Source organism: Microbacterium sp. CIAB417 (genome assembly GCF_022788845.1).
Genome location: NZ_JAHZUT010000002.1, coordinates 111,782 through 223,054, shown reverse-complemented (window position 1 = coordinate 223,054; position 111,273 = coordinate 111,782). Strand labels below are relative to the sequence as shown.

The 111,273-nt window shown below is 69.6% G+C and carries 113 protein-coding genes, 1 tRNA gene and 1 pseudogene (2 of these 115 only partly in view); 31 read left to right on the top strand and 84 right to left on the bottom strand.

What is annotated here, in order from left to right; translation table 11 throughout:
• The 14 genes from KYX17_RS31735 to dnaK form a co-directional block, all read right to left on the bottom strand.
• Positions 1–117 carry the beginning of a potassium channel family protein gene (locus KYX17_RS31735; RefSeq protein ID WP_243226405.1) on the bottom strand. 657 nt of this gene lie to the left of the window's left edge, so the window shows 117 of its 774 coding nt (coding positions 1–117); it begins with the start codon at positions 115–117; its stop codon lies off the left edge, out of view.
• A gap of 28 nt (positions 118–145) precedes the next feature.
• Entirely contained in the window at positions 146–1,777 is a 1,632-nt protein-coding gene (locus KYX17_RS07765) for a fucose isomerase (RefSeq protein WP_243226404.1), read from the bottom strand.
• Positions 1,774–2,679, bottom strand: coding sequence for a ribokinase (locus KYX17_RS07760; protein WP_243226403.1), 906 nt, complete (start codon positions 2,677–2,679; stop codon positions 1,774–1,776). Before KYX17_RS07760 ends, KYX17_RS07765 begins: the two co-directional genes overlap by 4 nt.
• Before the next feature lie 7 nt (positions 2,680–2,686).
• On the bottom strand, positions 2,687–3,556 hold the full coding sequence (locus KYX17_RS07755; protein ID WP_243226402.1) for a dihydrodipicolinate synthase family protein: 870 nt from the start codon (positions 3,554–3,556) through the stop codon (positions 2,687–2,689).
• Between the two features lie 35 nt (positions 3,557–3,591).
• Entirely contained in the window at positions 3,592–4,329 is a 738-nt protein-coding gene (locus KYX17_RS07750) for an SDR family oxidoreductase (protein WP_243226401.1), read from the bottom strand.
• 1 nt (position 4,330) lies between these two features.
• Positions 4,331–5,224, bottom strand: coding sequence for a carbohydrate ABC transporter permease (locus KYX17_RS07745; RefSeq protein ID WP_243226400.1), 894 nt, complete (start codon positions 5,222–5,224; stop codon positions 4,331–4,333).
• A complete protein-coding gene (locus KYX17_RS07740) occupies positions 5,221–6,147 on the bottom strand; it encodes a carbohydrate ABC transporter permease (RefSeq protein WP_243226399.1) in 927 nt (308 codons plus the stop codon). The genes KYX17_RS07745 and KYX17_RS07740 overlap by 4 nt, the downstream gene beginning before the upstream one ends.
• A gap of 56 nt (positions 6,148–6,203) precedes the next feature.
• Positions 6,204–7,511 carry a sugar ABC transporter substrate-binding protein gene (locus tag KYX17_RS07735; protein ID WP_243226397.1) on the bottom strand — a complete coding sequence of 436 codons (1,308 nt, stop codon included), beginning with the start codon at positions 7,509–7,511 and terminating at the stop codon, positions 6,204–6,206.
• A gap of 41 nt (positions 7,512–7,552) precedes the next feature.
• A complete protein-coding gene (locus tag KYX17_RS07730; RefSeq protein WP_243226396.1) occupies positions 7,553–8,545 on the bottom strand; it encodes a phosphoglycerate dehydrogenase in 993 nt (330 codons plus the stop codon).
• Positions 8,546–8,692: 147 nt separating this feature from the next.
• On the bottom strand, positions 8,693–9,352 hold the full coding sequence (locus KYX17_RS07725) for a GntR family transcriptional regulator (protein WP_137418626.1): 660 nt from the start codon (positions 9,350–9,352) through the stop codon (positions 8,693–8,695).
• A gap of 76 nt (positions 9,353–9,428) precedes the next feature.
• On the bottom strand, positions 9,429–9,872 hold the full coding sequence (locus tag KYX17_RS07720) for a heat shock protein transcriptional repressor HspR (RefSeq protein WP_243226395.1): 444 nt from the start codon (positions 9,870–9,872) through the stop codon (positions 9,429–9,431).
• A 79-nt stretch (positions 9,873–9,951) separates the two neighbouring features.
• Entirely contained in the window at positions 9,952–10,944 is a 993-nt protein-coding gene (locus KYX17_RS07715; protein WP_137418620.1) for a DnaJ C-terminal domain-containing protein, read from the bottom strand.
• Positions 10,945–10,953: 9 nt separating this feature from the next.
• Positions 10,954–11,526 carry a nucleotide exchange factor GrpE gene (locus KYX17_RS07710; protein WP_243226394.1) on the bottom strand — a complete coding sequence of 191 codons (573 nt, stop codon included), beginning with the start codon at positions 11,524–11,526 and terminating at the stop codon, positions 10,954–10,956.
• Between the two features lie 11 nt (positions 11,527–11,537).
• Complete coding sequence (dnaK, locus tag KYX17_RS07705) at positions 11,538–13,409, bottom strand: molecular chaperone DnaK (protein WP_243226393.1); 1,872 nt, start codon at positions 13,407–13,409, stop codon at positions 11,538–11,540.
• Positions 13,410–13,670: 261 nt separating this feature from the next.
• Here dnaK and KYX17_RS07700 point away from each other — a divergent pair, with 261 nt between their 5' ends.
• On the top strand, positions 13,671–15,032 hold the full coding sequence (locus KYX17_RS07700; protein ID WP_243226392.1) for an MFS transporter: 1,362 nt from the start codon (positions 13,671–13,673) through the stop codon (positions 15,030–15,032).
• A 208-nt stretch (positions 15,033–15,240) separates the two neighbouring features.
• On the opposite strand, the gene KYX17_RS07695 is transcribed toward KYX17_RS07700, so the two are convergent.
• The 5 genes from KYX17_RS07695 to dcd form a co-directional block, all read right to left on the bottom strand.
• Positions 15,241–15,876, bottom strand: coding sequence for an NADPH-dependent F420 reductase (locus KYX17_RS07695; protein ID WP_243226391.1), 636 nt, complete (start codon positions 15,874–15,876; stop codon positions 15,241–15,243).
• A 38-nt stretch (positions 15,877–15,914) separates the two neighbouring features.
• On the bottom strand, positions 15,915–16,373 hold the full coding sequence (locus KYX17_RS07690; protein ID WP_243226390.1) for a GNAT family N-acetyltransferase: 459 nt from the start codon (positions 16,371–16,373) through the stop codon (positions 15,915–15,917).
• Complete coding sequence (locus tag KYX17_RS07685; protein WP_243226389.1) at positions 16,370–18,043, bottom strand: BCCT family transporter; 1,674 nt, start codon at positions 18,041–18,043, stop codon at positions 16,370–16,372. The genes KYX17_RS07690 and KYX17_RS07685 overlap by 4 nt, the downstream gene beginning before the upstream one ends.
• Before the next feature lie 73 nt (positions 18,044–18,116).
• Positions 18,117–19,298: an ATP-binding protein gene (locus KYX17_RS07680; RefSeq protein ID WP_243226388.1), complete on the bottom strand. Its 1,182-nt coding sequence runs from the start codon at positions 19,296–19,298 to the stop codon at positions 18,117–18,119.
• Positions 19,299–19,658: 360 nt separating this feature from the next.
• On the bottom strand, positions 19,659–20,264 hold the full coding sequence (dcd, locus tag KYX17_RS07675) for a dCTP deaminase (protein ID WP_137418612.1): 606 nt from the start codon (positions 20,262–20,264) through the stop codon (positions 19,659–19,661).
• Between the two features lie 50 nt (positions 20,265–20,314).
• On the opposite strand from dcd, the gene KYX17_RS07670 reads away from it, so the two are divergent.
• A tRNA-Gly gene (locus tag KYX17_RS07670) sits at positions 20,315–20,388 on the top strand.
• Positions 20,389–20,673: 285 nt separating this feature from the next.
• On the opposite strand, the gene KYX17_RS07665 is transcribed toward KYX17_RS07670, so the two are convergent.
• Positions 20,674–21,030 (bottom strand): hypothetical protein, encoded by a 357-nt coding sequence (locus KYX17_RS07665; RefSeq protein WP_243226387.1) that lies wholly within the window; start codon positions 21,028–21,030, stop codon positions 20,674–20,676.
• A gap of 85 nt (positions 21,031–21,115) precedes the next feature.
• Here KYX17_RS07665 and KYX17_RS07660 point away from each other — a divergent pair, with 85 nt between their 5' ends.
• Positions 21,116–22,042 carry a DUF368 domain-containing protein gene (locus KYX17_RS07660; protein WP_243226386.1) on the top strand — a complete coding sequence of 309 codons (927 nt, stop codon included), beginning with the start codon at positions 21,116–21,118 and terminating at the stop codon, positions 22,040–22,042.
• Between the two features lie 19 nt (positions 22,043–22,061).
• Here KYX17_RS07660 and KYX17_RS07655 read toward each other — a convergent pair whose 3' ends face one another.
• The 5 genes from KYX17_RS07655 to KYX17_RS07635 all read right to left on the bottom strand — a co-directional run bounded on the left by KYX17_RS07655 (position 22,062) and on the right by KYX17_RS07635 (position 26,290).
• Positions 22,062–22,955, bottom strand: coding sequence for an ROK family protein (locus KYX17_RS07655; RefSeq protein ID WP_243226385.1), 894 nt, complete (start codon positions 22,953–22,955; stop codon positions 22,062–22,064).
• A complete protein-coding gene (locus KYX17_RS07650) occupies positions 22,952–23,239 on the bottom strand; it encodes a hypothetical protein (RefSeq protein ID WP_243226383.1) in 288 nt (95 codons plus the stop codon). Before KYX17_RS07650 ends, KYX17_RS07655 begins: the two co-directional genes overlap by 4 nt.
• Positions 23,240–23,310: 71 nt before the next feature.
• The gene (locus KYX17_RS07645; protein ID WP_243226382.1) at positions 23,311–24,351 is read right to left on the bottom strand and encodes an aldo/keto reductase; all 1,041 of its coding nucleotides are present in this window, start codon (positions 24,349–24,351) and stop codon (positions 23,311–23,313) included.
• Positions 24,352–24,459: 108 nt separating this feature from the next.
• Entirely contained in the window at positions 24,460–25,296 is an 837-nt protein-coding gene (locus tag KYX17_RS07640; protein WP_234074004.1) for an alpha/beta fold hydrolase, read from the bottom strand.
• Between the two features lie 169 nt (positions 25,297–25,465).
• Positions 25,466–26,290: a ribokinase gene (locus KYX17_RS07635; protein WP_243226380.1), complete on the bottom strand. Its 825-nt coding sequence runs from the start codon at positions 26,288–26,290 to the stop codon at positions 25,466–25,468.
• Between the two features lie 110 nt (positions 26,291–26,400).
• Here KYX17_RS07635 and KYX17_RS07630 point away from each other — a divergent pair, with 110 nt between their 5' ends.
• Positions 26,401–27,354, top strand: a complete 954-nt coding sequence (locus tag KYX17_RS07630; protein ID WP_243226379.1) for a nucleoside hydrolase — start codon at positions 26,401–26,403, stop codon at positions 27,352–27,354.
• Between the two features lie 4 nt (positions 27,355–27,358).
• Here KYX17_RS07630 and KYX17_RS07625 read toward each other — a convergent pair whose 3' ends face one another.
• Together KYX17_RS07625 and KYX17_RS07620 are read right to left on the bottom strand one after the other, a co-directional pair.
• Entirely contained in the window at positions 27,359–28,231 is an 873-nt protein-coding gene (locus KYX17_RS07625) for a DMT family transporter (protein ID WP_243226377.1), read from the bottom strand.
• A complete protein-coding gene (locus KYX17_RS07620) occupies positions 28,228–29,478 on the bottom strand; it encodes a serine hydrolase (protein ID WP_243226376.1) in 1,251 nt (416 codons plus the stop codon). The genes KYX17_RS07625 and KYX17_RS07620 overlap by 4 nt, the downstream gene beginning before the upstream one ends.
• A gap of 76 nt (positions 29,479–29,554) precedes the next feature.
• Here KYX17_RS07620 and KYX17_RS07615 point away from each other — a divergent pair, with 76 nt between their 5' ends.
• The gene (locus KYX17_RS07615) at positions 29,555–29,863 is read left to right on the top strand and encodes a DUF2470 domain-containing protein (protein WP_243226375.1); all 309 of its coding nucleotides are present in this window, start codon (positions 29,555–29,557) and stop codon (positions 29,861–29,863) included.
• A 64-nt stretch (positions 29,864–29,927) separates the two neighbouring features.
• Positions 29,928–30,581 carry a heme oxygenase (biliverdin-producing) gene (locus KYX17_RS07610; RefSeq protein ID WP_243226374.1) on the top strand — a complete coding sequence of 218 codons (654 nt, stop codon included), beginning with the start codon at positions 29,928–29,930 and terminating at the stop codon, positions 30,579–30,581.
• Between the two features lie 470 nt (positions 30,582–31,051).
• Here KYX17_RS07610 and KYX17_RS07605 read toward each other — a convergent pair whose 3' ends face one another.
• Entirely contained in the window at positions 31,052–32,398 is a 1,347-nt protein-coding gene (locus tag KYX17_RS07605; RefSeq protein ID WP_243226373.1) for an ATP-dependent RecD-like DNA helicase, read from the bottom strand.
• Positions 32,399–32,484: 86 nt separating this feature from the next.
• Here KYX17_RS07605 and KYX17_RS07600 point away from each other — a divergent pair, with 86 nt between their 5' ends.
• A complete protein-coding gene (locus KYX17_RS07600) occupies positions 32,485–33,549 on the top strand; it encodes a hypothetical protein (protein WP_243226372.1) in 1,065 nt (354 codons plus the stop codon).
• 1 nt (position 33,550) lies between these two features.
• Here KYX17_RS07600 and KYX17_RS07595 read toward each other — a convergent pair whose 3' ends face one another.
• From KYX17_RS07595 to rpmB, 5 genes are all read right to left on the bottom strand, one after another.
• A complete protein-coding gene (locus KYX17_RS07595) occupies positions 33,551–35,584 on the bottom strand; it encodes a cytochrome c oxidase assembly protein (RefSeq protein ID WP_243226371.1) in 2,034 nt (677 codons plus the stop codon).
• A 92-nt stretch (positions 35,585–35,676) separates the two neighbouring features.
• Positions 35,677–35,964: an HU family DNA-binding protein gene (locus KYX17_RS07590; protein WP_137418589.1), complete on the bottom strand. Its 288-nt coding sequence runs from the start codon at positions 35,962–35,964 to the stop codon at positions 35,677–35,679.
• Between the two features lie 258 nt (positions 35,965–36,222).
• The gene (rpsN, locus tag KYX17_RS07585) at positions 36,223–36,528 is read right to left on the bottom strand and encodes a 30S ribosomal protein S14 (protein ID WP_137418588.1); all 306 of its coding nucleotides are present in this window, start codon (positions 36,526–36,528) and stop codon (positions 36,223–36,225) included.
• Between the two features lie 3 nt (positions 36,529–36,531).
• Positions 36,532–36,702 (bottom strand): 50S ribosomal protein L33, encoded by a 171-nt coding sequence (rpmG, locus tag KYX17_RS07580; protein ID WP_005051772.1) that lies wholly within the window; start codon positions 36,700–36,702, stop codon positions 36,532–36,534.
• The gene (gene rpmB / locus KYX17_RS07575; RefSeq protein ID WP_137418587.1) at positions 36,702–36,938 is read right to left on the bottom strand and encodes a 50S ribosomal protein L28; all 237 of its coding nucleotides are present in this window, start codon (positions 36,936–36,938) and stop codon (positions 36,702–36,704) included. Before rpmB ends, rpmG begins: the two co-directional genes overlap by 1 nt.
• Positions 36,939–37,237: 299 nt before the next feature.
• On the opposite strand from rpmB, the gene KYX17_RS31985 reads away from it, so the two are divergent.
• The gene (locus tag KYX17_RS31985) at positions 37,238–42,010 is read left to right on the top strand and encodes an SCO7613 C-terminal domain-containing membrane protein (protein WP_283818106.1); all 4,773 of its coding nucleotides are present in this window, start codon (positions 37,238–37,240) and stop codon (positions 42,008–42,010) included.
• On the opposite strand, the gene KYX17_RS07565 is transcribed toward KYX17_RS31985, so the two are convergent.
• The 8 genes from KYX17_RS07565 to KYX17_RS07530 are packed head-to-tail and all read right to left on the bottom strand — an operon-like array spanning position 41,994 to position 48,990.
• The gene (locus KYX17_RS07565) at positions 41,994–42,677 is read right to left on the bottom strand and encodes a DNA-3-methyladenine glycosylase (protein ID WP_243226370.1); all 684 of its coding nucleotides are present in this window, start codon (positions 42,675–42,677) and stop codon (positions 41,994–41,996) included. The genes KYX17_RS31985 and KYX17_RS07565 overlap by 17 nt on opposite strands.
• Positions 42,674–44,092, bottom strand: coding sequence for a hypothetical protein (locus KYX17_RS07560; RefSeq protein WP_243226369.1), 1,419 nt, complete (start codon positions 44,090–44,092; stop codon positions 42,674–42,676). Before KYX17_RS07560 ends, KYX17_RS07565 begins: the two co-directional genes overlap by 4 nt.
• Complete coding sequence (locus tag KYX17_RS07555) at positions 44,082–44,846, bottom strand: TIGR03943 family protein (RefSeq protein WP_243226368.1); 765 nt, start codon at positions 44,844–44,846, stop codon at positions 44,082–44,084. The genes KYX17_RS07560 and KYX17_RS07555 overlap by 11 nt, the downstream gene beginning before the upstream one ends.
• Entirely contained in the window at positions 44,839–45,879 is a 1,041-nt protein-coding gene (locus KYX17_RS07550; RefSeq protein WP_374208931.1) for a permease, read from the bottom strand. Before KYX17_RS07550 ends, KYX17_RS07555 begins: the two co-directional genes overlap by 8 nt.
• Positions 45,863–46,273, bottom strand: coding sequence for a Fur family transcriptional regulator (locus tag KYX17_RS07545; protein ID WP_243226367.1), 411 nt, complete (start codon positions 46,271–46,273; stop codon positions 45,863–45,865). The genes KYX17_RS07550 and KYX17_RS07545 overlap by 17 nt, the downstream gene beginning before the upstream one ends.
• A gap of 46 nt (positions 46,274–46,319) precedes the next feature.
• A complete protein-coding gene (locus KYX17_RS07540; RefSeq protein ID WP_243226365.1) occupies positions 46,320–47,180 on the bottom strand; it encodes a metal ABC transporter permease in 861 nt (286 codons plus the stop codon).
• Complete coding sequence (locus tag KYX17_RS07535) at positions 47,177–47,998, bottom strand: metal ABC transporter ATP-binding protein (RefSeq protein ID WP_243226364.1); 822 nt, start codon at positions 47,996–47,998, stop codon at positions 47,177–47,179. Before KYX17_RS07535 ends, KYX17_RS07540 begins: the two co-directional genes overlap by 4 nt.
• Complete coding sequence (locus KYX17_RS07530; RefSeq protein WP_243226363.1) at positions 47,995–48,990, bottom strand: metal ABC transporter solute-binding protein, Zn/Mn family; 996 nt, start codon at positions 48,988–48,990, stop codon at positions 47,995–47,997. The genes KYX17_RS07535 and KYX17_RS07530 overlap by 4 nt, the downstream gene beginning before the upstream one ends.
• A 145-nt stretch (positions 48,991–49,135) precedes the next feature.
• Here KYX17_RS07530 and KYX17_RS07525 point away from each other — a divergent pair, with 145 nt between their 5' ends.
• Positions 49,136–49,519, top strand: a complete 384-nt coding sequence (locus tag KYX17_RS07525) for a hypothetical protein (protein ID WP_243226362.1) — start codon at positions 49,136–49,138, stop codon at positions 49,517–49,519.
• 265 nt (positions 49,520–49,784) lie between these two features.
• Here KYX17_RS07525 and KYX17_RS07520 read toward each other — a convergent pair whose 3' ends face one another.
• From KYX17_RS07520 to KYX17_RS07505, 4 genes are all read right to left on the bottom strand, one after another.
• Entirely contained in the window at positions 49,785–51,095 is a 1,311-nt protein-coding gene (locus KYX17_RS07520) for a dihydrolipoamide acetyltransferase family protein (protein WP_243226361.1), read from the bottom strand.
• A gap of 183 nt (positions 51,096–51,278) precedes the next feature.
• Positions 51,279–52,262 carry an alpha-ketoacid dehydrogenase subunit beta gene (locus tag KYX17_RS07515; RefSeq protein WP_243226360.1) on the bottom strand — a complete coding sequence of 328 codons (984 nt, stop codon included), beginning with the start codon at positions 52,260–52,262 and terminating at the stop codon, positions 51,279–51,281.
• Positions 52,259–53,365, bottom strand: a complete 1,107-nt coding sequence (locus tag KYX17_RS07510) for a thiamine pyrophosphate-dependent enzyme (RefSeq protein WP_243227272.1) — start codon at positions 53,363–53,365, stop codon at positions 52,259–52,261. The genes KYX17_RS07515 and KYX17_RS07510 overlap by 4 nt, the downstream gene beginning before the upstream one ends.
• A 55-nt stretch (positions 53,366–53,420) precedes the next feature.
• The gene (locus tag KYX17_RS07505; RefSeq protein ID WP_243226359.1) at positions 53,421–54,518 is read right to left on the bottom strand and encodes a histidinol-phosphate transaminase; all 1,098 of its coding nucleotides are present in this window, start codon (positions 54,516–54,518) and stop codon (positions 53,421–53,423) included.
• A gap of 48 nt (positions 54,519–54,566) precedes the next feature.
• Between KYX17_RS07505 and KYX17_RS07500 the strand changes: the two genes are divergently transcribed.
• Positions 54,567–54,959, top strand: a complete 393-nt coding sequence (locus KYX17_RS07500) for a phage holin family protein (protein ID WP_243226358.1) — start codon at positions 54,567–54,569, stop codon at positions 54,957–54,959.
• On the opposite strand, the gene KYX17_RS07495 is transcribed toward KYX17_RS07500, so the two are convergent.
• Together KYX17_RS07495 and KYX17_RS07490 are read right to left on the bottom strand one after the other, a co-directional pair.
• Positions 54,931–56,259, bottom strand: a complete 1,329-nt coding sequence (locus KYX17_RS07495) for a hypothetical protein (protein WP_243226357.1) — start codon at positions 56,257–56,259, stop codon at positions 54,931–54,933. The two genes, KYX17_RS07500 and KYX17_RS07495, sit on opposite strands and share 29 nt — an antisense overlap.
• Positions 56,244–56,534 (bottom strand): hypothetical protein, encoded by a 291-nt coding sequence (locus tag KYX17_RS07490; protein WP_243226356.1) that lies wholly within the window; start codon positions 56,532–56,534, stop codon positions 56,244–56,246. Before KYX17_RS07490 ends, KYX17_RS07495 begins: the two co-directional genes overlap by 16 nt.
• Positions 56,535–56,649: 115 nt before the next feature.
• On the opposite strand from KYX17_RS07490, the gene KYX17_RS07485 reads away from it, so the two are divergent.
• Together KYX17_RS07485 and purB are read left to right on the top strand one after the other, a co-directional pair.
• Positions 56,650–57,153 (top strand): low molecular weight protein-tyrosine-phosphatase, encoded by a 504-nt coding sequence (locus tag KYX17_RS07485; RefSeq protein WP_243226355.1) that lies wholly within the window; start codon positions 56,650–56,652, stop codon positions 57,151–57,153.
• Positions 57,150–58,565, top strand: a complete 1,416-nt coding sequence (gene purB / locus KYX17_RS07480; protein WP_374208930.1) for an adenylosuccinate lyase — start codon at positions 57,150–57,152, stop codon at positions 58,563–58,565. Before KYX17_RS07485 ends, purB begins: the two co-directional genes overlap by 4 nt.
• Before the next feature lie 244 nt (positions 58,566–58,809).
• Here purB and KYX17_RS07475 read toward each other — a convergent pair whose 3' ends face one another.
• Positions 58,810–59,160, bottom strand: coding sequence for an amino acid transporter (locus KYX17_RS07475; RefSeq protein WP_243226352.1), 351 nt, complete (start codon positions 59,158–59,160; stop codon positions 58,810–58,812).
• The gene (locus KYX17_RS07470; RefSeq protein ID WP_243226351.1) at positions 59,157–59,792 is read right to left on the bottom strand and encodes an acyl-CoA synthetase; all 636 of its coding nucleotides are present in this window, start codon (positions 59,790–59,792) and stop codon (positions 59,157–59,159) included. Before KYX17_RS07470 ends, KYX17_RS07475 begins: the two co-directional genes overlap by 4 nt.
• 115 nt (positions 59,793–59,907) lie before the next feature.
• Between KYX17_RS07470 and KYX17_RS07465 the strand changes: the two genes are divergently transcribed.
• A complete protein-coding gene (locus KYX17_RS07465) occupies positions 59,908–60,720 on the top strand; it encodes a shikimate 5-dehydrogenase (protein ID WP_243226350.1) in 813 nt (270 codons plus the stop codon).
• 4 nt (positions 60,721–60,724) lie between these two features.
• Here KYX17_RS07465 and KYX17_RS07460 read toward each other — a convergent pair whose 3' ends face one another.
• On the bottom strand, positions 60,725–61,084 hold the full coding sequence (locus tag KYX17_RS07460) for an iron chaperone (protein ID WP_243226349.1): 360 nt from the start codon (positions 61,082–61,084) through the stop codon (positions 60,725–60,727).
• A gap of 100 nt (positions 61,085–61,184) precedes the next feature.
• Here KYX17_RS07460 and KYX17_RS07455 point away from each other — a divergent pair, with 100 nt between their 5' ends.
• From KYX17_RS07455 to KYX17_RS07435, 5 genes are all read left to right on the top strand, one after another.
• Positions 61,185–62,057, top strand: a complete 873-nt coding sequence (locus KYX17_RS07455) for a DMT family transporter (RefSeq protein WP_243226348.1) — start codon at positions 61,185–61,187, stop codon at positions 62,055–62,057.
• Between the two features lie 20 nt (positions 62,058–62,077).
• Complete coding sequence (locus tag KYX17_RS07450; protein WP_243226347.1) at positions 62,078–62,395, top strand: glyoxalase/bleomycin resistance/extradiol dioxygenase family protein; 318 nt, start codon at positions 62,078–62,080, stop codon at positions 62,393–62,395.
• Between the two features lie 5 nt (positions 62,396–62,400).
• Positions 62,401–62,829 (top strand): hypothetical protein, encoded by a 429-nt coding sequence (locus KYX17_RS07445; RefSeq protein ID WP_243226346.1) that lies wholly within the window; start codon positions 62,401–62,403, stop codon positions 62,827–62,829.
• Between the two features lie 59 nt (positions 62,830–62,888).
• Positions 62,889–63,614 (top strand): VIT family protein, encoded by a 726-nt coding sequence (locus KYX17_RS07440; RefSeq protein WP_243226345.1) that lies wholly within the window; start codon positions 62,889–62,891, stop codon positions 63,612–63,614.
• Between the two features lie 134 nt (positions 63,615–63,748).
• Positions 63,749–64,078 carry a hypothetical protein gene (locus KYX17_RS07435; RefSeq protein ID WP_243226344.1) on the top strand — a complete coding sequence of 110 codons (330 nt, stop codon included), beginning with the start codon at positions 63,749–63,751 and terminating at the stop codon, positions 64,076–64,078.
• Between the two features lie 107 nt (positions 64,079–64,185).
• Here KYX17_RS07435 and KYX17_RS32230 read toward each other — a convergent pair whose 3' ends face one another.
• Positions 64,186–65,244 carry a hypothetical protein gene (locus KYX17_RS32230; protein WP_243226342.1) on the bottom strand — a complete coding sequence of 353 codons (1,059 nt, stop codon included), beginning with the start codon at positions 65,242–65,244 and terminating at the stop codon, positions 64,186–64,188.
• Between the two features lie 117 nt (positions 65,245–65,361).
• On the opposite strand from KYX17_RS32230, the gene KYX17_RS07425 reads away from it, so the two are divergent.
• Positions 65,362–65,574 (top strand): hypothetical protein, encoded by a 213-nt coding sequence (locus KYX17_RS07425; protein WP_243226341.1) that lies wholly within the window; start codon positions 65,362–65,364, stop codon positions 65,572–65,574.
• 7 nt (positions 65,575–65,581) lie between these two features.
• Here the strand turns inward: KYX17_RS07425 and KYX17_RS07420 are convergent, their stop codons facing one another.
• From KYX17_RS07420 to KYX17_RS07410, 3 genes are all read right to left on the bottom strand, one after another.
• Positions 65,582–65,944: a DUF4440 domain-containing protein gene (locus tag KYX17_RS07420; RefSeq protein WP_243226340.1), complete on the bottom strand. Its 363-nt coding sequence runs from the start codon at positions 65,942–65,944 to the stop codon at positions 65,582–65,584.
• A gap of 9 nt (positions 65,945–65,953) precedes the next feature.
• Positions 65,954–66,865 carry an alpha/beta hydrolase gene (locus tag KYX17_RS07415; protein WP_243226339.1) on the bottom strand — a complete coding sequence of 304 codons (912 nt, stop codon included), beginning with the start codon at positions 66,863–66,865 and terminating at the stop codon, positions 65,954–65,956.
• A 191-nt stretch (positions 66,866–67,056) separates the two neighbouring features.
• Positions 67,057–67,518: a VOC family protein gene (locus KYX17_RS07410; protein WP_243226338.1), complete on the bottom strand. Its 462-nt coding sequence runs from the start codon at positions 67,516–67,518 to the stop codon at positions 67,057–67,059.
• A gap of 99 nt (positions 67,519–67,617) precedes the next feature.
• On the opposite strand from KYX17_RS07410, the gene KYX17_RS07405 reads away from it, so the two are divergent.
• Positions 67,618–68,562, top strand: a complete 945-nt coding sequence (locus tag KYX17_RS07405; protein WP_243226337.1) for a YafY family protein — start codon at positions 67,618–67,620, stop codon at positions 68,560–68,562.
• A 30-nt stretch (positions 68,563–68,592) separates the two neighbouring features.
• Here KYX17_RS07405 and KYX17_RS07400 read toward each other — a convergent pair whose 3' ends face one another.
• Together KYX17_RS07400 and KYX17_RS07395 are read right to left on the bottom strand one after the other, a co-directional pair.
• Entirely contained in the window at positions 68,593–69,201 is a 609-nt protein-coding gene (locus KYX17_RS07400) for a GyrI-like domain-containing protein (RefSeq protein ID WP_243226336.1), read from the bottom strand.
• A gap of 29 nt (positions 69,202–69,230) precedes the next feature.
• Positions 69,231–69,515, bottom strand: a complete 285-nt coding sequence (locus KYX17_RS07395; protein ID WP_243226335.1) for a putative quinol monooxygenase — start codon at positions 69,513–69,515, stop codon at positions 69,231–69,233.
• An 86-nt stretch (positions 69,516–69,601) separates the two neighbouring features.
• On the opposite strand from KYX17_RS07395, the gene KYX17_RS07390 reads away from it, so the two are divergent.
• From KYX17_RS07390 to KYX17_RS07380, 3 genes are all read left to right on the top strand, one after another.
• Positions 69,602–70,003, top strand: coding sequence for a DoxX family protein (locus KYX17_RS07390; protein ID WP_243226334.1), 402 nt, complete (start codon positions 69,602–69,604; stop codon positions 70,001–70,003).
• 82 nt (positions 70,004–70,085) lie between these two features.
• Entirely contained in the window at positions 70,086–70,649 is a 564-nt protein-coding gene (locus tag KYX17_RS07385) for a TetR/AcrR family transcriptional regulator (RefSeq protein ID WP_243226333.1), read from the top strand.
• Between the two features lie 84 nt (positions 70,650–70,733).
• Positions 70,734–72,140, top strand: a complete 1,407-nt coding sequence (locus KYX17_RS07380) for an MFS transporter (RefSeq protein WP_243226331.1) — start codon at positions 70,734–70,736, stop codon at positions 72,138–72,140.
• A gap of 114 nt (positions 72,141–72,254) precedes the next feature.
• Here KYX17_RS07380 and helR read toward each other — a convergent pair whose 3' ends face one another.
• From helR to KYX17_RS07315, 13 genes are all read right to left on the bottom strand, one after another.
• On the bottom strand, positions 72,255–74,477 hold the full coding sequence (gene helR / locus KYX17_RS07375; protein ID WP_243226330.1) for an RNA polymerase recycling motor ATPase HelR: 2,223 nt from the start codon (positions 74,475–74,477) through the stop codon (positions 72,255–72,257).
• A gap of 179 nt (positions 74,478–74,656) precedes the next feature.
• Complete coding sequence (locus KYX17_RS07370; protein WP_243226329.1) at positions 74,657–74,830, bottom strand: TetR family transcriptional regulator C-terminal domain-containing protein; 174 nt, start codon at positions 74,828–74,830, stop codon at positions 74,657–74,659.
• A gap of 183 nt (positions 74,831–75,013) precedes the next feature.
• The gene (locus KYX17_RS07365; RefSeq protein ID WP_308220871.1) at positions 75,014–75,616 is read right to left on the bottom strand and encodes an SUMF1/EgtB/PvdO family nonheme iron enzyme; all 603 of its coding nucleotides are present in this window, start codon (positions 75,614–75,616) and stop codon (positions 75,014–75,016) included.
• Positions 75,617–76,386: 770 nt separating this feature from the next.
• Entirely contained in the window at positions 76,387–77,664 is a 1,278-nt protein-coding gene (locus tag KYX17_RS07360) for a cellulase family glycosylhydrolase (RefSeq protein ID WP_243226328.1), read from the bottom strand.
• Positions 77,665–77,890: 226 nt separating this feature from the next.
• Positions 77,891–78,898, bottom strand: coding sequence for a LacI family DNA-binding transcriptional regulator (locus KYX17_RS07355; protein WP_243226327.1), 1,008 nt, complete (start codon positions 78,896–78,898; stop codon positions 77,891–77,893).
• A 79-nt stretch (positions 78,899–78,977) separates the two neighbouring features.
• A complete protein-coding gene (manA, locus tag KYX17_RS07350; RefSeq protein WP_243226326.1) occupies positions 78,978–80,141 on the bottom strand; it encodes a mannose-6-phosphate isomerase, class I in 1,164 nt (387 codons plus the stop codon).
• A gap of 83 nt (positions 80,142–80,224) precedes the next feature.
• Entirely contained in the window at positions 80,225–82,264 is a 2,040-nt protein-coding gene (locus tag KYX17_RS07345; protein WP_243226325.1) for a cellulase family glycosylhydrolase, read from the bottom strand.
• A gap of 26 nt (positions 82,265–82,290) precedes the next feature.
• Complete coding sequence (locus KYX17_RS07340) at positions 82,291–83,220, bottom strand: BadF/BadG/BcrA/BcrD ATPase family protein (protein WP_243226324.1); 930 nt, start codon at positions 83,218–83,220, stop codon at positions 82,291–82,293.
• Positions 83,217–84,140, bottom strand: coding sequence for a 1,4-beta-xylanase (locus KYX17_RS07335; RefSeq protein WP_243227270.1), 924 nt, complete (start codon positions 84,138–84,140; stop codon positions 83,217–83,219). Before KYX17_RS07335 ends, KYX17_RS07340 begins: the two co-directional genes overlap by 4 nt.
• Before the next feature lie 35 nt (positions 84,141–84,175).
• Positions 84,176–86,638: a glycoside hydrolase family 2 protein gene (locus tag KYX17_RS07330; protein WP_243226323.1), complete on the bottom strand. Its 2,463-nt coding sequence runs from the start codon at positions 86,636–86,638 to the stop codon at positions 84,176–84,178.
• On the bottom strand, positions 86,635–87,453 hold the full coding sequence (locus KYX17_RS07325) for a carbohydrate ABC transporter permease (RefSeq protein ID WP_243226321.1): 819 nt from the start codon (positions 87,451–87,453) through the stop codon (positions 86,635–86,637). Before KYX17_RS07325 ends, KYX17_RS07330 begins: the two co-directional genes overlap by 4 nt.
• Positions 87,450–88,427, bottom strand: coding sequence for a carbohydrate ABC transporter permease (locus KYX17_RS07320; RefSeq protein WP_243226319.1), 978 nt, complete (start codon positions 88,425–88,427; stop codon positions 87,450–87,452). The genes KYX17_RS07325 and KYX17_RS07320 overlap by 4 nt, the downstream gene beginning before the upstream one ends.
• 76 nt (positions 88,428–88,503) lie before the next feature.
• A complete protein-coding gene (locus tag KYX17_RS07315; RefSeq protein WP_243226318.1) occupies positions 88,504–89,823 on the bottom strand; it encodes an ABC transporter substrate-binding protein in 1,320 nt (439 codons plus the stop codon).
• 279 nt (positions 89,824–90,102) lie between these two features.
• Here KYX17_RS07315 and KYX17_RS07310 point away from each other — a divergent pair, with 279 nt between their 5' ends.
• On the top strand, positions 90,103–91,119 hold the full coding sequence (locus tag KYX17_RS07310; protein ID WP_243226317.1) for a LacI family DNA-binding transcriptional regulator: 1,017 nt from the start codon (positions 90,103–90,105) through the stop codon (positions 91,117–91,119).
• Positions 91,116–93,257: an alpha-galactosidase gene (locus tag KYX17_RS07305; protein WP_243226316.1), complete on the top strand. Its 2,142-nt coding sequence runs from the start codon at positions 91,116–91,118 to the stop codon at positions 93,255–93,257. The genes KYX17_RS07310 and KYX17_RS07305 overlap by 4 nt, the downstream gene beginning before the upstream one ends.
• Positions 93,258–93,358: 101 nt before the next feature.
• Here the strand turns inward: KYX17_RS07305 and KYX17_RS07300 are convergent, their stop codons facing one another.
• The gene (locus KYX17_RS07300; protein WP_243226315.1) at positions 93,359–93,901 is read right to left on the bottom strand and encodes a hypothetical protein; all 543 of its coding nucleotides are present in this window, start codon (positions 93,899–93,901) and stop codon (positions 93,359–93,361) included.
• 377 nt (positions 93,902–94,278) lie between these two features.
• Positions 94,279–94,467 (bottom strand): annotated as a pseudogene (locus KYX17_RS07295) (cupin domain-containing protein); the annotation flags it as partial.
• A 19-nt stretch (positions 94,468–94,486) separates the two neighbouring features.
• Between KYX17_RS07295 and KYX17_RS07290 the strand changes: the two are divergent.
• Complete coding sequence (locus KYX17_RS07290; RefSeq protein WP_243226314.1) at positions 94,487–94,807, top strand: hypothetical protein; 321 nt, start codon at positions 94,487–94,489, stop codon at positions 94,805–94,807.
• 139 nt (positions 94,808–94,946) lie between these two features.
• Here the strand turns inward: KYX17_RS07290 and dnaB are convergent, their stop codons facing one another.
• On the bottom strand, positions 94,947–96,311 hold the full coding sequence (gene dnaB, locus KYX17_RS07285) for a replicative DNA helicase (RefSeq protein WP_137418539.1): 1,365 nt from the start codon (positions 96,309–96,311) through the stop codon (positions 94,947–94,949).
• A 553-nt stretch (positions 96,312–96,864) separates the two neighbouring features.
• Here dnaB and KYX17_RS07280 point away from each other — a divergent pair.
• Positions 96,865–97,836 (top strand): hypothetical protein, encoded by a 972-nt coding sequence (locus tag KYX17_RS07280; RefSeq protein WP_243226313.1) that lies wholly within the window; start codon positions 96,865–96,867, stop codon positions 97,834–97,836.
• A 97-nt stretch (positions 97,837–97,933) separates the two neighbouring features.
• Positions 97,934–99,589 (top strand): collagen-like protein, encoded by a 1,656-nt coding sequence (locus KYX17_RS07275; RefSeq protein WP_243226312.1) that lies wholly within the window; start codon positions 97,934–97,936, stop codon positions 99,587–99,589.
• A gap of 65 nt (positions 99,590–99,654) precedes the next feature.
• Here KYX17_RS07275 and rplI read toward each other — a convergent pair whose 3' ends face one another.
• From rplI to rpsF, 4 genes are read right to left on the bottom strand one after another with little or no spacing between them, the layout of a single operon-like run.
• Positions 99,655–100,107 carry a 50S ribosomal protein L9 gene (gene rplI, locus KYX17_RS07270; protein ID WP_137418537.1) on the bottom strand — a complete coding sequence of 151 codons (453 nt, stop codon included), beginning with the start codon at positions 100,105–100,107 and terminating at the stop codon, positions 99,655–99,657.
• Positions 100,108–100,118: 11 nt separating this feature from the next.
• Positions 100,119–100,373, bottom strand: coding sequence for a 30S ribosomal protein S18 (gene rpsR / locus KYX17_RS07265; RefSeq protein ID WP_137418536.1), 255 nt, complete (start codon positions 100,371–100,373; stop codon positions 100,119–100,121).
• Positions 100,374–100,399: 26 nt separating this feature from the next.
• Positions 100,400–100,918 (bottom strand): single-stranded DNA-binding protein, encoded by a 519-nt coding sequence (locus tag KYX17_RS07260; RefSeq protein WP_234074055.1) that lies wholly within the window; start codon positions 100,916–100,918, stop codon positions 100,400–100,402.
• A 5-nt stretch (positions 100,919–100,923) separates the two neighbouring features.
• Positions 100,924–101,280, bottom strand: a complete 357-nt coding sequence (gene rpsF / locus KYX17_RS07255; RefSeq protein WP_137419238.1) for a 30S ribosomal protein S6 — start codon at positions 101,278–101,280, stop codon at positions 100,924–100,926.
• A 189-nt stretch (positions 101,281–101,469) separates the two neighbouring features.
• Here rpsF and KYX17_RS07250 point away from each other — a divergent pair, with 189 nt between their 5' ends.
• On the top strand, positions 101,470–102,459 hold the full coding sequence (locus KYX17_RS07250; RefSeq protein ID WP_243226311.1) for a hypothetical protein: 990 nt from the start codon (positions 101,470–101,472) through the stop codon (positions 102,457–102,459).
• A gap of 289 nt (positions 102,460–102,748) precedes the next feature.
• On the opposite strand, the gene KYX17_RS07245 is transcribed toward KYX17_RS07250, so the two are convergent.
• From KYX17_RS07245 to KYX17_RS07220, 6 genes are all read right to left on the bottom strand, one after another.
• On the bottom strand, positions 102,749–103,495 hold the full coding sequence (locus KYX17_RS07245; RefSeq protein WP_234074058.1) for an amino acid ABC transporter ATP-binding protein: 747 nt from the start codon (positions 103,493–103,495) through the stop codon (positions 102,749–102,751).
• Positions 103,492–104,352, bottom strand: a complete 861-nt coding sequence (locus KYX17_RS07240) for an amino acid ABC transporter permease (protein WP_243226310.1) — start codon at positions 104,350–104,352, stop codon at positions 103,492–103,494. Before KYX17_RS07240 ends, KYX17_RS07245 begins: the two co-directional genes overlap by 4 nt.
• Before the next feature lie 2 nt (positions 104,353–104,354).
• Positions 104,355–105,203 carry an ABC transporter substrate-binding protein gene (locus tag KYX17_RS07235; RefSeq protein WP_243226309.1) on the bottom strand — a complete coding sequence of 283 codons (849 nt, stop codon included), beginning with the start codon at positions 105,201–105,203 and terminating at the stop codon, positions 104,355–104,357.
• Positions 105,204–105,277: 74 nt separating this feature from the next.
• Positions 105,278–105,715 carry a cupin domain-containing protein gene (locus KYX17_RS07230; RefSeq protein WP_243226308.1) on the bottom strand — a complete coding sequence of 146 codons (438 nt, stop codon included), beginning with the start codon at positions 105,713–105,715 and terminating at the stop codon, positions 105,278–105,280.
• Positions 105,712–107,013 carry an amidohydrolase family protein gene (locus tag KYX17_RS07225; RefSeq protein ID WP_243226307.1) on the bottom strand — a complete coding sequence of 434 codons (1,302 nt, stop codon included), beginning with the start codon at positions 107,011–107,013 and terminating at the stop codon, positions 105,712–105,714. Before KYX17_RS07225 ends, KYX17_RS07230 begins: the two co-directional genes overlap by 4 nt.
• Positions 107,010–108,434: an adenosylhomocysteinase gene (locus tag KYX17_RS07220; RefSeq protein WP_243226306.1), complete on the bottom strand. Its 1,425-nt coding sequence runs from the start codon at positions 108,432–108,434 to the stop codon at positions 107,010–107,012. The genes KYX17_RS07225 and KYX17_RS07220 overlap by 4 nt, the downstream gene beginning before the upstream one ends.
• Before the next feature lie 150 nt (positions 108,435–108,584).
• On the opposite strand from KYX17_RS07220, the gene KYX17_RS07215 reads away from it, so the two are divergent.
• Complete coding sequence (locus KYX17_RS07215; RefSeq protein ID WP_243226305.1) at positions 108,585–109,049, top strand: hypothetical protein; 465 nt, start codon at positions 108,585–108,587, stop codon at positions 109,047–109,049.
• 205 nt (positions 109,050–109,254) lie between these two features.
• Positions 109,255–109,878 carry a hypothetical protein gene (locus tag KYX17_RS07210; RefSeq protein WP_243226304.1) on the top strand — a complete coding sequence of 208 codons (624 nt, stop codon included), beginning with the start codon at positions 109,255–109,257 and terminating at the stop codon, positions 109,876–109,878.
• On the opposite strand, the gene KYX17_RS07205 is transcribed toward KYX17_RS07210, so the two are convergent.
• Together KYX17_RS07205 and KYX17_RS07200 are read right to left on the bottom strand one after the other, a co-directional pair.
• Positions 109,879–110,283 (bottom strand): DUF779 domain-containing protein, encoded by a 405-nt coding sequence (locus tag KYX17_RS07205; RefSeq protein WP_243226302.1) that lies wholly within the window; start codon positions 110,281–110,283, stop codon positions 109,879–109,881.
• A gap of 145 nt (positions 110,284–110,428) precedes the next feature.
• Positions 110,429–111,273, bottom strand: partial view of an aldehyde dehydrogenase family protein gene (locus KYX17_RS07200; protein ID WP_243226301.1) — the 3' portion only. The gene runs 703 nt beyond the window's last position; only the last 845 of its 1,548 coding nucleotides appear in the window; the start codon falls outside the window, past its right edge; the stop codon is at positions 110,429–110,431.

The window sequence follows — 111,273 nt, the reverse complement described above, 5'->3', positions numbered from 1 at the left end:
GAGCACGAGGGCCGCGATCGTCAGGGGCCAGTAGGTGAGGCGATCCCACCTGGCGGTGGCCGCGGTCTCACCGCGCGGGTTCACCCCCGCGCGCTGCCGCCGCCCATCCCCGTGCACACCTGCACTCTAGAGCGCACGCGTCCCCTCACACCGCGACGTCGCCGACCAGGTTGACCCGGATGCCCATGGCGTCGAAGGCCGCGGCCTTCGCGATGAGTGCACGGTCGGCCGTCTCGGCATCCGGCGCGTAGACGACCTGCGCGTGGTTCGCCTTGTGTCGGGCCATGAACTGATCGCGGCCGATACCGTGCAGCACGACGTGGGCGATGGGCCACTCCGGGTTCGTCGCCTCCTTGCGTCGTCGGGTCTCCTCCTCGGGCAGCTGGACCGCGCTCGCCCGGAAGATGTCGGCTTGCAGCACGCCCTCGGCGATGAACACGCGCGAGACGACGAGCTCGCCCGGCTTGCTCACGCCGTTGATCGTCGCACCGCCCGCGGGGAAGAAGACGTGTCCCTGACGCCAGCCCTCGGCCTTGTCCCAGCCGCCGAGATGGGATGCGGGCACGGAGCCCGAGATCTCGTAGACCCACACGAACTCGCCGTCGAACTCCTCGCCCCATCGCACGTCGTGCAGCGTGTTGTCGGGCACGAGCCCCATCGCGCGCCACACGCGGTCGGTCACGAGCGCGTCGACCGCGACCCCTTCGTCGGCCTCGTTGAAGTGCGGCAGCGCCCGGCCCGCGTGCAGCTCGCGGCGGCCGTCGCGCGAGAAGACAGGCGGCCGCTCGGTCGTGTTCAGGATGCCCTCGGCGAGATCGGATGCGGGCACGAGGTCCTTGAGGCCCTGCTGGTACTGGATGCCGACCGCATCCAGACCGAAGTCGTCCGCGATGCGCACGGCGGCGATGTACATCTTCAGCTGCCACTGCACCTGCTCGCGGGTGAGCTCGGTCGCGGGGTCCTCGCCGAAGCGGAACGTCATCCCCCGCTCGATCAGCCAGTCGAACGCTGCGTCGGCGTCCGCGTCCGTGACCGCGAGCATCTCGGCGTAAAGCGCGGACTGCGAGAGGCGTTCCTTATAGATGCCGGTCGGGTTCAGCAGCTCGTCGTCGAAGATCGCGTTGTACATGCCCATGCACCCCTCGTCGAAGACGCCGATGATGGCCTTCTGCTCGCGCAGCTGCCGGCCGATCGCCTCGCCGAGCTCTCGCTCCGGGCTCTCCGGCAGCGCGGGCAGCGGCCGCACGTGGGAGGTGTCGTGTGTGATGCGGCCGGTGCGCGTCCACTCGAGAAGCCCCTCGCGGAACCAGTCGTCTGCGAAGTCGACCGACCAGATCGTGGCGTAGGGCGTGCCCATCTTCGTGAGGCCCGCGTTCAGCCCCAGCAGACCCACGAGGCCCGGCCACTCGCCGGCGAAGTTCGCGACCGTGAGGATCGGGCCGCGGTGGGTGCGCAGCCCCGCGAGCACGTGGTGGGAGTACTGCCACACCGCCTCGGCGACGATGAGCGGCGCCTCGGCCGGGATGTTCTTGAACACCTCCATGCCCATGCGCTGGCTCGAAATGAAGCCGTGACCGGTCGCGGGGTCGACGTCGTTGGCCCTGATCACGCTCCAGCCGAGCTCGCCGAGCACGCGCGTCACGGCCGCCTCGAGCTCGACCTGCGCGGGCCAGCCGGCGGTGTTCGCCGACTCGCGCAGGTCGCCCGATGCGATCAGGTACGCGGTGTGCGGCGGCGCCACGAGAGCGGCCGGCGCGGTGGGAAGTGTGTAGGTCATGATCGTTCTCCTTGCAGAGCGGTGAGGATGTCGGCGCGCCGCGGCATCGACGCCGCCGCCCCCGGACGGGTGACGGTGAGAGCGGCCGCAGCGGATGCGGCCTCGAGCGAGGAGTGGAACGTGGCGCCGGCCGCCAGCCAGGCGATCAGGACGCCGGCGAAGGTGTCGCCCGCCCCGGTGGTGTCGACCGCGGCGACCAGGCGGGCGGCGACGGTGGCCGCGACCTCGCCGTCGCGTGCGACGAGCGCGCCCGCGGCACCGAGAGTGACGACGACCGTGCCGGCGGCACGGCTGAGCACGCGGGCCGCGCCCGCCGCATCCGCGTCGCCGCTCAGCGCGGCGGCCTCGTGCTCGTTGACCAGAAGGATGTCGCTCAGCGAGACCAGCTCGTCGATGTGCGACTCGGGCACGGGCGCCGGTGTCAGCACCGTCGTCACGCCGTGTCCGCGAGCCCACCGCATGGCCTCCAGCACCAGCGCGACCGGCCGCTCCAGTTGGACGACGAGGTAGCCGGCACCGGCGATCGCGGCCCGGTCCGAGTCGGACAGCCGGTCGCCCCCGTTCGCCCCCGCGACGACGACAATCGCGTTCTCGCCGTCGTCGGTGACCGTAATGGCGGCGATCCCGGTGGGCTCCGCGCTCGGCACGAGTCCGGATGCGTCGATCCCCTCGGCGAAGAGGAAGCCGCGCAGGCGCCCCCCGAACTCATCCGTGCCGACCGCGCCGAGGAAGCGGACGTTGGCCCCGGCACGCGCGGCGGCGACGGCCTGGTTCAGCCCCTTGCCGCCCGGTCCCGTCGCGAACGACGACCCGCTGACGGTCTCCCCCGGGCGCACCGCGGAGGCGACGCGGACGACGAGGTCCATGTTGGCGCTGCCGAGCACGGCGACCGACGATGCCACGGCAGACTCAGCGGTACGTCGCGATGACGCGCTCGATCTCGGCGAGCGCCGCCTCGTCGGGCTGCACGAGAGCCATGCGGCAGGTACCGTCGGCGATGCCCATGGCCCGGTACGCAGCCTTCATCCGAGCCATGTCCCCGCCGATGACCGACACGATGTCGTCGACCGCCGTCTGGGCGTCGGCGATCGTCTGGGCGTCGCCGGTGTCCGCCGCGGCGGCGAGCGCACGGAACGGCTTGGGCAGCACCGAGGAGACGCCGGAGACGACGCCCTGCGCGCCGACCTCGCCGGCCGCGACGAGATCCTTGTCGGCACCGGTGTAGAGGATGAAGTCATCCGGGACGACCGCGCGGTAGGCGGCGAGCTCGTCGAGACTGAGCTCGCTGACCTTGGCCCCCACCACCGGGCCGAGCTGAGCGAGCCGCGCCAGCAGCTCGGGGCTCACGGTGATGCCGCTGCGTCGCGGGTAGATGTACACGTAGAGGGCGCCGTCGCCGACCGCCTCTGCGACCTGCGCGAAGTAGTCGTACACGGCCGACTCGGCGGCGGGCAGGTAGTAGGGCGTGAGGGCCGCGAACTCGGTGACGCCCGCATCCTTCGCGATCTTCACACGGCGCACGGCCTCGTAGGCGCTCGGCTGGCCGACGTGGGCGATGACGCGCATGCGACCCGCGAGCTCTTCGACCGCGGTGCGGATGAGCTGGGCGAACTCGTCGTCGTCGACCGCGGGGAACTCGCCCGTGGTGCCCAGCACGAAAGCGCCCTCGTTGCCGGACTCGCCGACGTACCGGAAGATCGAGCGGCTGCCGTCGAGATCCAGCGAGCCGTCGGCGCGGAAGCTGGTGGGGATGGCGGTCACGATGTCGCGACGGGTCATGTCGATGCCTTTCGAGAGGATACGGAGCGGGCCGCTCACGCGTAGGAGTTGTTGGCGGTGGGGGTCAGGACCAGCTCGTTGACGCAGACGCGCGCGGGCTGACGGGCGATCCAGGCGACGGCCTCGCCCACGTCGTCGGGCGCGAGCATGAGCGCCCGTGCCTCGGCGGAGGGCGGATTCGGCCGGGTGTCGAGGATGTCGGTGGCCACCTCGCCGGGACACAGGTGCGTGGCGCGGATGCCGTGCAGCCTCTCCTGGGCGTTGAGCGTCTCGGCCATCACCCCGAGCGATGTCTTGCTCATGGCGTAGGCGGCGCCCGCGCCCGGCGAGTGGCGCCAGGCGGCCCACGAGGAGACCAGCACGACGAGTCCCGCACCGGCCGCGCGCATCCCGGGCAGCACCGCGTGGACCGTGCGCACCGCCCCCTGGAGGTTTACGTCCATGACGTGCGCGATGTCGGTCGCCGAGACCTGGTCCCAGAACCGGCGGGCGACGTTCGTGCCCGCGCAGTAGACCAGGGTGTCGATATGGCCGTGGGTCTGGGTGAGACGTTCGGCCGCATCCTGGACCGCGGCGTCGTCGGTGACGTCGAGCACGAGGGCGGATGCGGCGCCGCCGCTCTGGTGGACCCCGTCGAGGGTCGCGTCCAGCTCCGCCGCTCGGCGGCCCGACACGACGACGTGGAAGCCGTCGCCGGCGAGCGCCTGCGCCGCGGCACGGCCGATGCCGGTTCCGCCGCCGACGACCCAGGCGGTGCGTGTTGCCTCGCCCATGTCAGCCCTTGGTCGCGCCGGCGGTCAGGCCGCTGACGACGTAGCGCTGCGCGAACAGAGCCACGATCATGACGGGCACCGTGATGACCACCGCGGCGGCCATGAGCCCGCCCCAGTCCACGGACGCGTAGCTCGTGAAGTTCACGATCGCGACCGGCAGCGTGCGCGTGGACTGGCTGGACAGCACGAGAGCGAACAGGAAGTTGTTCCAACTGAAGATGAACGACAGGATCGACGCGGTCGCGATGCCGGGCAGCGACAGGGGGAGCACGACGCGCACGAAGGCGCCGATCTTGCTCGAGCCGTCGATCTGCGCCGCTTCCTCGAGCTCCGTCGGGATGCCGTCGAAGAAACTCGACATGATCGCCACCACGAGCGGCATCGTCACGAACAGGTGCGTGAGGATCAGCACCGTGTAGCTGCCGACGAGCTGCACCTGCGAGAAGAGGAAGTACCAGGGGATCAGCAGGCTGACACCGGGGATCACGCGCGCCATCAGCAGGAAGCCGGTCGTGCTGCGCACCTTGTACCGGGCGATGCCGTAGGCCGCAGGCACGCCAATCACGAGCGCGAGCAGGGTTGCTCCGACACCGACGAGCAGGCTGTTGCCGATCACCGGCAGGAAGTTCTGCACCGTGAAGACGGTCTCGTAGTTCTTGAGCGTCGGCTCGAACGCGAACATCTTGTCCGGGTTGACGACGTCGAGGTTGCGCTTGAAGCTCGCGAGCAGCATCCACACGAGCGGCACGAGGAAGGCGAGCACGACGAGGACGATTCCGACGACGCGCGCGGTCTGGCCGGCGATGTCGATCGGGCGGAGGGGGCGACGCTTCGGGGCGGCAGCGCGACGGCCGCGACGGCCGACAGGCTGGACGAGGGCGCGGGTCTCACTCATACCCGGGTTCCTTTCTTGCGAAGGATCGCGAGGGCCAGCAGCACCACGACGATCAGCAGGAAGAAGAGGATCAGCAGCGCCGACGCCTTGCCGTACTGCGAGAACTGGAACGCCTGGCCGTAGGCGAGGATGTTGAGCGTCTCGGCCTCGTGGCTCGAACCGCCTCCGATGCCCTTGGTGGCGTAGATGATGTCGAAGGTCTTCATCGCATCGATGGAGCGGAGGATGGCGGCCGCACCGATCACCGGGGCGAGCAGCGGCAGCGTGATGTGGCGGAACCGCTGCCAGGCATTGGCGCCGTCCACGCGTGCCGCTTCGTCGGGCTCTTCCGGCAGGGTCGACAGACCGGCCAGGAGGATGAGGATGACCATCGGCGTCCACTGCCAGACGTCGATGAACACGAGGGTGTTCAACGCGGTCGAGGGGTCGCTCAGCCAGCCTTGACGCGGAAGACCGAGGAACTGCATGACGCTGTTGGCGAAGCCGATGGACGGCTCGAAGATCAGCAGCCACATCATGCCGACGGCGACGGGTGTGGCAACCAGCGGCAGCAGGATGAACACACGCACCAGGCCCTGACCGCGGAAGGTCTTGCGCAGCAGGAGCGCGATCGCCAGGCCCAGGATGAGCTCGATGCCCAGCGCCAGGATCGTGAAGTAGGCGGTGCGGCCGACCGCCGGCCAGAACCGGTCGGTGTCGCCGAGCCAGGTGACGTAGTTGTCGAGGCCGACGAACGAGAAGGGCCGGGTGACGGCGCCCGCCGAGTCGGTGAGGGAGAGAAAGACCGTGTAACCGATCGGGAAGGCGATCAGCAGCGCGATGAACAGCACCGACGGGACGATCAGGATCCACTTCAGACGAGCGTCGATCCAGTTGAGAGCGCGGTTGCCGAACGTCGACCTGCGCGCGGTGAGCGAGGACACGGAGCCTCCTTGGTCCGGGTGGTCCCGGGCGGCGAGCGCCGCCCGGGACCGTGAGATCACTTCTCGGAGTCGAGCAGTTCCTGGAACTGCGTGTTCGCGGTCTTGGCGGCCTCTGCGACGTCGCCTCCCTCGATCGCGGTGATGGCGGGACCGCCGACGATCTCTCGGGCCGCGGCGACCTGCTCGAGCTGGGGCCGGTCGTGTCCGACGCCGTGGTCGCCCACGTTCTGGATGATCTCGACGAGACCCGCGGGGAAGGATGCGGTGGCCTCGGCATCGTTCCAGGCCGACTCACGCGCGCCGGGAACCGTCTCGTTCGCCAGCAGCCACTTGGTGTTCTCCTCGTTGGTCACCCACTTGATGAACTCCCACGCGGCTTCCTTCTTCTTGGAGAAGGCGTTGATGCCGACGGTCTGCGGGACGATGTTGTAGAACTTCGAGCCGGCCGGCCCCTCGGGGAACTGCGCGAAGCCGACCGTGTCGACGACGGCGCTGTTGTCCGCATCCAGGAAGGTGTACGCCTGGCTGTCGGCGTCGATGTAGAACGCCGCCTTGCCCTGCGCGAACAGCGCGGACGCTTCGACCCAGCCCATGTTGGTGGCTCCGGGAGGGCCCGACTCGCGCAGCAGGTCGCCGTAGAACTCGTAGGCCTTCTTCGCCTCCGGGGTGTCGACGCTGGCGTTGCCGTCCTCGTCCTGGAAGTCGCCGCCGAAGCTGTAGAGGAACGACGACAGCTGCGTGACCAGGGGCACGCGGGAGCCGCGCATGGCGATCCCGTACATCCCGTTGTCCGGGTCGTTGAGGGCCGCGGCCGCCGACTTCAGCTCGTCGAGGGTCTTGGGCACGGGGATACCGGCGGCCTCGAGCAGGTCGGTGCGGTAGTACACGATCTGACGCTCGGTCATGACGGGGACGCCGTAGACGACACCGTCGAGCTCCACCGCGTCGCGGGCGGCGGACTGGAAGTCCTCCCAGTTCCAGTCGGCGTCGCTTTCGACCTGCTCGGTCATGTCGGTGAGCCAGCCGTTGCGCGAGAACTCGCGCATGACGTCCTGCACCTGGAAGGCCATGACGTCGAAGTCGGCGGACTGGGCGTTGAGCTTGACCTTGTAGTTGTCGTTGAGCTGCTCGTTGCCGTACGCCTCGATGTTGACCTTGACGCCGGTTTCCTGCTCGTACTGGGTGCCGAGGGTCTTCAGACCTTCGACCCAGGGGCTGTTGGCGGCGACGACGGTGATCTCGGAGACGTCGGCGGAATCGCCCGCGTCGCCTGTGCCGCTGGCGCAGGCGGTGAGGCCGAGGGCTGCGACGGCCCCGGCGGCGATACCGATGACCAGCCGACGGGGTCTGCGTGTCGTGAACATCGTTGTTCCTTTCAGGAGGTGGGTGGTGCGTGGGGTTCGGGTCAGAAGGCGAGGGCGGCGGGCACACGGCCCGCGAAGACGTCGACGATGGCCTGCGCGGTGGCGAGACCGATGCGCTCGTATGCCTCCGCACTGTCGGCGGCGGCGTGGGGAGCGACGACGACGTTGGGGAAGGAGAAGAGCGGGTTGTCGGCGGCGACGGGCTCCACCTCGAACACGTCCAGTCCTACCCCGCCGATGTGGCCGGAGGCGAGTCCGCGCACGAGCGCGGCCTCGTCGACCAGGCCGCCGCGACTCGTGTTGATCAGCAGGGTGCCGGGACGCATCGCGGCGATCAGCTCGTCATCGACGGTGTGGTGCGTTTCGGGGGTGTGCGGCGCGTGCACCGAGACGATGTCGACGTCGCGCACGACATCTGCGACGCGGTCGACGAGACGCACGCCGAGACGCTCGGCCGCCTGTCGGTCGGCGAACGGGTCGAACGCCACGATGTCGACGTCGAAGCCGGCGAGGCGGCGTGCGACGGTCTGCGCGATGGCGCCGAAGCCGATGAGACCGATGCTCTTGCCTGCGAGCTCGCGGCCGACGTAGCGATCCCATCGACCGTTCTTCGTCGCCGCATCCAGCTCGGGGATGCGGCGCAGCAGGGCGAGCATGAAGCCGATCGCCAGTTCGGCGACCGCTGCGGCGTTGCCGCCGGGCACGTTCACGACGCGGATGTCACGGGCGCGGGCGGCCTCGAGGTCGATGTTGTCGAGGCCCACACCGAGGCGGGAGATGATCTGCAGCCGGTCGGCGCGATCGAGTGCCGCGGCGTCGTAGACCTCGACGCCCGCGACCGCCGCATCCGCATCCGCAATGCGTGCGTGGAGCTCCTCGGCCGTCCACGGCACGGTGGACTCGTTCTCGACGAGCGTGAAGCCGTGCTCGAGCAGCAGCGCGCGGCCGGAGGCGCACAGGGCCGGGTAACGGACCGGTCCGACGATGACGGTGCGACCTGCACCCACCGGTGCGATCGAATCGTGTCCTGCCATCTGGGAGCCCCTCCTCGAAACGGGTCAGGGCTGCTCCAGGCGGAGCGACCGGTCACCGTTGAACGATCTGTTTTCTGTTAACAGTCAACATAGGACAGCGAGTGGGCCGTGTCAAATACCCGCGGCGCGGTATCGACGACGTAGCCGTCAGTGCGCGGCGTCGGGAAGGCTGCGCAGGGCGTCGCGCACGTGGCCCTTGGCCAGCGTCAGATGCAGGTGCAGGCGCTTCACGGCGGCGTCGGCATCTCCGGTGCGGATGACATCGAGAAAGCCCTGATGATCGGCGGTTGCCGAGGCGATGTCGCTCGTGTCGCTCAGCTCGAAGAGGATGGCGAAGATGCGCTGATACGGACGCCACGCCTCCATGAGCCGACGGTTGCGCGCGTTGACGTAGAAGCTCGTGTGGAACTGCATGTCCGCATCCGCGAAACGCTCGCCGTCATTGCTCTCGGCGGCGGCGGCCATGTCGTCGACGATCGCCTGGACCCGGTCCCAGTCCTTCGAACTGGCATTGGCGATGGCGAGGCGGATGGCGAGGGACTCGAGCACCTCGCGCAGCATGTACAGCTCTTCGATGTCGGTCATGCCGACCGCGCGCGTGTAGATGCGCTTACGGCGGTCCTCGACCAGGCCCTCCGCCTCCAGGTGTCGCAAGGCGTCTCGCACGGGGCCGCGGCTGACGTCGAACCGCGTCGCCAGCGCGTCCTCGGCGAGGTGCGTGTCGGCGGGGATGATCCCCTTGATGATCTCGACGCGAAGACGATGGGCTATCTGGTCACCCATCGCAAGGGGGCGGAGATCGGACACGAGCACCTCACTGTCGTCGGTTAACAGTCAGCGTTGCACCGCGCTTGTGCGCGGGTCAAATCGCCGCGCGGACCAATCAGTCCGCGGGCGGCAGCTCGCGCCGGGGTCTCCAGACCACGATCTCGGTTGCGCGACGCACGCGTGTGCCCGAGCGCAGCGGGACGACGGAACCCGAAGGGCCGGCAGCGAACACGCGCGCTCCAGGCCGGCGATCGAGCTCGGCGCGCATGGCGTTCTCGAGGTCGCGCACACGGCCGTGAAGCTCACGCACGCGGTTCTCGAGCTCGATGATGCGGGCGATGGCGGGAAGGCTCATGCCGTCCGCCGACAGCCGCGACACTTCGCGCAGCTGTTCGATGTGACGCACCGAGTATCGGCGCGAGCCGCCCTTGGTGCGTCCCGGTACGACCAGGCCCAATCGGTCGTACTGACGCAGTGTCTGCGGGTGCATGCCGGCGAGTTCCGCGGCCGTCGCGATCGCGAACACCGGCGCCTCATCGTCGATCTCGTTCTCGTCCATCCCGCTCACCTCCTTGCCCCGATCATCTCGTCACCGCGGGTGCGCATCCGCGTTCGGATGCGCACCCGCGGGTCATTCGTCAGTTGCGCGCCTTGGCCATCAGCTCGGCGCGCGGGTTCTCCTTGGGTTCGAGCTCCTGGAAGCGCTCGAGCGCCTCCTTGGCTGCGTCGTCGAGATGGGCGGGAACCGCCACCTGCACCTCGGCGAGCAGATCGCCCGTGCCCTTCTGGGTGTGGACGCCGCGCCCCTTGACCCTCAGGACACGGCCGGACGGCGTGCCCGGAGCGACCCGCAGGCGCACCGGGTCGCCACCCAGGGTGGGGACCTCGATCGTCGCGCCGAGCACGGCCTCGGTGAAGGTGATCGGCACCGTCAGGCGCAGGTTGAGTCCGTCGCGCGTGAAGACGGGATGCGGCCGCACCGAGACCTGCACGACGATGTCGCCGGCCTCGCCGCCGTCGGGCGAGGGACGCCCGCGACCGCGCAGTCGGATCTTCTGCCCGTCGGCGACACCGGCGGGGATCTTCACCTTGAACGGCTTGCCGTCCTCGCCCTGGAGCGTGATCGTCTCGCCGCCCACGGCCGTCGCGAAGTCGAGCGTCGTCCGCGCGGTGACGTCGGCACCCTTGGTGGGTCCGCCGAAGCCTCGATAGCCGCCCGAGGTCTGACCGAAGCGGCCCGACCCGAACGAGCTCGAGCCGCCGCGGTCGAACATCGTGAAGAAGTCCTCGAAGCCGCCCGCGTCGAACTGGCTACCGCCGCGACCCTGGCCGAATCGCGAGAACACGTCCTCGAAGCCGCCGGCACCCGCGCCGCCCGCCGTGAAGCGAGCGCCCGAGCCCATGGCGCGCATCTGGTCGTACTCCTCGCGCTGCTCCTTGTCGCTGAGCACCGAGTACGCCTCGCTGATCTCCTTGAAGCGCGCCTCGGCCGCCGCATCCCCGGGGTTCGAATCCGGGTGGTATTGGCGGGCGAGCTTGCGGTACGTCTTCTTCAGGTCGGCGTCGGAGACGTCCTTCGCGACGCCCAGCACCGCGTAGAAGTCCTTGTCGAACCAGTCTTGACTGGCCACGTTCTCCTCCTAGTCCGCCGGCACGGCGACCACGACCTTCGCGGGGCGCAGCTCGACGGAGCCGAGTCGGTAACCGACCTCGACCACCTCGAGGATCGTCGCCTCGGTCTGACCGGGTGTCGGCTGCTGGAAGATCGCCTCGTGCTGCTGCGGGTCGAACGCCTCGCCCGCTGCACCGTAGGTGACCAGGCCCATGCGCTCGGCCACGCCGCGCAGCTTCTCGGCGATCGCCGCGAACGGGGTGCCTTCGGCGAGGTCGCCGTGCTTGGCAGCACGGTCGAGGTCGTCGAGCACGGGCAGCAGGTTCTTGGCGACCGAGCCCTTCGCGCGCTCGATCTCCACCTCCCGCTGCTCCTCGGTGCGGCGCCGGTAGTTGGCGTACTCCGCCTGCAGGCGCTTGAGGTCTCCCAGCAGGTCGGGGTCCTCCGCAGCCGCATCCGCGTTCTGCTCGGCACCCAGGATGTCGTCGACCGTCAGTTCTGGCTCCTGCGAAGCGGGGTCGGAGGCGTGCGCCTCCGACCCCTCCTCGCCGGGCCGAACCTCGTCGCCGTCGCCCGGCTGTTCGAAGTTCTTGTCCGTCATGGTTGTGTCTCTTACTTCTTCTCGTCCTCGTCGTCGACGACCTCGGCGTCGATGACGTCCTCCTCGGGGTTCGGCGTGGTGCCGCTGCCCGGGTCGGTGGCGGACGGGTCGGCGGGCTGACCCTCGGCCTGTGCGGCCTGGTACAGGGCCTCGCCCAGCTGGCTCTGGCTCTGGTTGAGCTTCTCGAACGCGGTCTTCACCGCGTCGTCGTCCTCACCGGCGAGCGCTGCCTTCAGCGCGTCGACGTCGGCCTGCACGGAGTCCTTGACCTCGGCGGGCAGCTTGTCGGCGTTCTCGGAGATCAGCTTGTCGACGGAGTACGAGAGGGTCTCGGCCTGGTTACGGGTCTCAGCCGACTCGCGCCGTTTCTTGTCCTCGGCGGCGTGCTCCTCGGCCTCGCGCACCATGCGCTCGATGTCCTCCTTGGGCAGCGACGAGCCGCCCGTGATGGTCATCGACTGCTCCTTGCCGGTGCCCTTGTCCTTCGCCGAGACGTGGACGATACCGTTCGCGTCGATGTCGAAGGTGACCTCAACCTGCGGGATGCCGCGGGGGGCCGGGGCGATTCCGGTCAGCTCGAACGTGCCGAGCGGCTTGTTGTCGCGGGTGAACTCGCGCTCGCCCTGGAAGACCTGGATGGCGACCGACGGCTGGTTGTCGTCGGCGGTCGTGAAGGTCTCGCTGCGCTTGGTCGGGATGGCCGTGTTGCGCTCGATGAGCTTGGTCATGATGCCACCCTTGGTCTCGATACCGAGGCTCAGGGGGGTGACGTCGATGAGCAGCACGTCCTTGCGCTCACCCTTCAGCACACCGGCCTGCAGGGCGGCGCCGACGGCGACGACCTCGTCCGGGTTGACACCCTTGTTGGGCTCCTTGCCGCCGGTGAGCTTCTTGACGAGCTCGGTCACCTGCGGCATGCGGGTCGAACCGCCGACCAGCACGACGTGGTCGATGTCGTCGACCTTGATGCCGGCCTCACGGATGACGTCGTCGAAGGGCTTCTTCGTGCGGTCGAGGAGGTCCTTGGTGAGGTCCTCGAACTTGGCGCGCGTGAGCGTCTCGCTCAGCGAGACGGGGCCCGAGTCGGTCAGCGACAGGTAGGGGAGGTTGATCGAGGTCGAGGTCGAGCTCGACAGCTCCTTCTTCGCCTGCTCCGCGGCCTCCTTGAGGCGCTGCAGCGCGATCTTGTCGCCGGAGACGTCGACACCGGTGGTGTCCTTGAACTGCTTGATCAGGTAGTCGACGACGCGCTGGTCCCAGTCGTCACCACCGAGGCGGTTGTCACCGGCGGTGGCGCGCACCTGGATGGTGGAGAAGTCGTCGTCCTTGCCCACCTCGAGCAGAGAGACGTCGAAGGTTCCGCCACCGAGGTCGAAGACGAGGATGAGCTCGTCCTCCTTGCCGCGGTCGAGGCCGTAGGCCAGCGCCGCAGCGGTGGGCTCGTTGATGATGCGCAGGACGTTCAGGCCCGCGATCTCGCCGGCCTCCTTGGTGGCCTGACGCTCGGCGTCGTTGAAGTACGCCGGGACGGTGATGACCGCATCCGTGACGCTGTCACCGAGGTACTGCTCGGCATCGCGCTTGAGCTTCTGGAGGATGCGGGCCGAGATCTCCTGCGGCGTGTACTGCTTGCCGTCGATCGGCTGGGTCTTCCAGTCGGTGCCCATGTGGCGCTTGACCGAGGTGAGCGTACGGTCGACGTTGGTGACGGCCTGACGCTTGGCGGTCTCACCCACGAGGACCTCGCCGTCCTTGGTGAAGGCGACGACGGACGGTGTGGTGCGGAAGCCTTCGGCGTTCGTGATGACCTTCGGCTCGCCGCCCTCGAGGACGCTGACGACGGAGTTCGTCGTACCGAGGTCGATACCTACTGCACGGGGCATGTGTTTCCCTCTCCCTTTGCAAGGGCCTTCGCGGATGCGACGGCCCGATGTGTGTGAAATCTGCTCGCCGACTCAGGTTGAGCCGCGATGACTCAAGGATAGACACATCGATCCTGAGCGTCAAGTGAACTTGATATGAATGCGCTCAACTTTGTTCCTCGGGGATGCGGGCGCCAGCGGTTACGCTGAGCGCACCGCGACGACGCGGGCCGGCGCATCCGCGGCACCGGCTGTTCACCGAGAGGTCGTACCGTGCCCGATATGTCCGACAAACCTGCGCCGGCCGCCGCGGAAGCTCAGGCGGCCTTCGCCGCCGGTACCCCCACCCCCGCACGCGCCCGCCGCGGGCCCGTGATCGCCTGGGGACTGTGGGACTGGGGATCCGCGGCCTTCAACGCTGTGGCGACCACCTTCGTGTTCACGGTGTACCTGACCAGCAGCTCGTTCGGGAGCACGGCCGAGACATCGGCGGCCATGTCGTTCGCCCTCGCCGCGGCCGGCATCATCGTGCTGCTCACGGCCCCGGTCACCGGGCAGCGCTCGGATGTGTCGGCGCACCGCAAGCGCTGGCTCGCCATCAACACGGCCGTGGTCGTGCTGATGCTCGCCCTCATGTCGCTGGTGGCGCCCGACCCGGCGTATCTGTGGCTGGGCCTGGTGCTGCTCGCGGTCGGCACGGTGTTCTTCGAGCTCGCATCCGTCAACTACAACGCGATGCTCGCCCAGGTCTCGACGCCGAAGACCGTCGGCAAGGTGTCCGGGTTCGGCTGGGGCATGGGCTACCTGGGTGGCATCGTGCTGCTGCTCATCGTCTACTTCGGCTTCATCAACCCTGAGGTCGGGCTGTTCGGCGTGACGAGTGAGAACGGCTGGGCCGTGCGCGTGTCGATGATCGTCGCGGCGCTCTGGTTCGGTCTGTCCGCGATCCCCGTGCTGATCGCCGTACCCGAGAACACGCTCCTGCGCCCGATCGAGGCCGAGCGGGTGGGCTTCTTCGCGTCGTACGCGCTGCTGTTCCGCAACATCGCGAAGCTGTGGCGCGAGAGCCGCCACACGGTCTACTTCCTGTTCTCCAGCGCCGTGTTCCGCGACGGCCTCACGGGCGTGTTCACCTACGGCGGCGTGCTGGCAGCGGGCACCTTCGGCTTCAGCCCGGGCGAGGTCATCATCTTCGCCATCGCGGCGAACGTGGTCGCCGGGCTCGCGACCATCGTCTCGGGCCCTCTCGACGACCGCTTCGGCCCGAAGCCGCTGATCCTCGTGGCGCTGATCGGACTCATCCTCAGCGGCTCGTGCATCTTCATCTTCCACGCGGGCGGCGCGAGCATGTTCTGGGTATTCGGTCTGATCCTGTGCCTGTTCGTCGGGCCGGCGCAGTCCGCATCCCGCACGTTCCTTGCCCGACTCATCCCGCCCGGTCGCGAGGGCGAGGTCTTCGGCCTCTACGCCACCACCGGCCGCGCCGCGGTGTTCCTGGCGCCCAGCGCGTTCGGGCTGTTCGTGGTCATCGGCGGGGAGCAGTACTGGGGCATCCTCGGGATCGTGCTGGTGCTGGCCATCGGCCTCGCGATGCTCATCCCGGTGCGCGCCGCATCCCGCCGCGCCTCGTCCTCGTCCTCGTAACCCCCTACCTAGACCGCGAGACTGCATCTTTCGCACGAGATCACGGGTAAATCCAGTGATCTCGTGCTGGGCCCACGCGCCCAGAGGCTCCGCGTCCGCGTAGCGGGCGTGGAGAGGGCGTGGGGACAGTCTCGCGGGTGTGGGTCGCGGAGGGTGCGGTGCGTAGCGGATGCGGCGCAGCGCGGCGCGGCCCGATGCGGGATGCGGGTCAGCGCGTGGCGCGGGCCAGGTTGGCGCGCAGCTCGTCGGCGTTCTGGCGGACGACGTAGGCGGGCTGGTCGCGCTCGACGCGCCAGCTCTCGGCCAGCGGGCCGGTCGAGACCGTGTCGTAGCCGAACTCGTCGTAGAGGGCCGTGATGAAGGCGAGGCCCTCGTCGGTGTCGGCCGCCGCCGCCAGCGCTCGGCGATTCTCGGTTCCGGCGGGGGTGCCGTCGGTGTTGATCTGGGCGGCCATGATGTGGTTGAAGCCCTTGACCACGGTGGATTCGGGCAGACGCTCCTGCAGCATCTCGCTGGTCGTGGTCTGCTTGTCCTCGAGCACCTGGATGCGGCCGTCCCGCTCCCAGTAGTAGTTGTTCGTGTCGACGACGATCTTGCCCGCGAGCTCCGCCACCGGCAGGTGGTCGATGGCCTTCAGCGGGACGGTGACAACGGCCCACTCGCCGAAGGCGGCCGCATCCGCTGCCGTCGCGGCATGCGCGTTCGGGCCGAGCTCGGCGACGAGGTCTGCCAGCGTCTCCGGACCGCGCGAGTTGGCGATCGCCACTTCGTATCCCCGGTCGACGAGGCCCTTCGCGAGGGCCGATCCGATGTGTCCTGCTCCGATGATTCCGACGCGTGTCATGGTGAAGGAGAACGCGGACGGATGCGGCGCATTCCCGCTCAGTCGGCGACTCGCCGCATCGGCACGTGGGGGATGCCGTCCTCGTGGAAGCGCTCGCCGTCGACGACGAAACCGAAGCGCGCGTACCAGGGCGCGAGGTGCTCCTGCGCGTCGAGCACGATCGCCGCGCCGGGCCAGCGCTCCCCCGCCCGCAGAACGGCGCGGGTCATGAGCTCGGCGGCGACGCCCCGACCCCGGGCGGCTTGGGCCGTCGCCACGCGACCGATTCGCGCATGCCCCGTCCCGGCATCGTGCAACAGGCGCAGGGTCGCGACGACCTCGCCCTCATCCTCGGCCCAGAACAGCTCCGCATCCGGCTCGAGGTCTCGCCCGTCGAGCTCCGGGTACGCGGCGGCCTGCTCGACCACGAAGACCGTGACCCGCAGCCACATCATCCGGTACAGCGTTTCGGCGGGGACGTCCGCGAGACGGGCGAAGCGGTACGAGAGCTCTGTCACTCCTTTACGTTAGTGCGGGCTCGCCGCATCCACGCGGGCATGCGCAGCCCGCCCTCGTTCTCCTGCTCGACCTCGAGGCCGTAGTGGTCGCCGATCTGCTCGAGCAGCTGCGCGCGCTGAACGCGGTCGTACACGCGTCTCTCGCGCTGGAAGGCGACGATCGTGGCCCAGCACATGAGCAGCATCACGACGCTGAACGGAAGCGCGATGAGGATGGCGGCGGATTGGAGAGCCGTCAGGCCGCCGGCGATCAGCAGCGCGATGGCGAGAACGGCGGTGGCGAGGGTGAAGAACACGCGAACCCACCGCTTGGGCTCCGGGTTGCCACCCGTCGCGAGGATCGACATGACGAGGGCCCCGGAGTCGGCGGAGGTGACGAAGAAGATCGTGATCAGCACGATCGCGCCGATCGTCAACACGGGCGTTCCGGGAAGGAACTCGAACAGGCGGAACAGGGCGCCCTGCAGGTCGACCTCGCCGTCGGTGAGCATCGAACCCGGGTTGTGCAGCTCCTGGTACAGCCCCGAACCGCCGAGCACGGCGAACCACAGGATGCCGACGAGGGTGGGCACCAGCAGCACGCCCATGACGAACTGGCGCACCGTGCGGCCGCGGCTGACACGCGCGATGAAGACGCCCACGAACGGCGCCCAGGCGATCCACCACCCCCAGTAGAACGAGGTCCAGGATGCCTGCCACGCCTCGCCTGCCGACCCCTGGAACGCACTGACGGTGAAGCTGAGTCCCACGTAGTTCTGCAGGTAGGCGCCGATCGACTGCACCCACTCCCGCAGAAGATACTCGGTCTGCCCGACGACGAGGATGAAGACGAGCAGCACCGCGGCGAGGATGAGGTTGGCGCTCGAGAGCCACTTCATGCCCTTGGTCACGCCCGAGAGCACCGAGAAAAGCACGAACACGGTGATGACGGCGATGATCAACACGTTCATGAGGGTGTCGGGTTCGGGCAGGCCGGTCGCCTGCAGCCCAGAGCCGATCTGCAGCACGCCGAGTCCGAGCGAGGTCGCGACGCCGAAGATCGTGCCGCACAGCGCGATCGCGTCGATGGCGTTGCCCCACCCGCCGCGCACGCGGCGCCCGAGCAGGGGCTCGAGCGCCCAGCGGATCGAGATGGGCCGCCCGCGCCGGTGGATCGCGTAGGCGAGGGCGAGTCCGACGACGACGTAGATCGCCCAGGCCTGCACGCCCCAGTGCAGGTAGGTCTGGGTGAGCGCGCTCTGCGCGAGCTGCTCCGGCGTCCCTGTGACACCGGGACGGGGATCGACGTAGTGGCTGAGCGGCTCGCTGACCCCGTAGAACACCAGACCGATGCCCATCCCCGCCGCGAACAGCAGCGAGAACCACGCGCCGAGCGAGAACTCGGGCTCGTCGGTGTCCTTGCCGAGCTTGATGTCGCCGAAACGGCTGAAGCCCATGAACAGCGCGAACGCCACGAAGAACGCTGCGATCAGCACGTAGTACCAGTTGAAGGTGTTCACGATGCCGGTCTGAATGGTGCCGAAGAACACCTCCGCTGCATCCGGGAAGATGATCGCGAAGGCCGCGGCGACCAGGACGACCGATGCGGCGGGCCAGAAGACCCATCGCGCGATCCCCCTCGTGGGCGCGGATGCGGGCGGAGTGGCCGATTCGGGTGCGGTGCTCACCACCTCACAGTAGACAACGGGCGCGAAAGACCCCCTCGCCTCTTGTGCCGGGTGGCACCGCGGGGTAAAGGCCGCGTCAGTCGCGGGATGCGGGCAGCTCGAACCACGCGGTCGTGCCGCCGCCTTCGCGCGGCTGGATGCCGATCGAGCCCCCGTGAGCCTGCACGATGCGACGGCAGGTGGAGAGGCCGATTCCGGTGCCCTCGACCTCGGTGTTCGCGCGGACGAGGGGGTCGAAGACGCGATCGACGTCGGCGGGGTCGATGCCGGGGCCGCGATCGCCCACCTCGATGCGCCATCCCTCCGGCGTGGGCTGCGAGCGCAGCTCGACCCGAGGATCGGGGCCGCCGAACTTCAGGGCGTTGGAGACGAGGTTCTGCAGCACCGCACGCAACTGGGTGGCATCGCCGGACACCACGGGCAGCTCGCCGATCGTGATTCGGGGGTCGTCGTCGGCGACGCCGAGGTCGGCACGCACCTCTTGTGCCAGCGCGCCGAGGTCGGTCGGAGCGAGGTTCAGCACGCCGCCGAGACGCGCGAAGGCGAGGATGTCACGGATCATCTCCTGCATCCGGGACGTGCCGCGGATACCGGTCTCGACCCAGTTCTCGACGGACGGCGGCACCTTCAGTTGCTCCTCGAACTGCTCCTGCAGCAGGTGCAGCGACATCGTGACCGAGGTGAGGGGGCCGGCGAGGTCGTGACTGATCTGTCCGGCGAAGGCGGAGAGGTGATCGTTCGACCGGCGCAGCTCGTCGCGAAGCTCCTCCGCGCGCTGCAGCACCGTGTGGAGGTAGCGGGTGCGGCGCTCGAGCTCGAGGATGTCGACGATCCGCGCGGCGAGCACGGCCAGCAGTGCGGTGCGGTGCTCGTTGATCTCGCGCGGCACGGTGTCGAACACGCACAGCGTGCCGATGGTCTCGCCCGCGAGCACGAGCGGGTGGTTGGCGTAGAAGCGGACGTCGCCGAGGTCGCCCGTGACGAACGGGTTCGAACGGTACCGCGGGTCTTTGCTCGCGTCCTCGACGGCGATGGGCAGTCCGAGGTGCAGGTTCAGGGCGCACATCGAGTCCTCGCGACGGCAGATGGCCGCGTCGAACCCGACCGCGGCGAGCTGATGTTGCGCGTCGTCGGTGATGATGTTGATCGTCGCCATCGGGACCTCGGTGACGAAGGCGGCGAGTTCCACGACCGAGCGCAGCGCGTCGGGAGGGCTTCCCAGCACGTCGTACTCCGAGATCACTTCCTGCACCGTCATCGTGTCGCCTCCCGGCCCCCGTGGTCGCGTTCTCGCTCCAGGTTAGGGCTCCGACCCGCGCCGTGGCGCGAAGTTGGTGACGAGCGTCGCGCAGATCGTGATCACCTCGGCCCCGGACGCCGACACCGGGCTGCTCCCCCCGTGGAACGATTCGTTCGACGATTTCCGCTGGGGGTCTGCGATCACCCCGATGTTCGTCACGGGATCCCTCCCCGAGCTGCTGACGACGCTGGTGCTCGCGGCTGTCGTGGTGGGCCAGGCCGAGCGCTCGTGCGGTGCTACCTGCCTCAGCTCACGCTGCGGCAGGCCGCGCGGATGGCGGCGACGCTCGGCCGCGACCGCGCGCGAGGCTGAGCCGGGTCAGCTGCCGGCGGCTCCCGCATCCGTGATGCCCACGTCGGTGACGTGGAAGTTGCGCGAGGAGCGGGATGCGGTGGGCCCGCGCTGGCCCTGGTAGCGGTTGCCGTAGGGGCCGGAGCCGTAGGCGTTCTCGGCGGGCGAGCTGAGGCGGAAGAAGCAGAGCTGGCCGATCTTCATGCCGGGCCAGAGCTTGATCGGCAGGGTCGCGACGTTGGAGAGCTCGAGGGTCACGTGTCCCGTGAAGCCGGGGTCGATGAATCCGGCCGTGGAGTGGGTCAGCAGGCCGAGGCGGCCGAGCGACGACTTGCCCTCGAGGCGGGCGGCGACGTCGTCGGGCAGCGTGACGCGCTCGAAGGTGGCGCCGAGCGCGAACTCGCCCGGATGCAGGATGAAGGGCTCGTCGGGGCGCACTTCGATCAGCCGGGTGAGCTCGGGCTGATCCTCCGCCGGGTCGATGAAGGGGTACTTGTGGTTGTCGAACAGGCGGAAGTACCTGTCGAGGCGCACGTCCACGCTGGAGGGCTGCACCATCTGGGGATCGGAGGGCTCCAGCCCGATGCGTCCGTCGGCGAGTTCCTGCTTGATGTCGCGATCCGAGAGCAGCACGGGCCCAGCCTAGCGAGCAATGCCCTTTGCTATGCTGGCCGCGTACCCCCGGGGCTGTAGTTCAATGGCAGAACTTCTGCTTCCCAAGCAGACAGCGCGGGTTCGATTCCCGTCAGCCCCTCCAAATGACTGAAGGCCCGGCTCGTCCGGGCCGCTATTTCCATGTAACGGCAGAGTGAATCGAACCCTTGGGTGGGCCCACGCTGCCAGAGGCTCCGCGCGCGGCGCAGCCGCGTGTGGAGAAGCGTTGGGGACCGTCGCCCCCTACATACGACAGAAGGCCCAGCTCGTCAGGGCCCGCCGGGCCGATGGCTACAGTTCTGCGCAGGTGCACCAGTCAATGACTGTCGCGGATGCGGAAAGGTGTGGCAGTTGCGCACATGCGACGCAACTCGGGCACCAGCCGACCTCACCCCAGCCGCTGATCCACCTCGCGGAGGTAGCGGGCACGCACCTCGGGGTCGCCGCCGAGGCCGATGCGGTCGGTGCCGATCGCATCGTCCAGCCAGTCCTGCACCGCGGTCGGCAGGAGCCTCGAGAGGCGGAGCGCGACGAGCAACTCGTCGTAGGCCAGCACGCCTCCGGGCACGTACCGCACCGACGCGACACCCACGACGACGCGGCGGCCGACCATCAGCGGGCGACGGCCCTGCGGCATCGCGAACGCGGGAAGCTCGTGCTCCGGAACGAGGAAGACGGAGACATCGAGAGATCCGCCGAGGTACCAGGGCTCCGCGGGATAGGCCGGGGTCTCGTCGACAGCCACGGCCGCCGCCTTTCGTCGCGTTCGGGACGTGGTTCCATCCTGCCCGAGTAGCCCCCCGCAGACCCCTCACGTAGCGTATGGAGGTATGGCCGACGCCCTTGCCGACCGACGTTCACCCCTTCGACCCGCCGTGGATCTCATCCGCGGCACGCTGATCGGCGCGGTGGAGGTGATTCCTGGGGTCAGCGGCGGCACGGTCGCCCTGATCGTGGGCGTCTACGCGACGCTCATCGAAGCCGCCAGCCACGTCGTACGCGGCACCCTCGCGCTGACCGACGTCTTCCGGCGCAAGGGCCTGGCGCGCGCCGCATCCCACTTCCGCGCCGTGCGCTGGCGGATCGTCGCGCCGGTGCTGATCGGGATGGTGCTGGCGGTCGTGCTCGGTGCGCGACTGCTCGCCCCGCTCGTGCAGGAATTCCCGATCGAGACGCGCGCGGTGTTCGGCGGCATGATCGCTGCATCCCTGCTCATCCCGATCCGGATGCTGGGACGCGACTGGACCTGGCGCCTCGCGGTCGTCGCCCTCGCCGCAGCCGTCGCCGCCTTCCTCCTCACGGGCCTGCCCTCGGGAACCCTCGACGATCCGCCGCTCGTGATCGTCGCCCTCGCCGCATCCGTCGCCGTCTGCGCTCTCGTGCTCCCCGGCCTGTCCGGCGCCTTCCTGCTGCTCGTGTTCGGCCTCTACGAGACGACGCTCGTCGCCTTGAACGAGCGCAACGTGCCCTACATCCTCGCCTTCGCCGTCGGCGCCATCGTCGGCCTCAGCCTGTTCGTCAACGTCCTGCGAATGCTGCTCGCCCGCTTCCACGCGGCGATGCTCGCGATCATGACCGGCCTCATGCTGGGCTCCCTCCGGGCTCTCTGGCCCTGGCAGGATGCGGCAGGTCTCGCGACCGCGCCGACGGGCGACGTCCTGGGCCCGGTGCTGTTGGCCGTGGCCGGCGCCGCCGTGGTGCTGGCGGTCGTGGCGATGCAGCTCACCCTGGACCGGCGAGCGCAGCGCTCCGCGTAGGGGCGCCCATCCCAGCCGCTCAGCCCGCGGCGGCCTGCTCGGCCAGCAGCAGAGAACCGTAAAGGCCCGCCTCGCCGTCGAGCTCGGTGCGGGCGATGGCGAGGTCCCGCGACGAGCCCCGCGCCCCGGCGGGGCCCACGCGGACGGCTGCGGCCTCCTGCAGCGCCTCGATCAAGCCGGGCGTCTTGAGCACGCCGCCGCCGAACACGATCAGTTCGATGCCCAGCGTGAAGTACAGCGTGGCGGCGAGCTGGGCGAGATAGAACGCGGTGATCTCGTTGCTCTTGGCGCGGGAGGCCGCATCCAGTTGCTGGGTCTCGACGCCGTTGCGCGCACGGATGGCGGGGCCCGACGCGACGCCCTCGAGGCAGTCGCCGTGGAAGCGGCAGATGCCCGCGAACGTGTCGTCGGGGTGGCGGGCGACGGGCAGGTGAGCGATCTCGGGCCAGCCTGTACCCACCAGCACACGACCCGCGGCGATGAGCCCGGCACCCACGCCGGTGCCGACGGTGACGTAGGCGACATCGCTCGCGTCCTGAGCCGCACCCCACTGCAGCTCACCGAGGGCGGCACTCGTGACGTCGGTCGTGATGCGGGCCGGCGCGCCGGCGGCAGCGTCGCGGATGCGGCCCAGCACATCGACGCCGTTCCACCCCGCCTTCGGTGTGGAGGTGATGGATCCGTACGTCGGCGAGGCCCGGTCGAGATCGAGCGGGCCGAAGGCCGCGATCCCGACACCGGCGATCTCGTCGTCGAGCGATCGGATGAAGTCCCCCACCGCCGTCAGCGTCGTATCCGGCTCACCGGTCGCGACCGAGGCTTGGGTCAGGATGCGGCGAGGATCGCCCTCCGGCGCCGCCGCGCAGACGATCTTCGTGCCGCCGGTCTCGATGCCGACGAGCAGTCGACTCACGCCGCGTCCTCCTCGCGGGACACGACCCCGCCGAACACAGAGTTGTTGCGCATGGCGCGGCTCTCATCGTCGTCGCCGAGGAGAGCGTGCCGCAGGCCGTCGACGTCATGCGTGCGAAGGAGAGCATTCCACCGCTCGACGGCCGCACGCGCGCCGCCCTCCGTGGTCTCGCGCTTACGCGGCACGTTCTGCAGCGCCCGGGTGATCACGTAGAGCGGCTCGGTCTCGAGCAGTTCGGCGATCCGCCGGTGCTGAGCCAGCTTCTTCTGGTCGTTTCGCGACATTCCTGCCTCCGCGTCCCATCCTGCCGCGGGCGACGTGCCCGCGGGTGAACCCGCGTCGAACGCTACCCGCGTCAGTTGACCGCGCCGCCGACGGGCGCGGCGAACTCGTCGAGGGCGGCGACGACCTCGGGCGAGAGCACCGCCTTGCTCGCGGCGATGGCGTCATCGATCTGACCCGGACGCGAGGCGCCGATGATCGCCGTCGTCACGACGTCGTCGCGCAGCACCCACGCGATCGCGAGCTGCGGGATCGACAGACCCGCATCCTGCGCGACGGCGTCGATACCACGGATGCGGCGCAGGTAGTCGTCGGTGAGTGCGCTGCTGTTGAGGAAGTGGCTGTCGGCGGCGCGCGAGTCGGCCGGGACCGTGCCGTCGAGGTACTTGGCGGTCAGCAGACCCTGGGCCAGGGGCGAGAAGACGGCGCTGCCGACCTGCAGTTCGCGCAGCGCGGGGAAGAGCTCGGCCTCGGGGGTGCGGTCGAAGAGCGAGTAGCGCGGCTGGTGCACGAGCAGCCGCACACCTTCGGCGGCGAGCAGCGCGTGGGCGCGACGCGTGAGCTCGGCCGGGTAGTTGGAGATGCCGACGTACAGCGCCTTGCCGCTGCGCACGATGTCGACGAGCGCCTGCATCGTCTCTTCGAGGGGCGTCTCGGGGTCGACGCGGTGGGAGTAGAACACGTCCACGTAGTCGGTGCGCATCCGCGTGAGACTCTGCTCGAGCGAGCGCATGAGGTACTTGCGCGACCCGCCGTCGCCGTAGGGCCCCGGCCACATGTCATAGCCGGCCTTCGTCGTCAGGAACAGCTCGTCGCGGTAGCGGCGCAGATCGCTCTCGAGCACGGTGCCGAACGTCGTCTCGGCGGCACCGTAGGGCGGGCCGTAGTTGTTGGCGAGGTCGATGTGCACGACTCCGCGGTCGACGGCGTGGAGGAGGATCTCGCGCTGCGTCTCGATCGAGCGGCCGCGACCGAAGTTCTGCCACAGCCCCAGCGAGACGCGGGGAAGACGCACCCCGCTGGCCCCGGCCCGGGCGAACGGCACGTCGTCGTAGCGGGTCGCCTTCGCGATGTACGGAGAAAGGAGGCGGGGGTCATCGGCGGCGATGGGCATGACGATCCTTCGGGAGGGAAAGGGGTGCAGTTCGCAAGCCTGCCACACGGGGCCGACATCCGGCCCCGGTCTGCAGCGGACTGCGGACCGGGGCCGGGTCTCAGAGGGTCACTCCTGGATGAAGGCCAGGATGTCGGGGTTGATCACGTCGGCGTGCGTGGTCAGCATGCCGTGCGGGTAGCCCTCGTAGATCTTCAACGTCGAGTTCTGCAGCAGCTCGTGCTGCTTGAGGGCCGCATCCTTGTACGGGACGACCTGGTCGTCATCGCCCTGGATGACGAACACGGGAACCGTGATGGCCTTCAGGTCCTCGGTCTGGTCGGTCTCGGAGAACGCCTTGATGCCCAGGTAGTGGGCGAGCGCGCTGCCGGTCATGCCCTGACGCCACCAGTTGTCGATCACGGGCTGCGAGGGGGTGACGCCCTCACGGTTGAAGCCGTAGAAGGGGCCGGATGCGACGGCCTCGAAGAACTCGGCGCGGTTGGCGGCGAGCGCCTCACGGAAGCCGTCGAACACCGAGATCGGCGTGCCCTCGGGGTTGGCGTCGGTCTGCACCATGAGCGGCGGCACGGACGACACGAGGACGGCCTTGGCGACGCGGCCCTGGGGCTCGCCGTACTTCGCGACGTAGCGGGCCACCTGGCCGCCGCCCGTCGAGTGTCCGATGTGGATCGCATTGTGCAGGTCGAGGTGCTCGACGACCGCGTTCACGTCGCTCGCGTAGTGGTCCATGTCGTGGCCGGTGCCGATCTGCGAGGAACGGCCGTGGCCGCGACGGTCGGTCGCGATGACGCGGAACCCCTTGCTGAGGAAGAACAGCATCTGGGCGTCCCAGTCATCCGACGAGAGGGGCCAGCCGTGGTGGAACACGATGGGCTGGGCGTCGGTGCTGCCCCAGTCCTTGAAGTAGATCTCTGCGCCGTCTTCGGTGGTCACGTAGGCCATGGGGAACCTCCAGGGTGTCTTGTGTTGCACAGTCGTTGAGGGGGAGCGCTCTCGAGCCGCAGGGGCCGAGGGCGCGTTCACGATAGCTCCGTGCCTCACGCACCGTGCTTCGACATCTGTCCAGACAATTCCCACGGCTCCGACGCGTTCACCGCGTGGCCGGAGCGCGTCAGCGGTACGTGTCGAGCCGCCGCAGCGGCGGCTGAGCCCCCTCGTGAGTGACCGCATCCGCGCCGACGGCGCAGGCGGCGGTGAGGGCCGCGACATCATCCCACCCGGCGTGCAGCGCCAGGGTCAGCGCGGCGCAGAACGCGTCGCCCGCCCCGACGGAGTTGATCGCGTCGACCTTCGGGGCGCCCACCCGCGCGACCTCGCGACCGCCCTCTCGCAGCGCCGCGCCGGCAGAGCCATAGGTGACCGCCACGCGGCGGGCGGTGGCCAGCGCGGGCAGCAGTTCGTACTCGGTCTCGTTGACGATCACGAGGTCCGCACGCTCGAGCACCGCCGGCGGCACCTCGCGCGCGGGTGCCGCGTTCACGGAGAGAAAGCCAGGCACGTCGGCCAGCGCCGCGATCGCCGACACCGGGATCTCCTGCTGCGCCAGGACCGCCTCGTCCGCCCGGAACTCCACCCCGTCCAGGCGCACCGTGTCGTTCGCCCCCGGACAGACGACGATCTGGTTCTCGCCGGCCTCGTCGACGATGATCAGCGCGGTGCCGGTGGGATCGTCGCCGAGCCAGACATCGCTCGTATCGACGCCCGCATCCCGCAGGTTCTGCAGCATCGCGTGTCCGTCGGTGTCGTCACCGACGGCGCCGACCATGCGCACGCGAGCACCCAGACGCGCCGCAGCGACCGCCTGGTTGGCGCCCTTGCCGCCCGGGTCACGCCGCAACCGTCCGCCCAGGACCGTCTCGCCCGCGCCGGGCAGCCGCCCCGTGGTGGCCGTCAGATCGACGTTGATGCTTCCGACGACGCAGAGAGGACCGAGCATCCCCCCATTCCACCATGCGCTGAGGCCCCGGATGCGGCGTCTCGGCCCGTGACGAGATATAACCGAACAGGCGGACGAGGGGGTCGCGCCCCGACCCACCGAGGAGAACGATGACCGAGCCCACCCCCGTCTATCTCGACTGCGACACCGGCGTCGATGACGCCGTCGCGCTGGCGTACCTGCTGGCCTCCCCCTCGATCGACCTCGTCGGGGTCGGCACCGTCAGCGGCAACATCTCCGCGGCCGAAGCCACGCGCAACACGCTCGACCTGCTGGCGCTGGCCGGTCGCGACGACATCCCCGTGGCGCAGGGCGCGCACGATCATCTCGACCACCCCTACGGGGGCGGCGCGCAGTGGGTGCACGGCGAGAACGGCATCGGCGGCGTCGAGCTGCCGCGAAGCCCGCGGGCGGCGGATTCCCGCACGGCCGTCGAGCTGCTCATCGACCTGTCGCACACCTACGCCGGGCGCCTGCACGTGCTGACGATCGGCCCGATGACGAACCTCGCGCACGCCCTGGAGGCGGACCCGACCCTGCCCGAGCGCGTCGCCGCCGTGACGGCCATGGGCGGCGCGGCCCTCGCGCCCGGCAACATCACGGCAGCGGCCGAGGCGAACGTCTACAACGACCCGCAGGCGGCGGCAGCCCTCCTCGCCGCCGACTGGGATGTCACGCTCGTACCCTTGGACGCCACCATGGAGCACACCATGAGCGAGCAGCAGCGCGAGCGGCTCGCCGCCGACGATCGTCCGTTCGTCTCGGCGATCGGACACATCCTCGATCACTACTTCGACTTCTACCGCGACACCTACGGACACCGCACGTGCGCGCTGCACGACCCGCTCGCCGCCGCGATCGTGGGCGGCATCACCCCGTCACGCGCACCCCGCGTACCGGTGACGGTCGACGTCACCGACGGACCGGGGCGCGGTCAGACGATCGCGGACCTGCGCGGTCAGCGCGTGGCGATGCGCGACCACGACGGCGTGCGCACGCGCATCGTGCTCGACGTCGACGCAGGTGTGGCCGACCACCTGATCGACACGATCCTCGCGGGCTGAGAACTCAGGCCACCGGTTCGTCGGCGCGTCGGGCACGCGGCGCCATGAGCACCGCGCCGATGCTGGCGGCGATCACCAGTGCGATGCCCGCGATCTCGAGCATGCTCAGGTGCTGCCCGAGAAGGAGAAAGCCGGCGATCGACGCCGTCGCCGGTCCGAGGCTCATGAGGATCGCGAACGTGGATGCGGCCAGTCGCCGCAATGCGGACAGCTCGAGCGCGTAGGGGATCGTCGACGAGAGCACGGCGACCCCGGCCCCGAGCGCCAGTAGGTCCGGTCGCAGCAGCGCACCGCCCGCATCCGCGATGCCGAAGGGAAGCGACAGCACCGCGCCCACGGCCATGGCCAACGCGAGGCCGTCGAGCCGCACGAACTCGCGTCCGACCCGCGCCGAGGCGAGGATGTAGAGCGCCCAGCTCGCTGCGGCCCCCAGGGCGAAGGCCACGCCCAGCGGATCGAGACGGTCCCATCCGCCGCCGCCGAGCGCGACGACGCCGAGGAACGCGAGCCCTGCCCAGAGCCACGCGGAGGCCCGGCGCGCGGCGATGATCGACAACGTCAACGGCCCCAGCACCTCGATCGTCACGGTGACGCCGAGCGGCAGGCGCTCGAGAGCGAGGTAGAACAGACCGTTCATCAGCGCCAGCACGAGACCGAATCGCACGACCGCCCACCACGCCGCCCGCGAGTGTCCCCGCAGGCTCGGCCGAGCGATGAGCAGCAGCACGATCGCCGCGAAGACGAGCCGCAGCATGACCATGCCGAGGGGCCCGACCTCGTCGAACAGCAGAACGGCGAGCGAGGCGCCGACCTCCTGGCAGGCGAGGCCGACCAGGACGAGGGCGACGGCGGAGGTGGATCCGGAGCGAGCGGTCACGAAGCGGGCAGCGGGCACACGGCCGCAGCGGCGATCGCGTCGTGGTACTGCTGCGCGGTCCAGGGCAGACCCGCATCCGGGGTGCTCTGGCCGCTGGCCGCCGGCGCTTTGGAGGCGATGGAGGCGAGCTCCCACGCCAGGTACGCGCCCACCCAGTCGGTCGCGGCCGAGTTGTTGAGCACGACCGAGACGGTCATACCCGTGGTCGGGTCGGCGAAGGATGCCGTGATGTACCCGGGAACTGAGCCGAACTGTCCGATGAGCGAACCGGCCTGGAAGGCGCCGCCCGTGGCGGTGAGCCACGACGGCTGGTCGGGCGAGACGAGCATCGGGGACGCGAAGCGATCCTCGCCGCCGAACGATCCCGCGGCGAGCGCCTGCGTGTAGCGGCCGACGTCGGCGATCGTGGAGACCACTCCCGCGTTCGTGAAGCCGAAGCTGGAGGACATCGTGGTCATGTCGCGCGGCTCGGCGCAGTTCATGGCGCCGTCGGGCCCCGGCTGCGACAGCAGACCCTTCAGCGCGGGCTCTCCGGGCGTGGCGGCGGTGCCGCCGGGCAGGCTCGTGTGGGTCAGGCCCAGCGGGGAGAAGACCTGTTCGTCCAGCAGGCTCGAGGCGCTCTCGGAACCGGCGTTCTCGAGCGCGAGTCCGAGCAGCACGTACCCCGTGTCGGAGTCGCGCCACGCGGTGCCGGCCGCGGCCGGATCGAAGCCGGTGATGCCGTAGGCGGCGAGCTCCGCGGCATTCCACTCGCGTGAGGGCAGCCCGATCGCGTCGTCCTGCAGCACAGCGCCGTACGAGCCCAGACCACTCGTTCCGTCGCACAGCATGCCCAGGGTCACGCCGCTGAGGCCGGCGACGCTGGGGACGTACGTGCGCACCTCGTCGTCGAGCGAGACCTTGCCCGCATCCACCATCTCGTAGAGCACGTCGCAGATCATCGGGCGGGTCAGCTCGCCCACCCGGAACACGTCGTCGGCCGAGGCGTCGCCCACTCCGGCCACCCAGGATCCGCTCCAGGGCGCCCAAACACCGACGATCGCGCCGGTCGAACCGGTCGCGGCCATCGCGAAGTTCACCGCGGACTCGAGCTGCGTCTGCGTGTCGGCGGGGAAGGCGCCCTCGACCTGCGGGGGGACGTCGATCTCGATGCTCTTGGCCTGCGTGCAGCCTGCGAGCGCGAGAACGATGACGGCTGCGCCGGCGATCGCGGCGGCAGCGCGTTTGAAGCCGGAACTGATCGGCATTTCACCCCCGCGGTCGTGCTCCAGCATTCAAACACACCCACATCACAAGACCATCACGGCTCTTAGGCTGTGCTGCATGACGCACGTTTTCGACGATGAGACACTGGCCGGTGTTCTCGGGCACATGAACTCCGATCACTCCGACGACAACATGCTCTTCGCGCGCGCCTTCGGCCCGCATCCGGCGCCCGTCGGCGCCCGCATGGTCGGATTCGACGGCGACGGGGGCGACTGGGTCATCACGGCGGCCGGTGGTGCGAGCATCGATATGCGACTGACATGGCCCGGCGGCCCCATCACCGAGCGGCGCGAGGTACGACGGGAGATCGTTGCGCTCTATGACGCCGCGTGCGCCGAGCTCGGCATCGAGCCGCGCCCTCACTGACCGCATCCGACATCTGAAGAATTGACGATTTAGGTTCTGCTTACCTGAAGGTATAGTGGGCCGCATGAGCGACCCGATCCCGTTCTCCGCAGCCCTCCGCGAGCGTTCCAGCGGTGCCCACTCGGGCAGCGAGGGCGCCGGATTCATGTCCGACCTCATCAAGGGCGAGGGCACGCGCGATGACTATGTCGCGCTCGTCGCGCAGCACTGGTTCATCTACGAGGCGCTGGAGTCCGCGGCCGAGCGGATGCGGCGCGACCCGGTGGCGGCGGTGTTCATCAGCGAGCGCCTCACCCGCCTTCCCGCTCTCGCCGCCGATCTCGAGTTCCTCGTCGGTCCCGATTGGCGCGAGCGCATCGAGCCGCTGCCGACCACGCGCCGCTACGTCGATCGCATCAACCAGGTGGGGGCGACGTGGCCGGGAGGATTCGTCGCCCACCACTACACCCGCTACCTCGGCGACCTGTCGGGCGGGCTGTTCATCGGCAAGCTCATGCAGCGCCGGTTCGGGTTCGACACCAACGGCATCGGGTTCTACATCTTCGCGGACATCGCCGATCCGAAGGAGTTCAAGGAGCACTACCGCGTGCAGCTCGACGCCGCCCCCTGGGACGAGGCCGAGAAGGAGCGCGTGATCGACGAGGTGCTGCTGGCCTACCGGTTCAACACCGAGCTGTTCGAGGATCTGGCCCGAGCGAAGGCCGAAGCCGCCGCCTGATCCCGCAGCCCCCTCCGCGGGGCTGTCCTCAGGGTGGCTCGCGTCACCCGGTGCCCGCCTTCCGGTGCGCCCGGTACGTCGGTCGGGTGCCCTTGCTGTGCCCGAGTTGCGTCGCATATGCGCAATTGCCACACCTTTCCGCATCCGCCACAGTCATTGACTGGCGCATCTGCGCAGAACTGTCGCCCTTTGCCAGCCCGCCCCGACCGCCCGACCCCGGTCGCCCGCCCCGACCCGGCCCCGGTCTCCCGCCCCCCATCTGGACCCGGCCCAGCCCCACCTACGGCCCGAGCCCGGCGCCCCGATCGCCGCATCCGCCCCCTCTCGAAGGCCACACTTTTACGCAACTGCCACAGTCAGTCACTGCCGCATTCGCGGAGAACTGGCGCATCTGCGCATATGCGACGCAACTCGGGCACGGAGAACCGGCCCCGAGGCGGAGAACCCGAACGTGGAACCGGAAGGATGCGTCAGGCGCGGGCGCGGGACATGAACCGCTGCACATCGGGATCGACGCGGATGTCGGAGGGCCGGAGCGGCCGCGACAGGTACAGGCCGTCGAGCGAGGTCAGTCGAGACAGCGCGACGTAGGTCTGTCCGGGAGCGAAGGCCCCCGCACCGAGGTCGACGATGGCGCGGTCGTACGTCTTTCCCTGTGACTTGTGGATCGTGACCGCCCACGCCAACCGCAGCGGGAACTGCGTGAACTCGGCCACGACCTCCCGGCTGAGCGAGCGGGATGCGGCGTCGTACGCATAACGGAAACGCTCCCAGACCGCGGGCTCGACGTCGTAGTCGCGGCCGTCGATCTCCACGCGGACGATGCTCCCGGCGATCTTGACCACCGTGCCGATCGTCCCGTTCACCCACCGCGGTCCGTCCCCGTAGGACTGCGTGTCGTTACGCAGGAACATCACCTGCGCGCCGACCTTGAGCTGCAGTTCCTGCTCCGCGGGAAAGGCGGCCTCTCCGCGTCCGAAGTCGCCGCTGACCTCGGCGTGCGCGGTCTGCACGCGGCCGGCAAGGGCGTCCAGGTGGCGGCGGTTGATCGCGTTGACGCGGTCGTTGCGGGTCGCGAGCGTGATGATGGGCTCGTCGGCGGAGAACTCCGGCGGCGTGCGGGCGCCCGTGTCGTTGAGGATCTTCGCCATGTCCGCGGTGACCTGCCCGTAGCGCACGGCATTCAGCAGCGCCTTGAACCCCGGATCCGACTGCCGATGGATCTCGCGCAGCTCGGCGACGTGGAGATCGGCGCCGTAACGCCCCATGTCCATGAGCCCGTCACCGCTGGACTCCCCCGCCCACACGTGCGCGTCGAAGAACCAGAACGAGTGGTAGTGATCGCGCACGTAGCGCAGCTCGTCGCCCCGGGGCGGCACGGGCGCCAGCTGGTACGGATCACCGAACATGACCATCTGCACGCCGCCGAAGGGCTCCGCCCGCCGGCCCCGCGCCTGGCGCAGCGCACGGTCGATGGCGTCCATGAGGTCCGCGTTGACCATCGAGATCTCGTCGATCACGAGCGTGTCGATCGCGTTGAGCAGCTTGCGCGTCGCATCCGACTGGTCGAGCTCGCTGTTCGCGATGAGACCGATCGGCAGCCGGAACAACGAGTGGATGGTCTGCCCCTCGACGTTGAGGGCGGCGACGCCGGTCGGGGCACAGACGGCGATCTGCTTCGACGTGTTCCACGCCAGATGCTGCAGCAGCGTCGACTTGCCGGTGCCCGCACGACCCGTCACGAACACGTGCTCCCGAGTGTCCTCGATGAGCCGGAACAGCGCCTGCTGCTCGGCGGAGAGGGCGGGGGTGCTCACCGATCCATGCTAGGCGCCACGCGGCCGGATGACGCCCGACGGCGACTCCCCGCTGTTTCGCGGGGTCCCTTTCCTAGACTTGCCCCGTGAGCCGCTTGAGACGATCCCGGCGCCCCGGCGTGCGCCTGGCGTTCGATCTCACGACGCTCGGCCTCGTCGGCGCGCTCCTGATCGCAGCCCTGGGCGCCGGAACGGCGGCCCTGTACCAGGAGTTCTACAGCCCGTCCGCCTTCGTGCAGCGCTATCTGAACATGCTCGAATCGGGGCGCGCCGCCGACGCTCTGGCGCTGCCGGGCGTCTCGCTCGACTCCTCCGAGCTGACGGATGCGGGGCTCCCCGCATCCGCGTCCGACGCGCTCCTGCGCAGCGCCGCGCTCAGCTCCCTCACCGACGTCCACGTCGTCTCCGAACAGGTCGACGGCGCCGACACGGTCGTGACGGCCAGCTACGTCGCCGGCGGACACGACGGGACCACCGCGTTCCGGGTGCGCAGCAACGGGTCGCTCGGCATCATCCCCACGTGGCGGTTCAGCCAGAGCCCTCTCGCGGTCATGAACCTCATGGTCCTCGGTTCGTCCACCTTCGACGTCAACGGATTCCGCGTCGACCGCCGCCAGGTCTCCCCCGACGGCGTCGACGCCGACCCCGTGGCTCCCGTGTCGCTGCTGGTGTTCTCACCCAACCTCTACTCGGTGACGGTCGACAGTGCGCTCTCGACCTCCGAGGGGCTCGCGGTTCTCGCGGACGCGCCGATGGTCGATGTCCCCGTCACGGTGCAGACCACACCGACGGACGAGTTCGTCAAGGTCGTGCAGCAGCGGGTCGAGGAGTTCCTCACCGCGTGCAGCACGCAGCAGGTGCTGCAGCCGACGGGCTGCCCGTTCGGCTTCATCGTGCGCAACCGCGTCGAGAAGCTCCCGACGTGGTCGATCACGCAGCAGCCCACCATCGAGGTCCTCCCCAACGGTGCGGGCTGGGTCATCCCCGACGCGGATGCGGTCGCGCACATCGATCTCGAGGTGCGCTCACTGGCCGACGGTTCGCTGCGCGAGGTGTCCGAGGACGTACCGTTCGTGGTGAACGGCACGATCGACATCCTCCCCGACGGCACGGCGTCGATCCGCGTCGGAGGCTACGACCCGGGGCTCTGAATCAGCCCTCGCCGCGGCGCGCGTCGCGCGCCGCGATGGCAGCCAGGCGCGCGTTGTACTCCTCGAGCTCCGCGTCGCCGGTGCGATCGGCGTGACGGTCGTTGGAGCGCTGCAGACGTTCGTCGCTGCGGCTCCACTGGATCGCCACCGTGATGCCGAGGATGAGGGACGGGATCTCTCCGATACCCCAGGCGACACCGCCGCCGACGTACTGGTCCTCGAGCGGCGTCGCGCCCCACGTGCGGCCCATCGAGCCGAACCACTCGGCGGCGAACAGGCCCGTCTGCATCATGATCGCCACGCCGAAGAACGCGTGCATCGCGATCACGACCACGAGAGTCAGCAGCCGGAATGGGTAGGGGAAACGCAACGGCACCGGATCGATCCCGATGAGCGAGAGCACGAACAGGTAGCCCGTGATCAGGAAGTGCGTCACCATCCAGACGTGCCCGAGGTGGTCGTAGAGAGACCACCGGAACAGGTCGGTGTAGTAGAAGATCCACAGCGACGCCACGAAGTTCAGTGCGGTGAAGATCGGATGCGTGACGACCTTCGCGAACGGCGTGTGCACCGCCCACAGGATCCACTCGCGCCCGCCGCGGGTGCCGTCGTCGCGTTTGCGGATGGCGCGCAACGCCAGGGTCACCGGGGAACCTGGTACGAGCAGCAGCGGGATCGCCATCGTGAGCAGCATGTGGCCGACCATGTGCACGCTGAACAGGTACTCCTGATACGCGTTCACCGCGCCCGAGGTCACCCACAGCAGGAGGAGCATGCCGGCGACCCACATGATCGTGCGGTAGAGCGGCCAGCGGTCGCCACGGCGACGCAAGCGCCACACGCCCGCGAGATAGAAGAAGATCCCGAACGCGACGACGAAGAGCCAGAGCAGGTCGATGTTCCACGCCGTGATCCAACGCAGCGGCGTGAGCTCCGGCGGTAGGGGAGCGTCGGTGAGGAACTCGGCGGGGGTGCGCGCGATGGGCGGCTGCTGGTCGGTGGGCGGAGGCGTGCGCGCGAGGGCGGCGGCTGCCCCGCTCGCGATGCCCATGAGAGCCAGCTCCACGCCGATGAGCGTCCAGAACCGCCGGGCGCTCGCATTCTCGTTCATCCGCGAGATGAGCCGCAGCCGGTACCAGGCGCCCAACAGGCCGAGCCCGATGAGGGCCACGACCTTGACGGCGAGGATCCCGCCGTAGGGGCTCAGCAGGGCGGGCAGCGCCTCGACGCTGACCCAGGCACGGACGGACCCCGACACCGCGACGACGATGAACGCGACCAGAGCGATGCTGGAGTACCGCCGCAACAGGGCGATCTGACCCGAGCGCGCCACGACCGGTCGGATCACAACGAGCAGCACGAGACCGCCCAGCCAGACCGCGGCGGCCAGGATGTGCAGCACGAGCGAGGTCACCGCGACGCTGTGGTTCTCCAGCTCCCCCGAGTGGCCCTGCGTTCCCATGGGCACGAGGGAGGCGAGCGCCAGGATCGCGACGAGCAGGGTCGGCGTCCACGCACGCACCGCGAAGGTCAGCACCGTGAGCACGGCGCCGGCGACGGTGGTGATCAGCCACGTACGGCCGAGCTCGACCTCGACGAGGAAGCGGCCCAGCTGCTGTCCGAAGACCGCATCCGCGCTGGGAGCCGCGTTGAAGACGTTGACGAACGTGAAGAAGCCGGTGACGGCCGCGGCGACGGTGAACACCGCGGCCCCGATGGATGCGGTGTCCAGCGCGACTTCGAACGCGCGATCCTCGGGCCGCAGACCGAACAGCGCCAGCACCAGAGCGCCGACCATGGTCGCGGCTGCCAGATTCAGCACGAGCGTGGCGATGGGAAGACCCCACCGCACGACCGGCCCGGCGTCGGCGATGACGAGCGGGGCGGCACCCCCGCCGTATGCCAGGGCGAGGATGAGAGCGACGAAGGCGGTGACTCCCAGGATGACCGGACCCGCCACGCGCAGCGTTGTCGCCGAGGCCGCTCCGGGCCCGCCCGAGCGGGGGCCGGCGGCACGGGCGGAGGCGGTCGTCATCACTGCTCCAGCCTAGGCGCGCTGCGCTGTCAGCTCGCCCAGACGACGAAAAGGGGGGAGCCTCACGGCTCCCCCCTCACGGCGTTCGTCGATTACTTGACGGCAGCCTTGAGCTTCGAACCGGCGGTGACCTTCACGCGCTTGCCGGCGGGGATGGCGATCTCGGCACCCGTCTGCGGGTTGCGGCCGGTGCGAGCGGAGGTCTCGACCTGCTCGAACGCGATCCAACCGGGGATGGAGACCTTGGTGCCCTTGGCGACGGCCTCGGAGACCGTGGAGAAGAGGGAGTCGAGCACGCTCGACACGGTGGACTGGCTCTGTCCCGTGGCGCTGGCGATGCTCGCAACGAGCTCGGTCTTGGTGATGGACTTGTCGGCCATGTGGGTTGTCCTCCAGGCGGCGGTACGCCGCTTTCTTGACTTCGGTCCGGGGCTCGGCCCCGGTTGGTCGGATCGACCGTGCACGAATATACCCACGAACCCCGTGATTCCGCGGATTTTGGGCGTGAACCGCCCACATCCGACGGCGTGTCTCACCCGAAATCACCCAAATGGGTCCGAATCGGCCCCTCGTGGCGCCCGCAAACGACGAAGGCCCGGAACCTCAGGGGTTCCGGGCCTTCGTGCGGATGCGGGTGCTTACCAGCTGGACTTGGTCACACCGGGCAGCTCGCCACGGTGGGCCATGTCGCGGAAGCGCACACGCGAGATGCCGAACTTCGACAGCACACCGCGGGGGCGGCCGTCGATGACGTCACGCGAACGCAGGCGCACGGGCGACGCGTTGCGCGGCAGCTTCTGCAGGCCGACACGGGCGGCCTCGCGCTGCTCGTCGGTGGACTCGGGCGAGACGAGCGCCTTCTTCAGCTCGGCGCGCTTGGCGGCGTAGCGGTCGACGACCTCCTGGCGCTGCTTGTTGCGCGCGATCTTGCTCTTCTTAGCCATGGATCAGCGCTCCTCTCGGAATTCGACGTGCTTGCGGATGACCGGGTCGTACTTCTTGAGCACGATGCGGTCGGGGTTGTTGCGACGGTTCTTGCGCGTCACGTAGGTGTAGCCCGTGCCGGCGGTCGAACGCAGCTTGATGATCGGACGGACGTCCTGTGCCTTCTTCGCCATTAGAGCTTCACACCCTTCGCGATGAGGTCCTTGACGACGGACTCGATGCCGCGTGCGTCGATGACCTTGATGCCCTTCGCCGAGACGTTGAGCTTGACGTTACGACCGAGCGAGGGCACGTAGTACGTCTTCTTCTGCACGTTCGGGTCGAAGCGGCGCTTCGTCCGGCGGTGCGAGTGCGAGATGTTGTGACCGAAGCCGGGAACCGCTCCAGTCACCTGGCACACTGCTGCCATGGTGATGTCTCCTTCTGTACCGTGACGCCGGACGGCGCCACCCAAGATCCCTTGTCTGCGCCCACGATCGACCCGGCCGTTTCCGACCCGGAAGAGGATGTGGACACGAACTGCGCGCAGGAGTGCGCACAGACAAGGAGTCAGTCTAGCACGCGCGGCGTGTCGCCTTGACGAGCACCCTCCCCCGCCGATCTCCGCGCCACCGTTGTCCACAGCGCACCGTGCACTGACGCTCTGGAGCGACGCCACCCTGCCACGATGACGTGACGGCAGCGATCGCCGTCGATTCGGGGGAGACGATGACGGACACACCGCAGGGCGGCCGCTGGCCTGCATCCGCGCGCGAACTCGGCGACCCGCACAAGTGCCCGTCCTGCTTCGCCGTCATCACCGGCTCGCCGTGCGCCGTCTGCGGCCAGCCACTCGACGACCCGCGGATGGGCCAGGTCCTCGCGATCGGCCAGACGATGGCGGATGCGGAGGCCACGCGCCAGAGCATCATGGCGGCCGTCCGCGAGAGCGCCGTCGCCGCACGACAGGCGGCCCTCGCCGAGCGGGCGGCCCTGGCAGAGCAGGCAGCTCTCGCGGCCCGCCAGCAGGCCGCCGCGCCGGCCACTGTCATCACCGCGCCCGGTACCGTCGCCGCGGCGACGTCGGACGCTGCGGACGCCCGTGCGCACGAGTCCGGCGCCGCTCCCGTCGATCCTGTGCATTCCGCACCGGCTCCCGCATCCCCGCCTCCCCCATCGCCGGCTCCCGCGCCGGCGCCCCGCCGACGCCGCCTCACCGTGCCCGTGCTGCTGCTCATCGTGGGCGTCTCGCTCGTCGGCATCGCGGCGGTGTTCTTCCTGCTGCTCGCCTGGTTCGTCGCCGGCATCGCGTTGCGCGCGGTGATCGTGGGTGCGATCACGCTTCTCACGATCGGCGGCGCGTCGCTCCTGCGACGGCGGGGCCTCACGGCAACGGCGGAGGGCATCGCCGCGCTCGGCGTCGTGCTGCTGGCACTCGACACCTGGGCGGTGTACGCCAACGATCTGTTCGGCGCGGCGAGCCTCCGAGCGGCCGTCTGGACCGGCATCGGCGCCCTCGCGGTGGCGGTCATCGGCCGCACGTGGGCCCTGTTCTCACGTCTGCGCACCCCCGACCTCGCCGCATCCCTCGCGTTGCCCGCGGGATGCGGGTTCCTGCTCGGCGGCGCCGTCGCACCGCTATCCTCCGAGGCGCTGATCGCGGGGCTCCTCGGCGCCGCGGTCGGCGGACTCGTGCACGCGTTCCCCGCCCCCGCATCCTCGGCCCGATCGGGCGCTGATGGCACCCTCGAGCGCCTCGTGCTCGCGATCGTCGGACTATCCGCCCTGGCGGCGGGCGCGCTGCTGACGCCGCTGTTCGTCGAAGGGGTCGGCGGAGCGATCTGGGCAAACGCCGGCGTGTTCGTGATCGGGTCCGCGTACGCCTTCGTGCTGCGCCCCGCGGCGCCCGCGCGGGTCGCCGGCGCGTGGCTCGGCGCCGCCGCATCCGTGCTGGCGGCCCTCGCTCTCGCGACCGCGGGGTGGCAGCTCGCCGCCCGGAGCGATCTGCCCGTGTTCGGCGTGCTGATCGCTCCCGTCCTGGCCGTCGCCACAGCGGTGGCGCTGGACCAGGCGCGGATGCGGGCGCCCTGGCTGGTTCCCGCCGCGATCGCCGCCGGCGTCGTCGCGGTCGGCTCGCTCGCCGTGCACATCCTGATGTGGTCTGTGCGGGCCGCGCTGGCGATCTCCGAGACCTGGGTGCCGTGGCGCACAGAGGCGTTCGAGGCCGCCGGCGGCTCGCTCGAGATCCCCCTCCTGGCGCTCGTCGCAGCGACGGTGCTCAGCGTGCTCCTCTTCATCGCTCCCACGGCGCAACGAGGCTCCCTGCGGCACGTGCGCCCGGTGGTGTGCGCTCTTCTGCTGACCTCCGCCGCGGCCCTCACGCTGATCCCCGCGGCCGCGGTCGCCGCGGGTGTCGTCGTCGCGGTCGCATCGGTCGTCGCGATGCGCAGACGTGCGGACACGACGGGATGGCTCATCGCGGGCTTCATCGGCGCCGGCGCCGCCTACCTGACCGGCTTGTCTGCCCTCTGGTTGTGGATCGCCGCGGTGGTCGTCGTGGCGTTGCTGCCCGTAGCTCACCGGTGGGCCGCACGCGCCACGGGCGGGCTCGCGGCGGCTCTCGCCGTGGTCCCGATCGGCGTGCTCGCGGTGTCGGCGACGATCGCGCCGAACGCGCTGGCCGTGCAGCTCGGCGGGGCATCGGATGCGGCCGCCGCGGGCAGCGCCTTCGTTCTTCTGCAGTGGGTCGCGTTGGTGGCGGCGCTCGCCTCGTTGCTCGGTTGGCGCGACGCCGCATCGCGCCGGGCGCTCGCCCTCGCGACGACCGTGCTGCTCGCCGTCTCCCTCCCCGCCGCGGCGGCGCTGGGTACCTCGCCGCTCGCCGAGCGCGCCCTGCTCGAACCGGGCCTGGGCATCGCGCGGGCGGCCCTGCTGGTCGTCGCGTTGATCGCGCTGACCGCGCGCCACCGCGAGAGCCCCATCTCCTGGGCGAGCGCCCTGTTCGTCGCACCCGCGGCGGCATCCGGCACGGTGGCCCTGCTCACCGTCCTCGTCGCGCCGCTGTTCACCACCGCACTCGTGACGGCGGCGGTGGCAGCGCTCGTCGTCGCGGCCGCTGCCGCGGTCGCGCTGCGCGCCCGCATCCCGCACGTGCGACTGGCGTCCGACCTGGGCGCGGCGATCGTGATCGCGGTCGCGGCGTGGCCGACGCCGCTTCCGCGCGGTCGGGTGCTGTTCCCCGTGCCGACGGAGTGGGGCGGCGCGTTCGTCGCGATCGTCGCGATCGCCATCGGCGCCGCATCCTTCACGCGGGGATGGCGGGCGACGACCGCGGGCGGCGTGCCACTGGCCGCGGCGCCGCGGCGCCTGCTGGCCTGGCCGGCGTTCGCGGCAGCGACCGCGGCGCTGTGGCTGTGGCTCGCCTCTGCGTGGCCCGGAGCCGCCCTCGAGGCGTATGTCGTCCCGCCGGCCGCCGGGCTCGTCGTCTTCGCGCTCCTGCTGAATCGGCTCGGCCGCCTGCCCGAGGCGACGATCGCAGCGGCGCTCGGAGTCGGCGTGGGTCTTCTGCCGCCCGCGGCCACCGCGCTCGACGCAGACACGGTGCGCGGCGTCGTCGTGGCCGCGGCCGCCACCGCCATCGCCGGGGCGTCGGCGTTCTGGCCGCGGCTGCGTTCGTCTGCTCCCGGGCTGGCCGCGGCGACGACGGCACTCGGCGCACTGCTGCTCGCGGTAAGCGGCCTCGTCATCACCGGACCCGAGGTGGCGAGTGTGTGGGCTGCGGCGGGAGTGGCAGTGACGCTGATCGCCTGCGTCGGCCTCGCGCGGGCGGGCTCCGCAGCCGCGGTGAGCGTCGCGACCGTCGCGGGTCCCGTCGCGACCCTCGTCGCCGCGGGCGCCGTCCTCGACGCGGTCGCAACGCACGACTCGCTCGTGGTGGGTCTGGCGCTCATCCTCGCCCTGCTCGCCCTGCACCTGGTTTCCGCCGGCGCGCACCGCATCCCGTTGACACCGGCGCTGCGCTGGACGACGTGGGGCGTGGCCCTGATCGCCGGCGCCCTGATGCTCGCCGGCGGCGTGTTCACCCGGGTCGAGCTGGCCTTCGTCCCCGTCGGGATCGCCCTCGCGGCGGGGGCCGTTCTGGCCGCCGTGCGCGCCGACCGCACCAGCCCGCTCGAGCGGGCCGCATGGTTGGCGGGACTCGCACTCACCGCGCTGCCGAGCGTCTTCGCCCCCGTCGAACCGCTGCGCACGTGGCTGGTGATCGCGCTTGCGCTCGCGGGTGCCCTCATCCTGGTGCTGGCTCCGGTGCCCGACGTCGGCCGTCTCAAGACGCCCTCCGTGCTCGTGCTCCTCGCCGCCATCTGGGCGATGGCGGTCCGCAGCGCAGGAACGGATGCGGCGGCACCCACGATCGCGTCCCTCGTCGTCGGCATCGGCACGGTCGCGGTGGCGGTCGGCCTGGTCCGCATCGGCGCGCGAGCCGGCGTCCCCGCATCCGTCGCCGCGGTGGGCTCCGCCTTCGTCGTCACAACTGTCGCCCTGCGGCTTGACGGGGCACCGGCGACGACCGCCGTGACGATGAGCGCCGCAGCGCTGGTCGGTATGGCATCCGCCCTCGTGCTCGGACGCGAGCGTTGGCGTGGCGTCGCGGCCGTCGCGGCGGTCGCGAGCGCGGTGACCCTCGCCACGGCGGCGGGAATCCGCATCCTGCTTCTCACGGAGCGGGCCGCACCGCTGTTCACGGTCGAGCCGGAGATCTGGAGTCTCGCGGCGCTCGGGCTGGTCACCGCCATCGTGATCGCGGCGCTGCGCACTCGCGCCGGCGCGAGTGTCGATCTCGCCGCGATGATCGTGCTCTCCGCGGCGGTCGGCGCGTTCACGATCGCCGAGCTCGCCGTGTTCGACACGGCGCAGTCCACGGTCCGCGTCTTGCTGATCATGGTCGTGCTGAGCGCTGCCGGAATGTCGGGCTGGGCGCTGCGCCGCCGCAGCGGCCTCGTCCTGCTCTGCGCAGCCGGCGCCTTCGCCCTCGTCACCGCGGCATCGACGGCGCCTGCGGTGATCACGATCATCGAGGTGATCACCGTGCCGCCCGCTCTCGCGGGACTCGCGGTGGGCGTCGTCCGGATGCGGGCCGAACCCGCCCGGCGCTCATGGCCCGCACTCGGCGGGTGGCTCGCGCTCGTGACGCTGCCGTCGCTCGCATACGATTTCGACCCCGACGCGGCGCTGTGGCGCGTGATCGCCCTGGGCGCCATGGCCATCGCCCTCGTGATCATCGGAGCGGTCCGCGCTCTCCAGGCGCCGCTCGTGGTGGGCTCGGCGGTACTGCTCGTGCACGCGATCGCGCAGCTGTGGCCGTGGATTGCCGCCGCCTACGTGGCCTTCTGGTGGCTGTGGCTGGGCCTCGGCGGGGTCGCACTGATCTTCCTGGCGGCCCGCTACGAGAAGCGGATGCGGGCCATCAAGGCGGCCTTCGCCGCCGTCACCGCGCTGCGCTGAGCGCGGGTCCGGCGCCGCGCCCCCAGCGGAACGCCGAGACGGTGGGGTCGTCGGGGATCCAGAAGCGCCAGGGGAACTCGTCGCCGCCGGCGACACCCGCCACCCCGACGCGCGGCCCGGTGGCGATGTCTCGGCGCGGGCTCACCGGCAGGAGGAGTCGGGCCCGAGCTCCTGCCCGCATGTCGCCGGTCACCGCGTCGATGCCGTCGTGCACGGGATGGCGCAGCCCCGACGCATCGCCGAGCCGGCCCGGTCCGCGGGCGAGATCCCGGTCCTGGCGCACCACACCGCGCGCGCTCCGCCGGCGACGCGCCGCATCCGCACCCTCGACGACCTCCGCTCCGCGCAGCAGCACACCGCCGGCGACCCCCGCAGGCCCGCAGACCACGTTCACGCAGGAGTGGATGCCGTGGCTCAGGTACACGTACAGGTGACCGGGCTCACCCCACATCGTGGCGTTGCGAGGTGTCGGTCCCATGCGGGCGTGCGACCCCGGATCGGGAACGTCGCCCGTTCCGCGCCCGTGGTACGCCTCGACCTCGCTGAGGCGCAGCACGACGCGTTCGCCGTCGAGCTCGACCTCGAGCAGCGCATCGAGCAGGCGCGGCGCAACCTCCACCGGCAGATCGGTCAGCGCCTCGCGCGTGGCCGGCACGTGGGTCGTCATCGCAGCGGAACCTGGCACCACGAGATGTCGAAGGCGCCGAGGCTGGACACCTCGGTCTCGCTGTCGAGATCCAGGATGTGGGTCTCGACCGTCTCGGGCACCGGCAGGGCGTAGCTCGTCACGTACGGGTTCTTGGCCGCATCCGGCTGCACGAGCACGGCCGCGTACCGCCCCGACGGCGACACGCACGTCTGCAGCAGCGCTGAGCTCGCCGCCACCGTGAACACCGGTTTCGCGTGGCCCTCGCCGTCGACCAGCAGCAGCGAGGAGCCGGCGCCGTTCGGATCGGTGTATTGACGCAGCGTCCGATCGCCCGTCAGCGGAACGACGCCGCCGAGGTAGCCCGTCGCATCCTGCGCCGTGACGAGCGGCTCCTCCGAACCGTCGACGAGCGAGATCGTGACGAGCCCGTCTGCGCGCAGCACGATGGCCGTCGTCGAACCGCGGGCGATGCCCTCGATCTGCGCGGCCGCCCCCAGGTCGACGGGATCGACGCCCGACGGCGGCGCGAGCAGCAACCGGCCTTGGAACGAGAGCATGAGGATGCTGTCGGTATCGGGCACGAAGCTCCACTGCGCCACGCTCGCCGGTTCGCCCGACACGTCGATGCGGGTCGGTGGAGTGTCGGCGTCGGCCGGTTTGAGCGAAGCGGTGTAGAGCACGCTCGCCCGGGCTCCCGCGGCCGTCATATCGGGGTCCGTGTAGGTGTAGCCGATCGTCTCGCCCCGATCGGCGGTCTGCAGGTCCTGGATCGGCCCCGTGCCGGGCAAGGGGAGAGATCGCTGTCCCTGCCCGTCGAGGTCGGTCACGATGAGCTCGTTCGAGCCGTCGTCGTCGACGACCGACATCACGAGGTGCGCGCTCGTCGCCCGGAAGTCCTCGATGTGGCGGTGCGTGAAGACGGGAACAGCGTCCTCCCCCGAGAGCGACGTGCGAAAGACGGTGTCGTGCTCGCCGTCTTCGCCGCGTTGAAGCAGGTACACCGACAACGGCGGCGTGCGGAAGCTCTCGGTGAGCGTGACGGCCGCATCCGATCCCTGCCCGGTGACACCCGCGATGGTGACCGTGTAGTCGGTGTCGTCGCGCAGGGGCAGCGTGAAGCGCACGCCTATGCTGCGACCGGACGTCTCCACCGCGAAGTCCGAGACGGGACTCACCGTGACCTGCGAGGGGTCTATCGAGGTGAGCGTCTGCGACGTGGTGAGGATCAGGCGCGAGCCGGATGTGGACACCGCCGCCTGCGGGTCGAACTGCACGTTCGTCACCCTCGGGCCCTGGAGGGTCCCGACCGCTCCCGCGGCGCCTCCCGCGAGCGCCAGCAGCGCCAGCACGATCGCGAACGCCCCGAGATATGCGCGGATGCGGCGGCGCCGGGACTGCTCCCGTCGCGACGGGCGCGCGGCGTCAGTACTCATAGGGATCGCTCGGCTCGCCGATCGGCGTGACCTGTTCCGCCACGATCGCCAGCTGTCCGGATCCGGTCGCGCGCACCGTGCCGGAGACGGTGACCCACTGCCCGGTGGACGGCGCCGCCGCATCCGCCGAGATGGACAGGCGCGCCGGCTGCGCGTCGATCACGCAGTGCGTGATGACCAGACGACTGAGGTCGAATCCGCCGTCGATGTCGCCGCTGACGAAGCCCGTCAGGGTCACCGAGTCGCCCTCGAACGCATCGGGGTTGGTCGCCGTGGCGAACACGGCAGCCCAGTCGCCCACCCCGAACTTGGAGGTGTCGCCGGTCGAGGCGAGCGAGACCACATCCGATCCGGCGAACAGCGGAGGTGCGCCGACGTCGCGGGATGCGGCGAGCTCTGCCGAGAGGGATGCGGGCGGAAGCGCCAGCATCGTGACCACGACGCCGGACGCGAGAACGCCGCCGGCCACCGCCGCAACCGCGCCCGGCGACACGCGGCGCTCGTGAGCGTGATGCGCGTGGTCGTCGTGGGGGACCTCGCCGTGGTCGTGGCCGTGGTCGTCTTCCGCGCCCAACGGCAGCACGAAGCTCAGCGCCGTGCCGACGAGCACGACAACGGCCATGCCGATGGCGAACCAGGCGCCGTCGGGGTTGATGTACAGGCCGATGCGGCCGGTGACGGCCAGCACGAGGGTGATGACGGCGACGGCCGCGGCGAGTCCCGCGCCCAGCCAGCGGGTGAGAACGCTACGCAAGGAGATTCACCACCGCTCCGAGCGCGAAGGCGAACAGCAGGACCGTCGTGACGATCCCGACGAGCGCGCGGGTGGTGAACGTCGTGCGCAGCAGGGCGATCATCTTCACGTCCACCAGCGGACCGGTCACCAGGAAGGCGACGAGCGAGCCGGGGGTGAACGTCGAGGCGAAGGAGAGCGCGAAGAAGGCGTCGATGTTCGAGCAGATCGAGACGACGATGGCCAGCACCATCATCGCGACGATGGACAGCACGGGATTGGAGCCGATCGCCAGCAGCGCGTTGCGCGGCACCAGCACCTGCACGGCGCCGGCGAGCGCGGAGCCGATGACGAGGGCGGGCATCACCGCGCGCAACTCGACGAGGAACTGCGCCAGAGAGCGGCGCCCGCGGCCGCCGCGCTCGTGCACGACGATCTCGCACGTGGCGCGGAACCGGTCGGTCAGCAGCGCGTCGGGTGCCGGGTGGCGGCTGTAGAGCCATCCGATGAGGTTCGCGACCGCGTACCCGCCCAACAGGCGCGCGACGAGGATGCCGTCGCTGAAGCCGAAAGCCTGGTGCGTCGTGATGATGACGATGGGGTTCACGATCGGCGCCGCGATCAGGAAGGTCATGGTCTCGGAGACGCTGAATCCCCGCATGAGCAGGCCGCGCGCGAACGGGACGTTGCCGCATTCGCACACCGGCACGATCATGCCCAGCAGCGACAGCACCGCCCGCCGCGCCCAGGCGCGACGCGGCATCCACCGCTCCAGAACTCCCGCAGGCAGCCACACCTGCACGAGGATCGAGAGCACGACTCCCAGCGCCACGAACGGCAACGACTCGATGAGCACGCTGAGCGCGAGGGTCACGCCGTCCTGGAGCCGCGTGGGGACGTCCGCCGGAAGCAGCTGCGGCACGAAGATGTAGATCGCCGCCATGACGACGATGAGCGCCAGCCCGAGGCTCAGCGCCACGGACGTCCGCGAGCCGGACGAGCGCTGTGGGGGCGCCGACCTCGCGCGCTCGGTGCGACTAGTCGTCACGCTCATTCGACCGGGCGGCTGTGCACGCACCGCAGAGCCCGAAGATGTCGACGACGTGCTCGGCCGAGGTGAAACCGTGGCTCGCGGCCGTGCGCTGGGCCCACTCCTCGACCTCCGAGGCCTCGATCTCGACAGTGAGACCGCACTGGCGGCAGATGAGGTGGTGGTGGTGGCCGCTCGTCACGCAGGCGCGGTAGAGGTTCTCGCCCTCCGGGCTCTGCAGCGAGTCGGCGTCGCCGCCGGCGGCGAGCCCCGCGAGCGCACGGTAGACCGTGGCCAGGCCGATGCCGGTGTTATCGTCGCGCAACCGCGCGTGCAGCGTCTGGGCGCTGACGAAACCCTGCGCGTCGGAGAGGGCTTCGCGGACGCGCTCGCGCTGCCAGGTGTTGCGCTGAGCCATGCCCGAATCCTACCCGCGCACCCTGGCAGCGGGCCGGGCAGTCTTCTCAGGCGGCACGCGTCACACGGTCGCGGCGCGCACCGATCACCCGGCAGACGATGTAGATGACGAACGAGATCGTCGTGATGTACGGACTCACCGGCAGAGTGCCCGCGACCGCGAGCAGGATGCCGCCGACGGCCGACACGACGCCGAACAGCGCCGCCCAGAGCGGAACCGCGAGCGGGCCGGTCGAGATGCGCATCGCGGCGGCAGCGGGGGTCACCAGCAGCGCGAGCACGAGCAGCGCGCCGATGATGTGCACGGCGACGGCGACGATGAGTCCCAGCAGCAGCATGAACGCGAGGGAGACGGCCCTCGTGGGCACGCCGCGCGCGGCGGCCGACTGGGGATCCAGCGAGTCGAAGCGCAGCGGACGCCAGATCAGCAACAGGCCCACCAGCACGACGGCCGCGATCGCGATGAGCACGCCGAGCTGTCCCGTCTGCACGGAGACGATCTGCCCGGTGAGCAAGCTGAACCGGTTGGCGCTTCGTCCGTTGTACAGCGAGAGGAAGAGGATGCCGAGGCCGAGGCCGAAGGGCATCAGCACGCCGATGATCGAGTTGCGATCGCGCGCCCGGGAGCCGAGCCAGCCGATGAGGGCGGCCGCGATCATCGAGCCGACGATGGATCCCGTCACGACGTCGAAGCCGAGCAGGAGCGCCGCGGCGGCACCGGCGAAGGAGAGCTCGCTGATCCCGTGCACCGCGAAAGCCATGTCGCGCTGCATCACGAACACACCGATGAGACCGCCGACGATGCCGAGCACGGCGCCGGCCCACACGGAGTTCTGGACGAGCTCGAGGATCTGACCGTACTGGGCCACGCCTCCGAACAGCGCGTCGCCGACGTCGCTCCAGTTCATGCGTGGTCCTCGTGGTCGTGATGGTGGTGGTGCGACTGCTCCGCATCCGGCGCTCCGACGACGACGAGGCGTCCGCCCGCGCGCAGAACGTGCACGGGAGCCCCGTACAGCTCGCTCAGCACCGTGGAGTCGAGCACCTGGTCGGGGGTGCCGAGCATGAAGGTGCCGCCGGCGATGTAGAGGATGCGGTCGACCGTGTCGAGCACTGGGTTGATGTCGTGGGTGACCAGCAGCACGCCCGCTTGCCGCTGGCGGCGATGCCGGTCGATGAGCGACACCACCGCCTGTTGGTTGGCGAGGTCGAGGCTCGTGAGGGGCTCGTCGCACAGCAGCAGGCGCGGGTCGTCGGCGAGCGCCTGCCCGACGCGAAGCCTTTGCTGCTCCCCGCCCGAAAGGAGCCCGACGGGGCGGTCGGCGAAGGTCTCGGCGCCCACGGCAGCGAGGAGCTCGTCGATGCGCGCTCGGTCGCGGCGGCGGGAGATCGGCAGGCCGAAGCGGTGCCCGTCCACGCCGAGGGCGACGACGTCACGGCCGCGCATGGAGGTGTCGCGCGGCAGCGGCCGCTGCTGGGGGATGTAGCCGATGCGGCGGTTCCCCGCTCGGGTGACCGGCGCCCCGAGAGCGGTGATCGTTCCCTCGCTGAGCCGGTCGAGGCCGAGGATGGCACGCAGCAGCGTCGTCTTGCCCGCGCCGCTGGGGCCGAGCACGGCCACCAGCTCGCCGGGCGCGACGGTCAGATCCAGCCCGCGCCACAACTCGCGTCCGCCGCGCCGAAGCGCAGCGGACGCGATGACGAGCGGGTCGCGCTCTGTCGTCACTTGGCGAGGGCCCCGGCGAGGTCCTCGATGTTCTTCTGCATCCACTGGATGTAAGTCTGGTCGTCCGGACGCGTTTCCGTGAACTCGAGCACCGGAATACCGGCGGCGTCCGCCGCATCGATGATCTGCGTCGTCTCGGCGCCGCCCGCCTGCGCGTTCGCGATCACGACCTTGACGTCACCCGACTTCACCTCGTTGAGCGCGTCGAGCAGAACGGCGGCGGGAACGTCCTGGCCCTCTTCGACCGCCTCGCTGAACTCGTCGGGTGTGGCGTTCTCCAGCCCCGCTGCGGCGATCAGGTACCCCGGCACCGGCTCCGTCACGAAGACCTCGGCACCGCCGTGGGCCGACTTGATGTCGTCGAGGGACTTCTCGAGGCCGGCGACCTGCGCGAGGAAGGCGGTCGAGTTCGCCTGGAAGGTCTCCGCCTTGTCGGGGACGAGGCGCGAGAGCTCCTCGGTGATGGCCTCCGTGACGTGCTCGATCGTGTGCGGGTCGTACCAGACGTGCTCGTTGAAGCCCTCGATGTGGTCGTGGTCGTGGTCCAGCTCGGAGTGCGGGCTCGCTTCGAGCTCGTCCGTGTCGTGCTCGGTCGCCTCCGTGCCCTGCCAGCTGTCGGAGTACTCGGCCGCGACGATGACCGGTGCCTCGGACTTGCTCGCGTCGATGAGCGAATCCATGAAGGCGTCGTACCCGCCGCCGTTCTGGATGATGAGGTCGGCCTTCTGCACCGTCAGCTGGTCGGCCGCGGTGGCCTCATACTCGTGCGGGTCCTGTGCGGCCGACGAGATCACGGGCGTGATCGTGGCCGCATCCCCCGCGATCTCCTCGGCGATCTGGCTGTAGACGTTCGTCGAGGTGACGATGGTGATCGCGTCGTCGGAGGCGGAGCTCTGCGACGGATCGGCCGTGGCCGACGCGCATCCGGCGAGGGCGAGGGCGGCGCCGGCGACGAGGGCGGGCGCGAGGAGGAGTCGGGTCTTCAGGGGCATGACGATCACCTTACGCCTACTGATAATCGTTATCAAAATCGTCGCTGCGTCCCTGCTCCCGATACGCCCGAGTTGCGTCGCATGTGCGCAGCCGCGCCACTTCTGCGCATCTGCGGCAGTTAACGACAGGCGCGGTTGCGCAAAAGTGTCGCCCATCGACGGGCTGTCGCCGGGCGGGATGCGGCGGGCCAGCAGCATCCGCGTCGATACGGTGGGCGGATGCGCTCCCTCCCGCACACCGGGCGCGCGGTGGGTCGAGGACCTCGCTACCGCGATCCGCTCGGCCGATGTGATCATCACCGACGACCCCGGCCGCCACGCGGAGGTCCTCGCGCCGTACCGGATCACCGCCTCGCTGCTGGATGCGGCGCCTCGTGGTGTCCGGCTCAACCCGTGCCCGCCGTTCATCCGCGGTCGCGAGGTCAGCGACGACGCGGTGACGCATCCGGCTTTCGTCGGTCACGCGTTCAAGAGGGCACTGCTGCCGGTGCACCAGGCCGTGATGGCGTTCTGCCTCGGTCTCGGGTAGATCCGGCGCGGGTCGGGCCTGCTCCGGCGCGGGCTCGGCCGGATTCGGCGGACTCGGGCGGCTCCGGCGCGGGATCGGGCGGACTCGGGCGCACGAGCGACACTTCTCCGCATCCGCGACAGAGAAGCACTGTGGCGGATGCGGAAAGCTATGGCGTCTGCGCACATGCGACGCAACTCGGGCACCAAAATGCGGCCACCGGCACCGGCACCGGCACCGGAGCACCAGGCCGCGGGGGCACCGGGGCGGCAGACCCGGCGCGGGCTCACTCCACGAGGAGGGCGGGCTCCTCGAGGACGGCGGCGACGTCGGCGATGAAGCGGCTCATGCCGTCGCCATCGATGACGCGGTGGTCGAACGAGCCCGACACGGTGGTCACGAAGCGCGGGCGCACCTCGCCGTCGACGACCCACGGCTTCTGGCGGATCGTTCCCATCGCGATGATGCCGGCCTCGCCCGGGTTGATGATGGGGGTTCCCGCATCCATCCCGAAGACGCCGATGTTGGTGATCGTGATGGTGCCCTGCTGCTGGTCGGCGGGAGGGGTCTTGCCCTCTCGCGCCGTGAGCGTGAGGCGCTCCAGAGCCTTCGCGAGCTCTCGCATGCTGAGGTTCTGGGCGTCCTTGATGTTCGGGACGATGAGGCCTCGGGGCGTCGCCGCGGCGATACCGAGGTTCACGTAGTGGCGGAGGTTGATCTGCGCGCCGTCGTCGCCGTCGACCCACGCGGCGTTGACCATCGGCGTGCGGCGCACGGCCCAGATCACGGCGCGCGCCATGATCAGCAGCGGCGAGACCTTGACGTCGGCGTAGTCGGGCGAGGACTTGAGGCGCTTGACGAGCTCCATCGTGCGCGTCGCGTCGACGTCGGTCCAGACCGAGACGTGCGGCGCCGAGTAGGCGCTGCGCACCATGGCCGACGACGTCGCCTTGCGTACGCCCTTGACCGGGATCGACTCCTCGCGCGGATCGGCGGATGCGGCGACCGGGATCGTCTCCTCGCGCACCTCGGGCCACTCGGGCGTCTCGATGTTGCGGAAGACGCTCGCCTGCGACGCGTGCTTCACGACGTCGTCGCGCGTCACCTCGCCGCCGGCGCCGCTGGGCGTCACGGCCGACAGGTCGACACCGAGGTCACGGGCCAGCTTGCGGATGGGCGGCTTCGCCACGACGCCGGCGGCGGATGCGGCCGGTGCCGCGGCGGGCTTGCGACGACGCGAGGTGACGGCACCGGCGGAGCCGTAGCCGACGAGGACGGAGCCGCCCGCCTCGGGCTCGGCAGCGGGGGCCGGGAGCCCCGGGTCGCCGGGCACGGGAACGGCGGATGCGGGCGCCGCCGCATCCGAGATCGTGATGATGGGGGCTCCGACGTCGACCGTCTGCCCCTCCTCGACGAGCACCTCGCCGACCACACCTGCGAAGGGCGACGGCAGCTCGACCAGCGACTTCGCCGTTTCGATCTCGACGATCACGTCGTTGACGGCGACGGTGTCGCCGCTCTTGACGTGCCAGGTGACGATCTCGGCGTCGGTGAGGCCCTCGCCGACATCCGGGAGGTGGAAGGTCTGCGTGCTCATTGCGGTTCCTTTCGCCGTTCCTCACCCTCGAGACTGGGCCCACGCGTCCAGAGGCTCCGCGGCAGCGTAGCGGCCGTGGAGTGGACGTGGGGACAAGTTTGTGACGAGATCACGGGTAAACACCGTGATCTCGTGCTCGAAATGCAGTCTCGCGGTCATGAGGGGTGGGATGAGGGGCGGGGGTCAGTAGGCGAGGGCGCGGTCGACGGCCTCGAGGATGCGATCGGCATCGGGCAGATACTGCCCCTCGAGCTTGGCGGGCGGGAAGGGCACATCGAACCCGGACACGCGCAGCACCGGCGCCTCGAGCGAGTAGAACGCGCGCTCGGTGACGGTCGCGGCGATCTCGGAGCCGAGCGAGGTGAACTGCGGCGCCTCCTGCGCGTAGACCATGCGGCCGGTGCGCGCGACGGAGTCGAGGATCGGGCCGTAGTCCACAGGCGAGAGCGAGCGCAGATCGATGACCTCGCAGCTGGTCCCCTCGCTCTCGGCGAGCGCGGCGGCCTGCAGCAGGGTCGAGACCATCGCACCGTGACCGACGAGGGTCACATCGGTGCCCCGCCGCACGATGCGGGAAGCATACAGGGGCAGCGCGCGAGCCGAGAGGTCCACTTCGCCCTTGGGCCAATAGCGGCTCTTCGGCTCGAGGAAGACGACGGGGTCGTCGGAGGCGATCGCATCCTGGATCATCCAGTACGCGTCGTTCGGCGTGGACGGGCTCACCACGCGCAGGCCCGGGGTGTGCGTGAAGTACGCTTCGGGGCTCTCCTGGTGGTGCTCGACGGCGCCGATGTGTCCGCCGTAGGGGATGCGGATGACCACGGGCATGCGCAGCGCGCCTTCGTGGCGGTTCGTGAGCTTGGCTAGCTGCGTCGTGATCTGGTCGAAGCCGGGGAAGACGAAGCCGTCGAACTGGATCTCGCAGACGGGACGGAACCCGCCCATCGCGAGGCCGATCGCGGTGCCGATGATGCCCGATTCGGCGAGGGGCGTGTCGATCACGCGGTTCTTGCCGAACTCGGCCTGCAGACCCTCGGTGACGCGGAAGACGCCGCCGAGCGGACCAATGTCCTCGCCCATCAGCAGCACGCGGTCACTGTCGCGCATGGCCTGAGCCATGCCCGCGTTCAGGGCCTTGCTCATCGGCAGGGTGGTCATCTCGCTCATGCCTGACCTCCCTCGAGGGATGCTTCGTACTCGGCGAGCCAGCGCTTCTGCTCGTCGACGAGCGGATGCGGCTCGCTGTAGACGTGGTCGAACATCATGTCCGTGCCGATGGATCCCAGAGCGACCGTACGGGCGCGGACGTCCTCGGCGTAGTCGGCGGCGGCCGCATCCACCTCGGCGAAGAACGCGTCCGACGCGCCGCGCGAGCGCAGGTACGCCGCCATCCGGGCGATCGGGTCGCGCTCGGCCCAGGACTGCTCCTCGGCAGAGGTGCGGTACTTGGTCGGGTCGTCGCTGGTCGTGTGGGCGCCCATGCGGTAGGTCATCGCCTCGATCGCGCGGGGGCCTCCACCGGCTCGCGCCTCGTCGAGTGCCTGACGTGTGACGGCGAAGCTGGCCAGCACGTCGTTGCCGTCGACCTGGATGCTGGGCATGCCGTAGCCCTCGCCGCGTCGGTAGAGCGGCGCCGAGGCCTGGGTCGCGACGGGGACCGAGATGGCCCACTGGTTGTTCTGCAGGAAGAAGACCTGCGGTGCGCGATAGCTCGCCGCGAACACCATCGCCTCGTGCACATCGCCCTGGCTGGACGCGCCGTCGCCGTAGTAGACGATGACCGCCTCGTCACGATCGACGTCGCCGGTGCCCGTCTTGCCGTCGAAGACGAGGCTCATGCCGAAGCCGGCGGCGTGCAGCGTCTGCGAGCCGAGCACGAGCGTGTAGATGTGCGTGTTGCCGTTCTTCGGGTCGTACGGGTTCCACCCGCCGTGCGTGAGCCCGCGCATGAGCCGCACGATGTCGATCGGGTCGACGCCGCGGATGGTGCACACGACGTGTTCGCGATACGAGGGGAAGAGGTGATCCTGACTGCGTGCGGCGTGCGCCGAGCCGACCTGCGCCGCCTCCTGCCCCCAGCTCGGCGGCCAAAGGGCGAGCTGTCCCTGACGCTGGAGGTTCGTCGCCTGCCGGTCGAAGGCGCGCACGACCACCATGTCGCGGTAGAAGGTCTCGAGCTGGGCGTCGTCGATCGCGGCGATGGCGGCGAGGTACGGCTCGGCGGCGGGGGTCGGCGCGAAGGATCCATCCGCCGCCAGCACCCGCACCATCCGCGCGTCGTCGTCGGCCGGAGAGAACGTGTCGGGCGAGGTCACGGGCTCTACGCTATCTGCTGGCGGGATGGCCTTCTGGGAGGTCGCGCACAACGGATGTGGCAATTCGTAGGATCTGCTCGACAGACTCCTCTTCGCCGATCGAGATCCTCAGGCCGTCTCCCGCGAAGGCGCGGACCACCAGCCCGCCCTCGTCGAAGGCCGCCGCGGCGCCGGCCGTGGCCTCTCCCGTCGCAAGCCAGACGAAGTTGCCCTGCGCATCGGGAACCCGCCATCCGGCGTCACGAAGACCCGCCGCGACGCGGTCGCGACGCTCGGCGATCACCCGCACGCGCTCGAGCAGCTCGGCGTCGGCGTCGAGGCTCGCAAGCGCCGCCTCCTCGGCGGTGGCGGTGACCGAGAGCGGGATGGCGACGGCGCGCGCCGCATCCAGCACACGGCGATGACCGATCGCGTAGCCGATGCGCAGCCCCGCCAGCCCGTAGGCCTTGGAGAACGTGCGCAGGGCGACGACGTTCGGGCGGGTGACGCCCGTGCGGCGGAGGCCGTCGACGGCATCCGCCGCGGTCACGAACTCGGCGTACGCCTCGTCGAGGATGATCAGCACGTCGGCGGGCACGGCCGCCACGAAGGTGTCGAACTCGTCCTGCGTCACGACCGGACCGGTGGGGTTGTTCGGGCTGCAGACGATCACGGCACGGGTGCGCGGGGTGACCGCCGCCGCCATCGCGACCAGGTCGTGGCGACCCTCGGGCGTCAGCGGCACCTCGACACGGTCGGCGCCGGCGACCGTGACGAATCCCGGGTATGCCTCGAAGGACCGCCACGCGTAGACGACCTCGTCGCCCGGGCCGGCGACCGCGAGGATCAGCTGCGAGAGCAGCGACGCGCTGCCGGCGCCGATGTGCACCTCGTCCGCGTCGACGCCGTACCGCTCCGCGAGACGCACGCGGAGCCTCGCCGCGGTCGCGTCCGGGTAGCGGTTGACGGTCTCGGCCGCGCGCAGAGCCGCCAGCACGCGCGGCAGCGGCGCGAAGGGGTTCTCGTTGCTCGAGAGCTTGAACGCGTCGGCACCGGCCGGCTTCCCCTGTCGGTAGACCGGCAGGGCCGCGATCTCGGGACGCACACGAACGGGAATCGGCTCAGTCACACCGAGAGTCTAGGAGCGCGGATGCGGGGTGCGTGCCACACTTCCGGCATGGGCTTTCTCATCCGCGTCGTGGTGAATGCATTCTCGATCTGGGTCGTGACCCTCATCCCGGTGCTCGGTGTCAGCGTCATCGCGTTCCCGCCGGGCGGAACGCTCGAGATCGTGCTGTCACTGCTGATCGTGGCACTCGTCTTCGCGCTCGTGAACACGATCGTGGGATCGGTCGTGAGGGTGATCGCCTTCCCGCTCTACGTGCTCACGCTCGGCCTGTTCTCGCTCATCGTGAACGGATTCCTGCTCTGGCTGACCAGCTGGATCACCGGGTTCTGGGACTGGGGTCTGCGGGTCGAGAGCTTCTGGTGGGGCGTCGTGGCCGCCCTCGTGATCGCCGTCATCAACGGCATCTTCGGCGTCATCCTGCGCCCGAAGCGGCGGGACTGACCGCACCGGGACGCCGCCGGGGCACGGCGTCGACCTGACGCGCGCCGAACTCCTGCGCCGAGATGAGGCGAGCTCCCTCGAGCTCGGCCATGCGCTCGTGCACCTCGGCGACGCGAGGATCTGCCGACGCGTCGACGAGTTCGGCCGTCTCGGCGTAGGCGGTGAGGTGGTGCGCCGGCAGCCCGAGGTCCTGCGGGCCGGGCGCGGGGTCGACGACCCGCGTGGCGACGAAGCTCCCCTCCGCGCCCACCCGGGTGGCGAATCCCCCGCCGGCGAGCATCGCCACCGGGTCATCGCCGTGACGCAGGTCGACACTCATCGCTTCGGCGCCGGGATCGGCCGCGGTAGGCGAGCCCGCCGTGCTCACGACCCGCACGTCGTAGTCTCCGGTCGCCGCGACCTGACCCACCAGCATCCCGCCCTGCGAGTGGCCGTAGAGATAGAGGGTGTCGCCGGGTTGCACGCCCGCCTCGGCGAGCATCGCCGTGAGGGCCAGGTAGGCGTCGGACTGCTCACCGCCGTACCCCTGGACGTTCGAGACCATGTCCCACACCTCGTCGCCGCCGAGCCCGCTCGTGCCGGCGACGTACACGGCGTACGCGGTTCCGGATGCGGTCGCGTACTTCTCTATGCGCACCCGCGCCTCGCCGCCCTGAGGAATCCGCCCGAGGGCCGGCGCGAGCGCGGTGGGAGCTGCGACCGGACGCTCCGCCGGAGGCAGCGGCACGATCTCCGGTACGGGTCGCCCCGTCGGGGGCGGATGCGTGCCGAACGGGATGCGGCCGCGCATCGCGGCCAGGCGCGCGATGGCAGTCCCCGAGGCCAGGCTCGCTCCCGCGAGGAACGGCATCAGCAGGGTGAACCACGTCCAGCCGTCACCCAAGCCGGAATCCGCCCGCAGCAACTCCGTCGCCCCGGGATAGGCGTGCTCGAGGGCCGCGATCCGGTCTCGGGCACGCGCGACGGCATCGGCGTCTCCCGCGGCGGATGCGAGAGCGGCCTCGGCGCGCATCTCGGCGATCTCGTACACCGCCGCGCACGTGAGCAGCCGGTCCTGTTGCTCCCGCGCGCGATCCGCCAGCGCACCCACCTCACGGAGGCGCTCGTCCTGGGTCAGCCCCAGCACCGGCAGCGTGTGCGCGCTGATGCGCGCATCGGCGCGGGCGATGTCGGCGACAGCCTCGTCGAGCCGTGCGGCCGCCCCCACCAGCACGGCGGCCGCATCCCGCAACCGCGCCGTGTCGACGGCGACCGCCCCGCCGGAGGAGATGCCGACCTCGTCCGTCACGACGACCACCATCCGAAGAGGTTCCCGCCGCCGGTGACCAACGCCTGGCTGCGGATCTCGGCGATCACGTCGTCGAGGGCCAGCAGGCGCTGGCGCTCATCGGCGAGAGCTGTGGTCCACGCATCGTGGGCGAGCTGGAAGGCGCGCATCGCGGGCGAGGCCCACGCGGTCGCCGCCGCGAGACTCGCGGCATCGCGGATGACCGTCTCGATCACCTCGACGGCTGCGAGCACGTCACGCCGTGCCGCGTCGAAGGAGAAGACGACATCGTCGAGGGTGTCTGTCATCCCCCGATGCTCGCCCCGCATCCGATGAGTGCGGGGGCGGGCGCATCCGATCCGCGGATCGCTCGCCGCGAGATCGTGGCTGTGCAGGAGAGGTCGTCAGGACCACAATGGACCCATGCCCACGTCCTCGCCGTTCCGCGTGGTGTTCGTGTGCACCGGGAACATCTGCCGATCCCCGATGGCCGAGATCGTCTTCCGCTGGTTCGCCGAGTCGGTGGGCCTCGGTGACCGCGTGGTGTCCACGAGCGCCGGCACCGGGGATTGGCACGTCGGAGAGCCCGCCGATCCGCGCACGGTCGAGGCGCTGGAGCGCCACGGCTACGACGGCCGGCATCACCGCGCCCGGCAGTTCGAGTTCGCGGATTACGAGCGCAACGACCTGGTCATCGCGCTCGACCGATCGCACGAACGGAACTTGCGCGCGTGGGCGCGGTCGGAGACCGATTCCGACAAGGTCGTGCTGCTGCGCGCGTTCGACCCGCAGCCCGACGACAGCCTCGACGTCCCCGACCCGTACTACGCGGGCCCCGAAGCGTTCGACGAGGTGCTCGCTATGATCGAGAGCGCGTGCCGGGCGCTCTTCCGGCAACTCGAACCCGCCATCCGCTCCGCGGGATGACCCGCGCGGCCCACCGCCCTCGACGGAGTACCGTGTCGAACTTCCCCGCTCAGCCGCTCAGTCCCCTCGACGGTCGCTACCAGGCAGCCGTCTCCGCCCTCGGCGACTTCCTGTCGGAAGCCGGGCTCAACCGCGCCCGCGTCGAGGTCGAGGTCGAGTGGCTCATCACGCTCACCGACCGCGGCCTGTTCGGACAGTCGCCGCTGACGGATGCCGAGAAGGACTCCCTCCGGGCGCTGTACCGCGACTTCGGGCAGGCCGAGATCGACTGGCTCGCCGAGCGCGAGGCCGTCACGCGCCACGACGTGAAGGCCGTCGAGTACCTCGTGCGCGATCGCCTCTCCGCCCTGGGGCTGGACCGCATCGCCGAGCTCACGCACTTCGCCCTGACCAGCGAGGACGTCAATTCGACCTCGTACGCTCTCACCGTGAAGCGCGCCGTGACCGAGGTGTGGCTGCCGAAGCTGCGACAGGTCATCGAGCGCCTGCGCGCCGTGTCGGTCGAACTGGCGGATGCGGCGATGCTCGCCCGCACCCACGGCCAGCCCGCGACCCCCACCACGATGGGCAAGGAGATCGCCGTCTTCGCGTGGCGCCTGGAGCGGGTGCTCGCCCAGCTGGAGTCCTCCGAGTACCTGGCGAAGTTCTCCGGCGCGACCGGAACCTGGTCGGCGCACCTCGCGGCCGACCCGGATGCGGACTGGGTCGAGATCTCCCGCGGCTTCGTCGAGGGCCTGGGGCTCGGGTTCAACGAGCTCACGACCCAGATCGAGTCGCACGACTGGCAGGTCGAGCTCTACGACCGCGCGCGGCACGCGGGCGGCATCCTGCACAACCTCGCGACCGACGTGTGGACCTACATCTCCCTCGGCTACTTCGCGCAGATCCCCGTGGCCGGCGCGACCGGTTCGTCGACCATGCCGCACAAGATCAACCCCATCCGCTTCGAGAACGCGGAGGCAAACCTCGAGATCGCGGGAGGGCTGTTCCAGACCCTGGCCGCAACCCTGGTCACGAGCCGCCTGCAGCGCGACCTGACCGACTCCACCACGCAGCGCAACATCGGCGTCGCGTTCGGTCACTCGCTGCTCGCTCTCGACAACCTGCTGCGCGGGCTCGGCGAGATCTCGCTCTCGCGCGAGGTGCTGCTGGCCGACCTCGACACGAACTGGGAGGTGCTCGCCGAGGCCATCCAGACCGTCATCCGCGCCGAGGTCGTTGCGGGCCGCTCGCAGATCACCGACCCGTACGCGCTGCTGAAGGAGCTCACCCGAGGTCACCGCGTGGGCAGCGCCGACCTGGCAGAGTTCGTGCGCGGACTCGACATCGGCGACGCGGCGAAGGAGCGCCTGCTGGCCCTGACGCCCGCCACCTACACGGGCCTCGCCGCCTCCCTCGTCGCCGGCTCCTGACCCGCTCGGGACGGGGCTCACCGCATCCGGGGGGGCGCCGCATCCGGCGGACGCCCCGCAGCCGAGGGCACGGCATGCCTTCCGAGACTGCACTTCGAGCACGAGATCACTGTCATTACCCGTGATCTCGTGTGAGAGATGCAGTCTCGCGGAGAGTGACCGAGCGAACGCGCCGAGGGAACGTGCCGGGCGGCCGCGCAAGCGGGCCGGGCGGTCGGGGACGTACGGGCCGAGCGAACGGGCGCTAGGCGCGGGGCGGGGCGTCGCCGTCGGCGGAGTCGGATGCGGGGCCGTCGCCGGATGCGTCCTCGGACTCCTCCTTGGGCAGCAGCACCGCGCGGTCAACCGTCCGGTTCACCTGCGCCGGGTCGACCGCGAGCATGAGCAGGGCGATGATCACGAGCGTCGCGATGAAGGTGATCCCCGCGACGATGCCGCCGACCATGAGGGCATGGCCCGACTGCCCGGCGACGCGGTTCTGGAAGAAGCCCATCGAGATGAGCGTGACGACGCCGGCGAAGAGGGCAGCGGCGAGAGCGAGCCCGATCAGCTGAGCGGGCTTCATGAGGTCGCGACGGGTGGGCTTATCTGTCATGCCGCCTCCTCGGGCGCGGGGGCGGGCTCGCGGCGCGGGGAGAAGCCCGCGATCCCCAGGTAGACCGCGACGATCGCCGCATAGCCGCCGAAGAGTCCGACAGCGATCGTGATGCCGGTGAGCGTGAAGGAACCGGCCTGTTCGATGCTGTACTGCAGCGCGTAGGCGGGCTGGACGGCAAGGGTCCCGAGAGCGAGCAGCACGCCCACGATTCCGACCGTGAGCGCGTCACGCGCCTCGGAGCGAGCGGCGCTGCCGCGTTCTGCGGCGCGAAGGGCCCGCAGGCCCGCAATGCCCTCGATGAGGCCCGTGACCAGGGCCCACGAGATGACGATCACGAAGAAGGCCAGCGTCGTGCGCAGCGTCGGGATGCTGGAGACTACCCCGGCGATCAGAGTGAGAGCACCCAGCAAGATGGGCAGCCGGCGCTGACCGGGTCCGTACACGAGCCATGCCGAGAGCAACCAGACGATCGCCGACGCCATCGCGAAGCCGCTGAACACCGAGAGCCCCACGGCGGCCGAGTGGTCGGGCGAGAACGTGATCATCACGGCCGCGACAGCCGCGAAAAGGGCTCGCACCAACTGAACGTGGCGCGGCTCGAAGGCGCGCACGGAAGAACTGCTGGTCATGGCTCGACTCGTGGGGGTGGGTACGGCGGCGGAACGGATACCACCAGTCTAGGTCGTGCTGATGAGGAGCCCGCCGTGAACGGGCGACGACGGCCGCCACGCGCCACAATGAGATGTGCCGATTCTCAACAAAGACATGACCTTGTGCATCTCGCTGGCCGGGCGCCCGTCGAACATCGGGACGCGCTTCCACAACTACCTCTACGACGAACTGGGCCTGAACTTCGTCTACAAGGCGTTCACCACCGACGACATCGCCGGGGCGATCACGGGAGTGCGCGCCCTGGGGATCCGCGGATGCTCCGTGTCGATGCCCTTCAAAGAGGCCGTCATCCCCCTGCTCGACGCGATCGAGCCCTCCGCCGCTGCGATCGACTCGGTGAACACGATCGTGAACGACGGTGGCCGGCTGTCCGGGTCGAACACCGACTACGAAGCCGTCGCGCAGCTGCTCGCCGAGCACGCCGTCGACCCCGCCGCATCCGTGCTCGTGCGCGGGTCGGGCGGGATGGCGAAGGCGGTCGTGGCAGCGTTCCACGGCGCGGGCTTCCGCGACCTCACCGTCGTCGCCCGCAATGCCGAGGCGGGCGAGGCTCTCGCGGAGCGTTACGGTTTCCGCGCGGTCACGGAGGATCCGGCGCCCGGGCACGCGGTCATCGTGAATGTGACCCCGCTCGGCATGAACGGGGCGGATGCGGACGCGCTCGCCTTCAGCGCGGCGCACATCGAGGCGGCGCAGCGCGTGTTCGACGTGGTCGCCTTCCCGTCCGAGACCCCGCTCATCCGCGCAGCGCGCGAACGCGGCGTCGCGGTCATCACCGGCGCCGAGGTCATCGCGCTCCAAGCGGCTCGACAGTTCGAGCGCTACACGGGCGTCACACCCACGCCGGAGCAGGTCGCGCGGGCGTCGGAGTTCTCCCGGGCCTGAGTCCTCACGCCTCTCGGCGCATCGAGACGATCGCTGCGGCGATGCGCGAGATGAGCTCGATCGGCAGCTGGCGCGCGTGCGGGAGGACGAGCGAGTCCTTGCCGGAGCGCAGCGGGGCGACCTCGCTCTCGAGCGCTTCCGCGAGCGGCGGCACGGGATACAGGCCGATGTGCGTCTTCCATCCGGCGTAGTGCAGGGCGTACCGCCCACCGAGCATGACCGCGGCGATGCCGTAGCGCATCCGTTCCTCGGCGTCCGGTCCCACCGCATCCAGGAGCGCGGCGCGGATCAGCCGCATCCGCGCCGCGACTTCCGGCGGGAAGCCGTCGATGTAGGCCGCGATCTCGGAGGCGCCGTCGTCCATACCGCCATGCTGGCAGCCGCGACGCGCGCGGGGAACCAGGCGGCCACGCGTTGCGGATTGGACCCCGAGGCGACGAGCCGCGCGCGGGCAGACTCGGGGAATGACGCGATCCGCCGCATCCGGACTGCTCTGGGGAGCGCTCGGCGTGCTGGCGTTCTCGTTCACGGTGATCTTCACACGCATCGCCGTCACCTCGCTGTCTCCGCTGTTCGTCGGGGCGGGCCGTGCGGTCGTGGCCGCCGCCCTCGCATCCGTCGCCCTGGCCGCGACCCGGTCGCGCCTCCCGCGCGGCGGACAGTGGATGCGGCTCGTCGTCGTCGCCGGCGGCGTGGTCGCGGGCTTCCCGCTGCTCACGTCGTACGCGCTCACGGTGGCACCGGCCAGCCACGGCGCCGTCGTGATCGCGCTCCTGCCCGCCGCGACCGCGGTAGCCGCGGTGCTGCGCGCCGGCGAGCGCCCCGGTCGGACGTTCTGGCTTCTCACCGCCGCCGGCGCCGTCGCCGCGACGGTGTTCGCGGTCATCGGCGGCGGATGGGGCGGCTTCCACTGGTCGGATCTGCTGCTCGTCGGAGCGGTCGTCGCCGCCGCGATCGGGTACGCAGAAGGGGCGCTGCTGGCGCGCGAGCTCGGCTCGTGGCAGACGATCTCGTGGGCCCTCGTGGTGGCGGCTCCGGTGATGGCGGTGCTGACGGCGGTGTCGGCCGTCGCGGATCCGCCGACGGCGACGCCGGGCCAGTGGGCGGCATTCGGCTATCTCGCGGTGGTGAGCATGTTCCTCGGCTTCTTCGCCTGGTACCGCGGGCTCGCGATCGGGCCCATCACGCGGGTCAGCCAGCTGCAACTGGTTCAGCCGGTGCTCTCGATCGTGTGGGCGGCGCTGATCCTGGGTGAACCGTTGACATGGGCGACCGCGCTCGGAGGAGCCGCGGTCATCCTGTGCGCGGCCGGCGCCGTGCGTAGCCGCGCCCGCTGACCGCCTGGCAGGATCGCCTCGTGGCGACGCGCGTCGAGGGTCCGGATCTGGCGACGATCGCACAGCTGCGGCGAGCGCGCGACCGCATGGATCGCGACTACGCGAAGCCGCTCGACGTCGAGGCGCTGGCGCGCAGCATCCTGCTCGCGTTGATCGCCAAGGGCAGCTACTTCGGCATCAACCTCGCCACCGACGATCTCGACGCCGTCTTCGCGCGCGTCGAGGCCTCCGGGGCCGATATCGTGCAGGAACCCATCGAGCAGGACTACGGACTGCGGGATGCGGCGTTCCGCGATCCCGCGGGCAACCTCATCCGCATCCAGCAGAACAAGGAGTAGCAGGCATGAGCACAGGATTCTCCGCGCAGGAGCGCGAGGCCATGAAGCAGCGGGCCGCCGAGCTCAAAGAGATGAAGGGCGTCAAGGGCGCCGCGAAGCGGGCCAAGGAGTACGACGCCTGCCTCGAAGCCATCGATGCGCTGACGGGCAGCGACCGTCAGATCGCCGAGCGACTGCACGTGATCGTCACCGAGGAGGCACCGGGTCTCGCGCCGAAGACCTGGTACGGGTTCCCGTCCTACGCGAAGGACGACAAGGTCGTGGTGTTCTTCCAGCCCGCCTCGAAGTTCGAGACCCGCTACGGCTCGATCGGCTTCAACGAGACGGCGGCGCTCGACGACGGCGAGATGTGGCCGACATCCTTCGCCGTGCTGGAGATGACCCCGGCGGCGGAGAAGACGTTCCGCGAGCTCGTGCGTCGCGCCGCGGGCTGAGGTACAAGCGCCGCCTAACCTTCGTGGTGCCGGCTCCGCTTCGGGCATAGCCTGACGGCGTGAGCGCATCCGCCGAGTACGGGGTACATCCCGACGAACCGCACCGTCAGGGTCTGTCGCAGCGTCTGAACTGGCTGCGGGCGGGTGTGCTGGGAGCCAACGACGGGATCGTCTCGACCGCCGCCGTCGTGGTCGGCGTCGCAGGCGCGACCTCGGAGGTCGCCCCCGTGTTCCTCGCCGGCGCCGCGGCCCTCGTCGGAGGCGCGATCTCGATGGCACTCGGCGAGTACGTGTCGGTGTCGAGCCAGCGCGACTCCGAGCGCGCACTCATCGCGAAGGAGACGCGCGAGCTGCGCGAGCAGCCCGAGGAGGAGTTCGACGAGCTCGTCGGGCTGTATCGCGCGCAGGGGCTCAGCGAGGAGACGGCGACCCGTGTCGCCACCGAGCTCACGGCGAAGGATGCGCTGAAGGCGCACCTGTCGGCCGAGCTCAACATCGATGCCGACGACGTGGTGAGCCCGTGGCACGCGGCCCTCGCATCCGCCATCGCGTTCTTCGTCGGTGCGCTGCTGCCGATGGCCACGATCCTGCTCGCGCCGCATCCGCTGCGCATCGCCCTCACCTTCATCGCGGTGCTCATCGCCCTCGCCGTCACGGGCTACGTCGCGGCGTGGATCGGCGGGGCGAACCGCCCCCGAGCGATCGCGCGGACCGTGATCGGCGGCGCGCTCGCGCTCGCGGCGACCTACGCGGTCGGCAGCCTGTTCGGCACCACGATCGGCTGACGTCCCCGGCCGTTCTGGGCGGCTGCCTCGCCCCCACCACCCCGGCTCGCCTGTCACAGATCGACGCGACGGCGTCGATCTGTGACAGGCGAAGCGGGTCCGGTACTGTCGGGGCAGTCGACCGAGGGGGAGAAGTGACCGCATCCGAGCAGCCGATCCGCCGCCGCAAGCCGAAGCTGGATGCGTGGGGCACGACCGGCGTCGCGATGGCGGCGATCGCCATCCTGCCGACCGTCGGCATCTTCGTCATCGGCTTCATCCCCGACATGAACCCGATCTGGTGGCTGGGGATCCTGCTCATCCCGATGCTGGCCGTCATCGGCGCCCTCGTGCTGCTCCTGGGTGCCGTCGGGGCCGTCGTCGGCGCCCGTCGCGGCACCTCGTACGGACTATCGCTCGCCTCGATCGTGCTCGGCGTCGTCATGATCGCCCCCATCGCCTGGCTCTGGTTCAGCGGCGCCTGACGGCGACGACGGCACCGCCGGTCGGAGATTCGCACGCATGTCGGAGGATTCCCGCCGGATCCTCCGACCGGAGCGCGTCTCTCCGACGCGCGAGTGCAGCACCTCGGTCAGCCCGCCGCGGCGACCCGCGCGATCTCGCGCGCCAACTCCGGATGCCACATCGCACCCGTAGCGCTCATGACCGCATCCGCTCCCGCCGCGCGGTACGCCAGATAGTCGGCCGCGCTCGCCACGCCGCCGGTGCCCACGATCGCGAAGTCGCCGTCGCGGAGCGCGCGGATGCGGGCGAGCCGGCGGGTCATCTCGAGCCCCGCCCACCGGATGGCGGCGCCGCACACGCCGGCGCTCTCGCGTCCGGCACCGAGTGCGGGCGCTCCGGATGCGGTCACGAGCCGAGCGGGGATCGTGTTCACCGCGGCGTAGCCCGCCACGAACTCCGCGGTCGCGTCGACGAAGCGTTCGAGGTCCGCATCCGCCTCGAAGTACGCGAGTTTGGCGAGGAGGGGGATGTCGCCGATCTCGTCTTTCACGACGGCGAGGATGCGGCGCACGCGCGGGATGTCGAAGCAGAGCAGGGATGCGGCACCCTCGTTCGGGCACGACAGGTTGAGCTCGAGCACCGGGGCGCCGGTCTCGACCACGAGCCGGGCGGCGCGGAGGTGATCGGCGACGAGCGCCAGCTCGCCCGCGGAGCCGCGCGTGCCCTGGAAGCTGCCGACGAGCAGCTGACCATCCCCCGCGGCGGCGACCGCCGCGGCCATGTCGGGCTGCCAGATGTCTGGATCCCGCGAGGGCACCCCGAACGAGTTGCTGATCGACAGGGGCTCGGTGAACTCGCCGTCCGCGCGGACGGCACCGGCATCCGGCACGAGGTCGCCGTCGACGTGCACGGCAAGCACGTTCGGATACGGGTTGCTCGAGTGCGCGCGCGTGCGCACCGTCTTGTAGACGGCGAGGTCGTATCCGTGCGCGAAAGCCGCCGCCACGAAACGTGCGTTCAGCAGGGGGCCGGCGGGGATGCCGAACGGGATGCCGACCGACCGGCCGACGAAACTGCTCCCGAGCGATGGAGGCGCCGCATCCGCCACCGGATCGGCGAATGCGCCGAACGGCCCGCGCGCATAGTTCTGCTCGTAGGTCAGGGTCGGATCGTAGAAGGGGTGCACCGCCGACGAGCGTAGGCACCGGCGTCGGCGGAGCGATCCGGCGCGGGCCGTGAGAAGGGCGCGTTCTCCGTCGCGAGAGGGATCCGCAGGGCGGTGGAGCGCTCGTAGGCTCGCGGCATGAGCGACCGGAAGCAGTCCTGGAACTCGACGTACCTGGCCGTGGCGATCCCGTTCCTCGCGATCGCGGTCACGTTCTGGCTCACGATGGACAACATCGCCGTCGCGCTGCCCTTCTTCGTGCTCGCGATGAGCTTCTTCGTCATCGGGATGACGTCGAAGGGCGGCGGTGCGGAGAAGACCGACGGGGCCGACGACACCGAGAAGGAGTGATCCCGCGTCAGCTTTCCGGCACGATGGTGCCCTGGTGGAAGAGCATGCGCGGCGTCCCGTCTGACACGACCCACAACGACGAGTGCCGACTGATGGTCGCCGCCGCGCGCAGGCGGTACGTCACGAGGACCGTGCCCGGCGCGACGTCGACGAACCGCCACTCGTCCGGCGAGGGGGTGCCCCGAGTCGGTTCCGAGGCGAGCGCCTCCAGGATCTCCGTTCGCGTCCAGTGGCGTCCGGAGCGCCCGATCTCGGTGAAGTCGGGATGCAGCAGCCGCGCCGCCGCATCCCGATCACCGCGGATCTCGCTCGAGAGCAGGGCGGTCTCCGCGGCCTGGATCGCCGCGAAGCGTTCGCCCGAGTCCGCCATGGCGAGAATCTAGCGCCCGCTCACGCCCGCCGGGTCGTTCGCAAAACGAGCGGCGAGGTCGTAGGCCTCGCGCGCCTCCCGCGTCCAGTAGGCACCCGGGTATACGTGGAAGCCGTCCGGCTCGACGACCAGCCGCACGCGGCTGCCCGCCCCCTTCGCCTTCTCGGCGAAGAGCTGCGAGTCCGCGAGGAAGATGTCGCGCCCGCCCTGGAACAGCAGAGTCGGCGGCAGATCGGCGAGGGTGTCGAAGATCGGGCTGATCTGGGGATCGTCGGTCGGCAGGCTCCCCGCCCACGCGATTCCCGCCGCCCGCAGGCCCGCACAGCGCAGCGACGGATCGCGGCGCTGAAGCCGCGCCGCCTCCGGATTGCGCATCGTCGGGTCGACCCACGGGGCGAGCAGGATGAGGCCGTCGATCGGTCTGCGCTTCTCGTCGCGCACGCGCAGCGCCAGGGAGAGGGCGACGTTGCCGCCCGCGGAGTCCCCGGCGACGAACAGCTGCGTGGTGTCGGGGTCGTCGGCGACATGCGCGTAGACCGCATCGACGAAGGCGCGCGCCTGTTCGTACGTGTGCTCGGGGGTGAGCGGGTAGTCGGCGATCGTGACAGCCGCGCGCGTGTGAGTCATGAGCCGGCGGATGATCCACCAGTGCGCCGTCGCGAGGGGGTTCACGAATCCCCCGCCGGGAAAGTAGATCAGCTCGCGGCCCGCGACATGATCGACCGGCCGCCACCGTCGGACGAGGCGGCCGTCGATCTCCTGTGCGGTCATCTCGCCCGAGCGCGTCGCGTCACGCGGGACGGGTGCGGGTGCGCGCGCTGGATCGAGGCTCTGCAGGTAGGCGCTGCCCGAGAGGTCGCGCCGCGTCTTGCCCGCCGTCAGCCAGAGCAGCCCGGAGGTGAGGGTCATCAGCAGCGTCACGTGCCCACCCTACGAGCCGGCTCGTGTTCATCCCGGGCGCATCGGGCCGTCCTGCAGGACTCTGTCGGCCGCAGCCGCTTCTCGCGTCGCCCGCTCAACCGACCCCGACTGTGGTCGGCGAGCGAGCGACGCGAAGGAGGGCCCGACCCTGGTCGTTGAGCGAGCTCCGCGAGACGAAACGCGCCGAGTGATCAGCCCGCGTATGCCGCCTGCACGTCGACGACCCAGGTCACGCCGAAGCGGTCGGTGAGCATGCCGAAGCCGGGGCTCCACGCGGAGGCGGCCAGCGGCTCGATGATGTCGGCGCCGTCGGCGAGACGCTCCCAGATCGTCGCCATCTCCTCCAGCGACTGGCCCCGCACGGACTGGAAGAAGGTGCGGTCGGTCAGGGTCACGCCGTTCGCGCGGCTGGTCGTTCCGGCATCCGCAGCGCCCGCGTCCTGACCCGGGATGTCGTAGGCCATCACGCGGAATCCGTCGGCGCTCTCGAGCTGGCCGAAGACGATGCGGTCGGCACCGGGCGCATCACCGGGCATGCCCATCTCTGCGTAGGTGGCCACGATGAGCCGGCCGCCGAAGACGGACTGATAGAACCGGAGCGCCTCGCGTGCGGCGCCGCGGAAGTTGAGGTGGGTGGTGGTCGTGATCGTCATGGTGTGTCCTCGGTCGATGGGATGCGGCGAGCGCCGCGAACTCCACGATCCGCGCTGTAGAGGACGCTTTCTGTCCTCTTCTTGACCGAGAATGAAGACATGTCCGCGACGTCGTCCCGCATGCTCGCGCTGCTGTCTCTGTTGCAGGCCCGGCGCGACTGGCCCGGCGGAGTGCTCGCCGAACGCCTGGACGTCACCCCGCGGACAGTGCGGCGCGACATCGAGCGGCTGCGTGCGCTCGGTTACGTGATCGACGCCACGAAGGGCCCGGACGGGGGATACCGGCTCGCCGCGGGATCCGAGCTGCCGCCGCTGCTCTTCGACGACGAGCAGGCGGTTGCGATCGCGATCGCGCTGCAGAGCGCTCCCGCGACGGGTGTGGATGTGGCCGAGGCTGCCGCGCGCGCCCTCGCCACCGTGCGGCAGGTCATGCCGTCCCGGCTGCGGCACCGGGTCGACGGCATCCGTTTCACCGACGCGGCGGAATCGGGCGCCGTGGACCCCGCCGTGCTGGAGGCCGTGAGCGCCGCGACCGAGCGACGCCGCGTCCTGCGCTTCGACTACCGCGACGAGCTCTCGCGCCGCGCGGAACCGCACACCGTCGTCGCCCGCGACGGCCGGTGGTACCTGGTCGCGTGGGACCTCGACGCCGAGGACTGGCGCATCTTCCGCCTCGATCGGATGGTGCCCCGCATCCCGCTCGGGGCGGAGTTCATCCGACGTCCGATCCCTCACGGGGACGCGGCGGCGTTCCTCTCTGCGCGAGCGAAGGGGTCCGACGACTCGGAGAGATGGCCCGTGTACGGCGAGGTCCTGGTGGAGGTGCCGCTTCGCGATGCCGCGCCGTGGCTCGCGGATGCGGAGGCCGTCGCGGTCTCGGACGGCACGTGCCGCATCCGAATCGGGTCGTGGTCGTGGGCCGGAGTGCTGTCATGGGTCCTGCGTTTCGATGCGCCGTTCACCGTGCTGGGCCCGCCGGAGTTCGTGGCTGCGGCACGCTCGCTCGCCGCACGCGTGGGGGATGCCGCGACCGCCGGCCGTTGAACGAGGGTCACGAGTCGAAACGCCCGCGCGTCAGGCTGGCGCGACCGGCTGGCGCAGGATCGTCCGCAGCTTCTCGGGCGCCGTACGACGCGGATCCCCGAGGTAGATCTCGTGGTGCCGCCCGTTCCACGTGAAACCGAGTTCCGGCATGAGCTCGTCGTGGAGGTGCGCCAGCACCGGCGCTTCGTCGTCGTAAGAACCGATGTGAAGGGTCTGCAGGCAGAGCCCTTCGGTCATCGTGAGGTGGGTCACGAGCGGCAGATCCGGCTTCTTCGCGGATGCGGCGGCGAGCCCCTCCGCGACATCCTCCGTGCTCACGGGGGCCGGCAGCGGGATCAGCATGGTCCAGTCCCAGTCGCTCTTCCTGCCCTGCACGAAGGTGGCGGGATCCTCGCTCGACCACAGCCCCTCGAGAGGTCCGACGACGAAGTCGGACCCGGTGCGCCTCTTGAAGGCGCTGCGGACCTGATAGCCCGACACGTACAGCGCCTCGACCGCAGCTCGGTACGCCGGTTCGGTGTTCGGATCGCCGTGCCCGTCGATCGCGAGGTACCGCATCTCGGGCACGTCGACCCGGACGAACCGACCCGACCGAGGCTTGTACAGCGCCCCGAGATCCCGCTTGAGGTCGTACCGCATCCCCTGCTCCCTCGCTTCGGCGAACTGCGTCAGTCGGCGAGCTCGACGATCGTGTAGTTCCGCTCGATCCCCGCGGTTGCGGTACCCCATTCGCTCGCCGCGACGCGCTCCTGGTGGGCGCGAAACGCCTCCGCCGTGGCGAACAGCTCCGCCACATCCCACACCAGCGGGTCGGCCGTCGGTGTCACGTCGAACCGGGTGCAACCGGCCTCCGCCCGCGTGAGCTCGATGTGGCGTGGCAGGTGCGTCGCGACGATGGCTGCCTGCTCGTCATTCGTGCAGATCAGGGTTCCGGTCAGCTGGATGCGGGGCATTCGTCCATTGTGCTTGCGGGAAGGGATGGCGACGCGTCAACGTCTTACGAGTTTCGATCCCGCGCGAGCAGCCGCACAATGGCCTGGTGACACGTCGCGCGAAGAAGCCCGCAGCCACCATCCCGTGGATCGTGATGATCCCGTTCGCGGCGTCAGGCGTGATCCACCTCGTGCGACCGAGTGTCTTCACGCCGATCATTCCTCGCGCGCTTCGACGGTGGGACAAGGCTCTGGTGATCGTCTCGGGCGTCGCCGAACTGGCGTGCGCGGTCGGTCTGGTCGTGCCGGCGACGCGCGTGGCCGCGGGCCGCGCGAGCGCGGTGCTGCTCGCGGCCATCTGGCCCGCGAATGCGCAGATGAGCATCGACCTCGGGCGCCGTGCCGCTCGCCGGCGCACCCTGAAGGCGTGGGCCGCGTTCGCCGTGTCGCTGGTGCGGCTGCCGCTTCAGGTCACGTTGATCCAACGGGCGCTCGGTCGCTCGCGCTGAGCGACCTCTGCGCCGAACCACTTTTGCGCCGAACGACCGGAGTGTTTGACCAATCACTCATAGTGAGTGTACAGTCACTCGCATGACACCTCGCGGCTCCATCCTCTCGACTGCAGACACCCGACGGCCCGCAGTGGCGGCCGCAGCACTGCGCGAGTTCGCCCGCGGCGGGTATCACGGCACCACGGTCGCCGACGTCGCTCGCGAGGCCAAGATCTCACCCGCGTACGTGTTCAAGCTCTTCCCGCGCAAGGAAGCGCTGTTCGCCGCGGCGGTCGAATCATGCTTCGACGCAGTGGTCCAAGCACTAGACGAGGGGACGACCGACATCGACTCGACCGATCCGCTCGTCATCCTCGACCGGATGGGCGCCGCGTACGCCGCACTCATCAGCGACCGCGCGCTTCTCATGCTCCAAGTACACGCGCAGTCCGTCGCGGGCATCCCGGAGATCGGAGAGGCCCTGCGCGCCGGCCTGGCGCGCGTCACGGAGTTCGCCAAGGAGCGCTCCGTCGGCAGCGATGAGGACGTCCAGCGCTTCATGGCGTACGGTCAGCTCTGCCACCTCATCGTGACCGCAGGAATCGCGGACTCCTCCGCGAGCTGGGCCCAGCTCCTCTCCCACGGAATCCGCCACCCCGACTGACCCTCGCCACCACGCCCACCCATCATCGATGCACGTCCGCACTGGTGAGTGAACAATCACTCTCACCCAACCGAAGGAGCCACCATGTCCACCCTCGCCGCCCCGACCCGCCGCAGCACCCGCCGATGGCTCGCGCTCAGCATCCTGGCGCTCGCCCAGTTCCTGGTCGTCCTCGACGCCTCCATCGTCAACATCGCACTTCCCGTCCTCGGCGCGCAGCTGGGCATGGACACCGCGGCGCTCGCCTGGGTCATCACCGCGTACGTTCTCGCCTTCGGCGGGCTGCTCCTGCTGGGCGGTCGCCTCGCCGACCGATACGGTCACCGCCGCATCTTCCTCGTCGGCACTGCCGGCTTCGTCGCCACCTCCGCCCTCGCCGGATTGTCGTTCACCAGCGAGATGCTGCTCGCCGCCCGCGCGTTGCAGGGCGCCTCGGCCGCACTGCTCGCCCCCGCCGCCCTGGCGCTGCTGACGCACCTCTTCCCCGACTCGGGCGACCGTACCAAGGCGCTCGGAGTGTGGGGTGGCGTCGCCGGCATCGGGTCCGCGGCAGGCGTGCTGCTCGGCGGCGTTCTCACCGCGACCCTCGGCTGGCAGTCGGTGTTCTTCGTCAACGTGCCGATCGGCGCGATCGTCCTCATCGCCATCCCGCTGCTCATCACTCCCGACGTCGCCACGGAGCGGGGAAAGCTCGACATCCCCGGCTCCGCCACCATCACCGGCGCGCTCGTCGCCGCCGTCGGTGCGCTCAGCGCGATCGAGCAGGTCGGCTTCATCCACCCGCTGACCCTCGGTTTGGCTGCTGCGGCGATCATCCTGGGAGCCGCGTTCGTGATCATCGAGCGCCGCACAGCCGCGCCCCTCGTTCCCCTCGAGGTGTTCCACCACCGCAACCTGACGGTCGGCAACATCGTCATGCTGCTGATCGGTGCCGCGATGGTGGCGCTGTTCTTCGCCCTCTCGGTCTACATGCAGGCGGTGCTCGGCTACGACGCCCTCGCCACCGGGCTCACCCAGCTGCCGCTGGCGGGTGCGCTGGTGATCGTCGCCGGTGTCGTCCCGGCGGTGATCCCGCGGATCGGCGCGAGGACGACGCTCATCAGCTCCCTCGTCATCCTCGCGGCAGGCCTCGTCTGGCTGTCCTTCGCACCCGCCGACGCGCAGTTCCTGGTCCACATCCTGGCGCCCAGCATCGTCATCGGTATCGGCATGGGCGGAGCGTTCGTCACCACCACGCAACTCTCCGTGGACGGCGTCGAGGGTGGCGAGTCCGGCCTCGCCGGCGGTCTGGTGAACACCAGCCAGCAGATCGGCGGCGCGCTCGGTCTGGCGGTTCTCGGAACCGTCGCGGCGCTTCGCACCGACGAGCTGCTGGCGTCGGGAGCGCCCGCCCCCGACGCCACGACCGGCGGCTTCTCCTGGCTGTTCCTCGGATCGGCCGTCGTAGCACTGGTCGCAGCGCTCGCGACGGGCTTCGCCCGTAAGAACTGAGCCAACGGCCGGCGTGGGCGCGACGACGCCCACGCCGGCCTCCGTGGAGCGTGGCGGGTACCCACGGGATGCGCCCTCAGATCACGCGCCAGAGCTTGCTGACGGGGTGAGGGGTCACCCCGTCAGGACGACGAGCCTCTGCGTCGCACGGGTCATGGCGACGTAGCGATCGACAGTGCCCGTGAGGCCCGCTCCCCATCGGTCGGGGTCCATGAGCACGACCAGGTCGAACTCGAGCCCCTTCGTGCTCACCGGGTCGAGCGCCAGCACGCGCTCGCGCCGCGGGAAGGACGCCGCCCCGACGACCACCGCCGTGCCGTCGCTGTTCTCCTGCTCCCACGCGGCCACGATGTCGGCAAGCTCGTCGCGATGCCCATAGCGCACCGGGATACCGCTCGGGCGAATCGATGTCGGCACGTTCGCGTCGGGCAGCACGCTGCGGATGACGGTGGCCGCGGCATCCATGACCTCCTCCGGTGTGCGGTAGTTGACCGTGAGCGTCGCCACCGTGGCGCGGCCGACCCCGACACGGGTGAGCCTGTCGGCCCACGACTCGGTGAACCCGTGGCGCGCCTGGGCGCGGTCGCCGACGATCGTGAGGCTCCCGGACGGGCATCGCCGCAGCAGCATGCGCCACTGGGCGTCGGTGAGTTCCTGCGCTTCGTCTACGATCACGTGTGCGAAAGGCCCGGCGTACGGGTCGAGATCGGATGCGGCGGTCTCGGTCAGCGTGAGGCGAAGATCCTGGCCCCGCAACATCGACATGATGCGAAGATCTCCGTCGTCCGCGGCGATGAGGTCGGTGACGACATCCGACATCATCCGCTTCTCGGCTGCGGCCTCACGTCGCGCGCGCCGAGTCCCCATCTCGACCCGAGGGTCGCCGACGAGAAGACGGGCTGTGTCGAGGAGCGGGAGGTCGACATCCGTCCAGGCCCGCTCACCCCCGGGCGCGAGCGATCCGGCGCAGGCCGCGGTCAGGAGGTCGATGTCGTCGTCGCTCAGCCACGGGGCACAGCGGCGCAGCATGCTCGATGACCCCAAGAGCCCACGCACCAGCGCATCGGGGTCGAGAAGCGGCCACGCCCGGTCGAACATGTCACGCAGATCGGCGTCGTTCTCGAGGGCGTCGCGCACCGACTCGTCGTCGTCCCAGCCGTCCCCGAACGCGTCGAAGCTGTCCTGCTCCGCCCACGGGTCGCGGCCCTCCTCTCCGTCATCCTCGATGCGTTCCTCCAACAGCGCGAGGAGCCGCTCCCACGCGCGCGAACGAAGCGCGTTGTGAGACGTCACGTCGGCCTCTGCGAAGACATCTGCCCAGTCGGCAGGCGAGATCGGCACGGTCCCCCACGCGGTGTCGACATACTGCGCGCGTGTGGGTGCCCGCTGCCACAGCCGCACGGCGGCTTCCACCGCGTCGACCATGCGCCCGTCACCCTTCAGCCGGCGCACTGCCGAATCGGGCTCCACCAGCGCATCACCCTGAAGGCGAACGAGGTCGTCGACGGCACATACGAGAGCGCCGTCTTCGCCGAGGCTGGGCAGCACATCGTCCACATAGTCGACGTAAGGCCGGTGCGGCCCCACGAACAGCAGTCCCCCGCTTCCATGCTGCAGACGCGCGTCCGCATAGAGGAGGTACGCTGCGCGGTGGAGCGCGACGACGGTCTTGCCGGTCCCGGGGCCGCCGTCGACGACGAGGGCACCGTGGGAACTCGAACGGATGATGTCGTCCTGGTCCGATTGGATCGTCGCGAGGACATCGCGCATCTTCGGCGCGCGTGCGGCGCCGAGGCTTGCGATGAACGCCGACTGGTCATCGAGCGCGGCCGAGTGGTCGACGCCGTCAGGCGCGTACACCTCGTCCCAGTAGTCCACGATGCGCCCGTTGCGCCATCTGTATCGACGTCGATTCGCCAACCCCATCGGATCGGCACCGCTCGCCGCGAAGAAGGGCGCCGATGCCGGCGCCCTCCAATCCATCAACAGAGGTTCCTCACCGGCCGCCGAGAGCCCGAACCGGCCGATGTATCTGACCGAGCCGTCCGCACCCACCATCCGCCCGATGCACGCGTCGAGTCCGAACCGCTGCAGGACCCGCACGCGCGCTGACAGGGCACGGATCTCAAGGTCGCGCTCGAGAGCGCGATGACCAGACGCCGCCGGCTCACGGCGAAGCGCCTCGAGGCGCGTGCTCGCGCGGTCGACTTCACCGGTGAGCGCCGCAGCAATAGCCGCGAACCGGGCTCTGTCGCCGGCGATCAGCGCCGGATCGGCTTTGGCCCGCAGCCTCTCGGGCAGGTCGAAGACATCGTCGGTGGTGATCCGCTGGGGCATCGCACTCCTCGCTGCGGCCCTGGTGATTCAGGACGCGACCTGCGATTTTGCCCCACGAGGGGGGTCTTGCCGCAAGCCACCCACCTCGCGCGATAATGGAAAGGGAAGAAGGGTCCTCCGGCAGAGCGACATCTTCGCTTCATCGGCACCGGCTAAACGCCGTCGATTCCTCGCCACCCCTACCCGAGGTCGCGCAGGATGCCGTCGAGCAGCCCGATCTGAAGCTCCGCCGGATAGGCGGACGGGTCGAGCACCGCCTGAACCGTCAGTCCGAGCACGAACGAGTGCAGCGTCTGGGTGGCGCGGTCCACCCGGCCCTCGTCGCGCTCGCTTTCGGAGAGGAACTCGGCCACGCAGATTCACGCTCATATCGCTCAGACCACCCTCCACAGACTCGTTCCACGGCGCGGGGAAATGTCCCAGGATCGCGACCCGGATGCCGATGGGAATGCACCAAATGGCGTTCTTGGGTCACCGCGGTGGTTCAGCAGGCGACGGGCCCTCGCGTGGCGGGTCTGTACTGGAGTAGCGAGTTCTTACAGTCGACGAGGGGTCCACCCGGGCGGCATCGCCCCGCTGATCGCACTTCGCTCCGTGTCGGCTGCGGCAGACCAGCCCTGGGCGGGGTCGCTCGATGCAATGCCTCCGAACGCCACGCGAAAGCCAAGGTCGGGATGGTTCATGTCGGGGGCGCCGCCGCGTCGCGTCGAAGCGCGCGCGCTCCACGCTTCGTCGTCGAAGCCACCGCCTCTGAACACGCGGTAAGCGCCGTATCTAGCCGGGTCCAGGTAGTCCCAGCACCACTCCCAAACGTTTCCGAGCATGTCATAGAGACCGAAAGGGTTAGCCGCCTTCAGCCGCACGGGCTGTGGGGAGTCGACACCGTCTTGCGACGTCCACGCAGCCACGTCCAGCGATGCGTACTGTGGAGTGGTCGTGCCAGCTCGACAGGCGTACTCCCACTCGGCCTCCGTGGGCAGTCGATACCCCCACGCTGAGGTTCGCCAGCCGACCTCTTCACCGTCGATGTCGTAGACCGGCGACAGCCTGTCCCGCTCCGATGCGGCGTTGCAGAAGCGAACGGCGTCAAGCCAGCTCACCGACGCAACCGGCCTCTGTCCTTGGCCCGGGCGCCCCATGACCGTCGCGTACTCGGTCTCGGTGACCGGCGAGATGCCGAGCGAGAACGGTTCTAGCTGCACTGACCACCGGCGCCCTCGCCGCGCATCATGCAGCTGAACGGCACCCGGAGCCAACGCCCTGAGTTCTATCAGCCCCACCACGCCAGTCTCGCACCCCGCGACATCGCGCAGGATCCCGCGCACCCCCGCCCGTCTCCCCACCAGGAGCTGACGGCCCGAGCCAGGTCGGGGCAGAGGACTGCGTGTACGTGGCAGACATGCCAAAAGTGAGCATCGGTGCCGCTAGTCACACCGCGGCGAGCACCTTGTGGGTCGCCGTCGCATCACTTGCCGTCGCCATTGGCACCATGCTCGTTGCTGAGGTTGGACCAACGAGCTTCCTCGGGTGGCTTCTGCCTTGACGTCGGAAGTTACGACGTCGCATCAGATCTACGGGTCAGGTGCGAAGCTCCCCCGTAACGCGACGACTGCCGGCGTACTGACGACGCGACTACGAGGAGTCCAGACGGGGCTTCATTCGTGTAGGTTCCCGGTGAAGATGGAGGAGGATGCGGGGATTCCACACGGCTTGATCTCTCCGGGTTTGCCCGTCTGGTCGTTGGTCTCGGAAGCGCGCCGGCGCCGACAAGGGAGCACGTCGCTAGGCAAGAAGGCTCCTTTCCCCCGAAGGGCTGAGGATTCGCCTGCCAGACGACGAACTCAGCCTTCATCGGGGCGCATGACGATAACGGACCGGCCGCCCCCAAGAGCAGCGGCCGGTCCGTTTATCAGCGGTCAGCCGCCGAGCCGCGCACGACGCACGAGCGGGACTGCTCCCAGCCCCAGTCGTCGCCGTCGGGGTCGCTCGACGCGCTCGCGCAGTACGGGTAGCCGTTCGGCGCAGTCGACGGCTGCGTGCCAGTGTCTGCGGCTGAGCCGTGCACCACACACGAGCGGGACTGCTCCCAGCCCCAGCCGTCGCCGTCGGGGTCGCTCGACGCACTCACACAGTACGGGAACCCGTTCGGCGCCGTACCGGGCTCGGTGCCCGGGTCCGAGCCGGGATCGGTGCCCGGCTCGGTGCCAGGATCGCCGCTGTAGACGGTCGCGACCTGCGGACTACGAGCCTTCAGGCCGTCCGCCCCGTTGATGAAGCGCTGACCCCACGCGGTGAGGGAGGAAGCGTTGAAGCCGTTGACCATGTCGAGGTACTCGACGCCGCTCCCATTGCCGGACCACGACCACCCCAGCATCCCAATGCCCTGCGAACGGGTGTAACTCATGATCGTCGCTTCATCGGGGTTGCCATCGGAGTGGTTGTCGCCGAACTCGCCAACGATGACCGCGAGCCCGCGACTCGTAAAGGCATCGAGATACGAACGCACCTCCGCCGCCGTGTCGTACACGCCGTACATGTGCACGCTGAAAACGACGTTCGAGTCGGCGGCCGCGACCGACGGAGCGTTGTCTCGCATCGTGTTGGACCAGTCCTGGCCCCAGTTCGGGGCATCGACGACGAGCGTGTGAGTGAAGCCGTCGGCGCGCAGCGCCTGAATGGCGGAGATCGTTGCAGACGTCCAGCCGCTGTACGAGGAGTTGCCGAACGGCTCGTTGCCGATGTTGATCATGACGTACTTCTCTTGCCCGACGACAGCCGATTTGACGCTCTTCCAGTACTGAACGGCCGTCGCGAGCGAGGTGGCGCCACTGTCCTCGCCGTAGCCGGTCGTGTCGTGGTATTCGAGGATGCACACCAACTGGTTCGCCTTGCACTCGGCGATGATGGCGGCGACTTCGGACGCGTTCTCGCTGGTGCCCCAGCGTCCGCCGCTGAGCACGACACGCACGGTGTTGGCACCGGCGGCACGGATCGCCGCCAGCGAGTCGAGTTCGTCGGGATACCACGTGTGGGCATGGTTGATCCCCTGGGGAATGAACCTTGCCCCATTCGCGTCGTAGATCTTGCCGCCGCTCACCGAGAAGCCTGGCGACGCCGCCTGGGCCGCTGCCGGGATGCCGACCAACGCGATGAGCACGCCGATCATCAGGGCGATTACTCGCCTCATTTGGGACTCCTGACTGCGGGCGACTTCGCCCGCGGGTCATGACGGGACCTCGTCGTCGTCTCGGCCGCAGGGCGAGCCGATCCTGGATTCCGCCTGGGGCGCGCAATCCACCGCCGATCACTGAAGCGCTTTAGTGATCTGGCTCAGACGATAGCGAAAGATGCCGCTGACCGAAAGACTCCATCGATTCCGCCGCGGAGTCGTCGCGCCCGGCGTGGTCGGCGATTCAGTCAGCTCGCCGAATGGGCCCCGTCGACCCGCGTGCGATGAGGTGGGGTGTGGAGTCGAGCACAGCTTCCGCCGGCTCGCCGTCGATTGCGGCGAAGAGGCGGCGGCCGACGTTGGCGCCGAAGCCGATCACGTCATGGCTCAACGCCGTGAGCGTGGGGAAGGTGTGTTCGCACAGCACGGAGTCGTCCCATGCGATGATCGACACATCCTCGGGAACGCGCAGGCCGGGCTCATGCGCCACCGTGAGTCCCGCCACAGCCATGATGTCGTTGTCGGTCACGATCGCCGTCGGCGGCTCGGGAGCGATGAGGGCCGAGCGTATGGCGGCAGCCCCCGCTTGCGCTGTGTAGTCGGTGCGCAGGAGGATGGCGTCAAGTCCCAATGTGCCGGTCTCGGCCGCGAAAGCTTCGTCGCGGATCCGGGTGTGGGCAAGACCTTCGGGTCCGGCAACACGTGCGATTCGGCGGTGCCCGAGCGCTGCCAGATAGCGCACAGACTCACGCATTGATGTCGCGTCGTCGGTCCACACGCAGTGGAGGCCGTCCGCAACTGACGGGTCGCCGACCACGACGGCCGGCAGGTCACCTCGGAACATGTCGACGCGGGGGTCGTCATCGACGACATCGGTCAGCAAGACCCCGTCGACGCGACGCGAGTCCCGCCATATCCGCAGGGTCTCGACTGCGGCTTCGTTGGAAGGGACGAGCTGGAGCAGCAGACTGTACGCCCGTCGCGCCAGCTCCTCCTCGAGGCCGGACAAGAACCTCATGTAGAACGACTCGATGCCGAGCGTGCGGGGGTCGCGGGCAAGCACCAGTCCCACTGTTGCCGTCTTGGCCTCGGCAAGCGACCGTGCTGCGCTCGCGGGTGCCCATCCCATCTCGCGCGCGATCCGAAGGATGCGGTCACGAGTCTGGTCGGAGACCCCTTTGCGACCATTGAGAGCGAAGGACACTGCTCCAATGGAGACTCCCGCGCGTTCGGCGATGTCGCTGATCGTCACGCGGTTGCGCACGGTTCGGGAGTTGGGCACATCAGCACCCTAGTCCGCGCCGTAGCCCTCCGGCTTCGCGCGGCTACTCTCAGGACCCGACTGCCGCGGCGTCTGCGAGGAACAGCTCTCCTTCACCCTCGACGTCGAGCGCGGCCGGCCCGGTGACGAACACCGCGTCGCCCCGTTCGACCCTACTCTGCTCTGACCCGACTCGGAGGTCGAAGGCACCGGCGGTGGCGATCGCGATCGCGGGGCTTGCGGTCTGGATCGCGGCGTTGCCGGTGATCGCGTGCAGCCTGAACGGCACATCCGCTCCCGACGTCGTCGATGCCGGTCGGTACACGCGATCGCGAGGACCGGCATCTTCCGGCCGCAGGTATGGGGCGGGACCTCCGGAGAAGTCCAGGACCCGCAGCAGCTCGGGCACATCGACGTGTTTGGGAGTCAGTCCGCCACGCAGCACGTTGTCGCTGGGCCCCATGAGCTCGACGCCGACTCCGCGCAGGTAGGCGTGGATGTTGCCTGCCGGGAGCCACAAGCATTCGCCCGCACGCAGTGTCACGTGGTTGAGCATGAGTGCGACGAGGACTCCCGGGTCATCCGGGTACTGATTCGCGAGCCGCAACAGGTGGGCGAAGCGCTCCGGCAACTGCGACGCGTCATCGACGAATCCCGCCACGAGTCGTTCGACCAGAGAATCCCTGCCCATCAACCACTCGAATGCCGAGCGGATCCCTTCCGGCCCACGAAGGAGCGAGCTCCACCACCGGTACGGGCGTGGATCAGCGGCGAGCCCAGCGAGCGCGTCCAGATCCGTAGCGGCAGACTCGGCGACCCGGAAGCCGCAGAGCGCCTCGAAGCCGTCCTCGAGTGCGACGATCAGCTCGGGCTTGGCGAACGGGTCCCTGTAATTTCGGTGCGGCGCGTCCCTCGGGACGCCGGCGGCCTCTTCACGCGCGAAGCCGGCTGCAGCGTCGGCCGGCGTCGGATGCGCCTGAAGCGAGAGCGCACTGGACGCGGCGAGGATCTTGAGCAGGAACGGCAATCGGTCACCGCTGCGCCGCTCCCAGTCTGCAAGGTCTGCAAAGGGCGCATCGGTCTTCACCTGACTCGGAGACAGTGGGTGGGCACCCAGCCATAGCTCCGCCTCCGGTCGTTCCGTCGCTTCACCGCCGAGCAGGTGTGAGATGCCGCCCGGGATGCCCCACGCGTAGTCTCGCGGTTGGTTGCCGATCGGGACGAGGTGCGTCATGAGTGGCCTTTCGTGGAGAAGTGAAGGGACGGATGCCGGAGCTCGGGCACCCCCCGGCATCCGTCCTGTCTCAGCTCACGGGGTTATTTGACCGTGAGGCGGTCGATGCTGAACTGACCGGCGTTGAAGAAAACGAGCACGTCGTGCACCGACGTCAGGTCTGCCGGCGTGCACCCGAAGGTGTCGAGCGGTGCTGTGACGGTCGTGGCGGTGTTCTCCGGAACGTAGGTCCACGGTGACTGACACCAGGTCCATGCGTCGCCGTAGCGCACTGCGATCGACACGGAGGTGCCGACCGCCGCAGTGGCGATGTCGAACTCGACAGCCGCACGGCTGGAGAGGTCGAGCGTCGGACTGTCGGCCGGCGAGCCGAACCATGCGCCCTTCGAATCCACCTGCAGTGCGGATGCACCGTCCGTCGCGCCCGTCGCGCCGACGCTGAGTTCGCCCGGGTCGCTCTGCCAGTTGGCGGGGGTCCAGCCTTCGAGACCGTCCTCCCACGAGGCGATCACGACCGGGTCGCCCGCGGCCGGACGCACCGTGACCGACAGCGTCGCCGTCGAGGTCGTCACGCCGTTGCCGACCGAGTAGGGGAAGTCCACACGGCCGGTGAATCCGGAATCCGGAACGAAGCGCACCGTGCCGCCCGATACGACCGTCAACGCGCCGCCCGCGACGGTGACCGCTGTCTGTCGCCCCTTCTTCGCGGTATCTAGATCGAGTGTGCTCGCCCGCACCGGCACCGAGAGCGAGACGTCGTTGGCGACGATGTCCAGCTCGGCGGTCTTGTCGCGCTCAATGCCGATCGCGTCGTTGTCGGCGATGGTCTTCAGCAGCGTCTTCGCCCCGCTCAGCGAGAGGGGCGTCAGGTCGGCGTGTGCCGTCATCAGCGAGCATACCGGGCTCGGGCAATAGACCGTGAACCCGTCATAGTCGGCATAGAGCGCGCCACTGTCTTCTTCGGCGGACAGGATCCAGTACAGCGCCCCGTCGACATCGGTGAGACGGATCGTCTGCAACCACTCGTTGTACACGGGCATCCGCGTCGCCTTGTCGATGACTCCGAACTCGCCGAGGTAGACGGGTTTGCCGATCTTCGCAGCAGCCAGCGCGTGCTCGGTGATCCACCCCGTGCCCCACTGAACGGTTGTCTTCCAGTGGTCGGGGTAGAGGTGCATCGACATCATGTCGATGTTCTTGAGCGACGCCAGAGCGACGGTGTCGACGCCGTCCGCGCAGTCCTCGCCGAAGCCCGGACCGTATCCGGACGCCCCGTACTTCTTCGTCAGACTCCACTTGCTCTGGTCACGGCAGAAGAATCCCTCATCGCCGGCAGACAGCAGGTGATTGCGGTCGATCGACTTCACGAACGTGCTCATCTCGTCGGCCCACGTCGTGATCGTCGTCGTGTCGCACGTCCCGTTCGGGTAGACGCCGGCGCTGGTGCAGCGAGGTTCGTTGGCGAGCTCCCACGAGAGGATCGTGGGGTCGTCCTTGTACTTCACTCCGGTGATCGAGTTGGTGCGGTTGAGGAGCGTGGAGACCCAGTTCTTGTACCAGTCGCGAATCGTCGCGTCGGTGTAGAAGTCGGCGTGCTCATCGAGGCCGGCCCAGCGCACGTACTGGTCCATGCCGCCGAACGCGTTCCAGTTGTTGACGAACGGGATGACCAGCTTGAGCCCACGTTCTCCGGCTGCGGCGATCGCGTAGTCGAGCTTCTGCAGACCGTCTGCGCCGGTGTTGACGACGGGCTTTCCCGCCGCCGCATCCCAGGCCTGGTACCAGATGCCCTCGAAGTTCTGGTGTACGGATCCCGATCCGTCCGGGTTCTGGAAGTCCTGGAACCCCCAGGTACGCACGACGTCGAAGCCTGCTTCCGCGGCGTCGTCGAGCACCGCGTCGACCATCGCCTCGGACTTGTACCCGAGGTAGTAGTTGTTGGTTCCGGCGAACTCGTACGTCTTGCCCGCGAGGACGAGCTTGCCGCCCTTCGCCGTGACGAACTCCGCCTTCCTCTGGGATGCGGCGGCCGGTGACGCCGCGCCGATCATGCCGGCCGCGACGGTCGCGGCGGCGAGCACCGCGACGACCTTCCGACCGATCCGAGCTGTTCTCTGTGTCATCGTCGACCCATTTCTGTGTGTCGTGCTCAGCGAGTGGCGACGGATATCAGCGTGCGCAGCGGGTGATCCTCCACGAGGGTGGGCAATGCTGCGACGCCGTCCAGCCCTGTGCCCTGGGCTTGAACGATCTGGACGTCGGGGACGGCTTCGCTGATGAGCTCGTCGAACCGTTCCCGAATCAGTGCGGACGAGAACACGCCCCCGATCGCGCTGACGAGCGGCGCGGGGCCGTCGCCGTCGGCGACGCGTGCGAGCGCAGTGCGCGCCGAGTGCGAGAGCTCGCGCGCCGCGGTGCGGCAGATGCGGGCGGCGATCGCATCCTCCGACGCGAGTCGCGCGACGTGCTCCGCGAACGAGGCGACGACCGACACACGCGCGGGGTCGCCCTGCAGCTCGATGTACGACGTCTCGGGATCGGGCCAGTGCACGCGCAGCATGTCGAGCAGCAGGGTCGGCGCGCCGCGGCCGTCGTAGGCGCGCATCGCGGCGTCGAGGCCTTCGCGACCAATCCAGTACCCGCTCCCGGCGTCGCCCATGATGTTGCCCCACCCGTCGATGCGGGCGGTCGCGGTGCGCCCGACGCCGAGCGTGACGACGCCGGTGCCAGCGGCGACGACGGCGCCGCAGTGGTCGCCGAGCGTGCCGAGGAACGAGGTCACTGAGTCGTGCGCGAGCAGCACCCGGCGCGTGCCGAACTCGGCGAGCAGGTTCAGCAGCGCCCCGGCATCCGCTTCACGCGACGTCAGTCCCGACACGCCCGTCGACACGACGTCGAACGCGTCGCCCGTCTCCTCGGCGACAGCGCGTGCGGCCGACGCGAGCTGTGGCAGCAGCGGCTCGCTCGTGCGCACGCCCGGCAGCACGCGTTCGACGGGGTCCGAGCCGACCCGGTCGATGCGCACCTTCATGCCGGTCTGCCCGGCGTCGATCGACAGCGCCGCGGTGAGTCCGGTCACCGCGCGGCCCCGCTCCATGCCGCGTACTGCTGCGCCATGTACGCACCGGCGGGCTTGCCGTAGGGGCAGTAGTCGTCGTTGGTCGCCGCGTCGGCGGGAGCGTACAGGTCGGCTGGCCAATCCCACAGCATGAGCCCGCGCAGCCAGTCGCGGCCACGGCACGCGTCGAACATCGCCTCGTAGTACCGCAGCTGCTCGGCACCTGAGGGTGCCCCCGCGAGGTTCCAGTCGTTGGGCAGGCGCGAGGATCCTTCGCGGGACGGGCAGCCCGCCTCCATGAAGAAGAACGGCTTGCCGGATGCCGCGACCACCTGCTCGATCCGGTCGAGCTGCTGGTCCCACTGGTCGATCGGGTAGTAGCCGCTCGACGAGATGACGTCGACGGCATCCCACCAGGTGACGTGGTCCTCCTGGTACTTGTCGCAGTTGTAGGTGATCGGGCCCGAGTACACCTCGCGCACTTCGGCGATGAGCTGTCTCCAGTGCTGCTCCTGGCTGTCGGCGCGCACCATCTCGCAGCCAATGCAGAGCATCTCGCACCCCTCGGCCTCGGCGATGCGCGCGGCATGCACGATGAAGCGCGTGTAGGCGGCGAACCACTGCGTCCAGCTCGGCTCGTTCGGCACATCCCAGTCGAAGAACCCGATGAACGCGCGCCACGTGCCGTCGGCGACGTTCACGACGGGCTTGAGGCACACCTTCAGCCCCCGGTCGTGCGCCGCGCGGATCGCCCACACGATCTCGTCGTCGGTCACCGTCGGCTCCTCGTCGAACGGGATCTCGGTCGAGAACGCGGTCGCCTGTAGCGCCGAATACGCGAGCGCGGTCCATGTGACGGCATGCTCGGCCATGCGATCCATGGATGCCGCGGCCGCAGGCGTCGCCCAGGTACCCCGGGTTCCGACCCACCCCCACGTCATGCCGCAGACGGGCTCGGCGAGGAGCTTCGCCGCGGTCACGAGGCGACCAGCTGGTTGCCCGAGCGCAGCACCTCGGGGGCCGCGAAGTCGGCCGCGGCGCTCGCCCCGCGCACCTGGAACGTGTGCGACTCACCGGGAAGCAGGGTTACGAGCGCCGAGTCGACGCGGGCGTTTGCCGCCACCTTGTCGACGAGCAGCGTCAGGTCGCGCACGAGCGCGTCGGCCGTGACCACGACGTCGACGCCGTCGGGCGTCTCGGTCACGGCGACGCGCGTCTGCTGCGCGGGCAGGGCGCTGTCGCGGGGCTCGGCGAAGAACCACACGCCGCGCGCGCCGGCGGCATCGGCGACGATGAGCTCCGCGGCGGCATTCGTCTCGGTCGCGATGTCCGCTGCGAGCAGCACCGTGGCGCTGTCGTGGGGCGCGAGGTCGAACGTCGCCGTCTGGCGGGCGAGCACCGTGCCGTCGAACGCGCGGCGCGTGATCGTGACCTCGTCGCGCCAGGTCTCGACGGTGTCGTTCGAGACGACGACCGACAGGCCCTGTGCGAGCGGCTGCACGACGACGGTGCGCGGCGCGAAGCTGTTCTTCAGCGCGAAGTACAGCGGCTTCTCGCGTGCGTCGCCGTCGATCGCGGCCCACGACGTCACGGGCCAGCAGTCGTTGAGCTGCCACACGACGGCCCCCGACGTGAACGGCGCGTGCGCGCGGAACCAGTCCAGCGCCGCCGAGACGGCGTTCGCCTGGTTGAGCTGCATCGCCCAGTGCCACGTCTCCATGTCTTCGGGGATGCGGTAGTGCTTCACGAGCCCGCGGCTGAGCTTGACGTTGCCGTCGAGCGCCTTCTGGTGCACGATCATGCCGGGCGACTCGGGCGTCAGCGGGCTGTCGCTGACCGACCGGGTGAGGGTCGTCCACGCGGGCGGGCCCTGCCAGCCGAACTCGGCGACGAAGCGCGGCCGGAACGTGCGGTACGTCGTCCAGTCCTCACGGTTCCACTGCTCCCACAGGTGCATGGTTCCGTGCTTCTCGTCGTTCGGGTGCGGCCCGGTCTGCGCCGTGCCGTCCCAGCCCATGCCCGGGCTGAAGGGACTTCCCGGCGCGTACGGCACGTGCGGGGCGAGCTCGGCGACGACCCCCGGCAGCAGGTCGTAGTAGTAGTGCGCGCCCCACGTCTTGCCGTCGAGCAGCTCCTGCCAGCCCCAGTCCTCGTAGCCCCACAGGTTCTCGTTGTTGCCGGTCAGCAGCGCGAGCGACGCGTGGTGCGCGATGCGGGTGACGTTCTCGCGCGCCTCGGCGGCGATCTCGGAGCGCAGCGGCTCCTCCTCGGCGTAGGCGGCGCAGGCAAACAGGAAGTCCTGCCACGTCAGGAGGCCCAGCTCGTCGCACAGGTCGTAGAAGTCGTCGTTCTCGTAGATACCGCCGCCCCACACCCGGATGAGGTTGAGGTTCGCGTCGCGCGCCTGCGTCAGCCGATCGGCGTAGCGGGCGCGGTCGACGCGCACGGGCAGGGCGTCGTCGGGAATCCAGTTGACCCCCTTGACGAAGACCGGGGTGCCGTTGACGACGAGCTGGAACGGCCGCGAGCCGTCCGCGTCGGCATCCGTGTTCCAGGCCAGCTCGCGGAAGCCGACTCGGCGCGCGGCACCGTCGATCCGGGTGCCGTCGGCGGACAGCGTCACCGTCGCGTCGTACAGGGGCTGCGCGCCGTAGCCGACCGGCCACCAGCGCTCGACGGTGTCGAGGTCGACGACGACGGATGCCGCGGTCTCGCCCGCCGCGATCACGGCGACGGCACGGGAACCCGCGACCTCGAGGGCGAGCTCGAGCGCGGTCTGCGCCGCACGCTCGACCTGCACCGTCGCGGTCACGCGGCCGCTGTCACCCTCCGGGGTGGCGACGACGCGCACGTCGGCGAGGCGTGCGAGCGACCACGATTCGAGCGCGACGGCCTTCCACAGGCCGCTCGTGTAGGTCGCGATGCCCCAGTCCCAGCCGAAGTTGCAGGCCGACTTGCGGATCGCCTCATACGGCAGCGGGTAGGGGCGCTGGCGGACGCCGAGCGCGACGGACTGCTCGTTGGCAGCGCGCACGGGGCTGCGGAACGCGACGACGAGGCGGTTCTCGCCCGCCACGAGCAGACTCGTGACGTCGAAGCGGTAGGAGCGGTGCTGGTTGGCGACGTCGGCGAGGTGCACGCCGTTGAGGGTCACCGCGGCGACGGTGTCGATGCCGTCGAAGACCAGGTCGTGGCGCGCGCCGGTCGCGAGCTCCGCCGCGGTCACCGAGAAGGCATCCTCATACGTCCAGTCGACGAGGCCGATCCACGCGAGCGCCGACTCGTTGTCGTCGAGGTACGGGTCGGGGATGAGGCCCGCCGCCAGAAGGTCGGTGTGGATGACGCCGGGAACGACGGCGGGCACAGTGACCTCGCCGAGGGGCGAGGGACCGCCCGCGGCACGGACGCTCCAGCCCTCGTGCAGTGCGCGGCGGATCACTTGACCGCTCCCGCCACGAGGCCCTTGTAGATCCAGCGCTGCAGGAAGACGAACGCGATCACCGTGGGGACGATGACGAGGATCGTCGCGGCCGCGATGAGCTCCCACTGCGCGCCGAAGGGTCCCTTGAACCGGTACAGCGCGGTCGAGATGAGGTTCTCGGACTGCAGATAGAGGGTGGGGAGGTAGAACTCGTTGTAGATGGCGATTCCCTTGATGATGACGACCGTGGCGATCGCGGGCTTGAGCAGGGGCAGGATGACCCTCCAGTAGATCGTCCAGCGGTTCGCGCCGTCGAGCATGGCGGCCTCGTCGAGCGAGACCGGGATCGACTGCATGAACTGGATGAAGATGTAGATCGCGATGATGTCGGTGCCCATGAACAGCAGCACGAGCGCGGCCTTGGTGTTGTACAGGCCCAGTCCCGAGATGATCTGGAACGTCGCGACCTGACTCGTGACGCTCGGGATGAGCGTCGCGATGAGGAACATGCCCATGATGAGCTTCTTACCGCGGAAGTTGAACCGGTCGACGGCGTAGGCGGCCATCGTGCCAATGATGATGGTTCCCGTCAGCGAGATCACGAGGATGATCGTCGTGTTGATGAAGCCCTGCAGCATGTCGCTCTTGACGGCCGCGTCGATGAAGTTCGAGAAGTTGAACCAGTTCGCGGGCGGCTGCAGGGGGCCCGTGTTCGCGTACTCCTCCGTGGTCTTGAAGCTCGCGAAGAGCACGACCGACAGGGGCAGCAGCACGACGATGACGGCGAGGATGAGGGAGCCGTACTTGCCGACTCCAGCGAGTGTCTTTTTCATGTCAGCTCGACCTTCTCGTCGGGGAAGAAGCGGCGTTGCAGCCACGTCACCAGCAGCACGATCACGAGCAGCACGACCGCCATCGCCGAGGCGAGACCCACTTGTCGGAAACCGAACGCGGTCTGCATCGTCTGTATGACGAAGGTGGAGGTGCCGTTGGCACCCGTCGTCATGATGTAGGGCACTTCGAACACCGACAGCGCGCCGGCGATCGCGAGGATGAACGACAGGCCGATGATGCGGCGGATGCCGGGGAAGATGATGAAGCGGAACTGGTCCCACTTGCCGGCGCCATCGAGTTCGGCGGCCTCGTAGAGCTCGGAGGGGATCGACTGGATCGCGCCGAGGAAGAGGACGAAGTTGAGGCCCGTGTAGCGCCAGACGCTCGTCGCGGCGAGCGAGTAGTTGGCGACGGAGGAATCGCCGATCCACTGCGGCGGGTCGGTCATGCCGAACCACGACAGCACGGTGTCGAGGGTGCCGCCGGGCTGGAAGAGGTAGAGGAAGACGAACCCGATCGCGACGCCGTTGATCAGGTACGGGAAGAAGATGATGCCGCGGAAGAAGTTCGAGAACTTCGTCTGGAAGCTCAGCAGCGTCGCGAAGTAGAGCGCGATCGCCATCTGCACGAAGGATCCGACGAAGTAGTACAGGCTCACGCCGAACACCGCGAAGATCTTCGGGTCGGTGAACACCTGGATGTAGTTGTCGAGCCCCACGAAGGTGTCGACGGGACCGAATCCGGTCCACTCGTTGACGCTGTACCAGAGCATGTTCAGTGCCGGTACGTAGGTGAGCAGCACGAGCAGCCCGACCGCGGCGGCGATGAACAGGTAGGGCGTGAGCCGTGCCAGCAGTGACGAACCGGCGGGCCCGTTGCTCTTGCGACGAACCCTCTTGGGCTTGTCGTCGATGACGACGGCGGGCAGGCGTCCCGCGGCACCTGTCGGGCCGGGACCGGCTGTGACGGACATCTTTGTTTCTCCTTGCAACGCGTGGGTCCGAGCGGTGGCGGTCGGGTGTGGCCGCCACCACTCGGGTGAGCCGGTGTCAGCCGGCGAGGTCCTTCACGGCAGCACCCCAGGCGCTGTTCAGGTCGGCGAAGAACGAGTCCTTGTCCCCGTCGGCCTGTCCGCGGGCGACGTCGACGAGCTTCTGGCGGTAGATGTTGCCCCAGATGTCGACCTGCGACTTGTCGGCCGTCTCGGAGAGCAGACCCTCCTCGCCGGCGGGAGCCGGGTTGGCCTCGAGCAGCTCGACGCCGTTGTCCGACAGGGCCGAGAGGTTGCTCGGCAGCTCAGCCGACTTCAGCGCCGAGATCATGCCCTGCGTCTCGGTGAAGCCCGAGTCCTCGATGAGGAAGTCCAGCCACGCGCGCGCGGCGGCCTTGCTCGACGAGTTCTTGTTGATCGCGAGCTTGTAGTCGCCACCGGCGGTCGCGTACTGCTTGCCGTCGACGTTCGAGGGGAATGCCATGAAGCCGATGTTGTCGGGGTCGGCGCCGGCGTCGGTCGCGGCGGCCTGGAACTGCGAGATGGCCCACGAGCCGAGCACCATCGTGGCGATCTTGCCGTTGGCGAAGTCGGCCTTCGACTGCTCCCAGTTGGTCGTCAGCGGGTCGGCCTCGTTCAGACCCTCGTGGACGATGTCGTAGAGCAGCGAGTCGATCGCGTACATGTCGGTGCCCTCGGTCCAGGGCGCCTCGTTGTGCGCCATCTCGATCTGCGCGTCCGCGCTGCCCGTGATCGCGCCGAGGTTGGCCGTCCACTGGCCGCCCAGGGGCCAGCCGTCCTTGTAGTTCGTGTAGTACGGCGTGGCATCCGTCTTCGCCGCGATCTGCTTCAGGTCGGCGATGAACTCGTCCTCCGACGTGGGCAGCTCGGTGATGCCGGCCGCCTCGAAGACGGCCTTGTTGTACAGCACGCCGTTCGCGGTGCCGCCGAGGGCGATGCCGTAGACGTTGCCGTCGTACGACTTCTCCGACACCCAGCGGTAGTCCGCCGAGAGGTCGTCGACGGTGCCGAGCGACTCGAAGAAGTCGGGGAACTGGTCGGCGGGGACCTCGGGGATGAGCAGCACGTCGCCGTATCCGTTCGGCGTGCTCATGCGGGTGCGCACGTCATCGGCGTAGTTCGTGATGGCCTCGACCTTGACGTTGACGTCGGGGTAGGTCTTCTGGAACTCGGCGACGTACGCCGCCCAGGTGCCGTCGGTCTCGAGGTCGGTGCGGTTGGTGAGGAAGGTGATGTCACCCTTCACTTCACCGTCGTCGGACGTGGTGGGCGACGTGCTTCCGGAGCACGACGTGAGTGCCATGGTCGCGGCGGTCGCCAGAGCGGCCAACGCGATGACAGCTTTGCGTGTTGCCATGTGATTACTCCCTTGTATGTGTGGCCCTGTCGCCGGTTCCCTCACCGTTGCGGGGCGATGTCAGCGTAGGACAGACTTCGGCAGATTGTAAAGCGCTTTAGTTATTTCTGTCCGGCAGTGTCCGCTCGTGATCGGTTTGTGATATTCCTTGATACGCAAGGGAACCGAGCCGAACCCACCGCGCACCCCAGCCCGATGTCCCCGGAATGTCCGCCGTGGTCATCGTCGCCCTCGCTAAAGTTTCAGTTCCGGACAGGCACAGCGACAGAGGAGCCGGTGGTGATCCAGCAGAGGGCGACGCTCCACGATGTCGCGCGCCTCGCGGGGGTCAGCGCGAAGACCGTGTCACGCGTCTTCAACCAGCGCGATCTCGTGCACGCCGAGACGGTCGAGCGTGTGCTCACGGCCGCCAAGCGCCTGCGCTTCCGGCCCAACACGCTGGCCCGGGGCCTGCGCCGCGGAGGCGGCACGAACACCATCGGGTTCCTCATCGGCGAGCTGAGCAACCCGTTCTACTACAAGGTCGCCGGCGGCATCGAGCACGAGCTCGCCCGGCACGGCTACCGCTTCATCGTCGCGACGACCGACGACACCCCCGAGGGCGAGGAGCGCGTCGCCGATGCCCTCCTCGCGCAGCGCATCGGGGCCCTCGTCATCATCCCCGTCGCCGACGACCAGTCCTACCTCGAGGGGGAGCGGCAGCTCGGCACACCCGTCGTCGCGATCGACCGACCAGCGCGCAATCTCGTCGCCGACTCCGTCGTGCTCGACAACCGCGGCGGCGTGTACGACGCGACGCGGCGGCTGCTCGCCCGCGGCCATCGGCGCATCGCGTACCTGTGCAACCCGGCCTCCGTCTTCTCGCAGGCAGAGCGAGTCGCTGCGTACCGTCTAGCGATGGCGGAAGCGGGCATCGCCGACACGACGCCGTGGGAGCGCCTGCACGATGACCGCTCCAACAGCGGCGAGCAGACGGTGCGAGAGCTGCTGACGGGGCCCGCGGCGCCGACCGCGATCATCTGCGGCAACAACCGCATGACGATCGGAGCCCTCCGCGCCATGCGCGCGCTCGGCGACGACACGACGGCCCTCGTCGGCTTCGACGACTTCGACACCGCCGACGTCATCGGCGTGACCGTCATCACGTACGACCCGGTCGAGCTCGGCCGCCGCACGGCGCAGGTCGTGTTCGAGCGGATGAGCGACCCGACCGGCTTCACCCGCCAGCTGACGCTGCCGACCTGGGTGGTCGAACGCGGCACCGGCGAGCGCCGTCCGAAGGGAACGACCGCATGACCACCGCATTCGTGCACCTCGACCACGCGGGCATCTCGCTCGTCCTCGATGCCCGCGGCACCGGGCTGCCGCGCGTGCTGCACTGGGGCCATTCGCTCGGCCCCCTCACCGAGCGCGACCTCGACGGCCTCGCCGCCGCGGTGTCGCGGCAGACGCCGCCCGCGACGCTGGATGCCGCGTGGGAGCTGACGATCGTGCCCCTCGAGGGCGACGGGTGGAGCGGTCGCCCCGGCCTGCAGGTCAGCCGCGACGGCGTCGAGCTGTACACCCGCTGGTCGGTGTCGACGATCGATGTGGACGAGGCATCCTGCGAGATCACGGCGACGGATGCCGCGGCCGGCCTCACGTTGCGCTCGCGCTTCGAGATCGGTGCGGGCGGGGTCGTGTGGGTGACGCACCGGCTGCGCAACGACGAGTCCGCGGCCGCACCCGTCGCGGTCGGCTGGCTCGAGGCGACGCTGCCCGTGCCCGACTCGACGACTCATCTCACGACGCTCAGCGGTCGGTGGTCGCGCGAGAAGCACGCCGTCACGACCGAGATCCCGGCCGGCGCGACGACACGCACATCGCGCCGCGGCCGCCCCGGGCACGACGCGCCGACGATCGCGCTGCTGTCCGAAGGGGCGCCGCGCTGGGAGGGTGGGCGGGCGTGGGCCGCGCATCTCGCGTGGTCGGCCGATGCGACCTACCGCGTCGATCGCGTGACGGAGGAGGTCACCCTGCTCGGCGCGGGCGAACTGCTGCGCGCGGGCGAGGTCGTGCTGGCGCCCGGCGACGAGTACGTCGCCCCCGCGACGGCGTTCGTCAGCACGGACGCGGGACTCGACGGCATCGCGGCGGGGTTCCACTCCTGGCTGCGGGCGCGACCCCAGCATCCGCGCACACCGCGTCCCTTCACGCTCAACACGTGGGAGGCCGTCTACTTCGACCATTACCCGGAGCGCCTCGAGCGACTCGCCGAGCGCGCCGCGGCCGTGGGAGTCGAGCGGTTCGTGCTCGACGACGGGTGGTTCCTCGGCCGCCGCGACGACACGACGAGCCTCGGCGACTGGACAATCGACACGGCCGTCTGGCCCGCGGGCCTGCGCCCGCTCGCCGACCGCGTGCACGCGTTGGGGATGCAGTTCGGGCTGTGGTTCGAGCCCGAAATGATCAGCGCCGACTCCGAGCTCGCGCACGCGCATCCGACGTGGTTCCTGCACGACCCGCGGCACCTCGCGCACGACCCCGGGCTGTCGTGGCGCACACAGTACGTGCTCGACCTCGCGAACCCCGACGCGTACGCGCACATCCTGGAGCGCATCTCGAGCCTCGTCGACGAGATCGGCATCGACTACATCAAGTGGGACCACAACCGCGACCTGATCGAATCGGTGCACGACGGACGGCCCGGCACGCACGCGCACACGCATTCCGTGTATCGCCTCATCGGCGAGCTGAAGCGGCGTCACGTGGGGCTCGAGATCGAGTCGTGCTCGAGCGGCGGTGCGCGCACCGATCTCGGGATCCTCGAGGTCACCGACCGTGTGTGGGGCAGCGACTCGAACGACCCCGTCGAGCGGCAGGACATCCAGCGCTGGACGAACCTGCTGCTGCCACCGGAGCTCGTCGGCGCGCACGTCGGACCAACGACGGCGCACAGCTCGGGCCGCACGACCGACCTGTCGTACCGTGCCGCGACGAGCCTCATGGGCTCGGCGGGACTCGAGTGGGACATCATGTCGTGCGACGACGAGGAGACCGCGGCGATCACCCGGTTCGCGACGCTGTACAAGGACCTGCGCCCGCTGCTGCACACCGCCGCCGTGACGCACCCGCCGGTGCGCGACGCGGCCTGGCGCATCACGGCGTACACGGCGCCGGATGCCGTCGAGGCGGTCGTCATCGTCGCGACGGTCGCGGGGCTCGAAGACGCCCGGGCCGAGCGACTGCGCCTGCCCGCGCTCGATCCGGCACGGCGCTACCGCGTCGCGGTGCGCGACGAGATCGGCACGGCGAACGCCGGGTGGATCCTGCCGCCGTGGCTGACCGCGGGCGGGATCGAGCTGCCGGGTTCGGTGCTCGTCGAGGCGGGCATCCAGCTGCCGACTCTGTGGCCCCTGCAGGCGGTCGTGCTGCACCTCACGGCGGTCGACTGATCCGACACCCTCTACGGCGACCACGTCGGTCTGCACGACGAGTTCTCGCGACACCTCGGTCTCGCCCAAGCCACATCCGGGCCGTCGTTCCCGCGCGTTCGTTACGTCGCGTGCCAGTAGCGGCGAGCAGCCCGATCACAGTCAGAATCGTCGGACGCTGCCACCACTCCGCATCCGCCCCCAGTTGGAGTGGAGCGCCCCAGCCAGTCACCCAGAACACTGCGGCCGCCAACACGCCGGCGAGTACCGAAGTCACAAGAGCGCGGCGCATGGGCAACCGGCTGATCCGCCGGAACCGAGATCGGACGCTCGCGGTATAGCTGCTGCTTGACGATCTCCTTCTGAATGTAGTCCGTCAGCTCATTGCTCTGTCGATCGAACGGCTGCACCCCGACATCGCTCAGCGATGATAGTGAGATCTCGACGACCCTCGACGCCAGACGCTCACGCACCCCCGTAAGGACGCTGCTCTCGCCGCTCCCGTACCCACCCGTCAGCGCGATGTTCCAGACCCGCTTGCGGCGCTCATCGTCCTCCAAGAGCGACACGAGTTGGTCGCTGTACACCTTGTGCTGCTCGGGTACATGCACCGGAACGAGCGGCACCAACCCCAGACCAGTCCCGTCCCCAACGACGTCTGCCATTCCTCTACCCCAGATCAATACACACGATCCGTCCACGAGAGCTGGCCCAATGGCCAACTGTGGGCCATCTTGCGGTAGAAAATGCCATCTTCACGTGGAACCTACAGCTACTTCTGTAGGAACCGATCAGAGGTGTCCAGCTAGGGTCCGCCGTCGTGCGGCAGTGACGGGCGAGATGTCCGCCAGACCAACGGGTCTTTCGGTTACAAGATGTCCACGCCGTCGTGTCGGCGCATTGCTGAGGATGGATCTTGTGTCAGCTGAAGCGTTGCCCCCTGGAGGCCTACTAGACCGTACCGAGTGTAGAGACGACCCCGGGTGACGACGCTGAGAGGTAGGGGGAGCATCTTCCGGGTGCGGCTCGACCCCGTTCAAGGTCAGCGGCCGTTGTACTCGTCGTCGGTGATGTGCTCAGCCCAGGTCGTGGTGGCAGCAAGGTCGTCGGCTGATTCCAGGATGGCGAGGTGTTCCATGAACACGCCGGGTGCGGATGCGTGCCAGTGCTCTTCGCCCGGAGGGGTACAGAGCGTTTGCCCAGCGTGTACCTCGATGATCTGTCCGTCTCGTGTGACGATCGTGGAACCTATGGCACCAGCCGGCCCCGCCGCGCCCGAGGTATCACGCCTGGTCTTCGGAAACAGTCACATGTTCGGCGTCATGGTCGAGATCGCTTCGCTACGCGGTCGCTCCTTCTCGTCGAAGCAGATCAGCGACGCAACTCAGCTCTCACCCGGCATTGTGCATCCGCTGATTCAGAAGCTTCGTCGCGCGCGCTTCATCGAGTTCGTGGAACAGGTCCACGGGGAGCGCACTCTGCTGTACCGCGTCGTCGAAAACCACGTCTGGGAAGCTGCGAGTCGATATGCGGACGAGCGGGACGCAGCCGGCGAACGCTCCGCCTCGTAACTTCCCCACTCGGAGTCGGCAAAGATTCTTGGCTCACTGGGCCAAGAATCTCGCGCGTCCCCGAAATATGGCGGAACCGCCACATGTCCGCCATCTGCCTGTGGATTCCGCCATGTTCACGCGGAACCTACACGCCTCGCTACATCCCCGCCGCCATGTCGGTGAAGCGCGAGAAGTGGCCCTGGAAGGCGATCTCGATCGTCGCGGTGGGGCCGTTACGGTGCTTCGCGATGATGAGGTCGGCCTCGCCGGGACGCACGTCCTTGTCGTACACCGAGTCGCGGTGCAGCAGCATGACCATGTCGGCGTCCTGCTCGATCGAGCCGGACTCACGCAGGTCGCTCACCTGGGGGCGCTTGTCCTGGCGCTGTTCGGAACCACGGTTCAGCTGCGACAGCGCGATGACGGGAACCTGCAGCTCCTTCGCGAGCAGCTTGAGCGCACGCGAGAACTCGCTGACCTCCTGCTGACGCGACTCGACCTTCTTGCCGCTGGTCATCAGCTGCAGGTAGTCGATGATCACCATCTTCAGTCCGACGCGCTGCTTGAGACGGCGGCACTTCGCGCGGATCTCGACGAGCGTCATGTTGGGGCTGTCGTCGATGTACAGGGGCGCGTCGTTGATGCGGCCGCGGGTCGCGGCGACGGTGGTCCAGTCGCGCTGGTCGAGGGTTCCCTTACGCATGTTCTGCAGCGGGATGGCGCCCTCGGCGCTCATCAGACGCATCGCGATCTCGCTGCGGCCCATTTCGAGCGAGAAGAAGATCGCCGGCATGTTGTGCTTGATGGCCGCTGCCCGGGCGAAGTCGAGCGCGAGCGTCGACTTACCCATGGCGGGGCGGGCGGCGACGACGATCATCTGACCGCCGTGCAGGCCGTTCGTCAGCTCGTCGAGCTGCGCGAAGCCCGTGGGCACGCCCGTCATCGAGCCGTCGCGGCCGCGGGCAGCCTCGATCTCCTCGACGGCCGCATCCACCGCCGTCGTGAGGGGCACGTAGTCCTCGGTGGTCTCGGTACCGGTGACCGAGTAGATCTCCGCCTGCGCCGAGTTGACGATCTCGGTCGCCTCACCCTGACCGGCGTAGCCCATCTGCACGATGCGCGTGCCTGCCTCGACGAGACGGCGCAGCAACGCGCGCTCGGAGACGATCGAGGCGTAATAGCCGGCGTTTGCAGCCGTCGGAACGATCGAGGTGAGCGTGTGCAGGTAGTCGGCGCCGCCCGCGCGCTGGAGGTCGCCGGTCTTGATGAGCTCGTCGGTGACGGCGATGACATCGGTCGGCTCGCCGTGAGAGTAGAGCGTGAGGATGGCCTCGAAGATCAGCTCGTGTTTCGGGACGTAGAAATCGGCACCGCGCAGGCTCTCGATGACGTCGGCGACCGCATCCTTCGACAGGAGCATGCCGCCCAGGGTGCTCTGCTCGGCGAGCACGTCGTGCGGCGGCGTTCGTTCGTACTCGCGTCGGGGCTCGAGGCGGTCCGCTGGGATGTCGGCGATGGACACGAGTGTCCACACTCCCCTCTGGCGCCGGAAGGCGTCGCTGTTCGAACGTGATCGACCCGCATTCTGCGCCCCCACGCACGCGGAAACGGGACGATGCACAAGCACATCACCCGCCTCCGACATCCGCGTCCCCCTGACGCGCGCGGGGCCTTTTCTCGGGCCGGCTCTGAAGCCTCCCCCACGCTAAAGTCGGCCCATTTTCCACGCAAATGGGCCTGTGGATAACCCTGTGGGGAAGTTGCGCGAAACGCCGTGCACCCTGTGGACGAGCACTGTGGATAAGTGGATAACCTCGGCGTCCTGCCGCAAGTTTTATGGCTTCCGATCTGGGTATTCTCGTTACCCACACCTGCGGAATGTGGTGTGGTTGAAGTCATGCTTTAAGGTTGCGAATCGACCCGAGTTGTGCACAGGAGCAGCCGCCCGATGACCTGTTCGAAGTGAGTCTGACTGCCACTTTCTCCGCCGTTGCGCAAGCCCCCCCTGCGACACGCCGCCGTACCAGTATGTTGCCGGGCACAACTGGCCCTGCCAATGACGCACAGGGGGTGACGTGGACGAGTCAGTGAACGGATCACCGCGACGCGTGGGGCGGATTCTCCTGCTCGCCGTCGGCGTCGGCCTGCTCTGGGCGGGCATCTCCGTGCTGACCTCCACCTCCTCCGCGCACGCGGACGACGACGAACGCGGCGGCCTCATCGGGCTGGTCGGCGGGGTCACGGGCGCGGCGTCAGATGTCGTCGGCGCGACCACGGGCGCCGTCGGCGAGATCCTGCCGCCCGTCGCACCCGTGACCGATGCGGCCTCGCAGACGGTCTCGGCCGTGACGACCACCGTGTCGGACACCGTCGCCTACGTGCCCGAGGTCGTCCCGGAGCTTCACCCCGTCGTCGAGCCCGTCGTCACAGAGATCGTGCAGCCCGTCGTCACCGACGTCGTGCAGCCCGTCGTCGACGGGGTGGGTGGGATCGTGGAGCCGGTTCCCGTCGTCTCCGACGTCGTCGGCGCGATCGACCTTCCGAGCGTGGTGGGCGTCGTTTCCGGCGTGATCGGCTCGGTGGACGACACCGTCGGCACCGTCATCGGCACGCCCGGCCACCCGACGAGCGGTGGGGTCCTCCCCTCCGTGCCTCTGCCCGGCACCGACGGCGCCCTCTCGAACCCGCTCGGGACGCAAGAGGCGGCGAGCGCAGCCCTGGTGGCCGTGCTGACGGCGGATGCGCGCCGTACGACCGTCGCGGGCGCCGGCGGCGGCACATTCTCCGCCCCGGATGCGGCCGCGCCCGCCAGCAGCCTGGATCTCTTCGGCGCACCGCCGCTGCCCGGACACGCGGTTCCATGGGAGAGCTCTGCGCCCTCCGGCTCGTCTTCTTCGGGCTCCTCGTCCGGCTCGCCGAGCTTCGCCCTCGGATGGGTGGAGAGCTCCGCGTGGCCTGGTTCTGAAGGCTCGACCGTCGCTCCCCGCGACGGCGACGATGATCTTCCCTCCTCCCCGGTCTTCGACACCGACGTCGCCCCCGACTGACCGATTCGGGTCGCGTTACGCACGCGACACATCCCTGCACGCTCGCGTGCATCCGCGCTTGCGCGCGGTCCGAATCGATCAATCAGGAGAAAGAGTCATGCGTACATTCGCAAAACGAGTGCTCCTCGGAGCACTCATCGGTGGCGGTATCGCCATCGCCGGAGCAACGGTCGCCAACGCGGCCGAGACAGACGGGCAGGACGGACTGCTCTCGGGAACCCAGGGGCTGATCAACGTGGCGGTCCCCGTCACCGTCAGCGGCAACGCCGTCTCGCTGCTGGGTGACTCGGCGTCGCAGGATGCGGCGACCGAGGTCGCTGCGCCCACGCCCGGCACGGGGTCGAACGAGACATCCGGCAGCGATGGAGTCGGCAGCGGCACCCAGGCGCTGGTCGACGTGACGATCCCCGTCACCGTCAGCGGCACGAGCATCTCACTCACCGGTGACAGCACGTCGTCCGGCGCCGAGACGGCTCCCGCCGCTCCCACGTCGGATGCGGGCGTGCCGACGACGACGGACGGCACCGACGGCGTCGCCAGCGGCACCCAGGTCGTCGCGCCCGTCACCGCACCGGTGACCGTCAGCGGGAACGCCATCTCGCTGCTCGGCGACAGCGAGACCAGCGACGCCGCCACCGCCGCGGGAACCACCGGATCCGGCAGCACGGACGGCGCGATGACGGGAGGGTCCGACGGCACCGCCAGCGGCACCCAGGTCATCGCGCCGGTCACCGCACCCGTGACGGTCGGCGGCAACGCCATCTCACTGCTGGGCGACAGCACGACCAGTGACGCCGCCACGGCGCCCGTATCCACAGGTTCGGGTAGCGGCGACGGCGCGATGACGGACGGCACCGACGGCGTCCTCGGCGGTACTCAGGCGATCGCACCGATCGCCGCTCCCGTCACGGTCGGCGGCAACGCCATCTCCCTCACCGGAGACAGCACCACCACCGATGCCGCCACGGCGCCCGCATCCACAGGTTCGGGCAGCACCGACGGCGCGATGACCGGTGGCTCCGACGGTGCCGTCAGCGGCACCCAGGTCGTCGCACCCGTCACCGCCCCGGTCACGGTCGGCGGCAACGCCATCTCCCTCACCGGAGACAGCACCACCACCGACGCCAACACGGCTGCCGGCACCACCGGCACCGGCGGCACCGACGGCGCGATGACGGACGGCACGGACGGCATCCTCGGCGGCACGCAGGTACTCGCTCCGATCACGGCTCCCGTCACCGCGGGCGGCAACGCCATCTCGCTGACGGGCGACAGCACCTCGACCGACGCGGCAACGGTCGTTCCGACCGGCAGCGGCACGGTCCCGGTGCTTACCTCCGGTGAGGACGGCATCCTCGGCGGCACGCAGCTGGGCCTGCCGATCACGGCGCCGATCACCCTCGGCGGCAACGCCATCTCGGTGACCGGCGACTCGATCACCGAGAACCCGGGAACCACGCCGGGCACCCCCGGTGAGCCCGGGACCCCCGGAGAGCCCGGCACGCCCGGTGAGCCCGGCACTCCTGGCGAGCCCGGCACCCCCGGAACGGCTGGTACCCCGGGAACGCCCGGTGCGAACGGAAGCCCCGCTGCGGTGACCGGTGTCGTCAGCGCCGGCGCCCGGACGGCTGACGGATCGCTCGCGATGACGGGCGGAGCGGATGTGGCGGGCCTCGCGCTCGGCGCCTTCCTCCTGGCAGGGTTCGGCGCGCTCATCGCGCTGATCGCCCGCCGCCGTCACGCTCGGATCTGAGGGTGGAAACGGCGGATGGCGGGGAGTCTCATCGACTCCCCGCCATCCGGCATGCCCTGAAGGCGTTACTTCGCGGCGACCACCTGGAGGGAGATCACGGCGGTCACGTCGTCGCGCAGACGAACCGTGGCCTCGTGCACACCCACCGACTTGATCGGCGACGTGAACTGCACCTTGCGCTTGTCGATCTCGCCGATGCCGGCGGTCTTGACGGCGTTGGCGACGTCCTCGGTCTTGACCGAGCCGAACAGACGACCCTCAGCGCCCGCCTTGACGGTGAGCTTGACCTTGTCGGCCTCGAGAGCGTTCTTCAGTGCGACGGCGTCCTCGTGGTCGTGGATCGCGCGAGCCTCGCGGGCGGCGCGGATCGACGCGACCTGCTTCTCGCCACCACGGGTCCACGCGACAGCGAAGCCCTGGGGGATGAGGTAGTTACGGGCGTACCCGTTCTTGACCTCGACCACGTCACCGGCGCTACCGAGCCCGGTGACCTCGTTCGTGAGAATCAGCTTTGCCATGTCGGTACCCCTTACCGGCCTGCGCCAGCGTAGGGCAGGAGCGCCATTTCACGGGCGTTCTTGATCGCGCGGGCGATCAGACGCTGCTCCTGCACCGAGACACCGGTGATACGACGGGCGCGGATCTTTCCACGCTCCGAGATGAACTTGCGAAGCGTGGCGACGTCCTTGTAGTCAATGACGCCGACGCGGATCGCCTTCGCGGGAGCAGCGTTCTTCGCGCCCTTCCGCGGCTTGCGGCGGTCGCCGCTCGACTTTCCAGCCATGTTGTTTCCTTAAAAGAAGTGTGTTGTCAGAACGGGGTGTCGTCGCCGTAGGCGCCGGGGGCGCCCCACGCGTCGGCACCGTTCGCCGTGTTGTTGCCGCCTGCGGGCGAGCCGGGGGTCGCCCACGGCTCGTCGGCGACCTGGGCACGCGACTGTCCGCCGCCACCACCGCTGTTTCCACCGGCCGCGCGCGTCACCTGAGCGGTGGCGTAACGCAGGCTCGGGCCGATCTCGTCGACCTCGAGCTCGATGGAGGTGCGGTTGTTGCCCTCACGGTCCTGGTAGGAGCGCTGCTTCAGGCGGCCGGTCGCGATGACGCGGCTTCCCTTCGTCAGCGAACCCGCAACGTGCTCGGCGAACTCACGCCACACCGATGCACGAAGGAACAGCGCTTCGCCGTCCTTCCATTCACCCGACGCGCGATCGAAGTTGCGCGGCGTGGAGGCGATCGTGAAGTTCGCGACGGGGAGCCCGTTCTGCGTGTAACGCAGTTCGGGATCGGCCGTGAGGTTACCCACGACGGTGATGACGGTTTCGCCGGCCATGAGCCTTAGGCCTTTGCTGCCTTCGCGGGAGCGGCGGCCTTGCGGGCTGCCTTCTCCTCGGAGCGCTTGGCTTCGGCGGCGACCTGAGCGATCGCCTCTTCGGCGCGGAGGACCTTGGTGCGCAGGATCGACTCGTTCAGCTTCAGCTGACGGTCGAGCTCCTGGGTGGCCTCGCTCGTGGCGACGAAGTTGACGACGGCGTAGATGCCCTCGGACTTCTTCTGGATCTCGTACGCGAGACGACGACGGCCCCAGACATCGACCTTGTCCACCGAACCGCCATCGTTGGTGATGACCTTCAGGAACTTGTCGAGGTTGGGGGCAACCTGACGCTCGTCGATCTCGGGGTCGAAGATGACCATGAGCTCGTACTGGTGCGAGTGCGTCACTAACCCACCTCCTTCGGACTAGAACGGCTGCCGGGCACTTCCCGGTAGCAGGAGGGTGTAATGCACGTGCCGGGACACAGACGTATCCAGACAACCTCAGAAGTCTAGCGGATGCGGCTCGCCGCCGCATCCGGGCCTGATCGCGGCCGGTAGCGTGGCGGCATGGAGTGGACCCCGGACGTCTCTGTCGGCGATTGGCTGCGCGAGCGGACGGACGGTCCGTGGCAGGGGACGATGCACGACGTCGTTCCCCGCGGCTTCGCCGCCTATGCCCGCGTGTTCCACCCGACGACCCGGTCGCGTCCGATCGGGATGGAGTGGCCGCCTCTTCCGCAGGACGAGCATCGTCGTGCGTGGGACGCCTTCGCCGACGCCCAGCCCGAGATCGACACCGAGACCGCCCGGTGGCGTGACGCCGCCGCATCCTTCGGCACAGAACTACACCCGACGGCGCAGTGGGGTGCGCTGGTCGGCCGCGCACCGGTCGACGGGCCCGTCTACGGCGCACGCTCGCGCTCCGACGACGGGTGGGAGTACGACGCCCCGCGCGAGGGCGAGCTGGACGCGGCGACCCTCGCCGCGATCGGCCGGCACCTCGCCGCCCGCGGCACCGCCGTCGGATACGCCGCGGTCTGGGAAGGCTGGGGCGGACTGGTCGGCCATCTCGGGATCGCACCGTCGCGAGCGTTCCTCTCCTCCTCGTCCGATGACCCGGACCTCGAGCGCCACCAGGAGATGCTCGCCCACGCGATGCGCGACCCCTTCAATCGCCCGTACGCGAAGGAGAGCTGGCAGCCCGGCATCCTCGACGACGGCGTCTCGCGTGGGCCACGGTTGTCGCTGCCCGGCCGCGACTACGTGCTGTTCTGGGGCCCGCTGGACGTCTTCGCCGATCCCACCTGGCCGCAGGAGGTGCCCTGGCGCGATACGGAGCTGGAGCGCGCCGGATTCGCGCAGTTCGCCGCATCCCCGTCGCTGATGTGGCCGTCGGACCGGTCGTGGGTGCTGGCCACCGAGGTGGACTTCGACTCCACGATCATCGGCGGCGACGCGGAGCTGATCGAGGCCTTGTGCGCCGACCCCGCCCTCGAAGCGCTCCCGCTGCCCGCGGGCTCGTCGCTGCAGTGGGATGCGGATGCGGTCAACCGATGACCCTCGACACGACCCCGCTCACCGCCCCGGTCGACCCCGCCGAGCTGCAGGAGTTCACCCGGAGGAATCCCACCAGGACGGGGCCCGCTCGGGCCAACGGGCTCGTCAACGAGTGGAAGGAGATCGACCGCAAGACGCGTCCCTTCAACGCACCCACCCGCTGTTCACGGGACCCGAAGTGCGGGCTTTCCCGTCCCCAGGCCGCAAGACGCGTCCCTCGAACACGAAGGTGAGTCCCTCGAGCACAAGCGCGCGTCCGTCGAGAGCACCCGCGCACCGCGGCGCGGGCTCAGGCGAGGGCGCCGCCGCGACGTTCGCGCTCGAGGAACCGGATCGTCTCGGGATGCTGGGGCGCGTCGAACACCTGCGCGGGCGTGCCCTGCTCGATGATCGTGCCGCCCTGCATGAACACGATCCGGTCGGCCACCTCCCGCGCGAACGACATCTCGTGCGTCGCCATCAGGATGGTGGAGCCACGGGTCTTGAGCTCGCGCACCAGATCGAGCACCTCGCCGACGAGCTGCGGGTCGAGCGCGCTCGTGATCTCGTCGAGCAGCAGGAGCTCGGGATCGGTCATGATCGCGCGCACGATCGCGACGCGCTGCTGCTGCCCACCCGAGAGGCGGTCGGGGAACTCACGCGCCTTCGCACCGAGACCCAGCGTCTCGAGCAGCTCCATGCCGCGCGCACGCGCCTGCTCACGCGGCACCCCGTGAACGCGGCGCGCAGCAAGCGTGACGTTGTCGATCACACGCAGGTGCGGGAAGAGATTGAAGTGCTGGAACACGACGCCGATGCGGGCGCGCACCGCATCCTGATCGACCGTGGGATCGGTGATGTCGTCGCCGCTGAGCAGGATGCGGCCGTCGTCGACCCGCTCGATGAGGTTGATCGTGCGCAGCAGTGTCGACTTGCCGGAGCCGGAGGCGCCGATGAGCACCACGACCTCGTGCTGGGCGAGGCTGAGATCGATGCCGCGCAGCACCTGGTGGTCGCCGAAGTCCTTGCGCACGCCGATGACGTCGAGAACGCTCACACGACACCTCCGGTCTGCTCGCGGCGGGCGAGGCGGGCCGAGACCCAGTCGGTGAGCCGGATCATCGGCAGGCTCATGGCGACGAACAGGAGCCCCGCGACGATGTACGGGGTGAAGTTGTAGGTGGCGGCGACCTGGATCTGGGCGGCGCGCACGGCGTCGACGGCGCCGAGGACGGAGATGAGTCCCACATCCTTCTGCATCGACACGAAATCGTTCATCAGGGCCGGCACGACCTTGCGCACGCCCTGCGGGATGACGACGATGCGCAGGGTCTGCGCATGGCTGAGTCCGAGCGAGCGGGCGGCGATCCGCTGCGAGGGGTGCACCGCCTCCATGCCCGCGCGCAGCACCTCCGCCACGTACGCGGAGTAGGTGAGCACGATCGCGATGGTGCCCCAGAGCACCACCGGCACGCGCCCGAAGATGCCGAGGGCGGGGATGCCGAACCCGACGAGATACAACACGATCAGCAGCGGCATGCCGCGGAACAGGTCCGTGTACACGGTCGCCAGCGCCCGGAGCGGGAAGAAGACCGGCCCGCGCAACGAGCGCATCACCGCGAGCAGGGTGCCGATCACGGCGACGGCGAGAGCGGCGACCAGCAGCACCTGGATGTTGACCCACAGCCCGGCGAGCACCGAGGGGAAGGCGGCGAGCGCGATGTCGACGTCGAAGAAGCTGCGGCGCACGTCCTCCCAGCCGGGGCTGGAGACGACCGCGTAGCCGACGATGCCGACGAAGACGACGGTGCTCGCGAGCGCGATGAGCACCGATTTCGTGGACTGCCGGCGCCGCGTGGCGCGCCGGGCGAGCTCGAGCTCGCTCGGCTGCCACGCGGCGTCGGTCGTGGTCATGTTCAGCCGAGGACCGGAACGTCGACGGCTTCGCTGAGCCAGGTCTTCTGCAGCTCGTCGAGCGTGCCGTCCGCGCGGAGCTCGTCGAGGGCCTTCGACACGGGGTCGGTCAGCTCCGAGCCCTTGGGCAGCACGTAGGCGAGCTGGTCGCCGCCGGTCGTGTCGGCGAACTGGCCGAGGATCTTGCCGCCGTCGAGCTCGGCGTTGGCGAGGTAGAAAGCGGTCGGCAGGTCGATGACGAACGCTTCGATCTGGCCGGACTGGAAGGCGAGCACGACGTCGTCGTTGTTGTTGAAAACGCTGAGCTTGTCGGTGCCGAGCTCCTCGGCGGCGACGGTGTAGCTGGTCGTGCCGCTCATGACGCCGACCGTGTAGCCCTTGAGCTGGTCGATCGTCGTCGCGTTCGCTGCGGCGGAGGTGTCCGAGGTCACGACGGCCTGCGAGGTCGTGTAGTACGGCGACGAGAAGTCGACGGCCTGCTTGCGCTCGTCGGTCACCGAGAACTGCTGGATGTTGAGGTCCCAGTCCTTGGGCCCGGGCGCGATCGCGCTGTCGAACGTGGAACGCACCCACACGACGTCGTCGGCCGAGAAGCCGAGCTTCTCCGCCAGCGCGTAGGAGACGGCCGACTCGAAGCCCTTCTGGTTGGAGGGGTCGTTGTCGACGACCCAGGGGTCGTACGCCGGCTCACCGGTCGCGATGGTGAGCTTGCCCGCGGTGAGGGTCGGCAGAGATCCGTCCTCGGATGCGGCCGGAGCGGACTCACCGGCGAAGGCGCAGGCGGTCAGGGCGAGCGCTGCGACGGCGCCGAGGGCGGCGCCGACGGTCAGGCGCCGGAGGCGGGAGGTCATGATCACGGGGACTCCAAGCAGGAAGAGGGGGTGTCGGGTCGGGCGTCGGCGGGTTGCTGTGTCCGACGCCGCGCTCAGCCTAAATCACGGGCGAGGCGCCAGTCCTCGAAGCTGAAACCTGGCGAAACGACACAGCTGACGAGCACCTCGACCTCTCCGCCGAGGCGGGCCGACTGCCACACGCCGGCCGGCACCGTCACCTGCGCCAGGTGTCCCGCCGAAAGGTCCGGGCCCAGGGTCACGGTGCGCTCTGCGATCGGCTCCTCGCCGTCGCCCCCGAAGCTCAGCTCGAGGGTTCCGGGTCCGTGCCAGAGCCAGATCTCGTCGCTCGTGACGACGTGCCACGCGCTGTGCTCGCCGGGGGTCAGCAGGTAGTGGATGCAGGTGGCCGCCGGCCTCGGGCCGGCCGGCGTCTCCACGCCCGCGGTCGCGGTCCACATCCGACGGAACCAGCCGCCCTCGGGATGCGGGGCGAGATCGAGGGTGACGGCGGTGGCGGGACGGGTGCTCATGCGCTGACTCCGGTGTGCTCGGTGAAGGACGGGGTCGTGTGCCGGAAGGCGCCGCTGATCACGGTGGCGGCGGCGTGACCTGCGCCGTCGGTGGCGAGATGCTCGATCGTGTCGTCGATCGTCGTCACCGGGATGTCGATGAAGGCGAGGTCCGCGAGGGCTCCGACCGCCAGGTAGCCGGTGCGGTCGGGCCCGGTGTCGATGCCCATCGCGTGCGCACCGCCGAGGGTCGCCGCCCGGAGCAGCTGCGCCGCGAGTCCGCGGTCGGAGTAGCCCTGCGCCCGGGCGATGCGGTGCAGCGCCGCCACATCCGCCAGCAGGTCGAGCGAGGGACTCGAGGAGAGCGAGTCGGTGCCGACGGCGATGCCGTTGCCCTCGGCGAGGTAGGCCGCGACGGGAGGCTCGTCGAGGCCGATGACCGCGTTGGAGCGGGGGCACAGCGCCACCGAGGTACCGCGGGCGCGCAGCAGCGCGCGATCGCGCGCGGTCATGTAGACGCCGTGCGCGATGTGACAGTCCGGCCCGAGAACACCCAGCTGGTCGACGAACTCGGTCGCGCCCGTGCCGAAGCCGTCGCCGCGCAGCTCGCGGAAGCTGCCGGCGCGACGCTCCTGCCACGGCATCGGATGCGGAGCGCCCGACTCGCGCTCGAACGCGGCCTCACCGAGGTGCAGATGGATGCGGCCGCCGCGCTCGCGAACGATGTCGGGGATCTCCAGCAGCGGCTCGACGTCGAGCGAGTACGGCGCATGGGGGGAGAGCCCGGTGCCCGGCGGGGAGGGGAGCGCGTCGAGCGCCGCCTCGACCTGCGCTCTGCCGGTCGCCGCCCAGTCGGCGTTCGTCCAGCTCATCACCTCCCAGTAGGTGATGCCGTGAAGGCCCGCGTCGTGCAGCACACCCGCGGCGGGCGCGTCGGTCACGATGTCGGCGACCGCCGTCGTGCCCGCCTCGATCACCTGTCGCGCTCCGGCGTCCGCATCCGCCTTCCAGTCGTGCCCGCGCTCGTAGACCGGGTCGAAGGCCGCCGCCCAGTCCTCGAAGCCGCGGTAGCTGCCGCGTCCGACCTCGGCCATTCCCGTGTACTGCAGGTGCGAGTGGGCGTTGACGAGTCCCGGCAGGAGCACGCCCGGCCAGTGCACCTCGGTGAAGGAGGCGCCGCGGGCGGTGAGCTCGCGGCGCACCCAGTCGCGGTCGCCGACGTGGCGGATGCGGCCGCCGCTGACGGCGATCGCCCCCTGCGGGATCGGCGGGGCGGTGATGGGCAGCACCAGATCGGCCGAGTACAGCACGACGCTCATCCGCGGGTCCCCTCGTAGCGGGCCGAGCGCCAGTCCGCCTCCGTACCCGCGGTCGCGGTGGACTCGTCGATCCGCACGCCGCGGGCGGCGAGCGCCGCCCGGCCCACACGCTCGTCGATCTCACGCGGGAGGGTGTGCACGCCGATACCCGGGCGGGTGCGCAGCAGGTGGTCGAGGGCCGCGAGCTGCACCGCGAACGACAGGTCCATGATCTCGATCGGGTTGCCCTCCGCGGCGGTGATGTTCACCGCTCCGCCACCGCCGAGCACGAGCGTGGCGGATGCGGCGGCGGCCGCCGTCACCTCCCCCGGGACGCCACCCGCGACGGCGACCGCCACCGCACGCTCAGCGATCGCCGCATCGATCGTGCCCGCGACGCCCGTGGCCGACACGACGAGCGCGCCGTCCGCCAGCTCGGATGCGGGGCCGACCGCATAGCCGTCGTGACGCGCGGTGAGGGCCCGCACCGGGTCGACCTCGGCCACCGCGACCGTCGCGCCCAGGGCGCGCAGGTATGCCGCGACGCCCTCGCCGACCGGGCCGTAGCCGATGACGAGAGCCGGTTGATCGCGAACCGTCAGCCCGCGCTGCTCGAGAAGATCCGCGATCGCCAGAACGCAGGAGAACCCGGTGCCGTAGCGGTTGTCGAACCGGGTCTTGGCGGCGGCGTCGTTGACAGCCAGGACCGGGGTGCGCAGCAGCCCCGCCGCATCCATGCGCCGCAGCGGCGTGAGCCCGGAGGTCGTCTCCTCGTTCGCGCCGATCCAGGATGCGGCGATCGCGGGGTCGATCTCGTGGGCGAGGCGGATGAGGTGCGAGCCGTCGTCGATGAGAATGTCGAAGCCGCGGCGCAGGAAGCCCTCGGCCGCCGAGCGCTCCTCGAGACCCGAAAGATCGGCGCCGCCGTCGACCGGGATGCCCATCGACGCGAGCGCCGCGGCGACGGCCGCATCCGTCTCGTCGGGGTGCCCGTAGACCGCGACGTCGGCTCCGCGAGAGCGCAGCAGAAGCGCCAGCTGTGCCGTCTTCGGCTCGAGCACCATGCACACGCCGATGCGGAGGCCGGTGAGGTCGATCTGATCGGCGAGGGCGGCGGAGACCCGCATGTGGGCCGCGGCGAAGGCGATTCGTGCGGCAGCATCGGGCCGGTCGGGCAGCGGCGCACCGCCCAGGAGCACGGTCACGTCCGTGGGGTCCGCGTCGGCGGCGAGCGCCGTGAAGTCGAACCGCAGCATCCCCGCATCCGAGACCGGCCCTGTCGTGACGACCGCACCGAGGTCGTGCAGCAGAGTCGTGAGTCGCTCGGCGACGGCGCGATGTGCGGGCGGGGCGTCGACCCGCACGGTGCGCGAGGCGATCATGAGATTCGTGCGGCGGGCGAAGCGACGCACGATCGCCTCCGCGATGCGCGTCGTATCCACCGCCATAGCCTACGTCGATCCTTAGCACAGAATGAGATCCCTCTCACGGGGGCACTTCGGGTAGGGGCGCCCCCCTAGCGTGAAGAGCGGGGGCGTCTTCGGTGATGGAGGCGGACCCACGTCCGCACACGCAGCACTCGGAGGATCCTCATGCGCAAACTCGCACCCATCGCCCTTTCGGCCATCGCCCTTCTCGCCCTCGCCGGTTGCGCGGGCGGAGGCAACGGCGGTGGCGGAGATGCCGGCGCCTCGTCGCAGTCCGTCCAGGAGGCGTGCTCCATCGCTCAGGACAAGCTCAGCGACGCTCAGAGCAAGCTGACCGACTCGATGTCGGCAGCGGCCTCGGGTGACGGCGAGGCCACGACCGACCTGTTCGAGACGGTGCAGAAGGGGCTCGACGATGCTCTCGCCGAGGTCACCAACCCCGACGTGAAGAAGCCGCTGCAGGCCGTGTCGGACGAGTACAAGACGATCGGTGAGTCGATGTCGGCTCTCGCCGCCGCGGGGTCCGACCCCTCCAAGCTCGACGAGCTCACCAAGATCAACGACGACGTGCAGGCCTCGAGCGAGCGCCTCAAGACGGCGTCGGACGAGCTCACGAAGCTCTGCGCCTGAGTCTCGCGCTCCACAACGACGAAGGGATGCGGCCCGCAGGGGTCGCATCCCTTCGTCGTTGTCGTCGGTGACCGTTCGTGCGGCGGAACCGACAGATTCTGCGCCCGTGGACGTCGAAGGCTCTCCGGCCTGATGGACTCCCTGCGGCTTCGTCGCGCGAGACCGGGATGCAGGTGCGCGGCGGAGCCCTCGGAAGGAGCCACGGATGTTCGCAGGAATCCGACGGGGATGGACCCGTTTCACCGACGCCCGCCCCACGTGGGCGCAGCTGATCGTGTTCTCGCTGCTCAACGTCGGGATGACGGTGCTCCAGCTCGTGCTGATGCCCGTGTTCAAGGCTGTCTTCGCCCTCACGCCGCTCGTCGACACCGGATTCCAGGCACTGCCCATCGGTTCCGACTACTTCATCTTCGACTACGCGGCCGGCGCTCTTCCGGCGGGCGGCGGCGGGCTCGCCTACTTCCTCGCGGTGCAGCTGACCCTCGCGATCGCGCAGGTGCTCAACTTCTTCGCGCAGCGCAACATCACCTTCAAGTCCAACAGCAACCCGTGGTGGGCGGCGCTCTGGTACACGCTCGCCTACGTCGTGATCACGTTCGGCGCCGCCGCGCTGCAGGGCTTCTACAAGGCGCCGGTGTACGACCTGTTCATCACGGTGTGGGCGATGGGAGCGACCGGCGAGGCGATGGCCGACGTCGTCACGATGCTCATCAACGCCCTCATCTCCTGCGCCGTGTTCTTCCCGATCTTCAAGATCATCTTCCGCCGCGATCCCGACCCCGAGATCGTCGTCGCGCCCGCATCCGCGCGCGAGCGCGTCGGCGTCTGATCACCTCGCCGCGAGGCCGAAGGCTTCGAGTTCGGCGGCTTCCAGCATCCGGGAGCGGATGAGGAACCGCATGCCCGTGGGCGCCTCCACGCTGAATCCGGCACCGCGCCCCGGCACCGCGTCGATCGTCAGATGCGTGTACTTCCAGTACTCGAACTGCGACTCGGACATGAAGACCTCGATCGGCGCGAGGTCGGCGACGCGCAACGCGCCGAGTCGCACGTCGCTCGGTCCGGTGAGGAACATGCCGACGGGGTAGCACATGGGTGCGGAGCCGTCGCAGCATCCGCCGGACTGGTGGAACATGAGCGGTCCGTGCTGGGCGGTCAGCTCCACCAGCAGGGATGCGGCCGCATCCGTCACCGCGACGCGCTCCGCCGCCGGCTCGATGGGCACCTCATCCATCCCTCTCCCCTTCCCTGCATGTCCCACTTCCCGCATCCCGTGTCCCACTTCCCGCAGGTTTCACCCCTGATTTCTGCAGAAAGTGGGACACGGATGCGGCCAGCCTGCGCGAAGTGGGACATGCACCCGCGCGGGTGGGCCCGATTCAGAAGAAGCCCATCGGCCCGTCGGCGTAGGAGACGAGCAGGTTCTTCGTCTGCTGGTAGTGATCGAGCATCTTCAGGTGGTTCTCGCGTCCGATGCCCGACTGCTTGTAGCCGCCGAAGGCCGCGTGCGCGGGGTACTGGTGGTACGTGTTCGTCCACACGCGCCCGGCCTCGATGCCGCGCCCGGCGCGGTACATCGTGTCGGCCGAACGGCTCCAGACCCCGGCACCGAGCCCGTAGAGCGTGTCGTTCGCGGTGTGGATGGCGTCGTCGAAGTCCTCGAAGCTGGTGACCGAGACGACCGGGCCGAAGATCTCCTCCTGGAAGATGCGCATGCTGTTCTGCCCCTCGAACACCGTGGGCGCCACGTAGTAGCCCTCCGACAGATCGCCGCCGAGGTCGACGCGCTCGCCTCCCGCGAGCAGCTTCGCGCCCTCCGCCTTGCCGATCTCGATGTACGACAGGATCTTCTCGAGCTGGTCGTTCGAGGCCTGCGCGCCGATCATGGTCGCCGGATCCAGCGGATTGCCCTGCACGATCTTGCCGACCCGCTCCAGGCCGTCACCGAGGAACTCCTCGTAGATCGAACGCTGGATGAGGGCACGGCTCGGGCACGTGCAGACCTCACCCTGGTTGAGGGCGAAGAACGTGAAGCCCTCCAGCGCCTTGTCGTAGTAGGCGTCGCGGTCGCGGGCCACATCCTCGAAGAAGATGTTCGCGCTCTTGCCGCCCAGCTCCAACGTCACCGGGATGAGGTTCTGCGAGGCGTACTGCATGATGAGCCGCCCCGTCGTGGTCTCGCCGGTGAAGGCGACCTTGCGGATGCGCTTGTGCTGCGCCAGCG

What these genes read in the sequence shown, in the direction of transcription:
- KYX17_RS07720 (WP_243226395.1), bottom strand. Translation starts at nt 9,872, where the DNA reads ATGGACGAGAACGAGATCGACGATGAGGCGCCGGTGTTCGCGATCGCG.
- KYX17_RS07560 (WP_243226369.1), bottom strand. Translation starts at nt 44,092, where the DNA reads ATGAGTACTGACGCCGCGCGCCCGTCGCGACGGGAGCAGTCCCGGCGC.
- KYX17_RS07750 (WP_243226401.1), bottom strand. Translation starts at nt 4,329, where the DNA reads ATGGGCGAGGCAACACGCACCGCCTGGGTCGTCGGCGGCGGAACCGGC.
- KYX17_RS07385 (WP_243226333.1), top strand. Translation starts at nt 70,086, where the DNA reads ATGACACCTCGCGGCTCCATCCTCTCGACTGCAGACACCCGACGGCCC.
- KYX17_RS07315 (WP_243226318.1), bottom strand. Translation starts at nt 89,823, where the DNA reads ATGGCAACACGCAAAGCTGTCATCGCGTTGGCCGCTCTGGCGACCGCC.
- KYX17_RS07610 (WP_243226374.1), top strand. Translation starts at nt 29,928, where the DNA reads ATGAGCGACCCGATCCCGTTCTCCGCAGCCCTCCGCGAGCGTTCCAGC.
- KYX17_RS07540 (WP_243226365.1), bottom strand. Translation starts at nt 47,180, where the DNA reads ATGAACTGGAGCGACGTCGGCGACGCGCTGTTCGGAGGCGTGGCCCAG.
- rpmB (WP_137418587.1), bottom strand. Translation starts at nt 36,938, where the DNA reads ATGGCAGCAGTGTGCCAGGTGACTGGAGCGGTTCCCGGCTTCGGTCAC.
- KYX17_RS07305 (WP_243226316.1), top strand. Translation starts at nt 91,116, where the DNA reads ATGACCACCGCATTCGTGCACCTCGACCACGCGGGCATCTCGCTCGTC.
- KYX17_RS07530 (WP_243226363.1), bottom strand. Translation starts at nt 48,990, where the DNA reads ATGCCCCTGAAGACCCGACTCCTCCTCGCGCCCGCCCTCGTCGCCGGC.
- KYX17_RS07325 (WP_243226321.1), bottom strand. Translation starts at nt 87,453, where the DNA reads ATGAAAAAGACACTCGCTGGAGTCGGCAAGTACGGCTCCCTCATCCTC.
- KYX17_RS07225 (WP_243226307.1), bottom strand. Translation starts at nt 107,013, where the DNA reads ATGAGCGTCGTGCTGTACTCGGCCGATCTGGTGCTGCCCATCACCGCC.
- KYX17_RS07755 (WP_243226402.1), bottom strand. Translation starts at nt 3,556, where the DNA reads ATGACCCGTCGCGACATCGTGACCGCCATCCCCACCAGCTTCCGCGCC.
- KYX17_RS07335 (WP_243227270.1), bottom strand. Translation starts at nt 84,140, where the DNA reads ATGACGTGGGGGTGGGTCGGAACCCGGGGTACCTGGGCGACGCCTGCG.
- KYX17_RS07565 (WP_243226370.1), bottom strand. Translation starts at nt 42,677, where the DNA reads ATGACGACCCACGTGCCGGCCACGCGCGAGGCGCTGACCGATCTGCCG.
- KYX17_RS07735 (WP_243226397.1), bottom strand. Translation starts at nt 7,511, where the DNA reads ATGTTCACGACACGCAGACCCCGTCGGCTGGTCATCGGTATCGCCGCC.
- KYX17_RS07345 (WP_243226325.1), bottom strand. Translation starts at nt 82,264, where the DNA reads ATGACACAGAGAACAGCTCGGATCGGTCGGAAGGTCGTCGCGGTGCTC.
- KYX17_RS07730 (WP_243226396.1), bottom strand. Translation starts at nt 8,545, where the DNA reads ATGGCAGGACACGATTCGATCGCACCGGTGGGTGCAGGTCGCACCGTC.
- KYX17_RS07260 (WP_234074055.1), bottom strand. Translation starts at nt 100,918, where the DNA reads ATGGCCGGCGAAACCGTCATCACCGTCGTGGGTAACCTCACGGCCGAT.
- KYX17_RS07660 (WP_243226386.1), top strand. Translation starts at nt 21,116, where the DNA reads ATGGCCGACGCCCTTGCCGACCGACGTTCACCCCTTCGACCCGCCGTG.
- KYX17_RS07380 (WP_243226331.1), top strand. Translation starts at nt 70,734, where the DNA reads ATGTCCACCCTCGCCGCCCCGACCCGCCGCAGCACCCGCCGATGGCTC.
- KYX17_RS07240 (WP_243226310.1), bottom strand. Translation starts at nt 104,352, where the DNA reads ATGACCACGACCGACGCCGCGTGGCAGCCGAGCGAGCTCGAGCTCGCC.
- KYX17_RS07320 (WP_243226319.1), bottom strand. Translation starts at nt 88,427, where the DNA reads ATGTCCGTCACAGCCGGTCCCGGCCCGACAGGTGCCGCGGGACGCCTG.
- KYX17_RS07765 (WP_243226404.1), bottom strand. Translation starts at nt 1,777, where the DNA reads ATGACCTACACACTTCCCACCGCGCCGGCCGCTCTCGTGGCGCCGCCG.
- KYX17_RS07230 (WP_243226308.1), bottom strand. Translation starts at nt 105,715, where the DNA reads ATGAGCACCCGTCCCGCCACCGCCGTCACCCTCGATCTCGCCCCGCAT.
- KYX17_RS07595 (WP_243226371.1), bottom strand. Translation starts at nt 35,584, where the DNA reads ATGACGACCGCCTCCGCCCGTGCCGCCGGCCCCCGCTCGGGCGGGCCC.
- KYX17_RS07395 (WP_243226335.1), bottom strand. Translation starts at nt 69,515, where the DNA reads ATGCCCCGCATCCAGCTGACCGGAACCCTGATCTGCACGAATGACGAG.
- KYX17_RS07460 (WP_243226349.1), bottom strand. Translation starts at nt 61,084, where the DNA reads ATGGACGACGGCGCCTCCGAGATCGCGGCCTACATCGACGGCTTCCCG.
- KYX17_RS07640 (WP_234074004.1), bottom strand. Translation starts at nt 25,296, where the DNA reads ATGGCCTACGTGACCACCGAAGACGGCGCAGAGATCTACTTCAAGGAC.
- KYX17_RS07615 (WP_243226375.1), top strand. Translation starts at nt 29,555, where the DNA reads ATGACGCACGTTTTCGACGATGAGACACTGGCCGGTGTTCTCGGGCAC.
- rplI (WP_137418537.1), bottom strand. Translation starts at nt 100,107, where the DNA reads ATGGCAAAGCTGATTCTCACGAACGAGGTCACCGGGCTCGGTAGCGCC.
- KYX17_RS07365 (WP_308220871.1), bottom strand. Translation starts at nt 75,616, where the DNA reads ATGGGGCGCCCGGGCCAAGGACAGAGGCCGGTTGCGTCGGTGAGCTGG.
- rpmG (WP_005051772.1), bottom strand. Translation starts at nt 36,702, where the DNA reads ATGGCGAAGAAGGCACAGGACGTCCGTCCGATCATCAAGCTGCGTTCG.
- KYX17_RS07275 (WP_243226312.1), top strand. Translation starts at nt 97,934, where the DNA reads ATGCGTACATTCGCAAAACGAGTGCTCCTCGGAGCACTCATCGGTGGC.
- rpsR (WP_137418536.1), bottom strand. Translation starts at nt 100,373, where the DNA reads ATGGCTGGAAAGTCGAGCGGCGACCGCCGCAAGCCGCGGAAGGGCGCG.
- KYX17_RS07620 (WP_243226376.1), bottom strand. Translation starts at nt 29,478, where the DNA reads ATGCCGATCAGTTCCGGCTTCAAACGCGCTGCCGCCGCGATCGCCGGC.
- KYX17_RS07710 (WP_243226394.1), bottom strand. Translation starts at nt 11,526, where the DNA reads ATGACGGACAAGAACTTCGAACAGCCGGGCGACGGCGACGAGGTTCGG.
- KYX17_RS07205 (WP_243226302.1), bottom strand. Translation starts at nt 110,283, where the DNA reads ATGGATGAGGTGCCCATCGAGCCGGCGGCGGAGCGCGTCGCGGTGACG.
- KYX17_RS07360 (WP_243226328.1), bottom strand. Translation starts at nt 77,664, where the DNA reads ATGAGGCGAGTAATCGCCCTGATGATCGGCGTGCTCATCGCGTTGGTC.
- KYX17_RS07515 (WP_243226360.1), bottom strand. Translation starts at nt 52,262, where the DNA reads ATGAGCGAGATGACCACCCTGCCGATGAGCAAGGCCCTGAACGCGGGC.
- rpsN (WP_137418588.1), bottom strand. Translation starts at nt 36,528, where the DNA reads ATGGCTAAGAAGAGCAAGATCGCGCGCAACAAGCAGCGCCAGGAGGTC.
- KYX17_RS07745 (WP_243226400.1), bottom strand. Translation starts at nt 5,224, where the DNA reads ATGAGTGAGACCCGCGCCCTCGTCCAGCCTGTCGGCCGTCGCGGCCGT.
- KYX17_RS07590 (WP_137418589.1), bottom strand. Translation starts at nt 35,964, where the DNA reads ATGGCCGACAAGTCCATCACCAAGACCGAGCTCGTTGCGAGCATCGCC.
- purB (WP_374208930.1), top strand. Translation starts at nt 57,150, where the DNA reads ATGACCCGCGCGGCCCACCGCCCTCGACGGAGTACCGTGTCGAACTTC.
- KYX17_RS07210 (WP_243226304.1), top strand. Translation starts at nt 109,255, where the DNA reads ATGTTCGCAGGAATCCGACGGGGATGGACCCGTTTCACCGACGCCCGC.
- KYX17_RS07630 (WP_243226379.1), top strand. Translation starts at nt 26,401, where the DNA reads ATGACCGAGCCCACCCCCGTCTATCTCGACTGCGACACCGGCGTCGAT.
- KYX17_RS07680 (WP_243226388.1), bottom strand. Translation starts at nt 19,298, where the DNA reads ATGACGGTGCAGGAAGTGATCTCGGAGTACGACGTGCTGGGAAGCCCT.
- KYX17_RS07420 (WP_243226340.1), bottom strand. Translation starts at nt 65,944, where the DNA reads ATGGCGGACTCGGGCGAACGCTTCGCGGCGATCCAGGCCGCGGAGACC.
- KYX17_RS07250 (WP_243226311.1), top strand. Translation starts at nt 101,470, where the DNA reads ATGGAGTGGACCCCGGACGTCTCTGTCGGCGATTGGCTGCGCGAGCGG.
- KYX17_RS07445 (WP_243226346.1), top strand. Translation starts at nt 62,401, where the DNA reads ATGAGCACAGGATTCTCCGCGCAGGAGCGCGAGGCCATGAAGCAGCGG.
- KYX17_RS07410 (WP_243226338.1), bottom strand. Translation starts at nt 67,518, where the DNA reads ATGACGATCACGACCACCACCCACCTCAACTTCCGCGGCGCCGCACGC.
- KYX17_RS07500 (WP_243226358.1), top strand. Translation starts at nt 54,567, where the DNA reads ATGGGCTTTCTCATCCGCGTCGTGGTGAATGCATTCTCGATCTGGGTC.
- KYX17_RS07290 (WP_243226314.1), top strand. Translation starts at nt 94,487, where the DNA reads ATGGCACCAGCCGGCCCCGCCGCGCCCGAGGTATCACGCCTGGTCTTC.
- KYX17_RS07235 (WP_243226309.1), bottom strand. Translation starts at nt 105,203, where the DNA reads ATGACCTCCCGCCTCCGGCGCCTGACCGTCGGCGCCGCCCTCGGCGCC.
- rpsF (WP_137419238.1), bottom strand. Translation starts at nt 101,280, where the DNA reads ATGGTCATCTTCGACCCCGAGATCGACGAGCGTCAGGTTGCCCCCAAC.
- KYX17_RS07635 (WP_243226380.1), bottom strand. Translation starts at nt 26,290, where the DNA reads ATGCTCGGTCCTCTCTGCGTCGTCGGAAGCATCAACGTCGATCTGACG.
- KYX17_RS07645 (WP_243226382.1), bottom strand. Translation starts at nt 24,351, where the DNA reads ATGCCCATCGCCGCCGATGACCCCCGCCTCCTTTCTCCGTACATCGCG.
- KYX17_RS07510 (WP_243227272.1), bottom strand. Translation starts at nt 53,365, where the DNA reads ATGGTGCGGGTGCTGGCGGCGGATGGATCCTTCGCGCCGACCCCCGCC.
- KYX17_RS07455 (WP_243226348.1), top strand. Translation starts at nt 61,185, where the DNA reads ATGACGCGATCCGCCGCATCCGGACTGCTCTGGGGAGCGCTCGGCGTG.
- KYX17_RS07425 (WP_243226341.1), top strand. Translation starts at nt 65,362, where the DNA reads ATGAGCGACCGGAAGCAGTCCTGGAACTCGACGTACCTGGCCGTGGCG.
- KYX17_RS07475 (WP_243226352.1), bottom strand. Translation starts at nt 59,160, where the DNA reads ATGACAGATAAGCCCACCCGTCGCGACCTCATGAAGCCCGCTCAGCTG.
- KYX17_RS07650 (WP_243226383.1), bottom strand. Translation starts at nt 23,239, where the DNA reads ATGTCGCGAAACGACCAGAAGAAGCTGGCTCAGCACCGGCGGATCGCC.
- KYX17_RS07485 (WP_243226355.1), top strand. Translation starts at nt 56,650, where the DNA reads ATGCCCACGTCCTCGCCGTTCCGCGTGGTGTTCGTGTGCACCGGGAAC.
- KYX17_RS07300 (WP_243226315.1), bottom strand. Translation starts at nt 93,901, where the DNA reads ATGGCAGACGTCGTTGGGGACGGGACTGGTCTGGGGTTGGTGCCGCTC.
- KYX17_RS07470 (WP_243226351.1), bottom strand. Translation starts at nt 59,792, where the DNA reads ATGACCAGCAGTTCTTCCGTGCGCGCCTTCGAGCCGCGCCACGTTCAG.
- KYX17_RS07400 (WP_243226336.1), bottom strand. Translation starts at nt 69,201, where the DNA reads ATGCGGTACGACCTCAAGCGGGATCTCGGGGCGCTGTACAAGCCTCGG.
- KYX17_RS31985 (WP_283818106.1), top strand. Translation starts at nt 37,238, where the DNA reads ATGACGGACACACCGCAGGGCGGCCGCTGGCCTGCATCCGCGCGCGAA.
- KYX17_RS07405 (WP_243226337.1), top strand. Translation starts at nt 67,618, where the DNA reads ATGTCCGCGACGTCGTCCCGCATGCTCGCGCTGCTGTCTCTGTTGCAG.
- KYX17_RS07695 (WP_243226391.1), bottom strand. Translation starts at nt 15,876, where the DNA reads ATGACACGCGTCGGAATCATCGGAGCAGGACACATCGGATCGGCCCTC.
- KYX17_RS07495 (WP_243226357.1), bottom strand. Translation starts at nt 56,259, where the DNA reads ATGGTGGTCGTCGTGACGGACGAGGTCGGCATCTCCTCCGGCGGGGCG.
- KYX17_RS07545 (WP_243226367.1), bottom strand. Translation starts at nt 46,273, where the DNA reads ATGGCTCAGCGCAACACCTGGCAGCGCGAGCGCGTCCGCGAAGCCCTC.
- KYX17_RS07215 (WP_243226305.1), top strand. Translation starts at nt 108,585, where the DNA reads ATGCGCAAACTCGCACCCATCGCCCTTTCGGCCATCGCCCTTCTCGCC.
- helR (WP_243226330.1), bottom strand. Translation starts at nt 74,477, where the DNA reads ATGCCCCAGCGGATCACCACCGACGATGTCTTCGACCTGCCCGAGAGG.
- dnaK (WP_243226393.1), bottom strand. Translation starts at nt 13,409, where the DNA reads ATGCCCCGTGCAGTAGGTATCGACCTCGGTACGACGAACTCCGTCGTC.
- KYX17_RS07520 (WP_243226361.1), bottom strand. Translation starts at nt 51,095, where the DNA reads ATGAGCACGCAGACCTTCCACCTCCCGGATGTCGGCGAGGGCCTCACC.
- KYX17_RS07550 (WP_374208931.1), bottom strand. Translation starts at nt 45,879, where the DNA reads ATGAGCGTGACGACTAGTCGCACCGAGCGCGCGAGGTCGGCGCCCCCA.
- manA (WP_243226326.1), bottom strand. Translation starts at nt 80,141, where the DNA reads ATGACGCACCTCGTCCCGATCGGCAACCAACCGCGAGACTACGCGTGG.
- KYX17_RS07700 (WP_243226392.1), top strand. Translation starts at nt 13,671, where the DNA reads ATGTCCGACAAACCTGCGCCGGCCGCCGCGGAAGCTCAGGCGGCCTTC.
- KYX17_RS07490 (WP_243226356.1), bottom strand. Translation starts at nt 56,534, where the DNA reads ATGACAGACACCCTCGACGATGTCGTCTTCTCCTTCGACGCGGCACGG.